The organism is Paraburkholderia sp. IW21 (assembly GCF_041321145.1).
Classification (GTDB): Bacteria; Pseudomonadota; Gammaproteobacteria; order Burkholderiales; family Burkholderiaceae; genus Paraburkholderia.
Genome location: NZ_JBGGWA010000004.1, coordinates 1 through 115343 on the forward strand (window position 1 = coordinate 1; position 115343 = coordinate 115343).

Below are 115343 nucleotides of genomic sequence, written 5' to 3' on the forward strand. Positions count from 1 at the left end.
GCCCATTACACGGCAGGCCTGACTGACGTTGCCCAGTTGCCGGGCCAGCTCCAGCATCCCGACCTTGGCGCGGATAACTTTCTGTTCCTGAGTCATGGTGGACTCCTTGCGGTTTGCCGCGTGTGTTGTCGCTTCGGGCTACGCCCTCGCGCCAGCGCACATCAGCACGAGAAACCGACCACTGTCAGATTTAGTCTAGTTCAATACATGTCATGAGTTTCGGCAAACGCACATTGCCACGGTTCGAATAAAACTGTGATCGAGGTCCCAGCATCTTCGCCGCCACTACAACGCGGGCAGCAAACCGCGCGACGTGCAGGAAACGGGTTGTGCAGACCTTCCTTAGCGATAATATGTATAGAAATCCCAACCGCCGAAGGCAAAAAAAGCAAACCCAATGATCATCCGCCCGCATCTCCATTGGTTCCGCATGCTACTCGCCTGGCGGGGCTCCGTCCTCCCCCAGTTACTCCCGCGCTTATCCCTGATCTTCTGCATCGCGATCCTCGCCGTGGCCGCCCACGACCACCTGTTGCCGATCTCGCTCAACCTCAACACCACTGCTCCGTTCTCGCTGATAGGCATCGCGTTAGCCGTCTTTCTGGGCTTCAGGAACAACGCCAGCTACGACCGCTGGTGGGAAGCTCGCAAGCTCTGGGGCCAGCTGCTGAACGACACACGCTCGCTCATCCGTCAGGTCCTCACGCTGCCCAACAATCCGCTACCGCCAGAAGAAATCAAAGCGTTCACCGCCGCCCTGAGCGCACTCCCCCACGCCCTGCGTCACCAGCTTCGCAAAAGCGACCCCGCTGAAGACCTCGGCGCACGTCTGCCGACACCCCTTTTCGACCGCGTCATGGCGTCACGCTACAAACCCGCGACCCTCCTGCTCTGGCTAGGCGAGTGGGTACAGCGCCAGGCACGGGCGGGCGCGATCGATCCAATGACGGTGCTCGCCTTCGATCGAAACCTGAATGGATTATCGGATGTGATCGGCGGTTGCGAGCGCATCATGTCGACGCCGCTACCCTTCGCTTACTCGGTGATGATTCACCGCACGGTGTATTTCTTCTGCGCGTCGCTGCCGTTCGGACTGGTCGACAGCATCGGAATTTTCACGCCGGTCTTCGCAGTGTTCGTCGCCTACACCTTCATGGCGCACGAGGCGATCGCTTCGCAGCTCGAGGAGCCGTTCGGCACGGACGACAACGACCTCGCGCTCAACATGCTGTCTGCCTCTATCGAAGACGCCACGCGCGATCTGCTCGGCGAGCCGGCGCTGGACCTGCCCACGCCGGAAGCCGAAGACTACCTACGCGATTGATCGAGCGCTGTCGCGCGCGCCCGATTCTCCGGCACAGATTGATGCGCAAGCAGGCGCCAGGCGCTCGCGCCGCGTCACACCGCCATCAGTCGTTGCCGACCGTCTCGGACAAGCGTTTGAGCGTCGCCACCCGCGCACCGATGATATCGATGCGGCTGCGTTCGTCGATCGCCGGCATGGTGGCGTTGAGATACGCCATCCAGGCTTTTTGCGCGCGCGTAAGTGTTGAACGCGAGTGCGCCGGCATCTTCGACTGCAAGCGGCGGTAGTAGCGGTTCAGATCGAACATCGCGTGTTCGCATTGCGCGTCCGCGCGACAGGCTCGCGAACGGCGCGGCGGGTCTCCGCCGGCGCTGAGCCTGGCAACCTCGCTGCGCAGCGAGAGCGCGCGGTCACGCACCGGCTGCAACTGCATGTCGGCTTCGGACAGCACATACATCGAGCCGTGCGTCGTCGCGAACACCGCTGCGAGCAACTGCCTCTCCGCATCGCGCGAAGCCAGCCAGCTCGCCTGGCTCTTTTCCCACGGCTTACGCCGCGCCGGCGGCAACTTCGTCTGTAGCTGCTGCCACGCGCTGTCCACCGCGGCCCGCCAGCCGATCCGCGCATTGTCCATGCACTGCACCTGCCCCGCTGTCGACGACATATCGCTGCGCGCAAGACAGGTGCGCATCGCCGCGTCGATCGGATCGGCGGCGGCGACTTCGGCATGCGCCGCTCGCGGCGCCACACCGAGCGCCGCGCCGAGCACCGCCGCCGACGTCAAGCTCAGCGCGCAAAGCGCGCGCCGCCAGCCGTCAGCGCTCGACAGGGACTTCACCAGCCACATCGTCAGGCGCGCACGCAATCGACGAAGTATTCGATGCGCCCGTTGATCATTTCGCCAACGAGCCCGTGGATGTCCGTGTGGAAACCCGGGAAGCGTTCGTTGTACTCACGCGCGAAACGCAGATAGTTGACGATGGTCTTGTTGAAGCGCTCACCAGGAATCAACAGCGGAATGCCCGGGGGATACGGCGTCAACAGAATCGACGTGACGCGGCCTTCGAGTTCGTCGATCGGTACCCGGTCGATCTCGCGGTGCGCGAGCTTGGCGAACGCGTCGGACGGCTTCATGGCCGGCTCCATGCTCGATAGGTACATCTCGGTCGTCAGGCGTGCAATGTCGTTCGCGCGGTAGACGCTGTGGATCTGCTCGCACAGATCGCGCAGGCCGACGCGCTCGTACATCGGATGATGCGAGACGAACTCCGGCAGCACGCGCCACAGCGGCTGGTTGTTGTCGTAGTCGTCCTTGAACTGCTGGAGTTCGGTGACCATCGAGTTCCAGCGGCCCTTGGTAATGCCGATCGTGAACATGATGAAGAACGAATACAGCCCCGTCTTCTCGACGATGATGCCGTGCTCGGCCAGATACTTCGTGACGATCGCGGCCGGAATGCCCGACTCGCCGAAGCCGCCGTCCATATCCAGACCCGGCGTGACAATGGTCGCCTTGATCGGGTCAAGCATGTTGAAGCCTTCGGCGAGCGGGCCGAAACCGTGCCATGCATCGTTCGGGCGCAGCATCCAGTCTTCGCGCGAACCGATGCCTTCTTCGGCGAAGTGGTCCGGACCCCACACCTTGAAGAACCAGTCGTCGCCGTATTCGGCGTCGACTTTGCTCATCGCGCGGCGGAAGTCGAGTGCTTCGGCGATCGATTCTTCGACCAAAGCCGTGCCGCCCGGCGCTTCCATCATTGCCGCGGCCACGTCGCACGACGCGATGATCGCGTACTGCGGGCTCGTCGACGTATGCATCAAGTACGCTTCGTTAAAACGGTGCTTGTCGAAGCGGCTGTTCTTCGAATCCTGCACGACGATCTGCGAAGCCTGCGAAATGCCGGCCAGCAGCTTGTGCGTGGAGTGCGTGGCGAACACCATCGCGCCGATACGCGGACGGCCCGCGCCGATCGCGTGCATGTCCTGGTAGAACTCGTGGAATTCGGCGTGCGGCAGCCACGCTTCGTCGAAGTGCAGGGTGTCGAGCAATTCGCCCAACATGCCCTTGATCATTTCGACGTTGTAGATCACGCCGTCGTACGTGCTCTGCGTGATGGTCAGGATGCGCGGCTTCAGATCCGGGTTTTTGGCCAATGCTTCGCGAGCGAACGGATTCGCCAGGATTTTCTTGCGAATGTTTTCCGGCTCGAATTCGCTACGCGGAATCGGGCCGATGATGCCGAAGTTGTTACGGGTGGGCGTGAGGAACACCGGAATGGCGCCGGTCATCGTGATCGCGTGCAGGATGGACTTGTGGCAGTTGCGGTCCACCAGCACGATGTCGCCCGGCGCAACCGTGCCGTGCCAGACGATCTTGTTCGACGTGGACGTGCCGTTGGTCACGAAGAACACGTGGTCGGCGCTGAAAATGCGCGCGGCGTTGCGCTCGGAGGCCGCAATCGGGCCGGTGTGGTCGAGCAGCTGACCGAGTTCGTCGACGGCGTTACACACGTCGGCGCGCAGCATGTTCTCACCGAAAAACTGGTGGAACATCTGGCCGAGCGGGCTCTTCAGGAAGGCGACGCCGCCCGAGTGCCCCGGGCAATGCCAGGAGTACGAGCCTTCGTCGGCGTACTGCACCAGCTCCTTGAAGAACGGCGGCGCGAGCGAATCCAGATACACCTTGGTCTCGCGGATGATGTGGCGCGCGACGAACTCCGGCGTGTCCTCGAACATGTGGATGAAGCCGTGCAGCTCGCGCAGGATGTCGTTCGGCAGGTGGCGCGAGGTGCGCGTTTCGCCGTACAGGAAGATCGGAATGTCCGCATTGCGGCGGCGCACTTCGGCCACGAACGCGCGCAGCGCGACGATCGCGGCTGCCAGCTCCGGTGTCTCGCCTTCCACCACGACGTTATCGACGTACGGCAGCAGTTCGTCGTCGTCGATCGACAGGATGAAGCACGACGCGCGGCTCGATTGCTGTGCGAACGAAGTCAGATCGCCGTAGCTCGTCAACCCGAGCACTTCCGCGCCTTCTTTCTCGATAGCTTCGGCCAAAGCCCGGATGCCGGAACCCGAGATGTTCTCGGAGCGAAAATCTTCGTCGATGATGACGACGGGAAAACGAAACTTCATGGGCGATTCTCCAAAAAGAACGACCGCTGCATTCTGTAATTGCAGCGGTCACCCGGTATAGCTGGTGGGTCAGTGCTGCCGGGCGTCACGTCTTGGGCAACGTGACGCCGTGCTGACCTTGATATTTGCCGCCGCGATCCGCGTACGACGTTTGACAAATCTCGTCGCTTTCGAAAAACAGCACCTGGGCGACACCTTCGTTCGCGTAAATTTTCGCAGGCAAAGGTGTCGTATTCGAGAACTCGAGCGTGACGTGCCCTTCCCATTCCGGTTCGAACGGCGTCACGTTGACGATGATCCCGCAGCGCGCATACGTGGACTTGCCCAGACACACGGTCAGGACGCTGCGCGGAATGCGGAAATATTCGACGGTGCGGGCCAGCGCGAACGAATTCGGCGGGATGATGCAGACATCGCCCTTGAAGTCGACAAACGACTTCTCGTCAAAGTTCTTCGGATCGACGATGGTCGAGTTGATGTTGGTGAAGATCTTGAATTCGTCGGCGCAGCGGATGTCGTAGCCGTAGCTCGACGTGCCGTAGCTGACAATCTTCCGGCCGTCTTCGGAGACGCGGACCTGATCGGGCGCAAACGGCTCGATCATGTTGTGCGACTCGGCCATGCGCCGGATCCACTTGTCGGATTTGATAGTCATAGGTGAACGCTGCTCGACGTGAGTGACAGGTGTGTGACGGGTAACAATCCGGTAGGTACCGGCAACTATCGGGTAACTTCGGGTATCGGCTTGCGCGGCGCACCGCTGAACCGGGCGCCTCAACTGCGCGTCCGGGCCGAGCGACCCCGGCCAGGCGTCCCCGGCTAGGCGCCCCCAACGAAAGGCGCTTATTTTACGCGATCGTGAGAATGCTGCTGCGGGCATGGCCTGAGAGCGGCGTGCGCTGCCCTTACTGGCGAATCAAACCACATGCGAGCGCGGGGCCCGCGCCATGCTGCGGATAAGCGTAAGGGTCGGTCGCGTCGTGATGCAGCAGAACCGCGCGTTGCAACACCGAGCGGATCCCGTCGAGCGACACATCCGGCGCGACGATGAAGCCCGTCGCCACACCGTTGGCGTCCGCATGAATGTTGCCGAGATCGCCTTCGACCCGTGCCCCGGCTTTCAGACGCTCGGCAGCCGGCGAGAACACATGGCCGGCGCTGGAACCGTCGGCGGCGTTGCAGTCGCCGCGTTCGTGCACTTGCAAGGCGTGGTCGCTATTCGGGGGCAGGCCCGCGAGGTTGTAGGTAACCTGCACGCCGTCCGAGCGCTCGATGAACGTCACGAGGCCGTGCGCCTGATTGCCCACGGTGGGCAGCAACTGCGCGTCGGCACGCTTTTCCTGTGGTCTCAGGAACGCGCTACAGCCGCATAACAGCACACTGCTGGCAGCCAGGACGATGAAGGCACGCACCGCCTGCCCGTCGATTCGTTTTCCCATGCGATCCTCTTGCCGACCTGGCAGCCGCCCCTGCGGCCGCCGAGCCGAACTTGTGAAGTCGACATGATACCGCGAGACCCGGCGTAAATTGTCGCCGTGGCCCCTTGTCCGAACGGCTACTCAGGTGTTCTGGACGACGATGCTGGGAAACTTCGAAGTCATGTCGCGAGCCCGTTCGGCGATATGGATCGCAACCTTGCGCGCGATCGACCGATAGATCCCGGCGATACGCCCGTCGGGGTCGGCTGCCACGGTCGGACGGCCCGAATCGGCCTGCTCGCGGATCGCGATATCGAGCGGCAGGCTGCCCAGCACATCCACGCCGTATTCCTTGCCCATCCGCTCGCCGCCGCCCGCGCCGAAGATATGCTCTTCGTGGCCGCAATTCGAACAGATATGCATCCCCATGTTCTCCACGATGCCGAGAATCGGAATGCCGACCTTCTCGAACATCTTGAGCCCCTTCTTCGCGTCGAGCAGCGCGATGTCCTGCGGCGTCGTGACGATCACGGCGCCCGTCACCGGCACGCGCTGGGACAAGGTCAGCTGAATGTCGCCGGTGCCCGGCGGCATGTCGACGATCAGGTAGTCAAGATCTTGCCAGTTGGTCTGCCGCAGCAACTGTTCAAGTGCCGAGGTGGCCATCGGGCCGCGCCACACCATCGGGTTGTCCTGCTCGATCAGAAAGCCGATCGAGTTGGCCTGCAAGCCGTGGCCGGTCATCGGGTTCATCGACTTTTCATCGGGCGACTCTGGGCGGCCCTCGATGCCGAGCATCATCGGCAGCGACGGGCCGTAAATATCCGCGTCGAGGATGCCGACCGACGCGCCTTCGCTCGCCAGCGCCAGCGCCAGGTTCACGGCGGTCGTGCTCTTGCCGACCCCGCCCTTGCCCGACGCCACCGCGACGATGTTTTTAACGTTCGGCAATAGTTTGACGCCGCGCTGCACGGTGTGCGCAGCGATGTGCTGGGACACCTCGACACGTGCGTTTGCCACGCCGGGAACGGCTTTCAGCGCATCGGCGAACTGTCCGCGGATCGCCTCGAACTGCCGCTTGGCCGGATAGCCGAGTACCACCTCGAGGCTAACCGTGTCACCCTCCACGGCGACGTTCTTGATGTTCCTGGCGGCCGCGTAGGGCTTGCCCGTGTTGGGGTCAGTGACGGCCGCGAGGGCTGCGTCGACAAAAGCCCGATCGATACTCATTGACACTCCGTGGGGAACACTTGCGGCGCGACGGAATCGAAGTCTCGGCCACGCGCCGGAATTTGAAAGAAATTGTTAGACAGGATTGCGAAAACCAGGCGCGCCGGGCACCCTTCGGGCAGGCGGAACGCTATGGGGTCGCATCGCTAGGTACTTCAGCCATCATTGTAGTGGCTCGCGCCACGCATTGCCGGAAGACCCTTCTTCACTGTCGGACCGGGACTTGGAAAGGCGTAAGATTTTCTGTGCAGTCGGGCAGCCCGCTTTATTGCATCGTGTTCGCCGCATAGATTGATCGTTACGTACCGCTTTACACGCTTCACTCAAGAGGAATCAAAAATGAATGCAAAAATCATGACTCGCCTGGCCGTTTTTGCCGTTGCCGGTTCGTTGCTGGCAGGCTGCGCATCCCAACAGGGCACGAACACGGCCGTTGGTACGGGCGTAGGCGCCGGCACCGGCGCCGCGCTCGGCGCGATCTTCGGCGGCGGCAAGGGCGCGGCGATTGGCGCGGGCGTCGGCGCGGCGGTCGGCGGCGTTACCGGCTACAACTGGCAGGCCATTCATAACAAACTGTCGGGCGCCACCAAGGGCACCGGCACGCAGATCACCGAACAGCCGGACGGCTCGCTCAAGCTGAACATCCCGAGCTCGGTCACGTTCGACACCAACAGCTACGCGATCAAGCCGTCGTTCGCGCCCGTGCTGGATCAGTTGACCCAGACCATGCAGCAGAATCCGGAACTGATCGCCCAGGTGATCGGCTACACGGATAGCACGGGTCAGCCGGCCTACAACCAGACGTTGTCGGTCAACCGCGCGCAAAGCGTGACAGGCTATCTGGGGCAGCGCGGCGTCGCACCGCAGCGTCTGTCGGCACAAGGCATGGGCCAGAACCAGCCGATCGCCGACAACAACACCGAAGCGGGCCGCGCGGCGAACCGTCGTGTGGAAATCTATCTGCGCGCCACGGCTCAGCACGCCACGCAATAACGGCACAGTTTGAAAGAGGATGAAGAAGCCGGGCGCCGGGCTTTTGCCACCGGCGGCCGGTACGCCGTAAAAAACGGAGGAAAGGGAATTTCGCACGAGCGCGAAAAAATTTCGAACTCTGCCGAAAATCCACGGTCTCTCTTTACGGTACGTGGCTGGCAATTGCCGCTGCGTCACCATTCTCCTCTTGTCGTTGTTGCTCCGGGGTTAACAGCCCCGGTTTTTTTTGGGCGCCCGGTTTTCACCGTCGCCCACACCATTCGGCCCCGCGCCGACCAGACGCCCCCTCGGGCGGCCCGCCCCGCGCCGGGCGCCTGCCCTGCTAGAATCAACGTTTCGTCCCACCGCAGGCTCCCGCCATCCTTATGTCAGCACCCGCAACCGATCTCTCCGCAGGCGCGCCGTCAGGCCGTCGCCAGGTTCTCGTCACGTCGGCCCTTCCGTATGCGAATGGGCAAATCCATATTGGCCATCTGGTCGAATATATCCAGACGGACATCTGGGTCCGGACGTTGCGAATGCACGGGCACGAGGTCTACTACGTGGGCGCCGACGACACGCATGGCACACCGATCATGCTGCGCGCGGAAAAGGAAGGTCTGACGCCCAAGCAGCTGATCGACCGCGTCTGGCAGGAGCACAAACGCGATTTCGACAGCTTCGGCATTTCGTTCGACAATTACTACTCGACCGATTCCGAAGAGAATCGTGTGTTGAGCGAATCAGTCTACCTTGCGCTCAAGGCGGCCGGCCTGATCGAAGCGCGCGATATCGAACAGGCCTACGATCCCGTCAAGGAAATGTTCCTGCCGGACCGCTTCATCAAAGGCGAATGCCCGAAGTGCGGCGCGAAGGATCAGTACGGCGACAGCTGCGAAGTATGCGGTTCGACTTACCAGCCAACCGAGCTGCTCAATCCGTATTCGGTCGTCTCGGGCGCCACGCCGATTCGTAAGACCTCGACGCACTACTTCTTCCGCCTATCCGATCCGCGCTGCGAGAATTTCCTGCGCACATGGGTGGGTGGCCTGGCACAGCCCGAAGCCACCAACAAGATGCGCGAATGGCTCGGCGACGCCGGCGAGGCCAAGCTCGCCGACTGGGACATCTCGCGCGACGCGCCGTATTTCGGCTTCGAGATTCCGGACGCGCCGGGCAAGTATTTCTATGTATGGCTGGACGCGCCGGTCGGCTACTACGCGAGCTTCAAGAACCTCGCCGAAAAGCGCGGCCTGGATTTCGACGCATGGGTTCGCAAGGACTCGACCGCCGAGCAGTACCATTTCATCGGCAAAGACATTCTGTATTTCCACACGCTGTTCTGGCCGGCCATGCTCGAATTTTCGGGCCACCGCACGCCGACCAACGTATTCGCGCACGGCTTCCTGACGGTGGACGGCTCGAAGATGTCGAAGTCGCGCGGCACGTTCATCACCGCGCAAAGCGTGATCGACACGGGCCTCAATCCGGAATGGCTGCGCTACTACTTCGCCGCCAAGCTGAACAGCACGATGGAAGACCTCGACCTGAACCTCGACGACTTCCAGGCGCGCGTGAACAGCGATCTGGTCGGCAAGTACGTGAACATCGCGAGCCGCGCCGCCGGCTTCCTGATCAAGCGTTTCGACGGCCGCGTGCAGGACAGCGCGATGCAGCATCCGTTGCTCGCCACGTTGCGCGCGGCCGTGCCGCAAATCGCCGCGAACTACGAAGCACGCGAGTACAACCGCGCGCTGCGTCACACCATGGAACTGGCCGACGCGGTCAACGCGTACGTCGACAGCGCCAAGCCGTGGGATCAGGCGAAAGACCCGGCGAACGCGGTCGCGTTGCATGAAACCTGCAGCGTAAGCATTGAGGCGTTCCGTCTGCTGTCGCTGGCGCTCAAGCCGGTGTTGCCGAAGCTGGCGGAAGCCGTCGAGGGCTTCCTCGGCATCGAGCCGCTGGTGTGGGCCGACGCCAACGTGCCGTTGAGTTCGGCGTGCCCGATCAACGCGTATAAGCACCTGATGACACGCGTCGATCCGAAGCAGATCGAGGCGCTCATCGCTGCGAATCGCGATTCGCTGCAAGCCACGCCGGACGCCGCGGCGCCGGCGGATGCGAAGGCCAAGTCGAAGGCAGCGAAAGCAGCCGCCGATAAGGACGAAACGCCCGGCATCATCTCGATCGACGATTTCGCCAAGATCGATCTGCGCATCGCGAAGATCGTCGACTGCAAGGCGGTGGAAGGTTCGGACAAGCTGCTGCAACTGACGCTCGACGTCGGTGAAGAGCAGACACGCAACGTGTTCTCGGGCATCAAGTCGGCCTATCAGCCGGAGCAACTGGTCGGCAAGCTGACGGTAATGGTCGCGAATCTCGCGCCGCGCAAGATGAAGTTCGGCATGTCTGAAGGGATGGTGCTGGCAGCCTCGGCCACTGATGAGAAAGCCGAACCGGGCCTCTACGTGCTCGAGCCGGATAGCGGCGCGAAGCCGGGTATGCGCGTGAAATAAAGCGCGCGGCGTCGAACGCTGCAGGTCCTCCAAAAACACGGCACGCTTGAAAGGCGTGCCGTGTTTTATTTCATGCCGACTCCAGCACGGCGCGCGCTATGGCAGGAAACAAGGCCGCATAAAAAGCACAGATCGAACACATCGCGCCGCCAGGATAAGCCTCACTCATGAGGGCGCCGGATTCGACGACTAGCGGGCCGACGACTTGTTCAGGGCCGCAGCGGCACGTATGAGCGTCTTGAAGGCAGCCTCATCTATTTCATCCCCCTCATGGAAATCGATAGCGCGCCTGGTATTGCCTTCAAGGCTGGAATTGAATAGCCCGGAAGGGTCATCGAGCGAAGCGCCCTTGGCGAAAGTCGCCTTCACCGCGTTTTTGTACGTTTCGCCGGTGCAAATCATTCCATCGTGATACCACACCGGAACGCCTCGCCACTTCCACTCCTCAACTACCTCAGGCAGAGCCTGTTTGATGAGCGCACGAAGATGGGCGAGCATCTTGCCCCTCCAGTCGTCCAGTTCCTTGATCCTCGCGTCGATCAGACGAGAAGGGGATTCGCCCTCGGTCGTTGCGCTCTTTTTCATCTTGTCCGCACCTCATTCGGCTGTTTTCCATCTTGCAAAGGTATCCATTACCTATCATCCGCGCCAGCGTGCAAGCAGCTCGCTTCAGGTTATATCCGCGCCAAAACGTGCTCCAGGTTCGCAAAGAAGCTTTCGGTCAGCTTTTTGTTCAATGATCCATCCTTTTCAGCAGGTCTTCAATGAGAACGCCGCGCCAGTGCATCCCCGGGCGCGGCGTTCCGGACATCACCACTTGATCCGGTCAAAGCGCCGCGTATAGAGCAGCTCGATTCCGTCGAACGTGCCGCCATAGGCCGCAACCGACCAATAGCGCGTCAGATTCACGGTCGCCTTGATCGCATTGCTCGCCGACTGCAGACCTTGCTCGTAGCCGATCACGAGCCACTCGTTGATCGCCTTCGACACCATCACCACCTGCGGATCGGTCAGCCCGACTTCGCTGCGTCCGATCGAAAATTCGTCGAGCCCGAAAGTCTGTGCAATCCGCTTGCCGCTCGCGCTGCCGAGCAACGCGAGCGCGGTCGTCATGGTGCTTTGCTGACCGAGGTTGTTGCCCTGATCCGTGCCGTGTCCGAACAGTAGCCACGAGAGTTTTTCGTTATCCGGCACGTTCGGCTCGGACACCAGCTTCGCGACCGGGAACTGGACCGTGCCTGTGACCTGCACGCCCGCCTCGACCTGCTGATTGCGACGCATCGCCAGGATGTTGATGCCGGGATTGGCCACCGGACCGTTGAACGTGAAGAAGCCGTTCTCGATGTTGAGCTTGCGGCCGAACGCGGTGTAGGTCGAGCCCTGCGTCACGCGGACATTGCCGACCGCGCGCAACGGCAAGTTCGGCGCGCTCATCGCGGTGATCGTGCCGCTCAGGCCGAGATCCGCGCCTTGTCCGCGGAAACGGAAGCTGTGGCCGAGACTGATGTCGATATTGGCGCGCGGCGCAAATGGACCGATCGGCTTGTTGGTGCCCGCCACCTGCGGCGGCGGCCGTTCGCCGGCGACCGTGCCGTCTGGACGCACCACCACCACGTCGTCACCGAGTTTGGGCGCAGACTGCTCCGGCATGTCGAACAACGCGTGATCGACCACGAATTTGCCGTTGATCGCCATACCGCCCTCCGCTCCTGCGTTCGCCACGCTCGCGCTGCCCGACAGCGACAGATTGCGGTCCGGCGCCGCGAACAACTCAAGCTTGTCCGCGACGATGCTCGCGGACAGATCCGGCTGGGCACCATCCAGTCGCACACGGCCGGTGGCACGCAGGGTGCCGCTCGCACCGTGAAACTCGACTTGCTGGAAGTCCACCAGATTTTGCGAGAGCGCGATGCGCACCACCCCGTCCTTCAACTGCACGCCCTGGTCGACCAGCGTAGCCGACAAACCGTCGCCGAGCAGCGACCCCGTCAGATTCGGCCTGGCGACCGTACCGCCGAGCGCGAGTTTCAGCGCGAGGTGTCCGTCGAGCAGATAGCTCGGGCCGAACAGGCCGCCGGTCGTTTTCAGCGACGGCACGTTCGCGTTCACATTGCCGGTGAGCGCGCCCTCTTCGCTCACCGTCAGGAAACCGTCGCGCATCACGAGCGTGGTGTGCGCGTCGGCATCGATCGCGCCGATGCGGCTGGCCTGCGCGTGGACGGTCGCATTCAGCCGGTTGCCGCCGCTGAATTCGGCACGCGCGGTCATCGCCGTGATGCCCAGCGAAGCCAAACCCCGGCCGATTTCGACCGTGACGTCGCCGCCACGGCGCTTCAACTGGATGTGGCCGCTCGCGGTACTGCCGAGCGCGAAGTCCCAGTCGCCGTCGAACACCAGATCGGTTTTGACAGCCGGCGGGGTGCCGGTGATCTCCCGACGCAAATCCTGCAAGCGTGCGAGCGAAATGTCGGTCAAGGTTCCCGCGGACTGGATCTTGCCATGGTCGAAGGCGAACGATTTCAGGTTCAGCACCGCCCCTTCGAGCGTGAGGCGTGTCGCGCCGAGCGTCAGACGGTTCGGCCCGGCGCTCACGGCGAGTGGCGACTCGAGATTCAACGCCGGTGTGCCACGGTTCTGCAGGCGCGTCACGGTGCCGTCCCAGCGCGTGCCGTCGCGTGCTTCGGTCAGCTTGCCGTTGGCGGCGAGCGTCAGATCGAGCGGACGGTCCTGCAGCTTGCCGGTGGCCGCCGCCTCCAGCGTATGGTTGGCGCGCGTTCCGGACAGGCGCGCCGTGAGTGTGGTCAGATCGACACCGCCCGCGCTGAGATTGCGCGCGTCGGTGGTGAAGACGAGCGCGCCATTCGCCCCGTCGCGCAGTTCGGCGTGGCCTTCGGCATGGCCGATCCGGTTACTGCTGAATACCACGCTGTCTGCCTTGTAGTTCAGCACGACATTCGGATGCGCGAAGGAGCCGGTGACGTCGCCATCCGCCGCGACGAGGCCGGCAAGGCCGAAACCGAGGCGCTCCAGTTCCGGTGCATCGACGCGAAACTGCAGCCGGTCGCCGCGCGCGCCGAAGCTGCCTTGCAGATCGACCTGATTGCCCGCCACCGACAGAGTCGCGCGGCTCGGCAGAATCCGCGAGCCGGCTAACTGGACCGTGCCGCCGCCCGTCAGCGGCAGGCCGTCATAGACGCTCGGACCCAGTTTGAATTCAGCCTTGGTGGTGAAGACCGGACCAAGCATGCCGGCCGCCGTGAGCGTGCCGTTCACGCGCGCTTCGATCTTGCGGGCAGGCGGCGCACCGCGCCTGGGCGGCGGGGTTTTACGTTGAATCACTTCGGTCCGCACCGCGGCCTTCGCCGTGTTCTTTACCGCGGCGGCGGCTTTATCGCCAGGGGCCGCGCTCTTCGCCCCCGCCGTGCTGCCCGCCTGTGCCGCGCCTTGCTTGCCTTTGACGTCGCTCGCCGCCGGCGCGGGGCCCGTCACCGGCGTGCGCGAGGGCATCTGCGAAGTCAGCGTCAACGGGTCGAAGTCGGTCAGTTGCGCTTTCAGGTTGTAGGTGGAATTCGCGTCGTGCTTGAGCGCGCCGGACAGATCGATGCGGCCTTTGCCCGACGTGATGCGCACGTCGTTGAAGCTCATTCGCGCAGGGTCGAAGGTCATCTTGCCTTGCGCGCGCAACCCCGCTTTCGGGTCGGCGAGATCGAGGGTCACGCTTTGCACGTCGTCGTTCAGACGGATGCCGATCGGACCGGAAAGCTGGGTGGGCCGCACGGTCGCTTCAAGCGCGTTCAGGTCGAGCCCGGCGACTTTCAGATCGAACTGGCCGCGCTTGCCGCTCAGCGCGCCGCCACCGGTGAGCGTGGCGTTCTTCACGAGCCGCACCTTCAGGTTCGAGATGCGCTGCGCCTGGGCGTCGAGGCGCACGTCGGCGTTGGCATTGATCAGGGGCAACAGGTTCTGGTCGATCGCGCCGGGTTTGGCGTTGACGATCGAGACCTGCCCGGCAACAGCGAAACCCGCAGCGCCCTTTTCCGCCGCATCGATGTTGACGCCGCCTTTGCCGTTTTTTACAGGGGGCGGTTGGGCCGCGCTCGCCGCGCTCGAACCCAACACTACCGCACCCGCCGCATCCTGCCCCACCGGCGCCAGTTCCGCCCGCACCGCCAGATCCGCCAGCGGCGCGCCCGGCGCAAACGCCTGCGGATTGACATGATCGAAGGTCAACGTCGCGCGTTGCAAGGGCACGTCGCCGAACGGCGTCGCCTCCACCCGCGCGTGGCCGGCGAGCTTCATGCCGCTGGCATCGAGTTCGGCGATGAGATTCTCCAGCGAGCCGCTGAGATGGCCGCCCACCTGCACCGCCTCGTTGTTGACCTTGCCCGAATAGCCTACCTCGCCGGTCAGCGGAAACGGTCGCACTCCGTCGAGCTTCGCCGCCGCCGTCACCGCGCCGAACGGCGTGTCCAGCCGCTCGATCGCAGCCTCGTGGTGGCGGCCGTCGCTGCGGCCATGAAACATGAAGCGCGAAAGCTCCGTAGTCGACCCGCCCTGGCGCAACAGCAGTTTGTCGACCTGCACGTCGCGCACCTCGAGTTGCATCGGCAAGCGCAAGTCTTGCGGCAGTTTCAGCGATCCGCTGCTGCTCGACGACGAGGAGCCGAGACGTGCGTCCACCGTGCCGATGTGCAGATAGTCGATCGTGAAGCGCCAAGGTTTGCGCGTAAGCCCCCATCGGCCGGCCACGCGGTCGATCTGGATATCGGTGCCGCTGCCGTCGAGACTGCGCCAGCGCACCTGCCGTAGTTGCACGCCGGTCGAGAGCGCACCGCTCTCCAAGGTGCCCGTCAGCTTGCCGCCGAGCAGTTTGACCGCCGCCTGCCACGCGTACGCAGTCCCGCGCTCAGTCGTCAGCGCGCCGTACAGCAGGCCGATCGCTACCGCCACCACCAGCACCAGCACGGCGAGCGTCCACGCTAGCGTTTTCAGCATGAGCCGGCCGTGACGGCGCTCAGGCGGCGGTGCGTCGGCTGGCCGCTGCGGTCCGGGCGGCTGCGCGGGCGGTGGGGTGGAAACGTCCGTGGTCATGCGTGGATCATGTAAAAGCATTCCATCAGAAGGCGATGCCGAGCGTCAGATACGGCCGCACGCTCCTGTTGCGAATTCCGTAGGCGACATCGACATTGACCGGACCGACCGGGCTGCGCCAGCGCGCCCCAATGCCGACGCCAGGGTAAAAGACTTTTTCGCCCCAGGTATCGGTGGCGGTGCCGATGTCGAAGAACGCGGCTGCGCCCCAATCGTGGGTGAACCAATGCTGATACTCGGCCGTTGCCGTCATAAGGTACTTGGTGGGCAGCACCGAACCGTCGACATTGTTACCGATGCTCTGATAGCTATAGCCGCGCACCGAGTTCGAACCACCCGCGCGGAACAGCAGCGAAGCCGGAATCCCGCTCGAGCTGCCGCTCGTGAACACGCCGCCGAGTTCGGCACGGAACAGCACGAGATCTTCCTTGCCGATCGGCAGGTACTGCTGGCCGCGGGCGTAGCCGCGCACGAACGTCTGGTCGGTCAGTGCGCCTTTGACCGCGAAACCCGCTTCGACGTGAATCAGGTTGCCTGAGCGCGGGAACAGCGGGTCGTCGGTATTGCGGCGGGTCCACGACCATGACGGCACCAGCGCGCGACTGGTGGTCGGCGCGATCGCGTTCTGGTCGAGCCGGTCCTGGTAGTAAAGGATCGAATAGTTGTAGTCGATGAATTGCGACGTGCGGGCCCGCTGCACGCCGCCGCGGATACTGTAGATGCGCGTGTCGGATACGTCAGTGGTGGTGTAGGACGCCAGCACACTATTGGTCCACGCGCGCGGCCCCGGCGGCATCGCGAGCTGAATTTGCCCGTACTGCTGGATCTGGTCGAGACGGCCCTCGACCGTGAACGGCCACGCTTTGCCGAACGTGTTGAGATACGAATACGAACCCTGGATCAGGGGGCCATTGTCGGTCGAATAACCTACCCCGCCGCGAATGCTGTTGTACGGATATTCCGACACCTTCACGTGCACCGGCGTATCGACCGGTTTGGCCGGATCGCTATCCACATCGATCGCCACGCTCGCGTAGTACGGCGTGTTCTGCAACTGCCGCTGCAATTCGGCGACACGCTGGACGTCGTAGATATCGCCGGCTGAAATCGGATTCACGTTGTCGACGATCTGCTCCGGATAGCGCCGCGTGCCGGATACGTCGAGCTTGCCCATTGTGAAGGTTGGGCCGCTTTCATACGTGACCGACAGTTTCGCCTCGTGCGTGCGCGGATCGATGCGGGCCTCGGAATGGTAGATCTTCGCGCCGAGGTAACGGCGTGCCTGCAATGCCTTGAGCGACGCGTTTTTCGCATCGTCCCAGTCGCCCTGGGAAAACGGGTCGCCCTCGTGCAGCGAAAACGCGAAGCGTGCGGCGTTTTCCTGCGCCGGGTCTTCGGTGAGCACGGGGCCGCGAAACGACAGCGAAACCGACGTGATGAGGGTTTGCAGGCCTGGGTCGACGCTCACCGTCACGCGTTTTGTGTCGTCGACGGTTCGCACGTCGGTGCGGACGACCGGTGTGAAATAGCCCTGCGTGGCGGCCAGATCGCGCACCTGCTGGGGGGTCGCGGTAATCAGAAATTCGAACTGATCGTCGCTGATATCAGGGCGTTTGGCGAAACGGGCAATGTCCAGATGCGCTTCGAACAGCTTGCGCAGCGAGCGCGGCGCGGCTTCGATGTCGACCTTGTAGCTGGCGGCCGCACGCGCGGCGTGCGCGTTGGACACGGCCAGCGTCAGCATGACGATGCCGAACGCCAGCCATGCGCGCAGCCAGCGCCGAATGGGCGACCGGGGCCCGCGCTCGTCACTGGCTTTGCCGCGCCGCAGCCGCGGCTCTTCGATCGCACACCCCGCCAAACAGGACCTCCGGCCGTAGTTGATGATTCTGTCGCTCGGGCTCGCCGCGGCGGCCGAAGCTCGCTATTTGACCACATCGGCGAAGCCGCGCGATCTCAAATAGGGGATGGACTAACAGGTCCACCGGGCGAATGCAAACGCCGCCAAGCGGGCGGCGCGCCCCGCCTTTGACGCTTCGCAGCAGCACCGGTTCCAAACGTTTTAGCAGGCTGGCCGCTCGCGCCAGCCGCCATTTTTCGATCCCGCGCGGCGCATGCGGTAAAATTATGGAATAGCAGCGATGCCGCGCGGATTCCCGCCGGGCAGCCGCCATTCCCTACTCCACGGACGTCGAGCCATGTATCAATCGGACATCACCCAGTTCCTGAACCAGCTCAAGCAACAAAAACCGAATCTGGAAGCTGAGCAGCGCCGTGGCCGGTCGCTGCTGTGGGACAAACAGCCGATCGACCTCGAAGAACGCGCCGAAGAGAAAGCTTCGCGCGTAGAGCAGACGCCTTACTCGTACTATCAAAACTTCTAAGCGCGTGAGTCACGCCGACGAGGCAAAGGGCGCCGCGCCGGTTCCTGCCGACGCCGCGCTTGCCGCGCCCGCCACCGATTCGACGCCGGACATTGTCGACGGCATCGCTTTCGCACGCCTGTACGGCGAGCCGCTCTTCAAGCTGCCGACGGATCTGTACATTCCGCCGGACGCGCTCGAGGTGTTCCTCGAAACCTTCGAAGGCCCGCTGGATCTGTTGCTGTACCTGATCCGCAAGCAGAACTTCAACGTGCTCGACATTCCGATGGCGGACGTCACGGTCCAATACCTCGGCTACGTCGATCAGTTGCGTCAGACCAATCTTGAACTCGCGTCCGAATATCTGCTGATGGCCGCGATGCTGATCGAGATCAAGTCGCGCATGCTGTTGCCGGTGAAGAAGGCCGATAGCGGCGAAGAAGCCGAAGATCCGCGTGCGGAACTGGTGCGTCGCCTGCTCGAATACGAGCAGATGAAACTTGCCGCCCAGCGCATCGATCATTTACCGCAGCTTGGCCGCGATTTCCTGCGCGCCGAGGTGTACATCGAGCAAAGCATCACGCCGCGCTTTCCGGACGTGAACAGCGAAGACCTGCGCGCCGCGTGGGCCGACGTGATCAAGCGCGCCAAGCTGGTCCAGCACCACAAGATTTCGCGCGAGGAATTGTCGGTGCGCGAGCACATGAGCACGATCCTGCGGCGACTGCAAAACGCGCGCTTCATGGAGTTCTCCGACCTGTTCGACACGAGCAAGGGTGTGCCGGTAGTCGTGGTGAATTTCATTGCGATGCTCGAACTGTGCCGCGAGTCGCTCGTCGAAATCACCCAGGCCGAGCCGTTCGCACCGATCTATGTGCGCCTCGCCTACCTGCCGGCCTGAAGCCGCAAGACGGGGCTTGTGTGCGCCAAGGCTGCCGCGCAGACCTCGTTTCGGTGCGTCTCCGGCGCAAATCCACTACAATCCCGCGCTCCGAACCTGTCGTTATCAGCGAGGCAGCGGCCCCGCGATATCCTAGGGTTTTGTGCAACCCAATCTCGCGCCGCGCGAGGAAATCCCTGTCCGATCATGAAAGTCATCAGCTCGATCCATGAATTGCGCGACCAGTTGCGCGGCCAGAATCGCACCGCCTTTGTGCCGACCATGGGCAATCTGCACGAGGGCCATCTGTCACTGATGCGCCTCGCGCGCCAGCACGGCGATCCGGTGGTGGCGAGCATCTTCGTCAATCGCTTGCAGTTCGGCCCGAACGAAGATTTCGACAAGTACCCTCGCACGCTCGAAGACGACATCAACAAACTGCAGAAAGAAGGCGTCTACGTGCTGTTCGCGCCGACGGAACGGGATCTCTACCCGGAGCCGCAGGCGTACCGCGTGCATCCGCCGCACGATCTGGGCGACATCCTCGAAGGCGAATTCCGGCCTGGTTTCTTTCAGGGTGTGTGCACGGTGGTGATGAAGCTGATGTCGTGCGTGCAGCCGCGCGTCGCGGTGTTCGGCAAGAAGGATTATCAGCAGTTGATGATCGTGCGCAGCATGTGCCACCAGTTCGCGCTGCCGACCGACATCATCGCGGCCGAAACCGTGCGTGACGCCGACGGCCTTGCGCTCAGCTCACGCAACCGGTTTCTGCAGGCCGCCGAGCGCGCCGAAGCGCCGGCGCTGGCCGCCGAACTCAATCGCGTGCGCGATGCCGTGCTCGCCGGCAATCGCGACTTCGCAAAACTCGAACAGGCGGCGATGGCGGCCTTGGCCGCACGGGGCTGGCAACCCGATTACATCGCGGTGCGCAAGCGCTCGAATCTGCTGCCGCCAGGCCCGCAAGACGCGAACGCCGAACTGGTCGTGCTGGCCGCCGCCAAGCTCGGCGCCACCCGTCTCATCGACAACCTCGAAATCTGAAGCCGTCTTAGTCTGCGCAAACGCGCGCAAGAAGCCACAAGGGATTGGTCATGCAACGCAACATGCTGAAGTCGAAAATCCATCGCGTCGCGGTCACGCACTGCGAACTGCACTACGAAGGCTCGTGCGCGATCGACGAAGACTTGCTCGAAGCCGCGAACATCGTCGAAAACGAACGGATCGACATCTGGAACATCAACAACGGCGAGCGTTTTTCGACGTACGCGATCAAGGGCGAACGCGGCAGCGGCATGATTTCGCTGAATGGTTCGGCGGCGCGGCGCGCGCAGCTCGGCGATCTGGTGATCATCGCGGCGTTCGCGGTGGTCGACGAAGCGGAACTGAAGGCGGGCTGGAAGCCGGATCTGGTGTTCGTCGACGACAACAACAAGATCAAGGGCAGCCGCGATCACGTGCCGACCCAGAACTGGACCTGAGCCTGCAGTTCACCGGGCAATTTCATGCAGCGGGCGGCCGCGCCGCCTTCTTGCTGGTGCCGTTAGTCCATTCGATGATCGGCTGCCACTGCTCCAGATCTTTCTCGACGCGGCTTTTGGCGACGTCCCACAAGGTCAGGCCGTGCGCCGCCAGTTGCACGTAATTCTGCGTGTCGCGCAGGTAACCCAGGACCGGCAGATTCAAACCCTCGACAAAGCGATGCAGTTGCTCCGCCGAGCGCGTGCGCGCATCGACGCGCATGCCCACCACGCCGATCTCGATCGCGCCCTTCCTGACCGCTTTTTCCTTCGCCAGCCGCTCGAGAAATTCCTGGGTGGCGAGAATATCGAACATGGACGGCTGCAGCGGCACGATCACCTTGTCAGCCAGATCCAGCGCGATATTCAGGCGATTGCCGTGCAACCCGGCCGGCGTGTCGATCACCGCGTGCTCGAGGCCCTGGGGCGGTTTGGCCGGCGTGTCCGGGTTGACCTCCCAGGTTTCGATGGCCGACAGCGTGGCGGGCCGCAGCGCGAGCCAGGCATGCGCGGACTGCTGCTTGTCCAGGTCGGCCAGCGCGACCCATTCGCCCGCCGCCGCGAAATAGCCGGCCAGATTGGTCGAAAGCGTGCTTTTGCCCACGCCGCCCTTCGGATTCGCCACCACGATCACCGTCATGAATTCTCCCGGAAAGAAGGCTGGGCGCCGCCAGCCGGTTTGCCGCGCTATTTGCTCTGATTTTGCGCTGATGTGTCCTGATCCGTGCCGGTTTCAGGTTCACCCGCCGATCCAGCCGTTGATAATATCGACAAATGCACCGGGGCCGAAGCCCCCGAACGGCTAATTGACCGCCCTATATCACTGATTTTTCCATAGAGGACCCGAATCTCATGAGCAAACTCCGTCCGGAATACACTGTCGAGCGCCTCCACGAGCGCCAGAAGGGCACGCTGCCCGGCCTGCTGGGCGTGCATGTCCACGAGCTGGGGCAAGGCGTCCTGAGCGCGGAATTGACCGTGCGCGGCGAGTTGCTCGCGCCGAACGGCTTCTTGCATGCGGCAACCGTGATCGGCCTCGCCGACACCGCCTGCGGCTACGCGTGCCTTGCACACCTGCCCGAGACGGCACGCAATTTCACGACCATCGAGCTGAAAAGCAATTTTCTCGGCACGGCGACCGAAGGCACGATCCGCGCGGTCGCCAAGGGCGTGCATCTGGGCCGCAGCACGCAGGTGTGGGACGCCACGGTCACCGATCCGAACGGCAAGACGATCGCCCTCTTTCGCTGCACGCAGATGGTGTTGTACTGACTGAGCGATGTGAGGCGCGGCAACGCGCCATAAAAAAAGCACGCGGCCTCACGGCGCGTGCTTTTTCGTGATCCGGCGCAGCAGACCGGCTGCGCCGCCTCCCAGCAGTATCAGGCAACCACTGCGCGCGGCGCTTTCGCCCCGCCCAGCGCCAGTGCACCGCCGCCGAGCAATGACTGCACCGCCAAGGCCACCGCCCAGAAGGCCGGATATTCCCAGCCACCGTGCGGCGAAGCGAATCCCCAGCCGTTATGCAGGTGCGCAGACATCGCGCCGAGCATGAACGGCAGCAGCACCAGCGCGACCCAGCGGACCTGCACGCCAAGCAACAGCGCAATACCGCCGATCAGTTCGACGAACGCCGTCACATAGCCGAGCCAGCCCGGCAAGCCGAGCGAGACAAAAAACTGCGCCGTGCCCGGCAGGGTGAAAACAAAGATTTTCTGCAGGCTATGCGCGAGATACAGGATGCCCAAGGCCAGGCGAAGGAGCAAAGCGGCCAGATCGGCGGAACGGGTCGAATTCATGAAAGTCCTTTACGGGAAAGACGGCCCGAAATCGGCCGTCGAGGTAAAGAGTTTATTCGAACGAATATGACGTGAAAAACCGCTCCATGGGCTTTGATTATTTCTCCACAGGATTTAATCGCCCCTGCCGATCTGATCCCGATCAGCCAATTGCAGCAAAAAGTTTCGTGAGATCGAGGTGCTCTGCGAGCGTGTCCGCCAAACGATCCAGCGAGGCTTCGCGCAGCGCCGGGTAGTCGATTTTCTCGGCGCCGCTCAGACCCGCCCACGCGAGCAGCGCGGCGCACGCGGCCGGCGTGTCGAACAGGCCGTGCACGTAGGTGGCGAGGATTTGGCCATCGACGGAGATCGCGCCGTCGGGATGCGCATCCCGCGCTTCGCCCAATTGCAGCGCGGGCGAAGCCAGCGCCGGACCTTGCGTCTCGCCCATGTGAATCTCGTAGCCGGCCACCGCAGGCGAACCGGGCAACGCGAGGTGTCCGGTGACATTTTTCAGCGTTTTTTCGCGCGTCAGCACCGTCGCGTAGTCGAGCCAGCCGAGGCCCGCGACCGTACCCGGCGCACCTTCCACGCCGTGCGGATCGGCCACTTCGCGCCCGAGCATCTGCATGCCGCCGCAAATGCCGATCACGCGGCCGCCGTAGCGCAGATGCCTTTGCAGCACGGCATCCCAGCCTTGCGCGCGCAGAAAGGCCAGGTCGCCCGGCACGTTCTTCGAGCCCGGCAGGATGATCAGGTCAGCCGGCGGAGGCGGCGTGCCGCTGCGCACGTAATGAAAATCGACCTGCGGATGCGCGCGCAGCGCGTCGAAATCGGTGTGATTGCTGATGTGCGGCAGCACCGGCACAACCACCCGCAGGGTGCGCGCCGTATCCCCGCTTTGCGCCGCACGCAGTTCCGGTGGCAGCATGTCTTCGGCATCGAGCGTCAGACCGTGCAGGTAGGGCACCACGCCGAGTACCGGCTTGCCGGTCTTCGCTTCGAGCCAGTCGAGCCCGGGCTTGAGCAAACTGACGTCGCCGCGAAAGCGGTTGATGATGAAGCCGCGCACACGCGCCTGCTCGCTTGCCGACAGACACGCGAGCGTCCCGGTCAGATGCGCGAACACCCCACCGCGGTCGATGTCGGCCACCAGCACGACCGGACAATCGACCGCTTCGGCGAAACCCATGTTGGCGATATCGCGCTCGCGCAGATTGATCTCGGCGGGACTGCCCGCGCCTTCGACGAAAATCGTGTCGTACGCCGCTTGCAGACGCGCATACGATTCCAGCACCGCCTCGAACGCGACCGGTTTGTAGTCGTGGTAAGCACGCGCATCGAGATTCATGCGCGCCTTGCCGTGGATGATCACTTGCGCGCCGCGGTCGCTCGTCGGCTTGAGCAGCACCGGATTCAGATCGGTGTGCGCGGCGATGCCCGCGGCCACCGCCTGCAAGGCCTGGGCGCGGCCGATCTCGCCGCCGTCGACCGTCACCGCGCTATTGAGCGCCATGTTCTGCGGCTTGAACGGCGCGACCCGCACGCCGGCGCGGCGCGCCAGCCGGCACAAACCAGCGACGAGCGTGCTCTTGCCCGCATCGGACGTGGTGCCCTGAATCATCAGCGTGCCGCGCGGCACGGATACAACGTCATGCGGGGTCGAAGTGGTGGTCACGGAATGTCGGGCTCGGCGGTGAATAGGCAGTGAAGCGGCGACGCACACCGCAGCGATACAGTAAGTCATGCAGCGGCAATGCAGCTGTGCCGCCCGGCGCAGCAAGTTGAATCGCGGCATTATCCCATCGCGCCTGCACGCGCCGCACGCCGGTACAATCACGCGATGATTCCCCGCGACCTCACCTTCGTTCTCGGCGGCGCCCGTTCGGGCAAGAGCGTGCACGCCGAACACCTGGCGAACGACAGCGCCCTCTCCGTCACGTACATCGCGACCGCGCGCGTGGCTGACGACGCCGAATTCAGCGCGCGCATTGCGCATCATCGCGAGCGGCGTCCGGCGCATTGGCAGTTGCTCGAAGCGAGCGTGGATCTCGCCGGCGCCGTGACGCAAATCGACGCGCCGGGTCATTGCATTCTGATCGACTGTCTGACGCTCTGGCTCGCCAACCTGCTCTGTCCACCTGACGGCGACGGTTTGCCGGTCGATCGCTATCACGCCCACTTTGCCGCTTTCGAAGCGGCGCTCGTCAACGCCAAAGGCAAGATCATCGTGGTCAGCAATGAAATCGGTCTGGGCGTGGTGCCGCTCGGCGCAGAGACACGCCTCTATGTGGACGAACTCGGGCGGCTCAATCAGCGCATCGCCGCGTTGAGCAAACACGTCACGATGATGGTCGCGGGCTTGCCGCTCACCCTTAAGACAGCAGGCAGCGCGTGATGCTGTCGCTTCCTCTGATCGTCACCCTGGCGACCGCGGGCGTCGCCGTCGACCGTTGGTTTGGCGAGCCGCGTACCGCGCATCCGCTGGTCGGCTTCGGCAAATGGGCCATGCGCCTCGAAACGCGCTATAACGCGGGCCGCCGCTTGCGCCTCAAAGGACTGCTCGCGTGGTCGCTGGCAGTCATGCCGCCGGTGCTGATCGCCTGGTGGCTCGTCTGGGTGCTGCCGTTTTTTGCGGCCTGCGCGGTGCACGTTGTGCTGCTGTGGTTCGCCCTCGGCGCGCGCAGTCTGCACGATCACATTGCGCCGATCGCGCAGGCCCTGGCGCGACGCGATCTGGCGCAAGCGCGTTTGCTGACCTCGCGCATCGTCTCGCGCGAAACCACTCATGCCGACGAAGCGGCGCTGTCGCGCGCCGCCGTCGAATCGGCGCTCGAAAACGGCAACGACGCGATCTTCGGCGCGCTGTTCTGGTTCGCGATCGCGGGCGGTCCGGGCGCGCTGGGGTTTCGTCTCGCCAACACGCTCGATGCAATGTGGGGCTATCGCACGCCGCGCTATTTGCGCTTCGGCTGGGCCGCCGCGCGCATCGACGACGTGCTCAACTGGGTTCCCGCACGCCTCACCGCGGCGAGCTACGCGTTGCTCGGCGATACCCGCACCGCATTGCGTTGCTGGCGCGAACAGGCGCCGCGCTGGGATAGCCCGAACGCCGGTCCGGTGATGGCCTCCGGCGCCGGCAGTCTGAATGTGTTGATCGGCGGCCCAGCGGTTTATCACGGCGCACTTGAATATCGACCCACTTTAGGCTTCGGACACCCCGCGAAGGCCCAACATGTGACCGCAGCGTTGATGCTGGTCGAACGCACGGTCATTCTCTGGCTGGCGGTACTGATCGTGCTGGCGTTGTTGAGTGTGCCTTTTCATGGCTGACCGAACGGCTGACCGCATGACGGGTCCCAGCACTACGTTCGATGCAATGGTGCACGGCGGCAATCTGCACGAAGCGGCCGAGCGTTACGGCATTCCGCACGCGCAGTGGCTCGACCTGTCGACGGGTATCAATCCGCATGGCTATCCGGTGCCCCCCGTTCCCGCCGACGCATGGCGCCGCCTGCCCGACGAAGGCGACGGCTTTGCCGCCTGCGCCGCGCGTTACTACGGCGCGCCCGATGCCACGCATGTCCTGCCCGTGGCGGGGAGCCAGGCGGCGATTCGCGCGCTACCCTCGCTGCTGCGAAGCGCACAGGTTGGCATCGCGCCGCTCACGTACAGCGAATATGCGCCCGCATTCGAGCGAGCCGGACATGAGGTCGTGCCGCTGGATGTGTCGTGGGAAACCTTGCCGGACACGCTCACTCATGTGGTCATCGTGAATCCGAACAATCCGACCGCGGAGCATCTGAGCGCCGGCAAGCTGTTGCACTGGCATGCGCAACTGAGGGCGCGCGGCGGCACGCTGCTGGTCGACGAAGCGTTCGCGGATACGATGCCTTCGGCGTCGCTCGCGGCGAACAGCGATCGCGACGGCTTGATCGTGTTGCGTTCGCCAGGAAAGTTTTTTGGTCTCGCAGGCGTGCGCGCGGGTTTCGTACTCGGTGCGCCGACCCTGCTCAGCGCGTTGCGTCGCACGCTCGGTGCGTGGACCGTCAGCGGTCCGGCTCGTCATGCGGTCAGCGCCGCGTTCCAAGACACGTTGTGGCAACAGCAGATGCGTATGCGGCTCGATGGCGAAAGCGCCCGGCTGGTGAAGCTATTGCGCGCGCATGGTTTCGTCACGCGCAGCACACCGCTCTTCGCGTGGACCGACGATGCGCGCGCCGCCGCTCTGCATGAGGCTTTGGCGCAACGCGGCGTGTGGACACGGCTTTTCATGGCGTCGGGCAGTGTGCGCTTCGGGTTGCCTGCGGGCGACGTCGAATGGACGCGTTTCGAAGCGCGTTTGCGCGAAGCCGTTGCCCAATGCGTCTCCAACGTCCCAGCCCGATGATTCGACACGCCCGCTTCGCTATCGCCGCCGTACTTTTCGCCGGCACGCTGGACGCGCACGCCGCGATCACCGTCACCGACGACACCGGCGCAACCGTCACCTTGCCTCGCCCGGCGCAACGTGTGATCAGCCTCGCGCCGCACGTCACCGAACTGCTGTACGCGGCGGGCGGCGCTGCGAAGGTGGTCGGCGCCGTGTCCTACAGCGACTATCCGCCTGAAGCGAAACAACTGCCGCGCGTCGGCGACAACAAGGCGCTCGACCTCGAACGCATCGTCGCGTTGAAGCCCGATCTGATCGTCGTGTGGCGGCATGGCAATGCACAGCGTCAACTCGATCGTCTGCGCGAAATGCATGTGCCGCTGTTCTTCAGCGAGCCGCATCATCTCGACGATGTGGCCGTATCGCTGACCAGGCTCGGGCAATTGCTCGGCACCTCACCGGCCGCGGATGCGGCAGCGGCCGCATACCGTCGGGACATCGCACAGTTGCGTACGCAGTATGCGAGCCGGCCGCCAGTCAGCGTGTTCTACCAGGTGTGGGACCAGCCGTTGATGACGCTCAACGGCGAACATATGATCAGCGACGTGATTGCGTTATGCGGTGGCCGTAATGTGTTTGCGAAACTGGAGCCCCTGGTGCCGACGGTTTCAACCGAAGCCGTACTCGCGGCGAACCCCGAGGCGATCGTCACTGCCGCGCCCGGCGCGACCCAACCGGACACTACCCTGCCGCAACTCAGCACATGGCGCGCATGGCCGAGCCTGAAAGCCGTGGCGAACAACAATCTGTTCGCCATCGACGGCGATCTGATCAATCGACCGGCGCCCCGCGTGGTGCAAGGGGCGAAGCAACTGTGCGAAGACCTGGACCTGGCGCGTTCGCGCAGGATGAGCGGCGCGCAGTGATGCCACGCCGCACATCGCACGGCGCCATGCAGACGTGCAGACGTGCAGTGTCATTACCGTGAGACGGTATCTGCGCGCTTGAATGGCCAGCGCTCGAACTCGGAAAGCCGTAACCGATAGCGCGCGACATTGCCCAGATAGAGCTGATCGAGATCGGACTGGATTGCGTCGACGAACGAAGACACATCGCCCGGCGCCACCAGATTCCGCGCGAGCGTTTCGATCTCGCCGCGCGTGCCCGCGAGGCCGCCGCGAATCACCTCCTGCACCCCCTGTATCAACGCATTGCGATACTTGAGCCGGAATGCGTCCGGCTCGCCGATCGATTGGCGAATTGCCAGATACCGCTGGCACGAGCGCTCGTACGCCCAGACGAAAACATCGCGCAACAACTCGACGCGATTGGTTTCGTACACGCCGAGCGTGCCTTCGACGTAGGCCTTTTCGGGAACGTCGACGAACGACAGCGGACACAGGTTCTGCCGGATCAGCGGGATATTCGCGGTCAGACGCGAGACCCGTTTGTTGACGTCTTCGAAGGGCTGCAGATACGGCAAATGCACCATGCTGAAAAAAGCTTGCTCGAAGGGATCGTCGATTTGAGCCGCCTTGTTCAACACCACCTCGAAACACTCCGCGATCTGCTGCGGCACGGCGAGCGGAAAAAATACGGTGCCGCTGATCTCCACTTCGCGCACACGCAAACGGCCGCTCGCGAACGGGTCGGACATCAGGTTATCGGAAAGAATCGCGTGAAGATTCAGCACGGTGAACCGGTTGAAGCCCACCTCGTCGGCGCTCTCTACGATCATTTCGATCGCGGCCTTGTGGTTGAGGATCATCTGGGTTTCCTGGGCGTCCTTGCCTTCCGCAATTTGCCCTTGCTCGATCAGCCGCACTGTGTCGAACCGCGTGTAGGTATTGCCCTCGAGCCGCGACGACGCCCACGACAAATCGATCAGAAGCCGGCTCATGATGTCGCGCGCGTAAGTGCCGGCCGGCCGCACATCCGCCGACGTGCGGCCCCACTCGTGCAAACGTTCACGTTGCGCGTGCGGTAAATACGCGTCCTGATTCGGACGATAGCGTTCGAGAAACGCACGGTTGTAGCCGACCGGGCGACGTTCGTGCAATGGCCTGTTCACTTCGGCGCGCACCTCGAGACCCGCACTCGAGACGGGCACGTAGGCCTCGCCGGCAGTGCGTGCCGTAGTGAATGCCTGAGAGGGAGACGCAGTCTCGCTGGGAACCGGGGCCCGTTTATAGGCCACCGCCCGGCCCGCGCCCTCCGAAATGATCCGGCCAGCTTCGAGTAGCACATCGAGACGACGTTGCAGCGTGCGGCGCTGCATGGGATGGCGCCGCGCGGCAAGTGCGGAAGCCAGCGCACGAACGCTACGCCCTTCAGCGCTGGTCGCGATGAGCTGCTCGATCAGATCCAGTTCCTGCTTGATGCCGTTGCTGTTCATGCGCGCCACCTTAGCGTCCATGTGGCGCGATAAATCCTAATCGCGCCACTTTCCGCCTAGCATTGTGGCACGATTCCGGCTAATTGCGCCACTCTTAGACCAAAAAGTGGCGCGATTACGCCTTTCGCGACAAATATTCAGAAAAAATGGCACGAATAAGGCCGCGATTGGCGCAATTCGAGGGCGGCAGCTGGCTGCAACGCCCGCCGCTTTCACGCATTCCACCTCACCAACGTCCATTGCTGCGTCTGCTCATTCCTGCGCAGCCACACAACCGCGGCCATCTCCAGCGACCATCGCAGGCAGCGCTCCAGCGGCACGTCCAGCACCAGCGACGCGATCACCCGCATCACACCGGCATGCGTGACCACATAAGCCGGCGTCAATTCACGCGTCTGCGCGAACGCGTCGAACCACGCCCGCACCCGCGCGACGAATTGCGAAACGCTCTCGCCACCATGCGCACGCGCGTGTTCGAAGTTGGCTGCCCACGCGTCGAGCAAGCCACGATCGATCGCATCCCAACGCTGCTGCTCCCAATCGCCGAAGTTCATTTCCTTCAGACGGTCGTCGTGACTGAGCGCGCAGCCGAAATCGTTCGCCATGACCGCCGCCAGTGTCGCGCATCGCGTCAGCGGACTCGACATCAGCACGCGCGGTGGCGGCACCTGCAAGGTCGCGAGTTTCAATGCAAGGACGCTCGCGGATACGTCGACGTCCTCGGCGAGCGCCACGTCGCTGTGGCCATAGCACACGCCCGAATCGAGTGCGACGGCAGGATGACGAATCAGGACGATATCCATGCGAGCCCCACCAGGTAGATGCTCAATTCAAAGATCTGTTGCGCGAAGCCGAGGCAGTCGCCCGTGTAGCCACCGATGCGTCTGACGAAATAACGGCCCATTGCAAAACGCAGCGCCGCCAATACGGCGAGCGTCGCGCAAGCGAAGCGCCAATTCGGCGAAGCCAGCCCGTTCGGCCAGAGCAGCCACGGCAAACCGAACACCGCTGCGCAGAACAACGCGGGCCCACTCAAACGCTGGGCGACCGGCTTGGCTTTGCCTTCGGCGCGCACGTAGTCGAGCGTGGCCAGATAGCTGATTGCGCACGCGCGGCTCGCTGCATGCGCTGCAATCATCAGACTTGCGGCGCGCATCGGGGGCAACGCGGCGAGCGTTTGCCACTTCAATGCAAGCGTGATCACGAGCGCGATGGCACCGAAAGCACCGATGCGTGAATCATGCATGATGCGTAGTACAGCGTCGCGTGTAAAGGCGCCACCGAACGCATCGACGCAATCGGCGAGGCCGTCTTCGTGAAATGCGCCGGTGACCAGAAGCGATGCGGCCATCGACAGCAGCACCGCCACGCCCGCCGGAAACACGCGCAATGCCGCGAGATAGACCAGCGCGCTCATGCCGCCGATCAACACGCCGACGAGCGGAAAATAGCGCGCCGCCGCGTTCAGATAGTGCGGCTCATAGCCGACCCAACGCGGTACCGGCACGCGCGTGAAATAGCCGAGCGCCGTGAAAAAGTAGCGCAGTTCCGCGAGCGGGTTCATGAGTGAGCCGGGCGCACGTTTCCGTATGACGGCGCCTTGTATGACCGATCACACATCGCGATTCGCGACACCGGCCGATTCGAAGCTCGCCATTTCATTGACGAACGCGGCCGCCGCGCGCAGCAGCGGGACTGCGAGTACCGCGCCCGTGCCTTCGCCAAGACGCATATCCAGCGACAACAACGGCAGGGCGCCGAAATGATCGAGCATGCGCCGATGCCCCGCTTCGTTCGACGCGTGGGCGAACACACAATACTCGCGCACGTTCGATGCGAACGCATCGGCGACCAGCAATGCCGAGGTCGCGATGAAACCGTCGACAAGGATCGTCATCCGCGCTTGCGCGGCGGCGAGATACGCGCCGGTCATCATGGCGATTTCGAAGCCGCCAAAGGTGGCGAGCACATCGAGCGGATCGGTGGTGACGGCGTGATGCGCGAGCGCCGACGCCAGCACGTTGCGCTTTTTAGCGAGGCCTGCGTTATCGAGGCCCGTGCCCCGGCCGACGCATTCGTCGATCTGCACGCCGCACAAGCGGCTCATCAGACATGCGGCCGACGAAGTATTCGCAATCCCCATCTCGCCGAAACCAATCACGTTGCTGCCGAGCGCCGCGTGATGCCGTACGCGAACCGCGCCCGCCCGCATCGCGGCCAGCGCCTGTTCGTGCGTCATCGCGGGTTCGTGAGCGAAGTTGCGCGTGCCGGCCGCGACCGGAATGTCGACGAGTCCTTCAGTCGACGAGAGCGGCGTCGCAATCCCTGCGTTGACCACTTCGAGCTCGACGCCGGAAACCCGGCTCAGGGCATTGATCGCCGCGCCACCCGCGAGAAAGTTGGCGACCATTTGCGCGGTCACCGCTTGCGGATAAGGACTTACGCCTTCCTTCGCAATGCCGTGGTCGCCGACGAATACGATCATCGCCGGACGTTCGACCGTGGGATGCGTCGTATGCTGGATCAGCCCCATCTGGCGCGCGAGCGCCTCAAGCCGCCCCAGACTGCCGGGCGGCTTGGTCCTGGTATCGATGATGTGCTGCAACTCGGCACGCAGCGATTGATCGAGCGGTTCGACTTCGGACAATCCCGGCAAACCTGGCAAAGAAGTCATGGACGTTTCTAAAAGAGAAAATGTTTTGATGAACCGGTTAGCTTGCCGGAGTGTCACGGCTCGCCGGCGATTCGCGATGCGGGCGCGGCGCGGGAATCAGCGCCTCATGCTCGCCCTCGCGAATCAGAAGCAACGGATAGCCGAATGCGCGGCTCGTCAGCGTGGGCGTCAGCACGTCGTGCACCGGTCCGGCATAGGCACTGCCGTCGCCGTCGAGCAGCAGCGCATGCGTCGCGAAGCGGCGCGCGAGGTTCAGGTCGTGACACGAAAACATCACTGTACGCCGGGGCTCGCGCGTCCAGGCGGTCAGCGCCTCCAGGCAATCGATCTGATGATGCAGATCCAGGTGCGATAACGGTTCGTCGAGCAGCAACAATGGCGCGTCCTGGCACAGCACCGCGGCCAGCGCGACGCGTTGACGTTCGCCGCCTGAAAGCGACAGTACGTCGCGGGCAGCGAATGCGGCGAGGCCCAATGAGTCGAGGGCGGCATGCGCGGCAGCGCGATCGGCCTCGCCCTCCCAACCCCAGCCGGTCAGATGCGGAAAGCGGTTCAGCATCACGATATCGAGCACGCTCGCGCTGAATGCGTCGGGCGCGTTTTGCGGCATCAGAGCGCGACGTTGCGCGAGCGGCAACGGCTGCCAGTCCGCGAGACGCACGCCATCGAGTTCGACATGTCCCGCCGACGGCTGCGCCAAACCGGCGAGCGTGGATAGCAGTGTCGTCTTGCCCGCGCCGTTCGGCCCGGCGACGCACCAGATCTCGCCTTCGTAGAACGTATGCGTGAATGCGTCGAGCAAGGTGCGCGTGCCCGCGCGCAAGGTCAGGCGTTGCGCGCTGAGCGCGGCATGCGAGGCGTTATGTGTGTTCATCATCGACGTCGGCGCAGCAGCATCCACAGAAACACCGGCACGCCGACGATCGACGTAATCACGCCGACCGGCAATTGCGCCGGCGCAATCACCGTACGCGCGATCAAGTCCGCGCCCATCACCGCAACGCCGCCTCCGAGTGCCGCAGCGGGCAGCAGCATGCGCTGATCGTTGCCGAACGCAAGCCGCAGCATATGCGGCACCACCAGCCCGACAAAACCGATGGTGCCCGCAGTCGTGACCGCCGCGGCGGCCGCCAGCGACGCCACCAGATACACACGCAAGCGCAGCGGCATCACCGCCACGCCTAACGCCTGTGCGGCCGCATCGCCTCGCAGCAGCACATTAAGACGCGGCGCAGCGGGCACGATCGCAACCAGTACCACGAAGAGCGCGGCGAGCGCTGTCCACGGCATCGCGCCGCCGTTCAGATCGCCGGTCAGCCAGAACAGCATGCCGCGCAGACGATTGTCGGGCGCAAGGTTGAGCAACAAGGTAATGACGGCGCCCCACCCGGCTGCGATCACCGCACCGGTCAGCAGCAAACGTGGCGAGGTATCCTGCGGTTCGCCCCGCCACAACTCGCGGCGGGCGAGGCCGAGTACCAGCAGGATCGAGACGAATGCGCCCGCGAACGCGCTGGCATCGACAATCCACCACGCGCAACCGGCAATCATCGCGATCAGCGCGAACGTCGCCGCGCCGCCCGAGACGCCTAATACGTAGGGTTCGGCCAAGGGATTGCGCAACAGCACTTGCAGCAGCGCACCGGCTAATGCGAGCAACGCGCCGCATGCAAAGCCGGCCACCGCGCGCGGCAAACGCAGTGTGCGGACGATCTCGCCGGCCAGATCGGCAGACTCGACATGCGAGGCATGCGACGGCAGGAGCGCCGCCAACACGCGCGCAGGTGCAAGCGACACGCTGCCGAGTGCGAGCGAGGCCATCAGCACAGCCAGCGCGATTGCGGCAAGCGCGAACCAGATCGCAGCCGCGCGCTTCGCACTCATCACACGCAGCGTCGCGGGTATCGAACCCGGATTGCGGTTCATCCGCCTGAACCCGGAGAGGCGCACCCGTTACTGCTGCTGCCAACCGACCGTGACATAGGCACCGCGCCGCGGCGAGTTATACGAGTAGGCCGTTTCATAGTCCTTGTTCAACAGGTTCTGGATTTGCGCGGTCACGTACCACGCCTTTGTGATGTTGTAGCGCGCCGACAGATTCACCACGCCGTAGCCGCCCAGCTTGCCGCTGCTATCGTCGCGCGCGCCGCTCAATATCCACTCGCCGCCGACACGCCAACCGGCGATGCTGCGATTCACCGCCAGCGACGCGAAGCGCCGCGCACGCCGCACGAGGTCGGTATCGCTATCGAGGTCGACGGGATTTTGCAGCGTTATCGATGCGCGCACATCCGTCTTGCCCACGTGACCGCTCCACGATCCTTCGAGTCCCTGCACCTTCGCATGGCCGACGTTCTCTGCCAGATAGATGCCTGGCGTGACCTGCGGGTAGTCGATCAGATTCGAATAGCGCGTCTGGAACGCGCTCAGGCGCATCACGCCAAGCGCATTCGACGCGTACTGCAACGCTGCTTCGATCGAGTGGCTGCGCTCCGGCTGGATCGACGGATTGCCGCTGATCGGATAGTACAGATCGTCGAAGCTCGGCGCGCGGAACGAATCCGAATAGCTTGCAGTCGCCTTCCAATGCTCGGTGATGTCGAAACCGTAGCCGAGATAGTAACTGTTCGCCCCGCCGAAATCGGAATACTGATCGCGCCGCACGTTGGCCTGAATCTGGTTGCGCCCAAAGCGTCCTGTATAGCCGACAAAGCCCGAATCCACATGCCGGCCAGGCGCCGCGAACGTATCCGAGTCGAGGCTCTGATCGAGATGCTCGTAGCCGACCTGCAGCTTCTGTTGCGCGGCGAGCGCGAAATCGTTCTGCCAGGTGTACTGGCGATTGTCGGTATCGAAGCGGCCGTTGTAGATGCCGTTGGTATTCGACACGCTACGGTCGTCGCCTTCGGAGACGACGAAATGCGTGGTCCACCAGTCGGTCAGCTTGCCGTTCGCGAACGCCGACACCTGGCGCACCTTGCTATACAGGTTGTTCAGATCGGCCGGCACGCCGTACGCATTGTCGTAGCTGTTATTGCCGTTCGACTGGAAATACGTGACGCCTGCGTCCCACTTGTCGTTAAATTTGTGGCGCAGCGAAGCCGAGATACTTTCGTTCAGATAGCCGTTCGCGTTCGGATTCGCGTTAGGGGCCTGCGCAGGATTGAGCGACGAAAAACCGTCGTCTTTCGAGCGCGCGAGCGAGATGCTGAAGGTCGTCTTGCCGTCCTTATCCAAGGCGCCGTTCACGCCGGCCTGTTGCGTCTGCGTGTGATAGCTGCCGTAGCCCACCGAAAAATTGAAACGTGGCGGATGGTCGCCGCCAGCTTTGGTGAACACCTGTACCACGCCGCCGATTGCGCCCGAGCCGTACAGTGCCGACACGTTACCGTTCACGACTTCGACGTGATCGATCTGGTCGAGCGGAATCTGCGCGAGTTGCGGCGCGCCCAGACTCACCGAGTCGACTCGCACGCCATCGATCAGCAACAGCGATTGCGTCGACGACGCGCCACGCAGAAACAGGCTGGCAGTGGAACCCGGGCCACCCGTGCGCGAGATCTGCGCGCCGGGAGCGAGTTGCAGCAGACCGGGCAAATCGGTCGCGGCCGAATCGGCGATGTCCTGCTGATCGAATAGCGTGGTCGGCGGGATCGCCTCAGCGAGCGGTTGCGGCCCGCGCTCCGCGGTCACGACTACGGGCGACAACACCGTGGGCGATAGACCGGCAGCCCCCGTCTCGGCAGAAGAAGATGATGATGAAGACGAAGAAGACGATGAAGCCGCAGCCTGAGCGTGCACGACGAGCGGCAGACCCGCAAAGGCGAGCAACGCCGCGCGAGCGATGGGGGACAGCATGGGATGACATTCCTGTGGATAGCGTGCTCGCCCCGCTTCCCCGCAGGCCGATGCGTAACAAGGCGTCAGCGCGCTTTAACGTTTGCGCGGAGACAACCCTCTCCCTCTGGCCGGTATCCGGGCTGGCGACATATCGATCCCACCTTCCCACGCGTGACGCGCAGTGGCACACTCGCATGTTCAGCGTCGAACACACAATCAGGACCGACCTGCACGACGAATGCGGTCGCTTACCGTTGCGGGGGCAGCGCAGGTTCGCGCGTTCAGGCGAACGCCGCGCCCTGCTTCCCGTTTAACTGCGCGCACTGTTGAAAGCGCGCGCGGGCACCAAAGTGCGGCCAGTTTAGAAGCGGCCTTCGGACCCGTCAAGAACGGTCGAACCCTGCCCGATCTGTTCTGTTAAGGGCAGGTTATTGTCCGATGCGCGAGGTGTTTTTCGTCATAGGGTCGATAAAAGCCTGCACAAAGCGATGTTGTTACGTCTCGAAACGAGACAATTGTCGGAACCTGCGACATTCCGCGCTAAAATGCAATGTCTTTAGAGGACGCAGCAGATGCTCACCGAACTCGAAACACTTTCACAAAATATCGGCAAGCTGATCGCGATCAGCCAACGCCACAATGACGCGCGACTCGCGCTCGAAGAGCAGCTCGCCCAAACGCGCGCCGAAGCAGAGGCCACGCGTACCGACCTCGCGTTGATGCGCGAGGAGCGCGATGCGCTGCAAGCGGAACGTGATGCGCTGTCGGCAAAGATCGACGACGCTCAGGTCCGCCTGAATGCGATTCTCGAAAAGCTGCCGCGGGGCCGCGGGCAGAGCGAGCCGGACAATCAGCTCGATCTGCTCGAGGCCGCACCGCACGAGGTCGAAGCGGAGCGCGACGTCACCCGCCATGGAGAAAATGCATGACCACCAAGCAGATCGAAGTATCGATTCTCGGCGCACCGTATCGTCTCGCCTGCTCGGCCGAAACTGAAGGCGCGCTGCTTGAAGCGGTGGCACGCGTCGACGCCGAAATGTCGAAGATCCGCAATAACAGCAACGTACGCGGCACGGATCGCATTGCCGTCATGGCTGCGCTGTCGCTGGCATCGGAACTGCTTAAGCTGCAAACGAGCGTGAGACACGGAGAAGCATTTCCCGCCGAGGAAATCCGGCGTACAATGCATCAAATGAACGAACAACTGGGTACTGTGATTCAGCAGTACAGCATGCAGTAAATATCGAAAGGCCGGTCCTGAGACCGGCTGCGGATTCAAGCGAAATGCATGAGCGAAAACTCAGCAAACGTTTGGTTCACTCGGTGGGTTTCATCGTTTCAGCTTCATCGGTTTAGCTTCCCTGCCTGGTTCGCCAAGGTCATATATTCCTTGAACCAATGCCATGTGCACGGTTGTGGAAATTTGTAGCACGGGTGTGCGCGTCACTCTGTCTGATGTACCCGAAGTGCTGCTAACTGCGACCAATTCTGAACCCCCGGTTCAGGATGCCGGCCTAGCGGCTAAGGCGGGGACCTTATTTAGAACGGCATCGGACTTCGGTTCGGTGCCGTTTTTCTTTGGGTCTCGCGTTTTTCCTCTGCATCTTCAACCTCTTAACGTTCAACTCGACTCATGCGCTACTGGCTGATGAAGTCCGAACCGGACGAAGCAAGCATCGATCATCTCGCCCACGCACCGCAACACACGTTGCCGTGGACCGGCGTACGCAACTATCAGGCGCGCAACTTCATGCGCGACATGATGCAGGTGGGCGACGGCGTACTGTTCTATCACTCGAGTTGTCCGGAGCCCGGCATTGCGGGGCTCGCGGAGGTATCGTCCACCGCCTACCCGGACCCCACGCAATTCGACAAGAAGAGCCCCTACTACGATCCGAAGTCGTCGCAGGAAACGCCGCGCTGGCTGCTCGTCGATGTGGTGTTCAAGAAGAAAATCCCGTTGATTCCGTTGGCCGCGTTGCGCGAGCATAAGGAATTGAAGGACATGCGCGTGCTCGCCAAAGGCAACCGACTGTCGATCACGCCGGTGAGCGAAGCCGAATGGCGCTTCATCACCAAGCGCCTTGTTTAAGGTTGCATACGCACATGCGAGACGGTGTCGCTGAATCGTAGGCATGCCGGCACGCACACCAGGGCGCACGTTGAAGCAAACCTCAAATTAGGGAACCAAGCCCAGGTTACAAGCGCCTAACGGACTCGCAAACGTTGTGCCACTGCACGGCGTTCGCTCCCATCGTGCACAACCTGTTTCAAGCAAGGAGTCCAGGAATGACAAAAAACACCGCACGAGCACTTGCTCTCGCCCTCGTATGCGCCGCTCCTGCCGCGCTCGCGCTGACGCCGGCCATGGCCCGCGCGCAGGGCGTGACGCAGTATCAGCCCGCGGGCGTACTGTCGCTGAATGCACAGGCAAGCGCGGAAGTGCCGCAAGACGTCGTCGATATCACGCTGTTCTATGAACAGGAAGCGAGCGATCCGTCGGCACTCACGTCCACGCTGAATCAGCGCGCCGATGCAGCGCTGCAGAAAGCCAAGGGTGTGAACGGTGTGACGGCCCGCACGGGTTCGTTCTCGATCTATCCGTCCACTGATCGCGACGGCCGCATTTCCGCATGGCGCGGGCGTACGGAGGTCGTGCTCGAATCGCACGACTTCGCTGCGGCGTCGAAGCTCGCGGGTCAGATGGCATCGATCATGCAAGTCGGCAACGTGCAGTTCTCACTGTCGCCGCAAGCGCAGCGTGCCGCTGAGCAGAAGCTCACCGGCGAGGCAATCAGGTCGTTCCGTGAGCAAGCTGCTTCGTCGGCACAGGCGTTCGGCTACAGCGGCTATTCGATTCGCGAGGTGAACGTCGGGCACAACGGAGTCATGCCGCGTCCGATGATGATGATGAGCGCGCGCGCAATGAGCGCCGACGCGAAGGCCTCGGCACCGGTGCCGCTTGAAGGCGGCACGTCGACTGTAACGGTCAATGTGTCGGGCTCGGTGCAGATGAAGTAACGCGTTGTTGCGCCAGAAGCACTGCTTCGAAGCTGTAAGCGAAAAAACCACGGCATGCCGTGGTTTTTTTATTGGCTACGATAAAACGCAGCGTTCAATTGGCGCCGACCGCCTGTGCCGGTTCACGCCGCGCACGGCGATAGGACCACACCAATAGCCCGATCCCCACGACGATCATCGGCAGCGAGAGCCATTGGCCCATCGATAGGCCCATTGCCAGAAGCCCAAGGAAATCGTCCGGCTCACGCGCGAATTCGACGGTGAAACGTGCAAGGCCGTAACCAATCAGGAACATCGCGGAGATCGCGCCCATGGGCTTCGGTTTGCGCGAGAAGAAGAACAGCACGAAGAACAGCGCCACGCCTTCCAGCGCGATCTCATACAACTCCGACGGATGCCGCGGCAGCATGTGATATTGCGCGAACACTTCGTTCAGATGCCACTGCGCGGCCAGTTGCGGATGCGCGGTGAGCCACGTGGCGTCGTCGGGTGCGGCGCCCGGAAACAGCATCGCCCACGGCGACGCCGGATCGGTCACGCGACCCCATAACTCGCCGTTGATGAAGTTGCCGAGGCGGCCGGCCGCGAGCCCTGTGGGCACCATCGGCGCGACGAAATCGGTGACCTGCAGCCAGGAGCGTTTGCGCTGATACGCGAACAGCACCATGGCCAGCGTCACGCCGAGAAAGCCGCCGTGAAACGACATGCCGCCTTCCCACACCTTGAAGATGTCGAGCGGATGCGCGAAGTAAAAGCTTGCCTTGTAGAACAGCACGTAGCCGATCCGGCCGCCGAGAATCGTTCCGAGCACGCCATAGAACAGCATGTCGTCGATATCCTTGACGGTCCAGCCTTGCGCGGCGACATACGGCAAACGCAGCCGCAGCCGGCCGACGACAATCGCCGCGACGAACGCGACGAGGTACATCAGTCCGTACCAGCGCACAGCGACCGGCCCCAGATGAATGGCTATGGGGTCAATATTCGGGTGAATGAGCATCGTATTGTTATGGGGTTATGGGCAGTTCGGGTTCAGAAGCGGGTTTTCCAGGCGATCTTCCGGTAGCAGGCAGCGGTTTGCGCACCATGCAGCGCATGCGTTGGACGGTTCGGAACGCAATGCGTTCGCGGCGGCGTCGAACCTACACACCGGGCGCAACGCCCCGGGTTTCGAGCGTGGCCGCATGCGCACGCACAATCTCGATGAAGCCGGCCAGCACCGGACTCACCTCCGCCGTGCGCCAGACCAGTCCCGTCTCGATCGCCGGCACCGATTCGGAGAGCGGCCGGTACACGACGCCGGTGCGGCGCAGATTACGCAACGATTGCGGCACCAGTGCGACACCCATGCCGGCCGACACGAGGCTTACGATCGTCTGCATCTGGATCGCCTCCTGGCCGACCCGGGGCGCAAGTCCCGCCACGCCGTAGCAATCCATAATGATGTCATAAAAGCCTGGCGCCAAACGTCTTGGGAAGATCACGAGGGGCGCATCGGCGACATCGCGCAGGCTGATCGGCGTGTCCAGCCACTCTGCGTGCGGGTCGGCATACGGATCAGCGCGAGTTCCCGCGGCGTTGTCCACACGCCCCGCCGTTTCCGTCGACATCGCGATCACGAGCGGTTCGCGGGCGATCGGCAGCCACGACAGCTGGGTGGCATGGCGCGACGGCAGCGGCGCGATCACGAGGCCCGCATCGATGCGCCCGGCCACGAGTTCGTCCACCTGCACGTCGCTGGTGGCTTCGGTCAATTCGAGGCGCACCTGCGGATGGCGCGCGCCGAAATCACGCAGCAGCAACGGCAGCAGCCCGTAATCGGCCGTGGAGACGAAAGCCAGCGACAGCACGCCCGCCTCGCCACGCGCGAGACTCTGCGCCATCGGCCGCAGTCCCTCGGCGCTTGCCAGCAGGCGCTGCACTTCGGGAAGCAGGTCGGCGCCCACCGCTGTCAATTCGACCGAGCGCTTGGTGCGCGCGAACAGTTCGACGCCAAGCGTCTCCTCCAGCGCCCGAATCGCTTGCGACAAGGGCGGCTGCGTCATCGACAGACGCGCGGCCGCCCTCCCGAAGTGCTTTTCTTCGGCGACGGTCACGAAATAGCGCAACTGGCGCAGGTCGGGGATGGCAGGCAACATGATTAATACATTTTACGACCTAATCGAGGCTGAATAATATATTGGACACGCGCTTCGCAAAACTGCATCCTTGCGCCACGCGTCGGCACTAAACTGGACTGACGCGTCGGCTAACCTGCCGCCAAGCGGATCGGCAGCGTAGGCGCAGCACCCGCGGCAGCACCCGAGCCCCGAACACGCAGCACGGATCAAAACAATCAGATTGGAGTTCCCCATGCCATACAACCGTCGTTCGAAGAACATCACGCAAGGCGTGGCACGTTCGCCGAACCGCTCGATGTACTACGCACTCGGCTACGAAAAGGCCGACTTCGACAAGCCGATGATCGGCATCGCCAACGGCCACTCGACCATCACGCCGTGTAACGCCGGCCTGCAGCGTCTGGCCGACGCGGCGGTCGCCGCAGTCAAGGGCGCCGACGCGAATCCGCAGATCTTCGGCACGCCGACGATCTCGGACGGCATGTCGATGGGTACCGAGGGCATGAAGTACTCGCTCGTGTCGCGCGAAGTCATCTCCGACTGTATCGAGACCTGCGTGCAGGGCCAGTGGATGGACGGCGTCGTTGTGATCGGCGGTTGCGACAAGAACATGCCGGGCGGCATGATCGGCATGTTGCGCACGAACGTGCCGAGCATCTACGTGTACGGCGGCACGATCCGCCCGGGCAACTGGAAGGGCACCGACCTGACGATCGTGTCGTCATTCGAAGCAGTGGGCGAATTCACGGCCGGCCGGATGTCGCAGGAAGATTTCGAAGGGGTCGAAAAGAACGCGTGCCCGTCCACGGGTTCGTGCGGCGGCATGTACACCGCCAACACGATGAGCTCGTCGTTCGAAGCACTCGGCATGTCGCTGCTGTACTCGTCGACGATGGCCAACCCCGACCAGGAAAAGGTCGACTCGGCAGCCGAATCGGCACGCGTGCTGGTCGAAGCGGTCAAGAAGGATCTGAAGCCGCGCGACATCGTCACAAGGAAGTCGATCGAAAACTCGGTGGCCGTGCTCATGGCCACGGGCGGCTCGACCAACGCCGTGCTGCACTTCCTGGCTATCGCCCACGCGGCCGAAGTGGAATGGACCATCGAAGACTTCGAGCGCATGCGTAAGAAAGTACCGGTGATCTGCAACCTGAAGCCGTCGGGCCAGTTCGTGGCGACCGATCTGCACAAGGCAGGCGGCATTCCGCAAGTCATGAAGATCCTGCTCGACGCAGGTTTGTTGCATGGCGACTGCATGACCATCACCGGCAAGACGATCGCCGAAGAACTGAAGGACGTGCCGAGCAAGCCGCGCGCCGATCAGCAAGTGATTTTCCCGATCGAGCAGGCGCTGTACAAGGAAGGCCACCTGGCGATCTTGAAGGGCAACCTGGCGGTCGACGGCGCGGTCGCCAAGATCACCGGATTGAAGAACCCGGTCATCACGGGCCCGGCCCGCGTGTTCGACGACGAGCAAAGCGCGCTGGAAGCGATTCTGGCCGACAGGATCGTCGCCGGCGACGTGGTGGTGCTGCGCTACCTCGGCCCGAAGGGCGGCCCCGGCATGCCGGAAATGCTCGCGCCGACCTCGGCGATCATCGGCAAGGGTCTCGGCGAAACCGTCGGCCTGATTACCGACGGCCGCTTCTCGGGCGGCACGTGGGGCATGGTGGTCGGCCACGTCGCGCCGGAAGCGTTCGTGGGCGGTACGATCGCGTTCGTGCACGAAGGTGACTCGATCACGATCGACGCGCACCGGCTGCTCCTGCAACTGAACGTCGACGACGCCGAAATCGAACGCCGTCGCGCGGCATGGCAAGCACCGAAGCCGCGTTACACGCGTGGCGTGCTGGCGAAGTACTCCGCGTTGGCGCTGCCGGCCAACAAGGGCGCCGTAACGGGCTAAGCGTGCACCGGGCAGGCTGATTTGCCTCGGTCAATGGGGCGGATCCGAAGCACCGCTCGAGGCTGCATAAGCTACGTAAAAGCGCAAAGGGGCGCACGGGAAACCGTGCGTCCCTTTCCTTTTATAATGCGTGCACCACGAGTCGGGCACCTGCACCGACGGAGACCAGAATGAAATCAATGTCGTATGCAGTGCTCGCAGTGGCCTGTGTGCTGGGCGCTACGCTAAGCGCCGGCAGCCCGGCGGCGCACGCGGAGACGCCCGCCGGCCTCGCGCTTGCCCAGCAGCAGAATTGCATGAGCTGCCACTCGGTGACACGTCCCTTCATGGGACCGGCGCTGCACGACGTCGCGGCGAAATATGCCGGCCGTGAAGACGCCGCCACTTATCTGAGGCACAAGATTCTGGACGGCAGCACGGGGGTGTGGGGCCCGGTCCCGATGCCCGCGAATACGCAACTCACGCCCGATCAGGCGGCCACACTGGCGAGCTGGATATTGACGCTCAAATGAACGCGTCTGAATGAGGGCGCCCTCCCATGGTTAAGCGCTGCCCGAGCGCCGCACGATCTCTTGTTCCACCGCTTCCCGCACCCAGCCGGTCAATTCGCTCTCCAAAGCCAGCGCCACTTCGCGCGTGATCTGGTTCACGAGCCATGAAGTGTGATCCTGCAAGGCATCGCGACAGCGTGCTTCGATGATGCCGCGCCCGTCGCCCGTCAAAAACCCCGCGAACCGTCCGCGCAGACGTTCGGCGATGGCATCGGCATCGAGATTCGACTGCTGCTGTGCGAGCGCTTCGTGAGCGATGTCCGGCGGCACGCTGGCGCCCGCCTCGGCGGGCGCCAGCGGTTCAGCCCGATCGAAGACGTCCGCTGACGGCGCGAACGCGGGCTCATGTCCGTGCCCGTGATCGACGACGTGATGTGCCTTCGAGCGCTTTTTCGGATGAACGGATTCTGCCGGATGCAACAGCTCTGGCAGGCGCGGGGGGTCCTGCGGATGCACGGGCTCCGGCACAAACGTGGGTTCCGGCGCATGTAAGGGTTCTGGCGAGAGCACCGGCTCCGGAACGCCTTTGGGTTCCGGCGCGAAGACAGGTTCCTGCGCGGTCTCGGGATCGAACACCGGCTGTGTAGCCGGCGCCGCCGCACCGCTCGGCGCATGGCGCGCCTGGTCGGGATGGCCCGGTACGAGAATCTCGTGCAGAACCGGGATCGAACTATCGTTGGGATCGGACACGTGCGCTCTCCGTGTTTGAGTGCGATGCTTAAAGCCGGCCGCGTACGCGTCGAATCCATACGACAAAACACCACGCGACGCGGTCGGAACGAGAGCTAGCTGCCTTGCTTGTAGTTGTTCAAAGCATAGCCGCGATCGCGGTAGAAACGATAGCGTTCGCGGCCCGCCGTGAGTTCGTCGTGTGCGTTACCGACCACTTCCAGCAATCTTTCGAAGCGCGCGAACTGCGCCGGCACCGCAGCGCCGAGATTGAGCAGCACCTGATGGTGCGGCACATCATCGAGGTTCGAGGCCAGCACGATGGGGGTTTGCAAGGCGAGCGGCGTGCCCGCCATGCAGTGCGGCACGAAGTCGAGTGGAGAAAACGTCCACAGCTGTTCGTCGAAAGCCCGCAGCCGCGCGGGCTCGGCCAGCACGACGGTCGGCTGGCCCGCCTGATACGCCTTGCGAATCAGGCGGCACGCATACAGCAGCGAATCGCCGACGTTCGAGTGAAAGTCGATTCTGGTCATCGGCGGGTCCGCCTTGCGTCTACGACTGCGCCCGCAACCTTACTGCAATGCGTCATTGTGCGGCGCGACCGTCAGCGGCCCTACCGTCCGCGGCCCGATCGATCAGGAACTGCGCGAGCAACGGCACTGGGCGGCCGGTCGCGCCCTTCGCCGCGCCGCTCTTCCATGCGGTGCCGGCGATGTCCAGGTGGGCCCACGGATACGCTTCAGTGAAGCGCGACAGGAAGCATGCCGCTGTCACGCTGCCGGCCGGACGGCCGCCGATGTTGGCCATGTCCGCGAAGTTCGACTTGAGCTGATCCTGATACTCGTCGTCGAGCGGCAAGCGCCAGGCCGGGTCGGATGCTTCACGCGATGCGTCGAGCAACTCGCCCGCCAGCGCGTCGTCTTTCGAGAACAGCGCGCTGTTGTGATGACCCAGCGCGATGATGCAGGCGCCTGTCAGCGTGGCGATGTCGATCACCGCGGCCGGCTTGAAACGCTCGGCGTAGGTCAGCGCGTCGCACAGGATCAGCCGGCCTTCGGCGTCCGTGTTGAGCACTTCGATCGTCAAGCCCTTCATGCTGGTAACGATGTCGCCCGGCTTGGTAGCCGTAGCCGACGGCATGTTTTCAACCGCCGGAATGATGCCGACCACGTTGATTTTCAAGCCCATTTCAGCGACGGCGCGCAACGTGCCCAGCACCGAACCGGCGCCGCACATGTCGTACTTCATCTCGTCCATGCCCTCACCCGGCTTCAACGAAATGCCGCCCGTGTCGAACGTGACGCCCTTGCCGACCAGCACCACCGGCGCGGCTTTCGCGGCGCCGCCGTGGTACTGCAGCACGATGAACTGAGCCGGTTCGACCGAGCCTGCCGTGACCGACAGGAACGAGCCCATCTTGAGCGCCTCGCACTGCTTCTCGCCGAGCACTTCGAGCTTCAGCTTCCAGTCTTTGGCGAGCTTTTTGGCCGTGTTGGCGAGGTAGGTGGGGGTGCAGACGTTGCTCGGCAGGTTGCCGAGGTCGCGCGTCAGGTCCATGCCGTTGGCAAGCGCTGCGCCCTGCTTCGCGGCCAGCTTGGCGGCCTTCTCGTCGCCGCTATTGACGCTGAAGACGATGCGCTTCAATGCACGCGGCGAATTGTCCGGCTTGCTCTTCATCTGCGTGAAGCGGTACGTCAACTCGCGCAGCGCGAGGATCGCGGCGCGCACGCCCCAATCGGCCGAGCGTTCGAGAATCGGCAGCTGGGCGAGCGTGAAGGTGACCTGGACGATCTTGGTGGTGAGCAATGCGCGCCAGGCGGCCCGCACGGCTTCGCCGTACGCTTTCTGGCTGAAAGCATCCTGCTTGCCGAGGCCGACCAGCAGCACCCGTGAAGCGCCGATGCCTGAGACTTCGTGCAGGAACAGCGAGGTGCCGGCCTTGCCGTCCATATCGCCCGCCTTGATGATGCGAGTCAGCAGGCCCTTGGTGGCCGCGTCGATCTCCAGCGCAGCGCCCGAGAGCGTTTGCGACTCGAACACGCCGATTACGATGCAATCCGATTTCCCGGTCAGGAAACCGTTTGACGAGCCTTTGGTCCAATCACAGGCTTTTATGCTAAAGTCCATCGCGCTTGTCCTCGGATAAAGTCTGAGCTTAGGATGAAAGCCGCAATTATCCGCTATTTTTCCCGCGGCGGCTGCACCGGAGGCGCGATGGGAACCCACCCGCCCGCCACTGAGAGCGCCCCCTCTCATCATCAATAATGATCTTCGAACGCTCCCTCCAGCGCGAACTCGCGTATACGGCTGGTGCCGTGTTCATGGTTCTCCTCACGCTCGTGCTGACAACGATGATGATCCGCATCGTCGGCTTCGCAGCCTCGGGCGAGATCGACCCGCGCGACGTGCTGGTCCTGATCGGCCTGACCGTGATCGGCTACCTGGCGATCATGCTCGTCGCGACCCTGTTCGTGTCGATCCTGTTCGTCCTGACCCGCTGGTACAAAGACTCCGAGATGGTCGTCTGGCTCGCCTCGGGCGTCAGTTTGACCCGCTTCATCAAGCCGATCGGTATTTTTGCCACGCCGATCATCATTCTCATCATGTTCTTCGTGTTCGTCGGCTGGCCGTGGTCGAACCAGCAGAGCAAGCTGATCCGCGCGCGCTTCCAGCAGCGCGACGAAGTCTCGCTGCTCGCGCCGGGTCAATTCCGCGAGTCGGCCACCAGCCACCGGGTGTTCTTCATCGAGAAGATGTCGCCCGACCAGGGGCGCGTCGAGAACGTGTTCGTGACCAGCACGGAAAACGGCAAGGTGAACGTGGTCGTGTCGAAAACCGGCCACACCGAAACGCACAAGAATGGCGATCGCTTCGTCGTGCTCGAAAACGGCCGCCGCTATGACGGCGAGCCGGGGCACCCCGATTTCCGCATCATGGAATTCGAACGCTATGGCGTGAAGATCCAGAGCCAGCCCGTCATCAATACGCCGACCACCACCGGCACGCCCACGCTCACGCTGCTGCGCAACCCGACCGACGAGAACCTCGCGGAATTCGCGTGGCGCGCGGGCCTGCCGCTGATCGCCATCAACCTGATGCTGCTGGCGATTCCGCTCGCGCACCAGAACCCGCGGCGCAGCCGCACGATCAATCTGGTGATGGCCGTCCTGATCTATCTGACGTATTCGAATCTGTTGAACGTGGTGCAGTCGTGGATCGAGCAAGGCAAGATGTCATTCGGGGTTGGGCTGGTGGGCCTGCATGCCATCGTGGCGGCGATCGTCGTGTTCATCTTCTGGCTGCGCGTGCGCAACCGGCCGCTATTCACGCGGGCGATGTTCCGCCGTTCGCAGGGAGCGTGACCGATGCGCATCTATGAAAAGTACTTCGCGCGTCAGGTCTACCTCACGTTCATCTTCATTCTGTTCGCGTTTTCGGGTCTGTTCTTCTTCTTCGACCTGATCAACGAACTGAACTCCGTCGGCCACGGCAACTACAAGTTTCAGTACGCGGTGCTGCGTGTCGCGTTGCAAACACCGTCGCGCTTTTACGAAATCATTCCGGTCGCCGCGTTGATCAGCGCGATCTACGTGTTCGCGCAGATGGCGGCGAACTCCGAGTACACGATTTTCCGCGTGTCCGGCCTCGCCACGAACCAGGCGCTGCGCTCGCTCATGAAGATCGGCATTCCGCTGGTGTTCCTGACTTACCTGATCGGCGAAGTGGTCGGTCCGTACACGGATCAGTTGTCGGAACGCGTGCGGCTAGAGGCGCTGGGGTCGTCGGTATCGAGCAATTTCGAGTCGGGCGTGTGGGTGAAGGACACACTCACGGCGCGTGCGGACGGCGAACAGGTCACGCGCTTCGTGAACGTCGGCGAATTGAAGCCTGACGCCACGATCAGCAACGTCCGGATTTACGAATTCGATTCGAAGTTCCGCCTGTCCAACGTGCGCACCGCCCAAAGCGGCACGTATCAGCCGCCTGGCCACTGGCAGTTGACTGGCGTGACCGACACGCAATTGATCGACGTGCCCCCTCCTCCCGGCACGCCGGCCGATGCATTGAACCCGGTGTACCGCGCGAAGCAGGTGGCGCTGCCCGCGTATTCGTTACGTTCGGAGCTGACGCCGCAGATTCTGTCCGTGCTGCTGGTGTCGCCGGACCGGATGTCGATGTTCAACCTGTTCCGCTATATCCAGCATTTGACCGAGAATCATCAGGACACGCAGCGGTATGAGATTGCGCTGTGGCGCAAGCTGCTGTATCCGTTTGCGGTGTTCGTGATGCTGGTGTTGTCGTTGCCGTTTGCGTATCTGCATACGCGCGCGGGCGTGGTGGGTGTGAAGGTTTTCGGCGGGATCATGCTGGGGATGAGTTTCCAGCTGTTCAATACGCTGTTCTCGCATATCGGCACGTTGAATACGTGGCCTGCGCCGTTGACCGCGGCAACGCCAGGGCTGGTGTACCTGGTGCTCGGTTTAGTCGGGTTGAAGTGGGTTGATCGCCATTAGGAGCCTTTGCCATGGCTACGCATGGGATGGTGTTGTTTGGGCACGGCGCGAGGGATGTGCGCTGGCGCGAGCCGTTTGAGAGGCTCGCCGACAAGCTGCGGGCTGCGCGTGCTTCAGGCGCCGAGGCTGGGCCGGTGAAGTTGGCTTTTCTTGAGTTGATGGAGCCGGATTTGCCCACCGCTGTGGGAGAACTTGTCGCCCACGGGTGTGATGAGGTCACCGTTGTGCCTGTTTTTTTTGGGCAAGGCGGGCACATCAGGAAGGATCTACCTGCGGTGATTGAACGCTGTCGTGGGTTGCATCCTTCTGTCGAGATTCGGTGTGCTGTCGCAGTTGGCGAGGATGAGGGTGTGTTGGACGCTGTCGCGGAGTATTGCCTGCGGCAGGTTTGATGTTGGTTGCCTGCTCGGCGATTGGGGGGGCTTTTTGTGTTGGGCTTTTCTTGATTTGTTAGTGGTCTATTAGCGTTGCCCCTGTGCGGGGCGGCACCTACTTTTCTTTGCCTGCTGCAAAGAAAAGTAGGCAAAAGAAAGCAGCTCAAACCGCTAATGCTAAGCGGCTCCCCCGGCTTGGAGGGGCCAGTGGCCCCGTGGAATCCGGGCCCTCGTACCTTCAACCCCAAGTGACAAAGGTGTCATCAGCTCCCACTCCGCACTACGTGCGTCGCGGACGGGTTTGCATGGGAAACCAGGGCTTCGTTTAAGGATGGTGGAGGCCTTCTGCTTTGCCTCGGCGTGGCGCTTCCGCACTCAAGGGTCAACCCGCACCCTGAATGAAATGTAGGTGTGTCGCAATCGCATGCAGTGGCGATATAACGGCGAGTCACGATGTCGGGAAAAACGCGAACGCAAAACGCAGAAGGTTTTATGAAGGACGCTTCGGCGCGCGCAGCGCCGCCGGAAGTATGACGCCCTTGTCACTAGCGCCGAATGTACGAGAACACAGATTCCACGGAGCCACTACCATTCGCTGACTGCGGGAGCCGCTTAGTATTAGCGGTTTGAGCTGCTTTCTTTTGCCTACTTTTCTTTGCAGCAGGCAAAGAAAAGTAGGTGCCGCCCCGCACAGGGGCGACGCTAATAGACCACAAACAAAACAAGAAAAGGCCAACAAAAAAAAAGCACAACCAACAACCGCCAAGCAGGCAAAAATAAAGCATTCAAGCCGCGACTAACATCCCCTCCGCAGACCGCACAACGCCCCGCTGCCGGGCAGCAAAAGCCTCCCCGATCATCACAAGACTGGGCTGCGAGGCATCGACCCACCTCTGGGCGTCCCCGGCAGCGAGTTCCTCGAGCGTCAACGTCAGCATCCGCTCGCGCTCCGTACTGCAAGCCTCAACGATCGCCACAGGCGTAGAAGCAGCCCGCCCCGCGCCAATCAATTGCAGGGCAATTTCCACCCCACTATCGCGGCCCATATAAAACACGAGCGAATCCGCATTCACCTGCTCGCGAATCTCCTCAGACCCCGGTGCCCGGCTAAAAGTAGCCAACGCAACACTGCGCGACACGCCTCGCAGGGTCAGCGATCGCTTCAGCGAAGCTGCGCTAGCCAGCGCAGCAGTGATGCCAGGCACAACCTCATATTCGATGCCCGCCGCTTCAAGCGCACGCATCTCCTCATCGGCACGCCCGAACAACATGGGATCGCCGCCCTTCAGACGAACCACCACACCGTGCTCAAGCGCCGCATCCACAATCTGCTTGTTGATGAACTGCTGCGCCGTAGAAAGTTGCCCACACCGCTTGCCCACAGCAATCCGCCGCGCGTGAGCAGGCGCATAGTCGAGCATTGCCGGCTCGACAAGCGCGTCATGCAGCACCACCTCCGCCGTACCCAGCAGCCGCGCCCCACGCACCGTGATGAGGTCCGCGGCACCGGGCCCTGCGCCGATCAGATAAACCTTACCCATTTGCTTCAACCTGTTCGTTAGGGCGTCTGCGACGCGCGGCTGCGCGTCGCTCGCTTACGCCGAAAACGCCCGAATCATGCCGGCCGCGACGGTGTGATGCGTCGCTTCGTCGATTAGCACGAATGCGCCCGTGCCCTGATGCGAGTCGTACACGTCGCACACCAGCGGCTTCTGCAATGTCAGCGCAACGCGGCCGATGTCGTTCATCGCCAGTTCCTTGCGATCGGTCGCCTGCGACAGCGTATGCACGTCGAGCACTTCCTTGATCGAACCGATCCGTGCGAACACCGTGTTGGTAGTCTGCTTCAACAGATACTTGCGTTGCGTGGACAACGGCGTGTCGTCGAACCAGCACAGGTCGGCCTCCAGCTTCTTCGCCGGTTCCGGTGCGGCTTCGCGCAGCACAAAGGTATCGCCACGCGACACGTCGACGTCTTCGGCCAGCCGAATCGTCACCGTTTGACCGGCAAACGCGCGGTCCACTTGCGCCGTACCGCCCACCACCGGGGCGATGATCTCGGCAACCGTCGCTTCGCGGTTAGCCGGGAGCACGACGATCGTGTCGCCGACCCTCACTTCGCCCGCTTCGACACGGCCCATGTAGCCGCGGAAATCGTCGGACTGGCTGCCGTCCTGACGTGCCACCCATTGCACGGGGAAACGCAGCGCCTGGCCCGTCGGAACCTCAACCGGCAACGCTTCGAGCAAGTCCAGCAGCGGCTCGCCCGCATACCACGGCATGCTTTCACTGGCCGTCACGATGTTGTCGCCCTTGAGCGCCGAGACCGGCACGAAGCGCACGTCGTTCAGACCCAGTTGACGCGCGAGGTCGACATACGCGTCGCGAATCTCGTTGAAGCGCGTTTCGCTGTAGTCGACCAGGTCCATCTTGTTGATCGCGACGATCGCATGCTGCAGGCCGAGCAGTTTCACGAGCGCGCTATGACGCTTGGTTTGCGGCAGCAATTGCGCCACGCCGTCGACAAACGTCACACGCGTGGCGTCGACCAGGATAATCGCCGCGTGCGCGGTCGACGCACCTGTCACCATGTTGCGCGTGTACTGCTCGTGGCCCGGCGTGTCGGCGATGATGAACTTGCGCTTTGCGGTCGCGAAGTAACGGTACGCGACGTCGATCGTGATGCCTTGCTCGCGCTCGGCTTCGAGGCCGTCGGTCAGCAGCGACAGATCGATTTCGTCGCCAACGGTACGCTTATTCTTCGCGCGCGACAGTGCCGAGAGCTGGTCGCTCAACACAGCCTTGCTGTCGTACAGCAGGCGGCCGATCAACGTGCTCTTGCCATCGTCGACGCTGCCCGCGGTGATGAATCGCAGCACGCCGAGGTCTTCTGGTTGATGAATACTCATGATGTTCCTTGTCGCTCTGTCGACAGGAGTTGGCGCTTCAGCGTCTACTCCGATCCCACGCATTAGAAATAACCTTGCTTCTTACGCTGTTCCATCGCGGCTTCGGAGACCTGATCGTCCATCCGCGTCGCGCCGCGTTCCGTGATTTCGGTCACGGCCGTTTCGGCGATGATCTTCTCGAGATCGTCGGCGTCGCTTTCCACCGGGCACGTGCAGCTGATATCGCCCACGGTGCGGAAACGCACCAGCGCGGTTTCGCTGGTCTCGCCTTCACGCATCGGCGTGAGCGGCGTAACCGGCACGAGCAAGCCATTACGGCGCACGATCTCGCGTCGATGCGCGTAGTAGATCGACGGCAGTTCGAGCTGTTCGCGGGCGATGTACTGCCACACGTCGAGTTCGGTCCAGTTCGAAATGGGGAACACGCGCAGGTGTTCGCCGTTGTGCAGACGCGCGTTATACAGGCTCCACAGTTCCGGGCGCTGTGCCTTCGGGTCCCATTGGCCGAATTCGTCGCGGAACGAGAAGATCCGTTCTTTCGCACGGGCCTTTTCTTCGTCGCGGCGCGCGCCGCCGATCAGCGCGGTGTACTCGTGTTCGGCGATCGTTTCGAGCAGCGTCACGGCTTGCGCCGCGTTGCGTGAATCCAATTCGCGGCGCAGACGTACCGTGCCGCGTTTGATCGAATCTTCGACGTGGCCTACCACCAGTTCAGCACCGATCTCTTTCGCGCGGCGATCGCGAAAGTCGATCACTTCGTCGTAGTTGTGGCCGGTGTCGATATGCACCAGCGGGAACGGCAGCACGGTCTTGCGATTCGCGCCGATGCCGAACGCCTTCAGCGCCAGGTGCAGGACCACGACCGAATCCTTGCCGCCCGAAAACAGCAACGCGGGCTTGCTGCATTCGGCGACCAGTTCGCGCAGGATGTGAATCGACTCGGCTTCGAGCCAATCGAGGTGATCCATCCGGTTCGCCGTGTTGGCGAGCGGTGCATTGACAGTGGAATCGAGCGTGGTGCTCATGTTTGGGTCCTTCGTTGGTTCGCTTGGGCGAGCGGTTTGTCGCCCAGGCGGAAGTATTCAAATCGGTATGTGCGGCGTTCAGGTCGGAAGCCAAGGCCTGAGTCTCACGAATACGTTGTTAAGCAGAGGCGTTCTCGCTGCTGCCGACGGTGATCGGCGTAATGGTGGTGATGTGCAGCCCGCATTCTTTCGTATCGCGCGACTCCCACCACCAGCGCCCTGCCCGGCTATCTTCACCGGCGCGGACCGCGCGCGTACAAGGCTCGCAGCCGATGCTCGGGTAACCGCGCGCATGCAGCGGATTGACCGGCACGTCGAACGCTTTCAGGTAGTCCCACACTTCGGTTTCGGTCCAGTCCGTCAACGGATTGAACTTGGCGATGTTGCGCGCGGCGTCGTGCTCTTCCGCGTGCAATTCGGCACGCGTCACCGATTGCTCGCGGCGTTGGCCCGTCACCCATGCGCTGACATCGGACAGCGCGCGGTTCAACGGCTCGACCTTGCGGATTTCGCAGCAGCGCTTGCGCAGATCGACGCTTTCATAAAACGCGTTCAGACCATGCGAGCCGACATATTCCTCAACCGCGGCAGCCTGCGGATGAAATTGTTCGATGTCGTAGCCGTAGCGCTCTTTCACACGATCGAGCATGCCGAGCGTTTCCGCGTGCAGACGGCCTGTGTTCAGCGAGAAGATGCCGATCTTCACGCCACGCGACAGAATCGCGTGCGTGAGCAGCATGTCTTCTGCGGCGAGGCTGCTGGCGAGCTTGACGTTCGCGTGACGCGCGGCAATCGAGTCGAGCAGCGCATCGAGGCGCTCGATCTTCGCCGCCAGTTCCGGCGCGAGCGATTGTGCGCCGCTCATGCCGAGGCCTTTTCCAAAGCGGCAGCCTCGCGGCGGCGGAACAGCGGCGACGCGTTCACCGCGCCCTGATACTGCACGCTGAATTCATCGAACGCCTTCAGTGCGTCGTCGAAGTCTTTGTCTTCACGCAGTGCGTAAGCGTCGAAGCCGCAACGGAACATGAACGCCAGTTGATCGCGCAGCACGTCGCCGATCGAGCGCAGTTCGCCCTTGTAGCCATAACGCTCGCGCAGCAAGCGGCCGATGCTGTAGCCGCGGCCATCGCGGAACACCGGGAAGTCCACGCCGATCAGCGCGATCTTGTCGAAGTCGCCGGCAATGTCCGCCGGTTCGCTATCCGGCGCGAGCCACACGCCGATATCAGCGGCGCGGCGCGAAGCGATCAATGCGTCGCGCTCAGCCTGCCACAACGCGAGCGGCACCAGTACTTTACCGGCCGGCAATTCATTTACTGCGGGCAGCGTGCCGTCTTCCGCCGGGCGCACAACCGTCCAGTCATCGTTGACGATCGCGCGATTCTTGATGATAGAAGCCATCTGTTCAGTATCCTTTTCGCGGTTACGCGTGAGCCGGTTGACGCGAGGCGTACACGCGTTCCTTGAACGGGGTGATGCCGATGCGGTTATACGTTTCGACGAAGCGCTCGCCTTCCTGGCGATTTTCCACGAACGTGTCGATCACCTTGCTCACCACGTCCGGCATTTCCTCCGCCGAGAACGACGGGCCGATCACGCGGCCAAGATGCGCGCCCGTGACACCCGAGCCCTGCTCGCCGCCGAGCGTCACCTGATACCACTCCGAACCGTCCTTATCGACGCCCAGAATGCCGATATTGCCGACGTGGTGGTGGCCGCAAGCGTTGATACAACCCGAAATGTTCAGCGACACGTCGCCGAGGTCGTACACGTAGTCGAGATCGTTGAAACGTTCCTGAATCGCCAATGCAATCGGAATCGACTTCGCATTCGCGAGCGAGCAGAAATCGCCGCCCGGGCACGCGATGATGTCGGTCAGCAAGCCGATGTTCGGCGTCGCGAAACCTTGCGCCTTGGCCTTTTCCCACAGCGCGAACAGATCGCGCTTCTTCACGTTCGCGAGAATCAGGTTCTGTTCGTGCGACACGCGGATTTCGCCGAACGAGTACTCGTCGGCCCAATCGGCGACGGCTTCCATCTGCGCATCGGTGGCGTCGCCCGGGGCGATCGTGGTCGGCTTCAGCGACAACGTGACCGACGAATAACCCGTCACCTTGTGCGGACGCACATTGCGCTCGACCCAGCGCGCGAACGCACGGGTTTCCAGCAAATGCTTTTCAAACGATGCGTCCGTATCAGCCAGCTTTTCGTACACCGGCGGCTGGAAGTACTGCGATACGCGATCCACTTCGGCTTGCGTCAGCGTCGAAGGGCCGTCTTTCAGGTGCTGCCATTCTTCTTCGACCTGCGCCGAGAATTTCTCCGGGCTCAACGCCTTCACGAGAATCTTGATGCGCGCCTTGTACATGTTGTCACGGCGACCGTAGCGGTTATACACGCGCAGCACGGCTTCGCTGTACGTCAGCAGGTGTTGCCACGGCAAATCGCGGCGAATGATCGCGCCGATGACCGGCGTACGGCCCAAGCCGCCACCGGCCAGAATGTCGGCCACCAACTCGCCTTGGTCGTTCTTCCTCAGATACACGCCCATGTCGTGAATCTGCACTGCGGCGCGGTCTTCCTTCGAACCCGACACGGCGATCTTGAACTTGCGCGGCAGCCAGGCGAATTCCGGGTGGAACGTCGACCATTGGCGCAGGATTTCGGCCCACGGACGCGGATCGACTGCTTCGTCGGGCGCCACGCCGGCGAACTGGTCCGCCGTGATGTTACGAATACAGTTGCCCGAAGTCTGAATGCCGTGCATCTGCACACTTGCGAGCTTGCGCAGGATTTCCGGCGTTTCCTCGAGCTTGATCCAGTTGTACTGGATGTTCGAGCGCGTCGAAAAGTGGCCGTAGCCGCGGTCGTGCTCGCGCGCGATCTGGGCCAGCACGCGCATCTGGTCGCTGCGCAGGTTGCCGTACGGAATCGCGATGCGGTGCATGTACGCGTGACGCTGCAGGTACAGGCCGTTCTGCAGACGCAGCGGACGGAACTCCTCTTCGCTCAATTCGCCCGACAGGCGGCGGCGAACCTGATCCGCGTATTGCGCGACCCGCTCATCGACGATGGTCTGGTCGTACTGATCGTATTGGTACATTCGGGGACCCCAATTTTTTACGCAACACACGGCGCACCGGTTACGCCGCGGCCTGGATACAGGCGTTTGCCAGCTCAGGAGAGTCAGGGTTTAGACCTATCTCTCATTTGCTTATGACAAATACAGATATCCATATTGAAAAAGATGGACAGATCGTAATAAACTCGCCTTATATTTCAAACGACTAAAAAATTCTTTTGATATGCGGAGAGGTTATATATGAACCTGCATCAATTCCGCTTCGTCCGTGAGGCTGTGCGGCAGAACTTCAACCTGACCGAAGCGGCCAAAGCCCTGTTTACAAGCCAGCCGGGCGTCTCCAAGGCGATCATCGAGCTGGAAGACGAGCTGGGCGTCGAAATCTTCACGCGGCACGGCAAGCGCGTGCGCTCCTTGACGGAGCCGGGGCGCATCATTTTGCAGTCCGTCGAGAAGATTCTGCAGGAAGTCGAGAGCCTCAGACGGGTCGGTAAAGATTACGCAGCGCAAGATCAGGGCAATCTGGTCATCGCCGCCACCCACACCCAGGCGCGCTACTCACTTCCGGCCGCGATCGCCGAATTCAAGAAGCGCTTCCCCAAGGTCCACCTTTCAATTCTGCAAGGCAGCCCGACCCAGGTCGCCGAGATGGTGATCCACGACCAGGCCGACCTCTGCATCGCCACTGAAGCGATCGCTAACTACAAGGAACTGGTCTCGCTGCCCTGCTTCCAGTGGCACCACGTCGCCGTGATGCAGCCGGATCACCCGCTGCTCGACCGCAAACTTTTGTCGCTGGATGATCTGAGCCAATATCCGCTGATTACGTATGACAACGCGTTCGCCGGCCGCACCAAGATCAATGAGGCATTCCGCCTGCGCGGGCTGCATCCGGACATCGTGCTCGAAGCGATCGACGCGGACGTTATCAAGACCTACGTCGAACTGGGTCTCGGCGTCGGCATCATGGCCGATATCGCGTTCAACGCCGAGCGCGACCGCCATCTGCGGGCGATGCCGGTCGGCCACCTGTTCGGCAGCAATGTGACGCGGGTCGCGCTGAAACAGGGCGCCTATCTGCGCAGCTACGTGTATACGCTCGTCGAGTTACTGTCGCCGAGCATGAACCGCAAGCTGATCGAACAGGCGCTTAAAGGCGAACACGAAACCTACGAACTTTGACATCCCCACGCCTCACGTTAGGAGACCCTCGATGACGTCGCATAAAAATAAACTTCGCGGCCTGGCCGCTCTCGGCGCGCTCTTGCTCGCCACCGCAGCACAGGCCGACATCAAGGTCGGCATCGATCTGTCGAGTACCGGCCCGGCGGCCGTGATCGGCATCACGAGCAAGAACGCGATGCTGATGTGGCCGGCCACGATTGCCGGCCAGAAAGCGGACTACATCTTTCTCGACGACGCCTCCGACCCGGGCGCCGCAGTCCGCAACATCCGCAAGCTGATCAACGAGGACCACGTGGACGTGATCGTCGGCCCGAACATCACGCCGGCGGCGATGGCCGCGCTCGATCCGGTCGCCGAAAGCCAGACGCCGATGATCACGCTGATCGGCTCGGCGAGCGTGGTGGAGCCGCAGGAAGGCAAGAAGGTGTGGGCCTACAAGATGGCGCAGACCGATAGCGCGATGGCCGACGTGATGACGCGCTACATGTCGAACCACAACGTGAAGACGGTGGGCTTCATCGGTTTCGCGGACGGCTACGGGGAGAGCTGGCTCAACGAGTTCAGCAAGTTCGCGGCGCTGCGTCATATCCAGCTCGTCGCCACCGAGCGCTATAACCGGACGGACGCCAGCGTCACGGGCCAGATCCTGAAACTGATGGCCGCCAAACCGGACGCGATCCTGATCGCCGGCGCCGGCACGCCTACCGTGCTGCCGCAACGCACGCTGGTGGAACGCGGCTTCAAAGGCCCGATCTATCAGACGCACGGCATCGCGACGCCCGAGTTCATCAAGCTGGGCGGCAAGGACGTGGAAGACACACTGTTCCCGACCCAGCCGGTCGTGGTGGCACGCACGCTGCCGGCCGATCATCCGGCGAAAAAGGCGGCGCTCGCCTTCGTCAACGAATATGAGGCGAAGTATGGTCCCGGCAGCGTGACCCAGTTTGCGGGCGACGCGGCAGGTGTGTATCCGCGTTTGCAGGACGCGGTGGCGCGTGCATTGAAGACGGCCCAGCCGGGCACGCCGGCATTCCGCATCGCGTTGCGTGACGAACTGGAGCACGCGCATGAACTGGTCGTGCCGAACGGCGTGGTCAACACGAGTCCGAAGGACCACGTCGGTCTGGATCAGCGTGCCAGCGTGATGGGCACCATCAGGAACGGCAAGTTTGTTTACTTGAGCCAGTGAGCCTTGGCATGCGCGCGCGGCGATTTCCGTCACGGACGAACCGCGCGCATCGCCAGTCCGTGAAGTCCGTCAGACCGCGGCAAACCACCAGACGATCTTCGGCATGCTGCCGCTCGCAGCGGCATTCGGCGAAGGCGGCGAGCAACGCGGGCCGCTCGGCCAGACGGTGATCGGCGGCGTGATTACGTCGTCGATTCTGACGTTGGTGGTGGTGCCGGTGGTCTACACCGCGCTGGAGGATTGGGCGGATTGGCTGAGGCGAAAATTGAGACGCAAGGCGCAGTAACGCGTGGTCGCAGCGAACTTGTTACAGTAGAAGTCTTTCCCCGATCAGCAGCCCCCATCATGCGCACCACCCGAGCCATCCACGCCGTCGAGCGGCTGAAAACCCGCAGCGGCAACCCGCAGTTCGCCGCGATCAGTCTGTCCGGCGGCCTGTTTTATCTGGTCGACAAATCGAGCGGCACGGACAAGAAAGTCTCCGATCCGTTGACGCTCGACGACTTCGTCAAATTCGTCGACGGTTTCGGACCGGCCAAGCCGCGCAAGGCAAGCAAGCTCGATATCGCGTTCGAAGAACAGCTTAAGAAGAGCAAGGGCGATTGAGGGTCGGCACCCCACGCATTGAGATTGGCAGGATCAACGCCGCAACAAAGATGAACACCACATCCATCAGCATCGCACCCGCGCACAACCAGCCTGCGCTATCGAAGGGCCAGAAAGCATTCAACGCGCTGATCAAACAGATCGAAAAACGGCGCGCCACCTTGACGGAGTGGGAAGCGTTCGGCCCCGCCTTTCAGCAAAAGTACGTTGACCAGCTCCTGCCGCTGATCCAGCAGATGAACGATCTACGGCTCAAAATGGCATACCGTTTTGACGAAGTCGCAGAACGAAAAAGCATCACGCAGAGCGAACAACGCACGTTGTCGAAACTGATCGAGGAATTGACTGGCCGCTGTCTCGCGGATTCAGATGACGAGGCCATCAAGGCGCTGCACAACAAGCACAGCGGATTCGACTACGACACCGAGCGGGCAGAGGAATTCGAAGACATGCAAATGATGCTGGAGTCGATGCTCGGCGGCAATTCGGCCGACCTCGACCTGAGCTCGCCCGAACAGGTTCTCGATCTTCTCTACGAGCGTATGGGAGGAGACGCCGACGCCACGCTAGCGTCAGCCCGCCACGCGCGGACAGCGCAGCCGGATGCGAAGAAGACCTCGCGCAAGCAGGCGGCGGCCGAAGCGCGCCGCGAGGAAGAAGAAGCGCAACTCAGCCGCTCGATCCGGGAGGTCTACCGGAAACTCGCAAGTGCACTGCATCCGGATCGTGAAACCGACCCGCAGGAACGCGAACGCAAAACCGCGCTGATGCAACAGGCCAACGAGGCTTACAGCAAGAACAATCTGCTGCGCCTGCTTGAATTGCAACTGGAACTCGAGCACATCGATCAGCACGCGCTCGGCAACCTGAGCGAGGAGCGTCTCAAGCATTACAACAAAATTCTGAAGGAGCAGGTTCGGGAACTCGACGACGAGATTCGCTTTGTCGAAATGGAGTTCAAGGAACGCTATGGGCTAAACCCGTTCGCCCGTAGTACGCCCAAGACGGCAATGCGCGACCTGACGCGGGAGATCGTCGACATCCAGTACCGGATTGCGTCAATGGAAAGGGACTTTCGGACCTTTGAAAGCGTCACGGTGCTCAGGGCGTGGCTAAGGGACGTGGAACGGCAAGGAAGGGCTTTTAGCCTGAGCGGCGGCGAGCCGTACTGAACACAAGGCCGGCAGCCCGCCCGCCGCGCTCAGCCGTTCGCCATCTCGTGCCACTGCCCGTCCGCCGCGCTGCTTGCCAACACTGCGTCGATAAAGCGCAAACCGGCGACACCGTCATCCACCGTGGCAAGCAGCAAACTTTCGGCAGGCAGCGGTCGGCCCGCATCCAATGCTTCTATCTGCAAGGCCGCATCCTTGTATAACTGCGCGAACGCTTCCAGATAACCCTCGGGATGCCCCGGCGGCACGCGTGTTGCATGCGCCGCGATCGCGCTTTTCACACGCCCTCGTGTCAGGCGTTCAGCCGAGCCACCCAGCGGCGTGAACCACAATTCGTTCGGATTCTCCTGATCGAAAGCCAGGCTTGCTTTCGTCCCGTACACCCGCAGACGCAGCGCGTTCTCCGCGCCGCTCGCCACCTGACTTGCCCACAGCATGCCGCGCGCGCCGTTCGGATAGCGCAGCATTGCCTGCACATGGTCGTCGATACGCCGTCCCGGTACGAACGTATGCAACTCCGCCGATAGCGACGACGGCATCATCCCCGTGATGAATGCAGCGAGGTGATACGCATGCGTGCCGATGTCGCCGAGACAGCCTGCGGGACCTGCCAGAGACGGATCAGTGCGCCAGCCCGCCTGCTTGTTCGTGCCGCTCGTTTCTATCGGTTCAGCCAGCCAGTCCTGTGCGTATTCGACTTGCACGACGCGTATTTCGCCGAGGCTTCCCGATTCGACGAGCTCGCGAGCATGGCGCACCAGCGGATAGCCGGAATATGTATGCGTCAGCGCAAACAGCTTGTTCTTCTCACGAGCGAGCTTCGCGAGCGCCTCGCCCTCCGTCAACGAAATCGCCAGCGGTTTGTCGCACACCACATGGATGCCCGCTTCGAGAAAAGCCGTCGCCACCGGCGCATGCAGATAGTTCGGCGTGACGATCGCAACCGCATCGATACCGTCGCCGTCGCGAGCAGCCTCGGCGCGCGCCATCTCGCGCCAGTCTGCGTAGCTGCGCGCGATACCGGCTTCGGCGGCGCTCGCCTGCGCGCGCTTCGGATCGGATGACAACGCGCCTGCCACCAGTTCGAAACGATCGTCGAGCCGCGCCGCCATCCGATGCACCGCGCCGATAAACGCGCCCTGGCCGCCGCCGACCATGCCTAACCTGAGTCTTCTTTGTGGCATCGCACTCACTCCTTTGCGATTTACAGCAGGCAATTCGCGGTCGGATCGCAGTCAAATGCCAAGCACCCGCTTCAACTGCGCCGCATCCACGCCGCTGCCCGCGAAATCATCGAACGCATGGTCGGCCACGCGAATGATGTGCCGGCGGATGAACTCCGCGCCTTCGCGCGCGCCGTCCTGTGGATGCTTCAGCGCACACTCCCATTCCAGCACCGCCCAGCCTGGAAAATCGTATTGCGCCATCTTCGAGAAGATCGCGCCGAAATCGATCTGTCCGTCGCCGAGCGAACGGAAACGCCCCGCGCGGTCGACCCAACCGCTATAGCCGCCATACACGCCCTGCTTGCCGTCAGGACGAAACTCGGCATCCTTCACATGGAACGCTTTGATGCGCTCGTGATAGATGTCGATGAACGCGAGGTAGTCGAGTTGCTGCAGTACGAAATGGCTCGGGTCGTAGAGGATGTTTGCACGCGCATGCTGTTTCACCGCGTCGAGAAAGCGCTCGAAGGTCACACCGTCGTGCAGGTCCTCGCCCGGATGCAGTTCATAGCACACGTCCACGCCGGCTTCGTCGAACGCGTCGAGAATCGGTGTCCAGCGGCGCGCGAGTTCGTCGAACGCCGCGTCTATCAAACCTGCCGGACGCTGCGGCCACGGATAGAGATAGGGCCACGCGAGCGCGCCGGAAAACGACACGTGCGTGTTCAGGCCCAAACGCTGCGACGCCTTTGCCGCCAGCTTCATCTGTTCGATTGCCCATTGCGTGCGCGCCGCAGGATTGCCGCGCACCTGCGGCGCCGCGAAGCCGTCGAACAACATGTCATAGGCCGGATGCACGGCGACGAGTTGCCCTTGCAAATGCGTCGACAGTTCGGTGATCGTCACACCCGCATCTTCAGCAATCTCGCGCAACTCGTCGCAATACGTCTGGCTCGCCGCCGCCTGTTCGAGATCGATCAGGCGCGTATCGCACGGCACCTGAATCCCCTTGAAACCGAGACTCGCGGCCCAGCCGGCCAGATGCGCGAAGTTGTCGAACGGCACCTCGTCGCCCATGAACTGAGCCAGGAAAATCGCCGGCCCTTTGATGGTTTTCATCGTACGGTTCCTCAAGCGCTAGCGCGCTCGCAACGTCTATGCGCGACAGACGCCGCAAGCGTGCCACGGACGGTAACAATCAGAACGGCGAGTCAGGAAAATAGAACTGCTGCGCGTTTTCCTTCGTGATCAGCACCGACGGAATGATCGTGGTCGGCGGCAGCTTCTCGCCCTTCAGGCGCGCTTCGGCGGTGAGCTTGATCGCGTCGTAGATGAATTTCGGCGAGTACGACACGTCGGCTTTGATCATCGGCGCGCCATCCATCACGTTCTTCACCATGCCCTTCGAACCGGCGCCGCCGAACACGATCTTGATGTCGGTGCGCTTGGCCTGCTCGATCGCCTTCAGGACGCCGACGGCCATGTCGTCGTCCGCGGCCCAAACGGCGTCGATGTGCTTGAAACGCGTGAGGTAGTCCTGCATCACTTTGAACGCGTCGTCGCGATTCCAGTTCGCGTACTTGCCGTCGAGGATCTTGATGTTCGGATACGCCTTCAGCACGCCTGTAAACGCGGTCCAGCGTTCGTTGTCGAGCGTCGTCGGAATGCCTCGCAGCGCGACGATGTCGCCCTTGCCGTCGAGCGCTTTCGCCAGGTACTCGGCGGGAATCTTGCCGAACGCGGTGTTATCGCCCGCGACGTAGGCATCCTGTGCGCTGGTATCAGTCAAACCGCGATCGACCACCGTCACATACACGCCCTTCTTCTTCACCTGCGCGACCGGCTGCGTGAGCGAGGCCGATTCGAACGGGAAAATCACCAGCGCGTTGATCTTGTTCACCGTCACCAGATCCTGCAGCTGGTTCGCCTGTTCAGGCGCGCCGGCCGCGGTCTTCACGATCACTTTCAGATCGGGATGCGCTTTCTCCAGATCGGTTTTCGCCTTGTTCGCCCACCAGACAATGCCGCCTGTGAAGCCGTGGTCGGCTGTCGGAATCGCGACGCCCAGCGTGACTTTCTCATCGGCACGCGCCACACCCGCGCCTGCCGTGCCCAGTATTCCCAACGCCAGCATGCCGGCGCCGACCGCTCGAATGACCTGCTTCATGGTTGTATCTCCTTTGTCGATCAGAGTTGGCGCTTCAGCGCTTACTCCAGCCCCATAGCGCTTACTCTGATCCCATGCAACTTAGTTGCGTTTATGAGGCATTCATTCGCCCCGATTCTCGAACTTGCCGTCTCTCCATTTGAAGCGCACCACCTACCGCCTATCGCCGTCCGCGCTGCACGAACGCGACGAAGATAATCACGACGCCCTGCACCGCCGCGTTCAGATACACGCTGATGATGCTGGTCAGATTCAGAATGTTGGCGATCACCGACAGCAGAATCGCGCCGATCACCGTGCCGACCACCCGCCCCTCGCCGCCCTTCAGCGCGGTGCCGCCCACCACGACCGACGCAATCGCCTCAAGCTCCCACAACAAGCCGGTGGTCGGCGTGGCCGAGCCGAGCCGCGGCACGTACAGCACCGTCGCAACGCCGACGCAGATGCCGAGCAGCACATACGTGACGATCTTCACGGTATCGACGCGAATCGCCGCATACCGCGCGACCTGCTCGTTCGAACCAATCGCCTGAACGTGGCGGCCGAACGCCGTGCGATTGAGGATCAACGCGCCGCCCGCGGCAACCACCAGGAATACCCAGATCGGCACCGGTACGCCAAACAGACTCGCGTAATAAACCGGCCCGTATAAGTCGGATAACGAATTATCCAGAGTCAGCGCGCCGCCATCTGCGAGCCACGTCAGCACCGCGCGAAAAATCCCCAACGTGCCCAGCGTAACGATGAACGGCTCGATGCGTCCCTTGGTAATCAGCAAACCGTGGGCACAGCCGAACAAGCCGCCGAGCACCAGTGCGAACACGATGCCGAGCGTCAGAATCAGCAAGGGCGCGAGCGCATGTCCGCCGATACCCGCCGCGAGTCCGTTCATCAGCCAGATCATGCTGCCCGCGATCAGCGCCGCCATCGACCCGACCGACAGATCGATGCCGCCCGAAATGATCACGAAGGTCATGCCGACCGCGATGATGCCGATGAACGACGTACGCGTGAGCACGTTCATCAGGTTGTCGAGCGTCGCGAAATCGCGATTGAGCAGCGTCCCGGTGACGCACAGCACGATTAGTCCAACGAAGGGCCCGAGCGCATACAGACGATGCGCAAAGCGCAACGCGCGGCCGGATTGCACGGCTTCAGTGGGTGCCGGTCGCATGGGCGATCAACTCCTCTTCGGTCAGATGGTCGAGCGTGAGCGTGGCTTGCAGGTGTCCCGCGCGCATCACGGCGACGCGGTGGCATAAGCCGATCAGCTCGATCAGTTCGGATGAAATGACGATCACCGCGCGGCCCTGCGCGGCGAGGCGATGGATCAGGAAATAGATGTCGCGTTTCGCGCCGACGTCGACGCCGCGGGTCGGCTCGTCGAGCACGATCACGTTCGGGTCGGGTTGCAGGAACTTGGCGAGCGCGAGCTTCTGCTGATTGCCGCCGGAGAGCATGCGCGCGCGGCTCGACAGGTCGCCGGTACGGATGCCGAAGTCGCTCACGGCTTGGGTCAATGCCGCACGGCCCGCTTTCAAGTCGAGTAGCGGATGCGCGTAGCGTTCGAGCGTCATCAGCGTGACGTTGTCCTGCAGGCTCAGGTTCACGTGCAGGCCTTTGCCTTTACGGTCTTCGCTCAGATACGTGAGGCCGTGGCGCATCGCGTCGCGTGGGCTCTTCAGATCGGCGCGGCGGCCGGCGATTTCGATGTGGCCCGCCGTGCGTTTGCGTAAGCCGATAATCGCTTCGAATGCTTCGGTGCGGCCTGCGCCGACCAGTCCGGCAAAGCCGAGCACTTCGCCGGCGCGGACATCGAAGCTCAGGTCTTCGACCCAGTTCGGCACGGTGAGGCCTTCGACTTTCAATGCGATCGGCGCGTCGGCGGGCACCGTGATCTTGTCGGGAAACATATCGGACACGTCGCGTCCGACCATCAGGTTCGCCATCTGCTGCCGCGCGAGCCCAGCCGTTTCGCCGCGCGCGACGAAGCGGCCGTCGCGCATGACGATCACTTCGTCGGTGATGCGCTCGACTTCGTCGAGCTTGTGCGAGATGTAGACGATCGTCACACCATCGGCTTTCAGCTTCGCCATCAGCGTGAAGAGACGCTCGGTTTCGGACGGCGTGAGCGTGGCGGTCGGCTCGTCCATGATGAGAAAGCGCGCGCGGCGCGACAGCGCCTTCGCAATCTCGACCATCTGCTTTTCCGCGACGATCAACTCGCGCACCTTCGTTTCCGGCGCTTTCTCGAGACCGACCTGGGCGAGATAGCGCGCGGCGTCGGCGCGCATCGCGGTATCGTCGACGAACCAGCCGCGCCGTTTCTCGTGGCCGAGATACATGTTCTGCGCGATCGTCAGATGCTCGGCGAGATTGAACTCCTGGTGAATCAGCACGATGCCGACCGCTTCCGCGTCGCGCGAACCGTTGAACTGCTGCGCGTGGCCGTCGACCAGCAAGGTGCCCGACGTCGCCGTCTCATAGCCGGCGAGGATTTTCATCAGTGTCGATTTGCCCGCGCCGTTCTCACCGAGCAACCCGTAAATGCGCCCGGGCGCCAGGTCGAAGCTCACGCCGTGCAGCACGCGCACCGGTCCGAAGTCTTTGCGGATGTCGTCGAAACGGACGGCGAGGCTCATGCTCAAGCGCTCCTGCGGATCACGAGCCGATGCGGCAGCAGCACGCCCGGCACGTTGGCCAACGGATTCGCAAGCCGTTGCAGCAAGAGGCGCGCGGCGGTTTCACCGAGTTCGCGCATCGGCTGGGCGATGGTGGTGAGCGGCGGATCGATTTGCGCGGCGAGGGAGATATCGTCGAAACCGACCACCGCGATGTCGTCCGGCACACGCTTGCCGACGCTGCGCAAGCCGTGGATCACGCCAATCGCCAGCGTGTCGGACACCGCGAAGATCGCGCTCGGCGCGTGCGGCTGTTGCATCAGCAAAGCGGCAGCCGATGCGCCCGCTTCGTAGTCGAGACTGTTCAGGTTCATGCGCCAACACGCGTCCGGCGTGATGCCCGCTTCAACCAACGCGTCCAGATAGCCTTGCTGGCGCTGCCGCGCGTACAGGTAGTCGACATCGGAATTGATCAGCCCGATCCGCCGATGGCCGCGCGCGAGCAGATGCCGTACCGCGTCGCCCGCTGCCCGATAGTTGTCGATGCCGACATACGGCACACCCACCGCCGGATCGAACTCGCAGCACGCGACCCACGGCAACGCACTGGACGCCTCGCCGAGCGCCTGCTGGATAGCAGCGGGATCGAGGCAGATCGCGCCGTCCGCGCGGCGGCGCCGCAGCAGATCGAAATAGCTGCGCTCGCGGCCCGGATCGGCGCCCGTGTCGCATAGCAGCATGAAATAGCCGTGCTGACGCGCCACGCTGTCGATGCCGCGCACGATCTCGGCATAAAAGGGGTTGCCGACGTCGGGCACCATTGTCAGCAGCAGGCGGCTTGCGGCGGTGCGCAGGTTGCGCGCGAGTTCGTTGACGCGATAGCCGCTGGCGTCGACCGCCGCCAGCACCTTGTCGCGCGTGGCCGGCCGCACGTTCTCGTGGCCGTTCAGCACGCGCGACACCGTGGCCACCGAGACTCCGGCCTGCTCCGCCACGCCGGCGATCGACAGGTCTTCGCCCGCACGCAGTGCCCGCGCCACAGGCTGCCGAGCCGCCTTGGACGACTTCGTGGAGACCGCTTTGGACAACGATTTGGACACGGAAAGCCGCCTCGAAAATGTAATCGATTACATTTTTGGACGATCAGAGCGGGAATCGCAAGGACAGATCGCTAGGGATTAACACGGAGGCGACCGGGCGTGGCGAGGGCCGGCCCGGGGGGCGCCCCAGGCGGCGCGGCGCCCGCAACGGCACGGGCTCGCGTCGCCATTTGGTACAATTCCGCAGTTACCCTGCCGTGCCCCACGTTCCCTGTCATGCCCGGAGCTGTACCCGGTGTCATCCCCGGAGGCCGCCGGTCAGTGGCCAAGATTCGCAAACTCGCCAAACCAAACTGCCGAACCCACCATGAACATCGAGCAAGCGCGTTTCAACATGATCGAACAGCAGATCCGCCCCTGGGAAGTGCTCGACCAGGACGTGCTGAATCTGCTGTCGATCGTCAAGCGTGAAAACTTCGTCCCCACCGTCTACCGCGATCTGGCCTTCGTCGACTTCGAAGTGCCGCTGCCCACCGGCCAGCACATGCTGGCGCCGCGCGTCGAAGCGCGCGTGCTGCAGGAACTCGCAGTGAAGAAACATGAAAGCGTGCTCGAAATCGGCGCCGGCTCGGGTTATATGGCCGCCTTGCTCGCGCACCGCGCCCAGCATGTGCTGACGGTCGACATCGAACCGGAACTGGCTGAACTGGCGAAGAACAACCTGATCGCCAATGGCGTGCTGAACGCCGAAGTCGCCACTGGCGACGGCTCGCGCGGCTGGGCCGGCGCGGCACCGTATGACGTGATCTGCGTGTCGGGCGGCCTGCCGGTGCTGCCGCAGGAAATCCTCGAACAACTGAAAATCGGTGGCCGGCTGGCGGCTTTCGTCGGCACCGCGCCGGTCATGAAGGCACAGGTCATCACGCGTATCGACGAAAAGCAGTACCGTATCGCCGACGTGTTCGAAACCTATGTCGAGCCGCTGCTGAACGCCGTGCAGCCGCCGCGCTTCAAGTTCTGATTTGCACGTTTTTCTGTACGGCCGGCGCGCTGCCGTCCTCTGAACTGGATGTCCTGCTGATGCAAAATCTGACCGCTCCCGCGCTCGCCGAATGGCTCGCCGATCAATCGCGTCCCGCGCCCGTGCTGCTCGACGTGCGCGAGCCGTGGGAAATCCAGACGGCGTCGCTCGCCGGCGCCGTGTCGATTCCGATGCGTGAGATTCCCGCGCGCAGCGAAGAGCTCGACGACGACGCGCAAATCGTCTGCGTGTGCCATCACGGCGCGCGTAGCGCCCAGGTCGCGATGTTTCTCGAATCGCGCGGCCATACCAACGTCTTCAATCTGCAAGGCGGAATCGACGCGTGGTCGCGCCAGGTCGATCCGTCCGTTCCCACCTATTGATCGTACGGTCGCGATGATCCGCCAGCGGGTGCCGGTTCTCGCGGCCGTTCTGGCGCTTCATTGCGCGGTTCTCGCGCTTCCCGCCCAGCAACGGCTAGGTGATGTCGCTCACGCAGCCGCTGATTCTCGTCGATAGCGGGTACCGCTACGCGCAGGGCAGGCTCGCGGTGGATTCGGCGCGGGTGGCGTTTGGAGAGGCGATACCGCGAGTGATGCGAACTATCAGCGACGTTTCATTCGTTGCGCCCGTGGGCTGCCTGCTAATCGTCGCTATGGGGCGGCATTCGTTGTCCTTCGCACCTTCTCACCATGGGACGGCTTGCGACATCCCTGACACCTTCCTTTCATTACGACCTTTCTTATCCGCGCTGCGGAAATTTCGTACGGTTTCCTGATCATCGCGCGGGCACCATGCTCCGACTATTTTCGGGGAGCAGTGTGATGAGACTTGGGAAGATCGCGATGCTGGCAACCATGCTGTCGCCGCTTGCGTCGTATGCAACTTTGGGCGGTGCGCCGAGCGCCGGTACGCCCACTCAAACAATGCTGCGTGCCGCGCCGCAATCCGCCGCAGGAGTCGTGACCGCTAGCGCCGCCGCACCCTACATCACTCGTGAGACGCGCGACTCCAACGGCGTCACGATTCGCGAATACGTGCTGTCATCCAACATCGTGTTCGCCGTCACCTGGGAAGGCCCGATCCGTCCGGACATGACTGCGCTTCTCGGCAGCTATTTCCCAAACTTCGTCGCTGCCGGCGAAAGCCGCGCGCGCGGCACCGGTCCGCTGATCGAAAGCAACGGTGACTTTCGCATCGAATCAGCCGGCCGCTTGGGACATTTCTTCGGCATGGCCTATCTGCCGCGCCTGATGCCGGCCAACGTCCGCCCAGGCGATCTGAAGTAATGCGGCGTATCGATTTCGCGGAAAACAACAAGATGACGACGATCAACAAGACACTCTGGGTCGCGCTGGTAGCGCTTGGCCTGACACTGTCCGCGTGTGGCGGCGGAAGTGATGGAAACGGCAGCAAGAACAATGGCTCCATCGCCTGGTCCGCCGATCCCGACTGGATCAAGAAACCGGACGGCTCGGGCAGCTCGGGTAATTCGGGGAATACGTCCAGCAATGGCAGCAACACGGTGCCGATTCATGTCGACAATTCGATGGGCAGCATCAACATGCTTTCCGCAACGATCACCGTGTGCGTCCCCGGCACGCAAGGCGCAAGCCAGTGCACGACGGTCGACCGCATGCTGGTGGATACTGGCTCGGTAGGGGTACGCATCATGGCCAGCGCATTGCCGACACTCGGGTCCCAGTTGCTGACGCAAGTCGGCGCCGTCGACGACGCAAGCGGCGTCGCACCAATCGCCGAATGCATGCCGTTCGGTTCCGGCACGACCTGGGGCTCGGTGAAACGCGCCGATGTCAAAATCGGCAGCCGCACGGCAAGCAATCTTCCCATCCAGTTGGTCGGCGACGGCGCGTACGCCATCCCGTCGGACTGCGTCGCGCACGGCGGCCCAGACCTCAGTACCGTCGAGAAACTCGGCGCCAACGGTATTCTCGGCATCGGCTACGGCACGTATGACTCGAAAGACGCATTGACCACCGCGCTGCCGGGGAATTACTACTATTGCACGGCCAACAACGCTTGCTTCAACACGCGGATGTCGATGACCAAGGAAGTCATGAACCCGGTCGCCGCCTTCCCGAGTGACAACAACGGCACGATCATCCGCCTGCCCAAGCTGCCAACGGGAGGCCAGGCGAGTGTCACCGGCGAACTGATATTCGGTATCGGCACGCAGTCGAACAACGCGTTGCCGTCGAATGTGAACGTTCTGGCGTTGGATGAATACGGTGAATTCACGACTCAGTATCAAGGTCAGGTGTTCAACTGGAGCGCAATCGACAGCGGTACAAATGGGTTCGCTTTCCAGGACGATTCGATTCCCACTACGGCGGGCTGGTACACGCCGCTAACCGCGCTGAACCTGGCAGCCACGATGGAATCCACCAATGGCAAGGGAACGCCCGTCAATATGCCCTTTACGATCGACAGCGCCGTCCGCGTGTCGGCGAACGGATACGCCGCTTACGACAACGTCGGCTGGTACCACTCCGGCTCGAAAATGTTCATGTGGGGGCTGCCTTTCTTCTACGGACGCAGTGTGTACACGACGGTCGGCAAGGGCACGATAGGCAAGCAGGACGGACCGTTTGTCGCGTTCTGACGGAATGGATGTTGTTGATGCAGGAGACGGCGCTTTCCAGCGCCGTCTCCTGACGTCGTTTCTGACATCTCATTGAGACTTTTCCGGCACTCTCATTAATCGCCCGCAGGCAACATGCTCCGACCTATTTTTTGGAGCAATGTAATGAGATTTGTAAAGATCGCGCTGGCTGCTGCGGCACTGTTGCCGATCGCGTCATACGCGGCGCTGGGTGGGGCACCGAATGCGGGTTCGGCCCCGCGTTCCTTGCTCCAATCGGCAACGCCTGCTTCCTCTTCCGCGGCTTATACCGTGCGCGAATCGCATGACGCAGACGGCGTCAGGATTCGCGAATACGTGCTGCCGACAAACGTGGTGTTTGCTGTCACCTGGCAGGGGCCGATACGCCCCGACATGGTAGCGCTCCTCGGCAATTACTTCCCGAACGCAGTCTCCGCTGGCGCAGGACGCGCGCGCGGCACCGGTCCGTTGATCGAACGCAGCGGCGACTTTCAAATCGAGTCAGCGGGCCGCCCGGGGAACTTCTTCGGCAAAGCAGTTTTGCCACGTCTAGTCCCGGCCAATGTCCGTGCTGACGATCTGCAGTAACGCGGCGCATCGATTTCACGGAACACAAGAAACATGAAAACCCTCAACAAGAAACTTTGCTTCGCGCTGCTAACGGCCAGTTTGGCTCTTTCAGCCTGCGGTGGCGGCGGTGGCGACAACGGCAACTCGAACGCGACCAAAGACAACGAAAAACCGGCAACGCCGACGCCGAGTCCTACGCCGACTCCTACACCGACACCGAGTCCCACTCCGAGCCCGAGCCCTGCACCGAGTCCAAGCCCAGATGCGGGCGTGGCTGGTGACGTTCCTACTCCAACGCCGACTCCAAGCCCGGCGCCCACTCCGAGCCCAACGCCCACTCCGAGCCCGACTCCAACGCCGACTCCAACGCCGACTCCGACGCCGACGCCGAGCCCAACTCCGACTCCAGTCGCCGACGTGAACACTGCGCCGATCGTCGTCGATCGGACAATGGGCGAGACCAACATGCTCTACGTGAGCGCGACCCTATGCCTCCCCGGCTCGCAAGGCAGCACCCAATGCTCGACCGTCGATCATATGCTGCTCGACACCGGTTCGGTCGGCGTGCGGGTGATGGCAAGCGCGCTAGGTTCGACGCTCGCGTCCCGCTTGCCGGCACAGACCGGGGCCTCCAACGATCCGACCGGAGGCGCTCCAATTGCCCAATGCGCGACTTTCATGGGCGGCTATACATGGGGCTCGATCAGACGAGCCGACGTGACAATCGGAGGCAAAACGGCTGGCAATCTGCCGGTCCAAGTGATCGGCGACGGCGCATATGCCATGCCGGCGGAGTGCAATTCCCGTGGCATGATCGACCTCAATACGGCAGCGGCGCTTGGCGCCAACGGCGTGATCGGCATCGGCCATACGGCACGCGACTATCCGCTTGCAGCGCGACAAGTATTGTCGGCGACCTACTACTACTGCCCTTCCACGGGCTCGTGCACGGGCACGCGCGTACCGCTCGATACGCAAGTCATGAATCCTGTCGCCGACTTTACCTCCGACAACAACGGCACCATCATCCGTTTGCCGGCATTACCCGCCGACGGTCAGACGACAGCCACGGGCGAACTCGTGTTCGGCGTCGGGACGCGTCAGAACAATGCGCTGCCGTCGACGGCGAATATCGTGCCGGTGGATCAGAACGGCTTCTTCACGACCGTGTACAAGGGCAGTACGCTCACCGGCGTGTTCGACAGTGGCACGAATGTGTATTACTTTCCGGATGGCACAATTCCCTACGTGGGCGTCTGGTACACACCATCGTCCCCCCTTAGCCTGTCTGCCGTCTTGAAGGCGACTAGCGGAGTCGGCACACCCGTCACTGTGCCGTTCTCGGTTGGCAACGGGCTCAGCTTGCGGGCAAACCTGAACGCAGCCTACGATAACCTCGGCGCGAGACTTTCCGGAGGTTTCATGTGGGGTCTGCCGTTCTTCTTCGGCCGCAATGTGTACACCGTGCTGGAAGGTGCGAAGATCGGTACGCAGACCGGGCCGTTCGTCGCCTTCTGACCTCAACATCCGTACGTGAATCAAACAAGGGGTCGGCGCCTCATGGCGCCGACCCCTTGCCTTGCAAACCGTCTTGCCATCAAAAACCACTGCGCTGCCCCTAATCCGTCTCCTTCAACACCTCAGCCACCGTCCTGAATATCTCATCAATCTGCGCCTCTTCAATAATCAACGGCGGCGAGAACGCCAGAATATCGCCCGTATATCGCGTCAACACGCCCCTCTCAAAGCACCGCACGAACACATCATAAGCACGCGCGCCTGGTGCACCCGCACGCGGCGCCAGCTCCACTCCACCCACCAGTCCAAGATTGCGCACATCGATCACATGCCGCTCGCCGCGTAGCTTATGAATGGCGTTCTCGAAGATCGGTGCCATCCGCGCGGCTCGCTCAAACAGGTGTTCGCGCTCGTAAAGATCAATCGTCGCGCAAGCCGCAGCCGCCGCAATCGGGTGTCCTGAGTATGTATACCCGTGAAAAAGTTCGATCCCACCCGGCGCACCGTTCACGATCGAATCATGAATCTTCCCACTAGCCGCAACCGCTCCCATTGGTGCAGCCGCATTGTTGGTGCCTTTAGCCATCGTCAGCAGGTCAGGCGTTACGCCGAAATACTGCGCCGCGAATGGCGCACCTAAGCGCCCCCACCCAGTAATCACTTCATCGAAGATCAGCAGGATGCCGTGCTTGTCGCAGATCTCGCGCAGCCGCTGCAAATACCCTTCCGGCGGAATCAGCACGCCGGTCGACCCAGCCACCGGTTCAACGATCACCGCGGCAATCGTCGACGCATCATGCAGCGTCACAAGCCGCTCCAGCTCGTCCGCGAGATGCGCACCCCACGCCGGCTGTCCTTTCGAAAACGCCGCCTCCTTGATATTCAGCGTATGCGGCAAATGATCGACCGAAGGCAGCAGTCCACCTGAAAACGCCTTGCGATTCGGCGCAATACCGCCCACCGAAATCCCGCCGAAGCCCACGCCGTGATAACCACGCTCGCGTCCAATAAACCTCGTACGCTGCCCTTCGCCACGCGACCGGTGATAAGCCAATGCAATCTTCAGCGCGGTATCGACCGCTTCCGAACCGGAGTTCACAAAGAAGATGTGCTTCAGATCGCCAGGCGTATGCCGCGCGATTTTCGTGGCGGCTTCGAAAGCTTTCGGATGGCCCATCTGAAACGTCGGCGCGAAGTCCATTTCGGCCGCCTGTGCCTGCACGGCCGCCACGATCTCGTCGCGGCAATGCCCGGCGTTGACGCACCACAGCCCGGCGGTGCCGTCGAGAATGCGCCGGCCATCGTGCGACGTGTAGTACATCCCCTTCGCGCTTGCCAGCAGTCGCGGCGCGCTCTTGAACTGGCGGTTAGCCGTGAAAGGCATCCAGAACGCGGACATATCGGGTGTGTCGACAGTGGCGCTATCAGTCATATCCTGTCTCCTCGCATGGGTAGTCCTTCAGTGTAGGCAGAGCACGGCGCATGCACAAAGGGGCGACGGTCATGCACCGTCCACGCCCGCTGACCGATAGACACGCTTCGTTGCGGCGCGACACGCACCTGAACGAGGCGAAGGCCCTGCTCCTGCACCAATTTTGCGCGGCGTGACGCATAACCGACGTAGTGCATCACCGCGTCGCAGCACGCAATTCACGGCCTTCAGGTCGAAATTGCCACATGGCATGTGCCTTGCAATACACAAGCGGCAAGTCATGCGGGATAAGCCCTGCTGTCTGAAATCGACGCCCATAAACACTCACCATCAATGGCAAGGGGAAATACATGAAACGTCGCAGTCTGTTGAAGTTCGGCTCCATGTCGGGCGCACTGGCGCTTGCTGGTCAGGTTCCGTTTGCTCGCGCGCAGGCCGGCAGCGGACCGATCAAAATGGGCGTTCTGCACTCCTTGTCGGGCACGATGGCGATCTCGGAGACATCGCTGAAAGACACCGCGCTGATGACCATCGCGGAGATCAACAAGAACGGCGGCGTCATGGGCCGCCAACTGCAGCCGGTGGTGGTCGACCCGGCGTCGAACTGGCCGCTGTTCGCCGAAAAAGCGCGCCAGCTGATCACCCAGGAAAAGTGCGCTGTCGTGTTCGGCTGCTGGACGTCGGTGTCGCGCAAGTCGGTGCTGCCGGTGTTCGAAGAACTGAACGGCCTGCTGTTCTATCCGGTGCAGTACGAAGGCGAAGAAATGTCGCGCAACGTGTTCTACACGGGTGCCGCACCGAATCAACAGGCGATCCCCGCAACCGAATACCTGATGAGCGCGGAAGGCGGCGGCGCCAAGCGCTTCTTCCTGCTGGGCACCGACTATGTGTACCCCCGCACGACCAACAAGATCCTGCGCTCGTTCCTCAAGTCGAAAGGCGTGCAGGAAGCCGACATCCAGGAGGTCTACACGCCGTTCGGCCACAGCGACTATCAGACCATCGTCGCGAACATCAAGACTTTCTCGCAGGGCGGCAAGACCGCGGTGATCTCGACCGTCAACGGCGACTCGAACGTGCCGTTCTACAAGGAACTGGGCAACCAGGGGCTGAAGGCATCCGACGTGCCGGTCGTCGCGTTCTCGGTCGGCGAAGAGGAACTGCGCGGTATCGATACGAAACCGCTGGTCGGCAATCTCGCGGCATGGAACTACTTCATGTCGCTGCGCAATCCCGCCAACGAGAAGTTCAAGAAGCAATGGGCCGCATGGGTCAAGGACAACAAGCTGCCGGGCGGCACCAGGCGCGTGACAAACGACCCGATGGAGGCGACCTTCGTCGGCATCCACATGTGGAAGCAGGCTGTCGAGAAGGCGAAGAGCACGGATGTGGACAAAGTGCGCGTCGCGATGGTCGGCCAGCAGTTTGCCGCGCCGTCGGGCTTCACGCTTGAAATGGACGGTAATCACCATCTGCACAAGCCGGTGATGATTGGTGAAGTACGTGCCGACGGCCAGTTCAACGTGGTGTGGCGAACCAAAACCGCGCTTCGCGCGCAGCCGTGGAGCCCGTTCATCGCCGGCAATTCGAGCAAGCCGGATGTGGTCAGTTCGATTCCGGCATTTCTGAAGCGTTCGCGGGTTGCCTGACAGGACGGATCGCGACGACTCCGTGCGCGGCAAGCGGCTCTTTAGCTCGATGCCGCGCCGCCCGCCCGTTTTTCTTCAAAGGCCATCATGGCGTTTTCATTTCCGACATTCGCGCGACGCAGCATCGGCGGCCTTGCGCTCGCGCTTATCGTTAGCGCGCCGTTTACCGCTTTCGCGCTCACCGCGGCCGATGTCGCGCCGCTCACCGGCGACGACTTCGATGCGAAATCCGCGGCAATCGACAAGCTGATTGCCGACCACACCAAAGAATCGCTCGCCGTCCTCAAAGCCCTGTCCGAGGATAACGCGCTCGCCACCGATTCCGGCGCCGTGCTGCTGCAAGACGGCGACACCGCACGGGATGTCGTCACCGGCAAAACCGTCGCCGCGGACAACGCGCAACCGGTCACGCTGAACAATCTGCTGCGCGCGAAAGTGGCCGGCGCACTCTCCGGCCTGCAACTCGATTCTTCCGACTCCGCCACACGCGGCGCCGCGATTACTGCGCTATTGCAAAACCCCGATTCGTCGATCAAACCGCTCGTCGATGCGGCTCGCGCGAAGGAAACCGACCCGGCGCTGAAGAAGCGCCTCGACACGCTGTGGGCGATGACCGCGTTGCACGACGCCGACCCGGCCAAGCGGCTTGAAGCCGTGCAACTGGTCGCCGCGCGGCACGATCTCGACATGAACGAGCTGCTGCGTCCGCTCGTCGCGAGGAAGCCGGACGGCACCTTCAACGAAGCGGACGACCGGGTTCGCGCCGCCGCGCAAAGCGGCATCGACGAACTCGATTCGATCCAGCGCCGCAGCCAGATTGCCGGCACGCTGTTCGCCGGCCTGTCGCTCGGCAGCGTGCTGTTGCTCGCTGCATTGGGCCTCGCGATCACGTATGGGCTGATCGGCGTCATCAACATGGCGCACGGCGAATTCCTGATGATCGGTGCCTACGCCACCTACGTCGTGCAGAATCTGTTCCAGCGCTTCGCGCCCGGCGCGTTCGACTGGTATCCGTTGCTCGCGGTGCCGGCGTCGTTCGCCGCCGCCGGGCTGGTCGGCATCGTGCTCGAACGGCTGGTGTTGAAGCATCTGTATGGCCGTCCGCTCGAAACGCTGCTGACCACATTCGGCGTGAGCCTGATCCTGATTCAGGCGACGCGCATGCTGTTCGGCGCGCAAAACGTGCAGGTGATCAACCCCGCGTGGATGAGTGGCGGCGTCACGGTCTTGCCGAACCTGATCCTGCCGTACAACCGGCTGGCGATTCTGGCGTTTTCGCTGATCGTCGTCGGGATTGCGTGGGCTGTTCTGACCAGGACGCGCCTGGGTCTCTTCGTGCGCGCCGTCACGCAGAACAGAAGAATGGCCGCGTGCGTCGGCGTCAAGACCGCGCGGGTCGATTCGTATGCGTTCGCCTTCGGCGCGGGCATTGCGGGTTTGGGTGGCTGTGCGCTTTCGCAGATCGGCAATGTAGGCCCTGATCTTGGCCAGAGCTACATCATCGATTCGTTCATGGCCGTGGTGCTCGGCGGCGTGGGCCAACTCGCCGGCACGGTGATCGGCGGCTTCGGGCTCGGGCTGGTCAGCAAGGCGATCGAACCGTTCTGGGGCGCGGTGCTTGCGAAGATCGCCGTGCTCGTGCTGATCGTGTTGTTCATCCAGAAGCGTCCGCAGGGCATGTTCGCCCTCAAGGGCCGTAGCGCGGAGGCATGAGATGACATCTGCAACCTCTTCGGCTCACATCGGCGCGCCACGTGGTGGCGTTGTTTCCGGACGCGATGCGAAGTCCGGCTTCGCACTCGGCTTGCCGCCGCGTCCCGCCTTGCTGTCGCGCCGCGCGTGGCTCGCGCTGATCGTCCTGATCATCATGTTCGGTCTCGGCGTGCCGTTCGCCACCCTGGTGGTGCCCGAGACAAGCGCGCTGCATCTGTCCGCTTACGCGATGACGCTCATCGGCAAGTTCATGTGCTACGCGATCGCCGCGCTGGCACTCGATCTCGTGTGGGGCTACTGCGGCATTCTGAGTCTGGGACACGCGTTGTTCTTTGCGTTGGGCGGCTACGCGATCGGCATGTACCTGATGCGTTCGATCGGCCACGAAGGCAAATACGGCAGCGACCTGCCCGACTTCATGGTGTTTCTCGACTGGCACCAACTGCCGTGGTACTGGCAAGGCACGCAGCATCTCGGCTATGCCTTGCTGCTGGTGGTGCTGGCGCCTGCGGTGGTCGCGTGGGTCTTCGGCTTCTTCACGTTCCGCTCACGGGTGAAGGGCGTGTACCTGTCGATCATCACGCAGGCGATGACGTTTGCCGCGATGCTGCTGTTCTATCGCAACGAAACCGGATTCGGCGGCAATAACGGCTTCACCGACTTCAAGCGTATCGGCGGTTTTCCGATTACGCATCCTGGCACGCGCACTGCCCTTTTGCTGATCACGTTCGCTGTGTTGATTCTGGCCTTTATCGGCGCGCGGGCCATCGTCACGTCGAAGCTCGGCCGCGTGGTCACCGCGGTACGTGACGGCGAAACGCGCCTGATGTTCCTCGGCTACAGCCCGCTCGCGTACAAGCTGTTCGTGTGGACCGTCTCCGCCATTTTGTGCGGGATTGCCGGTGCGTTGTACGTGCCGCAGGTGGGCATCATCAACCCGGGCGAGATGTCGCCCGGCAATTCGATTGAAATGGCAATCTGGGTGGCCGTGGGCGGACGCGGCACGTTGATCGGACCGATCATCGGCGCGTTTGCGGTGAATGGCGCGAAGAGCTTCTTTACGGCGAACTTCCCTGAATACTGGCTGTTCTTTCTTGGCCTGATTTTCGTGCTGGTCCCGTTGTTGTTGCCGAATGGTCTCATGGGGCTGATCGAACTCGTCACGCGCAAGAGGAACCGCTCATGAACGAAAACCCGATGGTTCCTGATCTTGCATTACCTGAAGAACTTGCTGAACATGCGTTGAGCGGTGTCGCGAGCATGGGGCACGCGGTGGTGCCGGGCGAGATCGATATTTCGCACGGGACGATTCTGTATCTTGAAGACGTGACCGTGAGTTTCGATGGGTTTCGCGCGTTGAATGCATTGAGCTTGTCGATCGACGCGGGCGAATTGCGGTGCATCATCGGCCCGAATGGCGCCGGCAAGACGACGATGATGGACGTCATCACCGGTAAGACCGAGCCGGATTCCGGCAAGGTCTTTTTGGGGCAGTCGATCGATTTGACGCGAATGAATGAGCCTTCCATTGCGCATGCCGGCATTGGACGGAAATTTCAGAAGCCTACAGTTTTTGAGCAACATCCTGTGTGGGAGAACCTTGAGTTGGCGATGAAGGCCGACAAAGGGTGGTGGGCTTCGTTACGCGCGCGCCTGGATCGTGACGCACAAGCGCGGATTGAAGAAACGTTGGCTTTGATCGGGTTGGAGAGCGAGGCGCGGCGGGTTGCCGGAGCGTTGTCGCATGGGCAAAAGCAACGCCTCGAGATCGGCATGTTGCTGATGCAGCAACCGGCGCTACTTTTGCTCGATGAGCCCGCAGCCGGCATGACCGATGACGAGACCATGCAATTAGCTGAATTGCTTAATCACCTGCGTGGGACGTGTTCGATGATGGTTGTTGAACATGATATGGAGTTTGTCGCGGCGTTGTCGGGTGACACGGGAAAGGTGACGGTGATGGCAGAAGGTCGGGTTCTTGCCCACGGCACGCTTGATGAGGTAAAGCGGGACGAGACGGTGATCGGGTCTTATCTCGGGCGTTGACTACCTCACAATAAGAACACCAGAATTCAAGGGTTGAACGAAATGCTGGAAGTCGAAAACCTGAACCAGTACTACGGCGGCAGCCACATCCTCCGAGATGTGAAACTCACCGTGCCTGACGGCAAGCTCACTGTCCTCTTAGGCCGCAACGGCGTGGGCAAAACAACGCTGCTCAGATGCCTGATGGGCGTCGTCCAAACCAGGAGCGGCTCAATCGCCTGGCGTGGAGCGCCAATCACCAAGCTCCCAACCTACTCGCGCGTGGAAAAAGGCCTGGCCTACGTTCCGCAAGGCCGCGACATTTTTCCCCGACTGACAGTCGAGGAGAACCTGTTGGTAGGCGCCGCCAGCAAAAAATCCCCCAGGAAGATCCCGGACCGCATCTACGAACTCTTCCCAGTCCTGAAGGATATGCGCAGCCGCCGCGGCGGCGACCTCTCGGGCGGCCAGCAACAGCAGCTCGCGATCGGCCGCGCACTGATGAGCGATCCGCAGTTGCTCATTCTCGACGAACCCACCGAAGGTATCCAGCCGTCGATCATTCAGGACATCGGCCGCACACTGCGTGAGCTGGTCGAGGAAATGGGCATGACAGTGCTGCTCGTCGAACAGTATTACGACTTCGCCAAGGACATCGCCGATCGGTATTGGGTCATGAGCCGCGGTGAGATCGTCGCGGGCGGCGAAGGCGCCCACATGGATACGGATGGCGTGCGCGCACTGATCGCCGTCTGACGGGCGCATGCAGTACTGCGTGCTATTCTCGCCGCATCCTGTGGCAACTCGGTCAGTCGTTGCCTGATGCGCGCTGGCACGCTTCGCCATTGTCCATTAGCGCGTCCATTAACGCGTCTATTTGCACTTCCATTCGCATGTCGCTTCACGAAAACCACACTACGCTCGCCACCGCGCAACGTGCCGCGCACTCGCAATGGCGTGCGCGCCTCGAACTCGGCTTCGTCAAAGAGGGCGAGCGGACCACGCTCAAGCATCGGCGGCATGAGGGGCCCCTGCGCGTGCAACGGCCGCTCTACCCCGAAGGCCATGCGATCTGTCATGCGGTGATCGTGCATCCGCCAGGTGGGATCGCGGGCGGCGATCATCTCGACCTCGATGTTGCAGTGGGCGACGGTGCGCATGCCGTGATTACCACGCCTGGCGCGACCAAGTGGTACAAGTCCAATGGCCGTGCTGCACGGCAGAATATTGCGGTGCGGGTCGGCGCACATGCGAAGCTCGACTGGCTGCCGCAGAACAATATCGTTTTCGATCACGCGAATGCGATGCTGGATTTCTCCCTGACGCTCGGCGAGGGTGCTACGGCGATCGGCTGGGATGCTACCCAGCTCGGGCGGCAAGCGGCGGGTGAACGCTGGTCGGCTGGTCATTTGCGCGCCGTGTCGCGGATCGTTGAGGCGCATGGCGAGGCACTGTGGCTCGAACGCACAAGTCTTGCGGCGGAGGATCCGTTGCGGGATGCCGCGCAAGGGCTTGCCGGGTTTCCCGCATACGGGACGCTTTGGGCGGTGGGGGCAGCTTGCGATGACGCGCTCGCTGAAAAGCTGACTGCCCAACTCCCGTTCGATGATTCACTGCGGGCCGCTGCTTCTTGTGTCACGAATGGCGTGTTGCTCGTGCGGGCGGTGTCGCGGTCGATGGAAACGTTGCAGCAGGCTTTGACTCAATGCTGGCTTCAGTTGCGGCCCGTGGTGCATGGGGTCGAAGCGGTGCCGCTTCGGATTTGGTCGACTTGAGTCCTTCGCCGGCGTAAGACCGAAAACGCACCTAATTGGAGCACCCGTACGCTCCAATTAGGTGCGCCCGCCCTCCTTCCGTCCCGGCAGCCCCCGTTGCACCGGCATGGCACATACCTTGCATAAAAATCCCGACGATGTTTCCGCATCCTGACGGCGGCCGATCTGTAAGCGCGTCGTTAGCCGAACTTGTTACCGTAGCCGGCTTATCCGGCATTGCACTTGTCGTGGACGCATCCCATGCGCAGCATGCGATCGCGGCCATGACACGCAGCGCCAATCATTGTCGCAACCGGCCCCGTCCGGGACCGGCGCAACCCAACGCATACATTCGATGAAGCTGACACCTCGCGAGAAGGACAAGCTGCTGATCTTCACCGCCGCGCTGCTCGCCGAACGGCGCCGCGCCCGCGGTCTCAAACTGAATTACCCGGAAGCGGTCGCCTTCATCACCGCCGCGCTGATGGAAGCGGCCCGTGACGGCAAGACCGTCGCCGACGTAATGCACTACGGCACCACGCTTCTCACACGCGCCGACGTGATGGAAGGCGTGCCGGAGATGATCCCCGATATCCAGGTCGAAGCCACGTTCCCCGACGGCACCAAGCTCGTCACCGTTCACCATCCGATCCCCTAATCGTGTAAGGCAGCCCCCATGATTCCCGGCGAACTCCTCATCGACGACGGCGAACACGAACTCAACGCGGGTCGCGCCACCGTCACGGTGGTCGTGTCGAATACCGGCGACCGCCCGGTGCAAATCGGCTCGCACTATCACTTCTACGAAGTGAATGAAGCACTGTCGTTCGATCGCGAAGCGGCACGCGGATTCCGGTTGAACATCGCGGCGGGCACCGCCGTGCGCTTCGAGCCCGGCCAGGAACGCACCGTCGAACTGGTCGCACTGGCGGGCGAGCGCATCGTCTACGGCTTCAACGGCAAGGTGATGGGCAAGCTCTGATGCGCGGCGCGCGCACGCTTGCCTTGACCACCCTGCTCATTTCCGGACCCCCACCATGACATTACGCATTGGCCGCCGCGCATACGCGGAAATGTTCGGCCCCACCACCGGCGACCGCGTACGCCTCGCCGATACCGAGCTGCTGATCGAAGTCGAACGCGACTTCACGACCTATGGCGAAGAAGTGAAATTCGGCGGCGGCAAAGTGATTCGCGACGGCATGGGCCAGTCGCAACGCGTGCACGCCGATGTGGTCGATACGGTCGTGACGAACGCGGTGATTCTCGATCACTGGGGCATCGTCAAGGCCGACATCGGCATCAAGAACGGCCGTATCGCCGCAATCGGCAAAGCCGGCAATCCGGACATTCAGCCGAACGTGACGATTGCGATTGGGGCGTCCACCGAAGTGATCGCGGGCGAAGGCCTGATCGTGACGGCGGGCGGCATCGATACGCACATTCACTTCATCTGCCCGCAACAAATTGAAGAAGCGCTCGCGAGCGGCGTCACGACGATGCTCGGCGGCGGCACGGGGCCGGCCACCGGCACGAACGCAACGACTTGCACGCCGGGGCCGTGGCATCTCGAACGGATGCTGCAAGCGGCCGATGGTTATCCGATGAATCTCGGTTTTCTCGGCAAGGGCAACGTGAGCCAACCGCAACCGGCGCTCGAACAGATCGCCGCGGGTGCGATCGGATTGAAGCTGCACGAAGACTGGGGCACGACGCCGGCTGCGATCGACAACTGCCTCTGCGTCGCCGACGATACCGATACGCAGGTCGCGATTCACACGGATACGCTGAACGAAGCAGGTTTTGTGGAAGCGACCGTGGCGGCATTCAAGGGCCGTACGATCCACACGTATCACACGGAAGGCGCGGGCGGCGGCCACGCACCGGACATCATCAAAGTGTGCGGTGAAGCGAACGTGCTGCCCTCCTCCACCAATCCTACGCGCCCGTATACCGTCAACACACTCGACGAGCATCTCGACATGCTGATGGTGTGCCACCACCTGGACCCGTCGATCGCGGAAGACATCGCGTTCGCCGAATCGCGGATTCGCCGCGAGACCATCGCTGCGGAAGATATCCTGCACGACCTCGGCGCGCTGTCGATGTTGTCGTCCGATTCGCAGGCGATGGGCCGCGTGGGCGAAGTGATCATCCGCACGTGGCAGACCGCGCACAAGATGAAAGTGCAACGCGGTGCGCTGCCGGAAGACAATGCGCGCCACGACAATTTTCGCGCGAAGCGCTACGTCGCGAAGTACACGATCAATCCGGCGATCACGCACGGCATCTCGCATGAAGTCGGGTCGATCGAGCCGGGTAAGTGGGCCGATCTGGTGTTATGGGAACCGGCGTTCTTCGGCATCAAACCGTCGCTGATTCTGAAAGGCGGCATGATCGCGATGGCACAGATGGGCGATCCGAATGCGTCGATTCCGACGCCGCAGCCGGTCCACTACCGCGAGATGTTCGCGACGCGCGGCGGTGCGCTAGCGCGCACGTCGCTGACCTTCATTTCGCAGATGGCCGCCGATGCGGGCGTCGGCGAACGCTATGGGCTGAACAAGCGTATCGTTGCCGTGAAGAACTGCCGCAACATCTCGAAGGCCGACATGATTCATAACGCGTGGCGCCCGGCGATCAGCGTCGATCCGGAGACGTATCAGGTGATCGCCGACGGTCAGTTGCTAACCTGCGAGCCGGCCACCGTGCTGCCGATGGCGCAACGCTACTTCCTGTTCTAAACCATGCGCACACTCGACAAACTGATCGCACCGCATCTGAAACTCGCGCCCGTGCTGGTGAAGCGCGCGCCTACATTGACGCTCGCATTCGACGACCGCCGTAAAAGCCGTCTCGCGGCAACGCTCGACAACGGTGAGGAGGTCGCATTGCTTTTGCCGCGCGGCACGGTGCTGCGCGACGGCGATGTTCTGATCGCGGATGATGGCGGGCTGGTGCGCGTGGTCGCCGCGCCCGAAGCGGTGCTGTACGTCCGCGCGAAAGATGCGTTGACGCTGACACGCGCCGCGTATCACCTTGGCAATCGTCACACACCGGTCGAAATGGGTGCCGACTATCTGAAGCTTGAATACGATCCTGTTCTTGCCGATATGCTTAAGCGCATCGGGGCAAGCGTGGATCAGGTATCGATGCCGTTCCAGCCGGAATCGGGCGCATATGGCGGTGGTCACAAGCATGGTCACGATGAGACCTTCGCTGAAGACTATGCGCTCGCGCAGCAGGTGTTCGATGAGCATCATGGGCATGACCACTCGCACGATCACGAGCCTGTTCATCGTCACGCGCAAGGTCACTCGCATGACCACGACCAGGCGCACGATCACGGCGACGATCACGTACACGACGAATCGTGCGGCCACGGGCATCACCCTCATCATGCGCATCGCTGAACTCACGGCGCTGCTGCATCTTGCGTCGCCGGCATTGCCGATTGGCGCATTCAGCTACTCACAAGGTCTCGAAGCCGCGATCGAAGCGCAACTGATCACCGACGCCGATTCCGCACGCGCCTGGATCGCGAGCGGCTTGACCGATGTACTCGCGCGTGGCGAACTGCCGTTTCTGGCTCATCAGATAGAACGCTGGCGTGCACACGACATGGACGGCTTACGTGAGGCGAATGGCGAGTTTCTGGCGAGCCGCGAGTCGGCCGAATTGCGACGCGAAACGGAGCAGATGGGCTGGTCGCTGCGTCAGTTATGCGCGTCTTTGGAATGGGGCGACGCCGAACGGCGCGCGACACTTGCGTCAATGACGCCTTTAGCTCAACCCACAGCTTTCGCTTTCGCAGCGTATGCACACGACGCAGCCACCGACGCCGCCCTCGCCGCTTACGCATTCAGCTGGGTGGAGAACCAGGCCGCCGCGGCCTTGAAAGCGGTGCCGCTCGGCCAGCTCGCCGGACAACGCATCATCGTCGCCTTGCGCGAGCCGATCGACGCCGCCGTCACGCGAGCATTGGCCACCTCGCCCGAAAACATCAACACCTTCGCGCCACAATTAGGCATTCTGTCGGCGCGTCACGAGTCGCAGTATTCGCGGCTCTTTCGCTCATAAAAAGATCCATCATGAACACATCTCATCATCCCGCTCTCCGCACGAAAAAACTGCCGCCGTTGCGCGTGGGCGTCGGCGGCCCGGTCGGCTCGGGCAAGACCACGCTGCTCGAAATGCTCTGCAAGGCCATGCGCGAGCAGTACGACCTCGTGGCGATCACCAACGACATCTATACGAAAGAAGACCAGCGTCTGCTGACGGTGGCGGGCGCGTTGCCGGCCGAGCGGATCATGGGCGTCGAAACGGGCGGCTGCCCGCATACGGCGATTCGTGAAGACGCATCGATCAACCTGGAAGCTGTCGACCGCATGCTGACGCGCTTCCCCGATGCGGACATCGTGTTCATCGAATCGGGCGGTGACAATCTCGCTGCGACCTTCAGCCCGGAATTGTCGGACCTGACGATCTATGTAATCGACGTGGCAGGTGGCGAGAAGATTCCGCGCAAGGGCGGCCCTGGCATTACGAAGTCGGATCTTCTGGTAATCAACAAGACCGACCTCGCGCCGATGGTCGGCGCGAATCTGGAGGTGATGGCTTCGGACGCGAAGAAGATGCGCGGCGAACGGCCCTTCGTGATGTGCAATCTGAAGGCGCTCGATGGACTGGATGGGGTGGTGAAGTTTATCGAGAAGAAGGGGTTGTTGAAGGTTTGAGGCTTATTTGTCCAGCCAGAGGCACATATATCGGTGAGCCACGTCATCCGGATCGAGGCATCGCTTCGCCTCATTCCGGCAACAACGCCATCAACACATCCACCGTTCGCGCAGTAGCGCCGCGGTGGCGCGCGGCAAACGCCGAAGCCGCGCCGCCCATCGCCAGCCGCCGCGCCCTGTCGCCGAACAGTTCGCGCAACGCCCGCGCCAGATCGGCCGGATCTTGCACTTGCACGGCCGCGCCAGCCGCGACGGCATCCGCCGTGGCTTGCGTGAAGTTGAACACATGCGGCCCGATCAACACCGGCACACCCACCGCACACGCTTCGATCAGATTCTGCCCACCCAGCGGCAGCAAACTCCCGCCGATAAACGCGAGATCCGAAGCGGCATAGTAAGCGCCCAACTCACCCATCGAATCGCCGAGCAGCACGTTCACCGTCGAAGGCAATGCAGGCACACCGCCGCCCGCGGCCGAAGCCGCCGAAGCAACCTTCGCGTCGGGTGCCCAGTTGGAACGCCGCTCGATATGCAAGCCGGCCTTCTCAACCAACCCCGCCACTTCATTAAACCGTTGCGGATGACGCGGCACCAGAATCAGCAGCGCATCGTCGATACCGAGCGCCGCAAACGCCTGCAGCACCCGTTCTTCTTCACCTTCACGCGTACTCGCCGCGACCCACACGGGCCGCGCGCCGATCGCCGCGCGCCACGCATGACCACGCGCCGCCAGTTCCGGCGGCGTACTCATATCGAACTTCAGATTGCCCAGCACCGCGACATTACGCGCACCGAGCGCAGTCAACCGCTGCGCATCCGACGGACTCTGCGCCAGCACCCGCGCAAACCCGCCGAACACGTCCTTGGTCGCATGGCCGAACTTCGCCGCGCGCTTATACGAACGCGCCGACATCCGCGCATTGGTCAGCACCAGCGGCACATCCGCGCGACGGCATTCGTCGATCAGCGTAGGCCACACTTCGGTTTCCATCACCAGACCGAGCGACGGCCGCCATGCCCGCAAAAACCGCCGCACGGCATGCGGCATGTCGTACGGCAAAAAGCTGCGCAACACACGGTCGCCGAAAATCTGCTCGCCGGTGGCGCGGCCACTCGGCGTCATATGCGTCAACAGAATTCGCGCGTCGGGGCGCGCCTTCATCAACGCGTCGATCAGCGGCTGCGCGGCACGCGTCTCGCCCACCGACACCGCATGCACCCAGATCAGCGGCGCATTGTCTTCCGGCAACCGGCCGCGCGAGTAACCGAACCGCTCGCCGATATGCTCACGATAGCCACGCTCCTTGCGCGAACGGATCAGCAAGCGCAGCACGGCAAGCGGCGCGACGATCCACCAGAGCGCGTTATAAATAGCCCTCAGCATCGGGGCTCCGCACGCTTCAGCGCGAAGGCGAGTTTCACAGCGCGACCGAAAAAGACAGCGGCGCTCAAACCAGCGCCTTGCCCTTCAGGCGCTCGAGAATACCGAGCGGCGCGCATTCCGGCTGCGCCATCGCCTTGACCGGCAGGAAGAAGGTCTGTTCCAGCATGAACTGGCCTGACATCACCGCATGCGAAGTCTGGTCGGAGAAACACACCCACACGCTGCCCGGCGGAAAGGGCATGGTCTCTTGCGGGCTCGACTTCTGATACGCGAGGTCAGCCTTCATGCCGTCGTGCAGATTCAGCATCAGATGGTCGTATTCGCTGCGCGGCGATTTGGTCACGTGCAGCAGATTCAGCAGCCACGCCGAGCCCGGCATCTGCGGTTTGATGCGCGGCAGGAAGCGTTTGGCCATATCTTCGAACGGTTCGCCGACGCGCCACACGCGCGGTGCACCATGCGGATTGACGTTGGTGAACACGCGCAGAATGCGCTCGCCGTAATTCGGCCGCGACGGAAATGCATCGACATGCAAACGGCTATCGTCTTTGCGCCAGGACGTCTCGCGCCCTTCCACCTGATGCAACCGCAGGCTCGTCGGCGCCACGCGCAGCTTGCCGTTGTATTCGGGGAAGAGTCCATCGACCAAAGTGCGCGCATTGGCCTGATAACGCGCGATCAACGCGCGCACCGCCGATTGCGTCACAGCGTCGCCGGCCACGCCGTGCAGCGCGCCGCCATTCGGTTCGAGACTGATGTTCTTGCGGCTCGGGTCGGCCAATGCGGGATCGAGCAACGCCTGTTCGCCGCCTTCGATCGCAAAGCGCAGATTCGGGAAATACAGTACTTTGCCGCGTTCGACGCCGGCCAGCAGCATCTCGCGCGGCACGGACAGATTGCGTCCGTGCCAGTCAGCGTTCGCTACTTCGATGATCTGGGTTTCGTTCATGGTCGCCCTTGAAAACGGATGGAGCGTAAGGCGAAGCGCCCACAGCGCATTACAGCAGGCCGAAGCCGGCCAGCGCGGACTTGACTTCTTGCAGGGTGGGCGGCTTGCCGGCCGTGCCGAGATTGGCCACGTTCGGCGACCAGTAGCCGCCCGTGCGCCACGCGGTGGCGAAATTGTACAACTCGACTGTTGGCCGCTTCAGCGCTGCGGCGATGTGAACTAGACCTGTGTCAACGCCGACGGTCGCCGCGGCGCCCTCGATCAGGCCGACCACCGCCGGCAAGGACAGCTTGGGCGGCACGATGGCCGCAGCGCCGAATTCCCTGGCCAGACGTTCGCTGGTGGCACGCTCTTCCTCGCTGCCCCACGGCAGCACGATCGACGCGCCGCGCCGCACCAATGACTGGCCGAGTTCGATCCACGCGGTATCGGGCCATTGCTTGTCGGCGCGCGAGGTGGCGTGCACGAACACCACGTACGGCACCGGCAGGTTCAGATTCGCCTCCGACAGCGCCAGCGCGGCGCGTCCGCTGTCGATGCCGAAGTCGATCTCGTCGGTCGGTTGCGGCGGTGGGTCGTTCAGCGCCGCGGCCACCAGTTGGCGCGTGCGTTCGACCACATGCGTGCGCGGCTCGATCGGCACACGCTTGTCGTAGAAGAAGCGCACCGGCCATTCGAAGCCCGCGCCGTCCGTGCGGTTCGCGAGGCCGACCAGCGGGCCGCGCGCCATGCGGGCGACCCATGCAGTCTTGATGAGCCCCTGGCAGTCGATCACGAGGTCGTAATTCCCGGCGGCGAGCGCGCGGCGAAACGCGCCGATCTCGCGCCAGTTGCCGATGGACAGGATGCGCTTGCGCCAACGCCGCAGCGACACGGGAATCGCCCGGCGCACGCCGCTGACCAGCTCCACGAGCCCCACGAAGCTTTCTTCGACGAGCCAGTCGATCTGGGCATCGGGATGGCGGCGTCGGATGTCGGCGATCACCGGCATGTTGTGAACGACGTCGCCCAATGACGACACCCTCACGATCAATATCTTTTGCACGCTCAAGTGTGGGAAAACCGGCTATCCGGCCCGAAGATGCGGTGAAGGGAGCGCAATTCTAGCGCGCCACGGGTCAATAACATGAAAAAACGCGGCGCGGTATGTGAAACCCGCGCCGCGTGTTCGACGGCAGCCGCAGCTCATGAAGAACCCGGCGCCGCTCAAGCGTTTAGAACGGCAGCTTCGCGTCAGGCTTTTCCGCCATGATCACGCGGCGGAAGTCTTCCTGGATGCGTTTGAGCGCTTCGTCGCTATCGGCTTCGAAACGCATCACCACCACCGGCGTGGTGTTCGACGAGCGCGCGAGGCCAAAGCCGTCCGGATACTCGACACGCAGACCGTCGATCTTCACGACCTCGTCCGCGCCGGTGAACTTCGCGTTTTGCTGCAAACGCGCGATCAGTTCGAAGTTTTCGCCTTCTTCGAGCTTCAATTGCAGTTCCGGCGTGGAATTCGAGTTCGGCAGCGCGTTCAGCAACTTGCTCGGATCGGCCACGCGCGTGAGGATTTCCAGCAGACGCGCGCCCGTGTACAGCCCGTCGTCGAAACCGTACCAGCGGTCCTTGAAGAACACGTGGCCGCTCATTTCGCCCGCCAGCGGCGCGCCGGTTTCGCGCAGCTTGGCCTTCACCAGCGAGTGGCCGGTCTTCCACATCAGCGGTTCGCCGCCCTTGTCCTTCACCCACTTGGCCAGATTGCGCGTGCACTTCACGTCGTAAATGATCTGCGCGCCCTTGTTGCGCGACAGCACTTCTTCGGCGAACAGCATCAGCTGACGGTCCGGATAGATGATCTGGCCGTCTTTCGTGACGACGCCCAGGCGGTCGCCGTCGCCGTCGAACGCGAAGCCGATTTCAGCGTCCGTTTCCTTCAGCGCGCGGATCACGTCCTGGAGGTTTTCCGGGTGCGCCGGGTCCGGGTGATGGTTCGGGAAGTTGCCGTCGATTTCGGTGAACAGTTCCACCAGTTCGCAGCCGAGCTTCCTGAAGAGCTTCGGCGCGAGGCCGCCTGCGACGCCGTTGCCGGTGTCGACCACGATCTTGATCGGGCGCGTGAGCTTGATGTCGCTGGTAATGCGATCCAGATAGGCGTCGGCGATGTCGTACTCGGTGTACGTGCCGCTGCCCTCCGAGAAGTTTTCGTCGACGATGCGCTGATGCAGCGCGAGAATCTGCTCGCCGTAAATGGCCGCGCCGCGCAGGACCATCTTGAAGCCGTTGTAGTCAGGCGGATTGTGGCTGCCCGTCACGACGATGCACGAATCGACGCGGCGCTCGCCGCCGTCGAGCTTCAACGGCACGCTGGCCGCAAAGTAGCCGACTGGCGTGGGCACCATGCCGACGTTCACCACGTCGACACCGGCCGCACGCAGACCGTCCGACAGCGCCTGGACCAGATCGGGACCCGACAGGCGGCCGTCACGCGCGACCACCACGGCGTCGCCGCCTTGCGCCCGCACTTCGCTGCCGAATGAGCGACCGATCGAACGCGCTGCGTCGACGTCGAGCGTCTTGCCGATTACACCGCGAATGTCATACGCCTTGAAAATAGATTTGGAGATCATGTTGGCTCACTTGCGTGCAATGGAGAATTTTGACCGGCGCATCGCCGAGGGATCGGTAAAACCATCTGGAAAACGAGCGATGCGCGCTTGCCGGAAGCGGTCCGGTTCCAACTTATAATTGCGCCTTTCGGACCTGGCTGATAGACGCCTATTCTAATGCTTAGACGCCCTCCTTTTGGAAAGTTGCCGCGACAGTCGGCCTGCGGGTGGGCGTTCGCGCACATTGCCGGCGCGCAAACGGCGCCGTGCTGCGCACAACGGGCGCAACCGCATTGGCGAGCGTCGACCGGATGCTGACGCTCAAGCGTTTCGCCAATCCCGACGTCACCCGCGCCTTCGCCAATATCGTCTGGCTCGGGCTGGAGCGGCTCACGCAGATCGGCGTCGCGATCGTGATCAGCGGCATCCTGGCGCGCTACTTCGGGCCGGACACCTTCGGCAAATGGCAGTACGCGAATACGCTGCTGCTCGTGCTTTCGCCGATCACCTGGGTGTGCGGCGCGGAAATTCTGGTGCCCACCATCGTCAGCCGGCCGCCTGCGCAGCTGGGCACCGTGCTCGGCAGCGCCTTCGCGCTGCGCATTTCTGTTTCCATAGCGGCGCTGCTGCTCACGTGGCTCGGCATCGCCTTGCACTTCTTCGATCCGCTCGTGGGCGCCATGCTGGCCGGCCTCGCGGTGACGATGCTGTTTCGCGAACCGTTCGTCGGCGTGATCAACGCGTGGCTGCAAAGCATGACGTACAGCAAGCCGCAGTTGCTCACCAGCATGAGTACTGCCGTGCTGAAGGCCGGCTTCGTCTATCTGCTGGTGCGCGCCGCGGCCACGCCCGCGCGCTTCGGCTGGCTGTGGGCCGCCGAATCGGCGCTCATCGGCGCGGTTCTGCTGATCTTTTACATCCGCCGGCATGGCGGCAAGCTCGGCTGGCACGTCGACCGCTCGCTCTTCAAGCACTTTGCGACCGCAGGCACGGTGTTCTGGCTCGGGCTGATCTGTATGTATCTGTTCCTGAAACTCGACAGGCTGATGCTCGAACGGGCGATTTCCTTCGCCGACCTTGGACGCTATTCCGCCGCGCAGCAGTTGAACGAAAACTGGATCACGCTCGCACTGATGCTCGCGCAGACGATTGCGCCCGCCTTCGTCTACCGCGTGCAGGACGCCGCGCATTTGCGCCGCAACGTGTGGCGGCTCACGGCGATGACCGCCGCGCTGATGGTGAGCGGCGCAATCGTGCTGGATCTGCTGGCTGGCGTTATCATCCGCCGCGTATTCGGGCCGAACTTTGAAGGCGCCATCGAGATTTTCCGCTGGGCCGTATGGCTCTCCGTGCCGGCTGGAATCGAAGCGATCGGCAATCTGATCGTGCTGAAATACCAGGCCAAATTCGTGCTGCTCTCGAAGTGGCTGCTGGCGCTGGCCGTTGCGTTCGCGGTCAATCTGCTGGCGATTCCACGGCTTGGCGCTTACGGTGCGCTGGTGGGTCTCGCGGCCGGTTATCTGGCGGCTGCGTCGGTTAATCTTTATTACATCCGCTTCAAATTGCGCCCATGACGAATTCATCCGCCGCCGGGCATATTTCCCTCGACGACGTCGCGGTACTCATGCCCGCGTACAACGGCCAGGCCGACGTCGACCTCACGCTGGCGTCGTTCAGCGAAAGCGCGCTCGTGCATGTGCTGATCGTCGATGATGGCAGCACGCCGCCCATCGTCGCGCCGGCCATCGCCAACATGCAGATCGAGGTGCTGCGCATGCCGCAGAACGGCGGCATCGAGCGTGCGCTGCAAACCGGCATCGACGCCCTTGCGCAGCGCGGCTTTCGCTACGCAGCACGCATCGACGCGGGCGACCTCAGCGTGCCGCAACGGCTCGCCAAACAACGCGCCTTCATGGAATTGCATCCGCACGTCGCCGGCCTCGGCATGTGGACGCAGGTCGTCACGCGGGAAGGCAAACCGCTCTTCATGCTGACGCCGCCCGCCGAGCCGAATGAGATTCGTCGTTTGCGCTTCTTCCGTTCCTGTCTCGCACATCCTTCGATGATGCTGCGCATCGACGCGGTACGCGCAGTGGGCAACTATCGCGCGGCGTATCCGTCCGCCGAAGACCTCGATCTGTTCATGCGCCTGATGGAGCACCATGACTGCGCGAATCTGCCAGAGCTCGGGCTCTACTACGAGCTGAACGAAGGCGGTATCAGCGCGACGAAGCGGCGCCGCCAGGTGAGCTCGACGTTGCGGCTGCAACTGCGCTACTTCAACGCCGCCAATCTGTACGACTGGCTCGGCCTCGCAAAAAATCTGCTGCATCTGGTCACGCCCTACCGCGCATTGCAGCGGGTCAAGCGCTCTTTGCTCGCGCCGCGTGCGAGCCATTAATCCCTTCACCGTCGAGCCCGTTCCCGCATGAAGCCTGCCTTTAAGTCGACGCCCGCGCTGCGCATTACACTCGTCTGCAACACCGCCTGGGCAATCTATACGTATCGGCAAGGGCTGATCCGCATGCTGGTTGGACGCGGCGTCGACGTGACGGTCCTCGCGCCGCGCGACCGCACGTTCGACCTGCTCACCGCGATGGGATGCCGTTGCATCGAATTGCCGGTGGCCTCCAAAAGCACCAGCCCACGCGACGACCTGCATACGCTATGGTCGTTGTATCGTCTGTATAGAAGCATCCGCCCGCACGTCGTGTTTCATTACACGATCAAGCCGAACATCTACGGCTCGATCGCCGCGAAACTGGCCGGCGTGCAGTCGGTTGCGGTGACAACCGGGCTCGGCTACGTGTTCATCCAGCACAGCCGCGCAGCGCTTGTCGCCAAAAAACTGTACCGTTTCGCCTTTCGCTTTCCGCGTGAAATCTGGTTTTTGAATCGCGACGACCAGGCAGCGTTTGTCGATCAGAATTTGTTGGTGCATCCTGAGCGTGCCCGTCTCTTGCATGGCGAAGGCGTCGATCTCCAGCAGTTCGCCTTCACGCCGCTGCCCGAGCGGGCCGAATTCAAATTCGTGCTGATCGGGCGGCTGCTGTGGGACAAGGGCGTGAGCGAATATGTCGAAGCCGCACGGCATTTGCGTGAACGTTATCCCCAGGCCCGGTTCCAATTGCTCGGTCCGGTCGGGGTCGACAACCCGAGCGCGATCACCCGTGAAGATGTCGCCGCGTGGGAGCAGGAAGGCATCATCGAGTATCTTGGAGAGGCGCACGACGTGCGGCCCCTGATTGCCGATGCGGACTGCGTCGTACTGCCGTCGTATCGTGAAGGTGTGCCGCGCACGCTGATGGAAGCATCGGCGATGGGCCGGCCGATTGTTGCGACCAACGTGCCTGGCTGCCGGGAGGTGGTGGCAGACGGCGTCAATGGATTGCTGTGCGAAGTGCGCAATGCAAAGAGCCTTGAGGCGAAGCTGGCGCAGATGCTCGACATGAGCGGGCCTGAGCGCCGCGCGATGGCTGAACGCGGTCGGCAGAAAGTCGCGGAAGAATTCGACGAACGCGTCGTCGTCGAACGATATAAAGACCTGGTGCAAAAAATGACGGGCGTTTTACTTTAAGGGAGCAGCAGCATGACCACGAAGGGTACGATTCTGGTAACGGGCGGCGCAGGATTTATCGGCTCGCACACAAGTGTCGAACTGCTGAACGGCGGTTACGACGTCGTGGTAATCGACAATCTCGTGAACAGCAATCGCGAATCGCTGCGGCGCGTGGACAAGATCACCGGCAAGGCCGTGACCTTCTACGAAGCCGATGCGCGCGATGAAGCGGCGCTCAACCGTATTTTCGACGCACACCCGATCACCGGCGCCATTCACTTTGCCGCGTTGAAGTCGGTCGGCGAGTCGGTCGCCAAGCCGATCGAGTACTACGGCAATAACGTCGGCAGTTTGCTGACGCTGCTCGGCGTGATGCGCGAGCGCAATGTGAAGCAGTTCGTGTTCAGTTCTTCCGCGACCGTGTATGGCGTGCCGAAGCGCTCGCCGATCGATGAATCTTTTCCGCTGTCGGCCACCAATCCGTACGGGCAGTCGAAGCTGATGGCCGAACAGGTTTTGCGTGACCTGGAAGTGGCGGATGCTTCATGGCGGATCGCCACGCTGCGCTATTTCAATCCGGTCGGCGCGCACGAGAGCGGGTTGATTGGCGAGGATCCGGCTGGGATTCCTAACAATCTGATGCCTTATGTGGCGCAGGTTGCCGTGGGTAAGCTGGCAAAGCTGCGGGTGTTCGGCGGCGACTATGAGACGCCCGATGGCACAGGCGTGCGGGACTATATTCACGTTGTAGATCTGGCGCGCGGGCATCTGGCCGCGCTGGATGCGCTGGTTAAGCGCGATGCCAGTTTTGTCGTGAATCTCGGGACTGGGCAGGGGTATAGCGTGATCGATGTCGTCAAGGCGTTCGAGAAGGCCTCGGGGCGGCCTGTACCCTATGAAATCGTGGCTCGCCGGCCGGGCGACGTGGCGTCGTGTTTTGCCGATCCGGCGGCGGCTTTGGAGGTGATCGGCTGGCGCGCCGAGTTTGGGATCGAGCGCATGTGCGCGGATCATTGGCGGTGGCAGTCGGCGAATCCGCAGGGGTTTAGCGGTTGATTTTTGCCTTTGGCTGCGGCGTCGTCGGTTTGTTCATGGCAAACAGACGACCCGCCATCGTGCAGGGCAAAAAGATCAGGAAGCCGCAAGCGCTGCAGGCACGCCCACCATTTCGGCCCCACGCGCGGCCGCATACCCTCCTTGCTTCGCCAGAGGATCGGCAACCTTGAACACCGCCACAGCATCCCTCAAAACGGCGGCCTGCTCCTCAAGCGACTTAGCCGCGGCAGCGGCCTCTTCAACCAATGCAGCGTTGTGCTGCGTGACCTCGTCGATCTGGGTGATCGCCTTATTCACCTGCTCGATTCCATCGCTCTGTTCCAGCGCTGCTGCCTCGATCTCTCCCATGATCCCCGTCACGCGTTCGACCGATTGCATCGCCTCATTCATCGTCCGGCTCGCCTCGGCCACCAGCGAAGCCCCCTGCTGTACCTGAGCCGCCGAATCGCCGATCAACGCCTTGATTTCCTTGGCCGCCGTGCCCGAGCGCTGCGCCAGACTGCGCACTTCCGAGGCCACCACCGCGAACCCACGCCCCTGCTCGCCGGCCCGCGCAGCTTCCACCGCCGCGTTCAACGCCAGGATGTTGGTCTGGAACGCAATCCCTTCGATCATGCCGATGATCTCGGCCACCTTGCGCGATGACTCGGTGATCCCATCCATCGTTTCGGTGACGCGCGACACAACGGTACCGCCGCGCGTCACCGTATCCAGTGCGCCATGCGCAAGCCGATTCGCCTGCTTCGCGTTGTCCGCGTTCTGCTTCACCGTCGCCGAGAGCTGGTCCATGCTCGCCGCGGTCTGCTGAAGTGCCGCCGCCTGCTGCTCGGTGCGCGACGACAGGTCGGCGTTGCCCGAGGCGATCTCATTCGCGCCCTGGGTAATCGCCGTCGTGCTGCCGCGCACCTTCGACACCGTCTCCACCAGGCCGTCGCGCATCTTTGTCAGCGCACCGAGCAACTGGCCCATCTCGTTGCGCGACCGGCTCTGGATCGCGATCGTCAGATCGCCCGCGGCAATGCGCTCGAAGTGCTTGATGGCCGCATTGACCGGCTTGATGACCGCCGCCGACAAACCGATCCGCGCCATCACCCCAACCACGATGGCAATCGCGCCGATCGCCGCGAACAAAAGCGTCGCCATCCGGAAGCGTTGCGCGGCCGTTTCGGCCTGCTGACGCTGACTATCCATCTGCAAGCGTTGAAGCGCGTCGATTGCCTTCGAATAGGTCGCGTAGAACGCGTTGGCCGTTTCGCCCTGGATGTTGCGGAACGTGTTGAAGTCGAAATCGGTCAACGCCTTGAACGCAGGCTCGACCGCTTTATCGACGAGCGCGGTGCGCGCCTGCTCGACGGTCTGTGCGAGCTTCTTCTCGGCCTCGCTCGCGAACGGACCGGCCATGTAGTCGCGGAAGTCCGTGTTCGATTCGACCAGCACCTTGTGCGCGGCCGGCAACAGATCATCGGTTTGCTTGCCGACGCTAAAGAGCGTCTGATAGGAGCCGAGCGCGAGTTGCACTTGCAGCAGCTTCTCTGAACTCGCCTTCAGATGCGACAGCGCAACCGCGCGGTGCTGCGTTTCGTCGAGGCTGCTATTCGCCAGCTTCAGGGCGCCATAGCCGACGCCGATCACAATGAGCAGGAACGCGACGAATACGCTGATCACAAGTGTCAGGCCGCCACGAATGGTGATGTTGTTTAGCATTGTGTCTCCGGAACGTCTTATTTAAGCGGCGGCGAACCCCGTGATGCACCGGCGACGGTCCTTTTTTCGCCTTCAACTATACTTCGCCGCATCCAGGTTAACGGCCTTCCGGAGACCGCGTTAAATAGGTGAAATCCATGACAGGCATGGGTTTGCGGGCGATCTAAGCGCCACTATCTGGGATTTTTCTCGCGGCCGGAGCGAGTGCTGCTTTTCAGGACAGTGCGCGTTTCGTTTGTATAATTCGGCGTCTTCGCTCAGGCCCACTTTCATGCTTAGTTTTGCGCTCGGCTTTCTCGTTTCACTGCTGATCACGCTGTTGATCGTGCGCTATGCGCATCTGCATGAGAAATTCTCCACCGATTCCGATCTGGCCGGCGTGCAGAAATTCCATGTGCGTCCGGTGCCGCGCATTGGCGGGGCGGGCATTCTGGTTGGGCTGATCGTGTCCGCGGTGCAGTTGCATCATGCGTATCCCGCTGTGTCGAACGGCATTCTCGGGCTCATTGCGTGCGGCATGCCGGCGTTCGGCTCGGGATTGGTCGAGGATTTGACCAAGCGCGTCTCGCCGCTTGCGCGGCTCGCTTGCACGATGGCGGCGGCCGCCCTCGCCTATTTCCTGCTGAATATCGCCGTCACGCGTATTAGTGTGCCGCCGCTCGATTTCCTGCTCTCGTATGCGGTGATTTCCTGTGCGGTCACTGTGTTGGCTGTCGCGGCGCTCGCCAACGCGATCAATATCATCGATGGTTTCAATGGCCTGGCTTCCATGGTCGCGTTCATGATGTTCGCGTCGCTGGCTTACGTGGCGTTCGAGGTGTCGGATCCGATCGTGCTGTCGGCGTCGTTCATGATGATGGGCGCGGTGCTTGGGTTCTTTATATGGAATTTTCCGGCGGGGCTGATTTTTCTTGGGGACGGGGGCGCGTATTTCATCGGCTTCATGCTCGCCGAACTGTCGATCATGCTGGTGATGCGTAATCGCGATGTGTCGGCGTGGTACCCGGTGCTGCTTTTTATGTATCCGATCTTTGAGACGTGCTTCTCCATCTATCGGAAGAAGTTTATTCGTGGGATGTCGCCGGGGATTCCCGATGGCGTGCATCTGCATATGCTGGTTTATAAGCGGCTGATGCGCTGGGCGGTGGGTGTGCGAACTGCGCGGGAGTTGACGCGGAGGAATTCGCTGACTTCGCCGTATCTATGGCTGCTTTGTCTGATAGCAGTGGTGCCGGCGACGTTGTTCTGGCGGCATACGCTGCATTTGTTTTGTTTTGTGGTGGTGTTTGCGGCGACTTATGTCTGGCTCTATATGAGTATTGTGCGGTTTAAGTCGCCTAGGTGGATGGTGGTTAGGAAGGGGAAGGGGTGAGCAATCCTGGGCTGCAGGCAAACCTGCTGCTAAGTCTCGGGGTCGACCCCGTCTTACTCGGTGCGATTCATTCCAGCCAGCAAGCGTCGGCAACAATGTCAAAGAATTTTTGCATTTTGGATATAATTCGTAGATTACAGTTCCCACGAAATCCAGATGCACCGCAACAACTACAACCTGCTGCGCCTGATGTTTGCACTCGCGGTGATCTTCTCGCATTCCTTCGCCCTGCTAGGACAGACCGAACCGGTACTCTGGGACCGTAGCTTGGGTAACTTATCGGTTCACGGCTTTTTTGTCATCAGCGGCTATCTGATCACGGAAAGCTATCTAAGGAACCCCAAGCCATTCGCGTTCGTCACGAACCGCTTTCTGCGAATCGTGCCGGCGTTATTCGTCGCACTGCTCTTCTCGCATCTGGTTTGGCATTTGTGCGGCGGCTTTAAAACCAATCCCGTCCCTTATATCGCGAACGGTCCGATCTGGACTCTGACGTGGGAAATCGTCTGCTATTTGCTGGTTCTTCTGACGGGCTTGATCGGCGTGCTGACCCCGGCAGGGATGCCAGTCGCGTTCTTCGCCTCATGGCTGCTTTATTTGACGCATCTTCATGATGCGTCGGATGCATACGCCGTGATCGCGCCTTTGCTGATGATGTTCATCTCAGGCGCATTTATCCGTGTCGCCAAAGACAGGATAAATCTGACGGCGGTCTTTTTGCCGGCGCTTGCTCTACTGATCTTTGCGGCAGCCCCCTATACGTCAGATTTAGGTCTCTCCCTAGTACGCCACAATATCGCATTCCTTTGGGGACCTAGCGTGACCGACAGTGAGGCACGCCGCGTTATCTACCTCGCAGCCCTGCCGTTGGTCTTGGCGTATCTCGGCGGCGTTGCCAAACCGTTGGTCAATCTCCGGGATGACATTTCGTATGGCACTTATGTCTATGCATGGCCGGTGTCCCAAACGATTGTCTTCGTCTCGCGGAGCCGCGGGTTCGACCTCAACGTTGCCGAACTGCTGATCGCCACACTCGTTATCACGCTGCCCTTGGCGTGGCTTTCATGGAAGATCGTTGAACAGCCGATCCTCAAACTGAAACGACGCTCCCCGAAGAAGCCCGATCTCAATGGTGCGGGACCGACGGCGCGGGCGTAACGGCTGTTGGATTCGGCGCATGGGAAAAAATGCGCCGACTGATGCGGCCAAACGTCCCCTTCAATGTAGGATTGGCTGCCATGTAGGCATCCACGATGGTTGCAATTCTTCGCGGCACCGACGCTTGCCGTGTAACTCGCATTCGCGCCGGCAGCGATGATCAACCTTTACGAAGCTCGCGAGATTGCGTCAACCGCGCGCAACGCTGGCGCAACCGCCGGTTGATATTCAGGCACCCAGCGACGCAGGTCCCGACGCACCTCATCATCCCCCGGCACGCGGTGCTGCATGAGCCACGGCAACAACTTGTCCAACAGATCATCCGACACTTCACGCGCTCGCGCAATGCGCAGTTTTGGATGGGGCGTACGGGTCGTGGTTTCATCGCAGGCCAGCAACTCCTCGTACAGCTTTTCACCGGGGCGCAAGCCAGTGAATACGATACGGATCTGTTCCTCGCTAAAACCGTACAGACGAATCAGATCGCGCGCCAAATCGACGATCTTGACCGGTTCGCCCATATCCAGAATAAAAATTTCACCGCCGTGCCCCATGCTTGAAGCCTGTAGCACCAGTTGGGATGCCTCTGGAATCGTCATGAAAAACCGTGTGATTTCCGGGTGCGTTACGGTGACCGGGCCACCCTTGGCAATCTGATGCTGGAACTTCGGAATTACGCTGCCAGCGCTGCCAAGGACATTGCCGAAACGCACGGTTTCGAACTGCGTGCGCGCGCTGGTCTGTTGCAGAGCTTGGCACGTCATTTCCGCCAGGCGCTTGCTCGCCCCCATCACATTGGTCGGATTGACCGCCTTGTCGGTTGAAATCAGCACGAAATGCTTCACGTCGTGGCGTATTGCGGCCCGCGCAACGCGATACGTACCAAGCACATTGTTGCGCACGGCTTGCCACGAGTTGAATTCTTCCATCAACGGCACATGCTTGTAGGCGGCTGCGTGAAAGACGATGTGCGGCGTATGCCGCGACATCACCTGATCAAGCAGCAGCGAATCCTTTGCATCGCCGATCACAGGGATAACTGACACACCGGGAAAGCGCTCATGCAATTCTTCGGTGAGGCGATAGATCGCAAATTCGGACAAGTCGTACGCGAGCAACTGGGCCGGCTGAAAACGCAGGATCTGCCGACACAATTCGGAACCAATCGACCCGCCGGCGCCGGTGACCATGACCACACGATCATGCAACAGCGCCTCAACGTGCGGCGTATCGATCGTAACCGGATCGCGACCTAGCAAATCCTCCAGATCGATCTGCCGGACGCGCGACAGAAACCCTTGACCTTGAGTGACATCGGTCAAAGCCGGCAGCACCAACGCATGCACGCCTGCACGTACGCAGAGCGTAGCAACGCGACGCTGAACTTCCACTGAAGCGGATGGTATGGCGATAATCGCGTATTCGGTTTTCAGCGACTCGGCCATATGCGGCAATTCGCTTATCGAGCCAAGTACCTTATAGCCGTAGATCTCACGACCGTGCTTGGAAACGTCGTCGTCGAGCAAGCCGACAAGACGCCACTCGCTTGAGCGCGACAGTTCGCGTGCTAGGCTGGCACCAGCGTTACCGGCACCGATCACGACAACCGGCTTGCCTTGCGCGACCAGTCCACCATACAAATAAAACTCCTTGGTCGCCCGATAGAGCGCGCGCGAACCACCCATCGCCAGAAACAGGAAGAGCGGTGACACAACCAGAACCGAGCGCGGCACGATCGGCACTGGTTGAACCATGACGGAAACGACTACCGCCACCAGCGCGCCGGTAATCACCGCTTTTGAAATGCGCATCAGGTCCGGCAGGCTCGCGAAAACCCACATGCCACGGTACAGGCCGAAGATGCGAAACATGACGCCGTAAGCCGGCAGAACCCAAAGGAGTGAGTGCATGGCACCCACCCTGAAATCTTCAGGGACCATGCCATTGAAGCGGATGACATACGCGGTGATCCACGAGGCCGCGACGGCGCATAGGTCGAAAAGGAAAGCGCTGAAAGATAGCCAAGTGGCCTTGTTTCTAAACATCAGCGTCATACCTCAGTTGTCGGACAGTGTTGATTGGAGACGACGCCAGCGCGTATCAACCACTACGCCTGCCAAGCAGAGAACGACGACCCAAACAGCGACAGCGCACCCCTGAAAAGTTGCGGGACGGCCAAGTAGAAACACAGCAAGCATTATGCCCGTTAGCATCACGGCGTACCATGTCAACGCAGTTCTGGCGTGCCCCATACCGGAACGCACCATACGTTGATAGTAGTGCTCCCGGTGCGCCTGCCAGAATTTTTCGCCGCGAAGCAGCCTGCGCGCGAGCGTGACCGATGCGTCGGCGATAAACGGTGCGAACACGAGAATTGGGAACCAAAGCGGCCAAGCTCCCCCCCGCCACCCCCAATAGCCAAATGCACCGGCAAGATAACCAAGCGAGACCGAGCCAGCGTCGCCGAGAAAAATGCGTGCGGGGTGGAAATTAAACAACAGAAAGCCCACTGCGGTGCCAGCGACGATTGCTGCGGCGACTGCCAACTCCATCACAGGGTGCGCACTCAACAGCGCACCGGCTGCGTAACCCGCAAACCCGAAGAACGCCATACCGCCGGCGAGGCCGTCCGCTCCGTCCATGAAGTTGTAAAGATTGACTAACCAGATCATCAGAACAGAAAGAATTGCGAGGATCCACCAAGGAGCCTCGGCAGGAAACAGCACGACCAGCACCGCCACCGCGACCAGATGCGCCAGGAATCTGACTCGCGCCGGTAAGCCGCGCCGGTCGTCGACCTGCGAGATCGCTGCCAGGAAGGCGGTGCCAAGCGCCGCGCACCATAGGTCTGGCGCCAGCAGCAAAGTGGCGCCCACGATAACCGGCACCATGCCCCAACCACCCACGCGCGGCGTCGGCGCATAGTGAAGCGATCTGTCATTAGGTATGTCCGTAGCGAGCCGCCAGGCCAAGCCTGTCCGCAAGAGCGTCCACAAGATCATGCAGCACACACCTGCCGCGGCGAACGCGACTAGCAGGAGTACGGCCCATGTCGGAACGGTAGAAAAATACGCCAACATTAACGCGCTCTCAGTGCGTGGATCGATACCAGCGACAGGTTGCGGCCAGTCCTTCGTCGATTGAATAGGGCGGCTCCCAGTGGAGCACACAGCGAATTCGGGTAGTGTCCAGTTCAAGCGGTCCGATCAGTCGGTCCACATACGCCGAACGCCCGATCATCCGGCCCGCGTGACGCAGCCAGCTTGCCGGCACGGGCACGAGACGCGCGGGCCGCTGCAGATGCCGTCCAAGCGCGCGCGCCAACTCGGCGACCGTCAGCGTGTTGGCGTCCGCGACATGGAAACATTGCCGTGCTGCGCGGGCGTCGGTCGCGCAGCGCATCAGCGCGTCGGCGAGATTGTCGACATATACGAGGCTGCGCCGCGCGGCAACGGACGCCAGCGGTAAAGGCATTCCCTTCGAAATGGCGTCCATCAGTCGCAGAAAATTGGCACGCACGTGCGGACCATACACAAGCGGCGGCCGAACGATTACGACATCCAGTCCCGTCTCCTGCCCGTATCTCAACAACGCCTGCTCGGCGGCGAGCTTCGAGCGCCCGTACGCGTCCTGTGGTTTCGCGAGATCGTCTTCGAGCAACGGGCGGCCAACATTATGCTCGCCAAGCGCCTTGACGCTGCTGACAAACACGAAACGCCGCACACCACGTTGCCAAGCCGCCTGAGCGACGCGCAATGCCCCGTCGACATTGGTCGCGCGAAACGCGGCGTCCGGCTCAACGGCCTTGTCTCGCATGACATGGACGCGCGCCGCGAGATGGACGACACAATCGATTTGCCCTGCCGCGGGCCAAGCCGCATCGACGCCAGCGAAATCCACACTGGAATCGAGCCACTCGTCGACATCGCGCTCCAATTGCCCCGCACGGCGCACGAGACCTGCGACGCCATGTCCCGCACCCTGTAACGCGTGGCACAGTGATCTCCCGACAAAGCCATTCGCCCCGGTGACGAGTACGTGACTCATAACCACCTCCAGCCGAAGCGATTGAAGAACTTGTACGCGGACGCCATGAACATGCGGATGTGCGCCGAGCCTTTGAGCGCCGCGCCGCCGCCGTGATGCAAGACTTGCACGGCCGGTACGTAGACGACCTTGGCGACCTCGTGAGCGCGAAGACTCAAGTCGTAGTCTTCGAAATACAAAAAATAGCGAGGATCGAATCCTCTCAGGTTCTTGAGCACCGCCGTTCGAAAGAGCATGAAACAACCGCTGACGATTGGCGGCTCCCACACAACGTCGTGCTCATTGATCTTGTCACGCATCTCGTAGCGAGCGAGGCGATCCGAAAAAAAGGGACGTAGACGAGCTGGTAGAAAACCTCTTACAAACAAGTCGAGCAACGTGGGATAACGGCGGCACAGATACTGGATCCCTCCGGCTTCGTCGCCTATGCGAGGCGCGAGCAACCCCGTCTCAGGGTTCGCGTCAAAGAACTCAAGTGCGTTCAAAAGCGCGTGACGATCGAGATCGATGTCGGGGTTCAGTATCAGGTGGTAGGTGCTTGCCACCCGCTCAATCACCAGGTTATGCCCAACTCCATAACCGACATTGCCTTGCCCTGAAATAACCGAGCAGGTCACTCCCTGAAGACGGAGCGCCGACAACTCGGCGGCGATGTCCGGCAGACCACCGTTGTCGACGACAATAAGTTCTGCTTGAAGCGTATTTCTCGCGGCACGCAGTGTCTGGCAAGCGGCACCCAGACTTCGGATCGTGTGTGCCAATTGCGCCGACTCTGACCGATACACAACCAAAGAGACGGTCAAGCTAACGGAATGCTCGCGCGGAGTGGTTCTATTATTGTTCATGTGGGAAAAGTGCTTCGCCGTTTCGACGAACTCCGCGCAACATACATCTAAAAGGCAGAACCGAGTGTGCGTCAAAGTCCGGCCCCGAGCAAGTTGGCTTGCTCATTGTTACCAGAAAGTCCGACGGCGGTCGCCCCGCAAGCAATTGCGCTCGCTGCCCGGCTCGCCAACTAACGAGTTGGACCCCAGCGAAAGTCAGTTCAGGTACCCAGATAGAACACGTTGCGATTCCGGGCCGATACACCAGGCGTCTGGATTCATCTTGGCGACCGCTGCGCGTTCGGCATAGGAGTCATCGACAAAAACCACGTTTTTACCCACGACGTACGCCGCCTTGCTTTCGACCTTGTCCAAGTGAACAACGTTATCGAATTGCTCCGTAATACCGAGCTGAGAAAGCGTTTCCTCCACCACTCGGTCGTGCCGCGTTATTAAAGTGACTTTCGTGCCGCGATTGATTCTAAGGCCGATCAGGAGCCCGAGAAGTTCGTAGTTTACCGTGCCATCCGAGAAAAGTAACGTATCGTCCAGATCGACATACAAATGTTCGAGTGGCTCGGAGATTTTAATTCCCTCGTACAACGCTCGATCATAAATAAATGTCGCCACCGGCACTTTAGGGAGTGCAATTGAATACCCGAGCGTCTCCCACAAGATGGACTGCACGAGGTTCACGCCTTTCAGACGCTCAAATCCCATGGTTCCCGCAACGCGATTCGCCACTTCCATCAGTCGAAGCACACCGTCAACATCTCGCTTCACCTGAAAAAACCATGGCCCCCTAACGGGAATACGGCTGGTGATTTCCTCAGCGATTGGCAGGAATTCGGCCGGATCCTGCTCAGCCGCGCGTACACAGATGCCGTTTCGTATCCGTTGCCTTTCGCGTGCGCAAAGATACTGAAGCTTGCCGTCGCGCGACGTATAACAATCGACCGTATATTCCGCGCCCGGCAGGAATTCCGTGACGATATACGCACGCTCACCTTCCCAGCATTGAAGAAGTTGCTCTGGTGCGGTGATTTTGAACACGCCCACGGAACCTTGGCCACGGTCCGGGCGGGCAAAAAGGGGCAGTGGCGTCTGCTCGGCATTACCTTGGTGGATAATCTTGGGCAAAAACGACACGCCTCGAAGCGCATCATACGTAGCACTCTTATATCGCAACGCTTTAGCCGCCTCGGGCGTGGGCGCAATGACCTTTGTCGGTGCAAAGGAGGTGGACGAAAATAACTCCATCACCTCGTCGTGCGCCGGGAACAGAATATCGATTTCGAGCTCACGAACAAGCCTCTGTATCTCACCGATCAGAGCCTCTTTGTTATCGACAGAGGGCAAATCGGCGATCAAATTTGAAAAAATAATATCCGAATGATCATGCAAAGAATTAGCACCAATTAGATTGAAGTGTGTCGAAAAGCTCAAGGACCGAGCAATCTCCAAACCTATTTCCGTGCCTGCCGGATATACCAAAACATTCCACTTTTTCATTGCCATTTACTCCGCCGATACTGCTTAGTGTCTATTTTTCCAACCCATCCGAACCCGCCGCCCGAGTCTGAGCTTTACTCTTTTCAGAAACTCTTCCTTTATCTGGTGGTCAGGCACCGTCGACAGAGGAACGTTGGGCCGGAAAGCATCAAAATGAGCAGACATTTTTTGAAATTCGCGATCATCTATGCCATAGACGTTCAGCAATATTTCCCGCTGTGCCGGATCGCACAGGTGGTTAAATAACCGCTGCAAGCCAACGGCTTTATATACACCACCCAGCCACTGGTTATGAACAAAATATTGCAGCGTTTGTTCGATGACAATCTGTTCACGGGACGCATTCCGATCGGATTTGACGCGATCTTTGAACGCTTCGATGAAGAGGTCTGCATCCATGCCATCGAAAAAGTGCGCCGCGATCAGGTAGTGCTCGTTAATCGTTCGAATCGAATTCTCGGACGTGTGCGCACTGGCATTTTCCCCAGGCAACACCCGAAAATCGATCAGAGGCTCATCGGCAATATGCAGCGAATATTTCTTTAGAAATCTGACCCATAAATCATAATCCGGAAGCTGACGCATCCGGTTGTTATAGCCGCCGAGCTCGACATAGCACTCTCTGCGGATCATGCTGGTCGGATGGCATAGGCAGTTGCCGACATCGAAGAAAAATCGAATCCATTCGGCCTGCGTACGGTTGGGCTGGTCAAAAACGCGCCCGAAGGCAACCGCCCCTTTCGACAAGCTATTGCCGTCCTTGTCTATGTAGCCGGCTCGTCCAAAATGGCCGCCCACACTTGGGTTGGCTTCCAGATAAGCGACCTGGCTTGCCAGCTTACCGGGACGCCACATATCGTCAGAATTGATAAGCGCAACATATTTTCCTTGCGCCAAATCAAGTAGTTCGTTGTGTACGACACAGGCGCCGCGGTTGACTGGGTTAGCCAGAAATTTGATACGCGGATCGGTGAATTTGCTGATGATGGCTTGCGTGCCATCCTTCGAACCGTCATCCGAAATAAGAAACTCGAAATTCTCAAACGATTGAGACAGCACGCTTTCAATTGCGCCTGCAACGAATTTTTCGTGGTTATAGCTAGGCATCACCACCGAAACAAAGGGACCAATCACACTCACTCCGTACTAGTTACAGGCGCGAAAGTATTAAAAAGAACGCAGGCGGCAAGACCCATCTTAATATCTGCAGAACGATGGGAGGCGTCGCCAGTCTGACTGCACGCTTGATACCCCTTAACCCCGCACGAACCCCCAACGCCGACGAGCCTTTCTCAATCAGCTGACGCTGCTTGAGTTGACGTCGCAGTTCTCCGAACTCGTGTTCGTAGATGCCCTTTGTGACTTTGTCATACTGGTCAACCGCATCGAGTTGTTCCTGAATTTTGTTGGCGGCGCTCAATCCGCTCCACGCACCACCGCCGTGAACTCGATAGATCGAAAGCGGCTCATGCACGTAAGCCATCACACCAAACATACCAATGCAAATATTTACAGCCCAGTCGTATGCTTTCAGGTCGAATAACTGTGGCGTGAGTTTCCGAAGAGCATTCACGCGATATACGCAGGCGGAGAAATTACCCGGCAGGTTGTCACCGATCACGTACCGGCTGTCCATATACATAAAGCCCGGACGGTCAACCGAGGTGCGCGCCGTAAAACGCGCATTCCCTTCATCCCAAACGAAATAGTTGGATGCGCAAAGAACGCACTCCAGACAATCGTCCAGAACCGCAATCTGCTTTGTGAGCTTCGAACGATGCGTCCAAACATCATCGCCTTCCAGAACCGCGACATAGTCCCTGTCACAGGCGGCGAAAGCGCGCTGATAGTTCTTAGTTATTCCAAGATTTTTACCGGACTCGAGAAATCGAAATGTAAATCTCAGGTCAGTATCGACAAATTGTTTGATAACGTCCAGCGTACCGTCCGTGGAGCAGTCATCCGCGACTACGACTTCAATCGCGCCTTCATAATCCTGATTCAATACGCTGCGCAACGCCTGTGCAACGTATTCCTGGTGGTTGTAAGTAACCAGCAGTACCGATACTCTCGGCTCACCATGAGGACTCATCGCACCACCTTTATGCTCGCAATACGAGTTGGCTAATCATATCAACCTCTGAATCGGAGATCGTGTAATACGTTGGGAGGCAGAGCACCCGCCGCGAAATATCCTGAGAAATCGGCACGTTCGACGGACCAACGTATGACAACTCTGACAGCGATGGGTAGAAATATCGCCGGGGGACAACGCTATATTCACCAAGCAATTTCAGTGTTTTTAGCAAATCCGATTCACTCGGAAAAATAACCGCATAATAAGCGTCGTTCGCATCACAGCCTTCGGTGATAACCGGGCGAACAAGCCCAGACCCCTTGAAATTCTTATCGTAGCGTGCGGCAACCTCGCGACGGCGCGCGAGGTACGCGTCTATTTTCTTGAGATTCAACAACCCCATCGCCGCATGAAATTCACTATTCTTTCCATTGATGCCCGCAGGTCCAAACGAAGTTGGGCTCAAATGTCCGAAATTGCGCAGGAGTGCCATTTTCTCCACCAGAGCCGGGTCCGGTGAAAAGACGCCACCGCCTTCGATCGTGTGAAACAGCTTGGTAGCGTGATAACTCGTGGTGGAAATATCTCCATAATGAAGAATTGATTTCCCCTTGTAGTTTGTCCCGAACGCGTGCGCCGCGTCGTAAATAACCTTCAAGCCGTGCCGATCGGCCACGTCCTGAATTTTGTCGATCTCACATGCGTTTCCGAACACATGCGTAGCCAAAATTGCGGTGGTTTTGTCGGAAATCGCTTCTTCGATGCGAGCCGGATCAATCGTCAGACTCGACTGGAGAATGTCCGCCATGATAGGCGTGCATCCTTCCCAGACGATGCTCGATGTCGTCGCCACGTAGCTGAAAGGCGTGGTGATGATCTCGCCTTTCAATTCGAGTGCTTTGATCGCAATCTGCAACGCTACTGTGCCGTTTGCCAGAAAAAGCGTATTGGGCACGCCAACGAATTCTTTTAGCTTTGTTTCAAGCTCGTTCACCAGCGGACCATGGTTGGTCAACCATTCTCGCTGCCAGATTCCACGAAGCAATTCGACATAATCATCCAACTCAGGAAGAGTCGGCTTGGTTACGGTAATGATCATTCCTTGGTCCCCTCGTAAATGAGATCTTGATGATAAGGACGGCATTCAAGGCCGTTGAGCGGTGCGTGGCCGCTCTCGCGCCATCGCACAGGCGTCACGTTTGCGAAGCCAGCGCTGGTCATCGCAGCCACGAGTGCAGGAGCGTCGTACATGTATTGATGCCCCCAATTGCGAAGACTTTCGTTGATCAAGTCAGCTCCTTCATTTACGACCCAACCGACATCGTCCCACTCGTCCAACTTTCCTTCCTTGTACCGCTCGACCAAATAGGTCAATGAAGGAGTCGACAAGCGCAAGACACCACCTGGCTTCAAGACTCTGCGAACCTCAACGAGAAAGGTCCAACCCTCGCCCTTCGGAAGATGCTCGATAAAGTGTTCGCAAAATATGTAGTCGACGCTGCTGTCCGGAAAGGGCAACCCCTTCGCCAAGTCCCAACGGTAAACCTCTTCCCCACCATATGCGTCGACATTGATCCAACCAGGGATGACATTGTGACCGCACGCAAGATGCAACATCAAAGGGGACAAGTCCGCCGGAACATCAGACAGAACTCGCGGAGGCGAATCCGGCGGTAAAATCTTGTCCTCAGTCGTTTCTTGTGTGAGGAACTGAACCTCTTTCAACGCCCCAAGACGCAAATTTCCATAGATGTTCCAGTCACCAATCACGCCGAATTGGGCTGCGACAGCGACAAAATCACCGATCACATAGTCTTCCGCAATCTCGCTTGTGGCGCTCGCCTCAGGTCCGGGCCGTGAAATCACCGTTGCGATGTCATAGCGCCCCCGCACAAACACGCAGGGCACGCACCACTTCAAACGATATATCTCTCCGGCCTTGGCGTTCGTCAAAAACTGCTGCTCTAACAGGTTGTCGAGATAAGCGACGTCCGCTCCCGTCCTGTCTCTGATATGGATGCCCACACCAGTCATCTGGCTGTCGACATTGATCTTTACAGTGCACACCACGTAGATGTCGTCACCGTGGCTGAACGTCTCCTTCGCGCGCCCATATGCATCGGTAGTCTCTACGGAAAGATACACCGCAGCCCCGTCGCCAACGCGTTCTATGGCCGCGGTTTTCTCGAAGCCACTCTCGTCTTGCGCCTTTTTTTCGTGGACGATGCCCGTGTAAAGATTGGCGACATGTGCGGTGTCCGCAAACGACAGCATTTGCCCCTGCTCCAGCAGGACGGCTTTCGAGCAAAGCGATTTAACCGCGCTGATATCGTGGCTGACGAAGAGCAGGGATAGTCCGTCGTTCATCATCCGACGAATGCGGTTCATACACTTTGCCTGAAAAACCGAATCGCCTACGGCAAGCGCTTCGTCGACTATGAGCAATTCCGGTTCGACGTGGCAAGCCACGGAGAACGCAAGACGCACGTACATACCGCTCGAATAGGTCTTGACCGGCTGATCGATGAATTGCCCGATATCGGCGAACGCCGCAATGTCATCAAATTTCCGCAGAATCTCCTCACGGGTCAACCCGAGGATCGCGCCGCTGAGCATGACGTTATCGCGTCCGGTGAATTCAGGGTTGAATCCCGCGCCGAGTTCAAGCAACGCCGATATCTTGCCACGTGCCTCGACCGTTCCATGCGTCGGAAGCAGTGTGCCGCAAATAGTCTGCAGCAACGTTGACTTGCCTGCGCCATTGCGTCCGATTATGCCAACGGTCTCGCCACGCTTGACCTCGAAGTTGATGTCCTTAAGCGCCCAGAATTCTTTGAAATATTTCCGATTCTCTGACGAAGCGCGGAACAGGCGATTAACCAGCGATTGCTTGAGACGATCCACTGGTGCGTCGTAAATACGAAACACCTTGGATACGTCACGAACATCAAGAATAATGTCGTCACATGACATCAGCAAATCCTTGGCGAGTTTTCTGGAACCATACGTAGCATAAAAATGCAAAAATCAAAGACAACAAAAAATATCCGCTAAATTCCAGCGCGCTCGGAAAATTCCCGAAAAACAAGATATCACGGACCTGACCAATAGCTGTTGTCAGAGGATTCAGATACATATAAATCTGAAAATCCTTAGGTAACGCCGAGATCGGAAAGAAGATAGGCGATGTGAAGGGAAGCACCGCAGTAACGATCGTTACGAATTGCCCGATGTCACGAACGTAAACACCGAATGAAGACAGCAGCCACGAGAAGCCGACCGAAAAGAACACAATCGGGAGCAAAACAATCGGAAGCAGAAGCGCGGTGGGGTGCGGCATGCCCTTGATTGCGATAAAGAAGCAGAACCAAACGGCGAAGCCAATTACCGCGTGAAAAAGCGCGGACCCAACCACGACCCACGGCAGTACCTCAAGCGGAAATAGAACTTTTTTTACATAGTTCGAGTTCGCCAGAATAAGAGATGACGAGCGATTCAAACATTCGCCGAGAAAGTTGAAAACCAACAATCCGCAAAATAGCAAAAGCGCAAAGTCGCCTTTCGAATCACCCGTAGTATTCCAGCGCGCTTTAAACACCACACTAAAAAAGAAGGTATAAACGACGAGCATAAGCAATGGATTAACCACAGCCCACAAAAGACCCATTAACGACCCACGGTAGCGCACCGATATATCGCGCTTAATAAGCTCGCTCAACAGGTAGCGATGCTCAAACGGAGTTCGCAAAAACGTCTGGAGGTATCTCACCCATTTACTCATTTATATTCCCACCAATTTTTCCGGGTGCCACGTATGGCGCACCAGGCCATCATAACTTCCGCATTTCTAAAATCCGCCAAACGGCCCAAGCCGTGCGCGCAGACCATCCTGTATTCCTCGCCAGACCATGCGAGCGTTAACCCTCGTCGGTCCGCCCCCCTTGCAGATGTAAATCAGAATCCGGATTGGGAGGCGGAGAGCCTCGCGGGACTTCCACACCCACGTCACATCCTTGCGAAAAAGCAAAACCAACACATTTCGCACCTGGTAGTAGCGACGAATCGGGCTGTGCATCGGGTAAAACCTGTTCAACAGTTTGACCGGCCGTTCACCCAACGAATGGGTCAACACGAGCCAAGGCAAACCGACAATCCGGAAGCCTCGCCGCTTCGCGCGCAAGCACCATTCGACGTCGACAAAATCGATGAACAGGTCATCTTCCATCGGCCCGATCTGATTCCAGTACTTCAGGTTGACGCATGAACCCGACGAGATGAGAAAGTCGACGTCTATCGGTAGCGTGCCCTGCGGGACCACTCGCCTGATGCGAAATGGCATAAAGCGAACAAACGGCGTCACGCCGCCAAACCTGCTGTCGAAATACGCTGGACCGGCCAAAGCGACCTGATTCGCCGAGTCGGGCGTGTCGGCAAAATAGCTAATCAACCCACGAAGGAGTTGATCGCTAGCATCGCTATCCTGATCGAACAGGAAGGCGAACTCCACGCCAAAACTCAGCAACTCATTCACGCCTTGATTCTGCGCTGTCGCAATGCCCAAATTCGCGTGATTGCTGACCACTACGACGTCCGGATCAAGTGCCGCGGTATGCATTACTGGAGCGTTGAGCGGCGTGTTGTCGACCACGACACAACGCATAACCGTGGCGAGGCGATTCGCTCGTTGAATACATTCATGGTCTGGATGAAAGAAAACGACGACCGCGCCAAAACGCCCCGAATCGGTTTCGCGGTTAGCCGTTGACAATTGCGCCCTCACCGAGACACTGCCTCAACGCATCGTCCCACTCCGGTGGTTGCAGCCCAAATTGCCTTTGAAGCTTCTCGTTCGATAGACGAGAGTTGCCAGGCCGCTCAACCGGAGTCGGATATTCCGAAGACGGAATGGGGACGACAGCGGGTCTCCTGGACCCGTCCGGAATGGCTTCGCGGAAGATCTCACGCGCAAAGCCCGCCCACGAGGTACTGCCGGCAGCGGTCATATGATACGTGCCAGAGTTCTCGCTCCACCACGCCTCTGTGTCGCACGTGGGGGCCTGCTGTTGAGCGAGCACGTGACCGGTCAACGTGGCAATAGTGCGGCTCCACGTGGGACTGCCATATTGATCTGCCACAACTTTCAATTCCGAACGGTCGCGTGCCAGACGCAACATCGTCAAAAGAAAGTTTTTGCCGCGCAGTCCATATACCCAGCTTGTCCGAAATATCAGAAAGCGCTTGGCCTGTGCCATGATCGCCTGCTCGCCCAGTAGCTTGGTGTTGCCGTAGGCATTCAACGGGCCTGTCGGATCGTGCTCCTGATACCCGGCATCCGAAGCGTCAGGCAAACGACGGCCGTCGAAAACATAGTCGGTGGAATAGTGAACCAGCGCGGCGCCGACAAGATTTGCACATTCAGCCAGAAGTCCGGGCGCGTCAGCGTTGACTGCCTTCGCAGCCTCGAACTCACTTTCAGCACGGTCGACTGCTGTGTAGGCGGCTGCGTTGACGATGACCGACGGCTTCATGTCCGACATCATCTTGCGCACGGCGTCAGGCTCGTCCAACGGCATATCGGCCCGCAGGAAAGCATGAGTTTGCCCGAGCCCGGCGAGGGTCCGCACAAGCTCGAATCCAACTTGCCCATTTGCGCCCAAGATCAGGACTGGACCTTTCACGCGCGTCGCTGCGGAGGAGTTCATGCGAAGACCTCGGCATCTGGCAATTTCGGCGCAGCCGAGTCCTTTCCAGCCAACGTAGGCTCGCCGGTCAGCGGCCATTCGATAGCAACGGATGGATCCGCCCAGTGCAACGAGCGCTCCGCTTCCGGATGCCAGTAATCAGTGGTCTTGTACAAGAAATCCGCGGTATCCGACGTCACCAAAAATCCGTGCGCGAATCCCGCTGGAATCCACATCATCCGCCGGTTCTCATCGGAGAGGACCACGCCGACCCATTTTCCAAAATTGGGGGAGCTCCGACGAATGTCCACCGCGACATCGAAAACTTCGCCGCTCACGACGCGTACGAGCTTGCCCTGCGCGTGTTGAATCTGGTAGTGCAATCCACGCAGCACGCCTTTGGCCGAGCGCGAGTGATTGTCCTGCACGAACTCGACGCCTGCTTCGACCTTCTCCGCAAACTCATTCGCATTAAAGCTTTCAAAGAAAAAGCCTCGTGCGTCGCCGAACACTTTCGGCTCGATGATTTTGACTTCAGGCAGCGCGGTAGCGGTTACTTGGATGGCCATGCAACTTGGTCCGTAAGAAGGTTTTGCAGATACTTTCCGTAGGCATTCTTCGCGAGTGGTTTGGCGAGCGCCTGCAACTGCTCGCCGTCAATCCACTGCTGACGGTACGCAATCTCTTCCGGACACGCGACTACCAGACCCTGCCGCTTCTGCAGCGTCGCGATGAACGTCGCTGCTTCGATCAGCGAATCGTGCGTGCCCGTGTCGAGCCACGCATAGCCACGACCCATGATCTCAACATTAAGCGCGGCGTTGGCCAGATAACACGAGTTGACGTCGGTAATTTCAAGTTCGCCGCGCGGCGATGGTTTGATGTCCGCGGCGATATCGCAAACCTGGTTGTCGTAGAAGTACAGCCCAGTGACCGCGTAGTTGGAACGCGCCTTCACCGGCTTCTCTTCGATCGACAGCGCGCGAAACTGCTTGTCGAATTCGACCACGCCATACCGTTCCGGATCGTGCACGTGATAAGCGAAGACGGTGGCGCCCTCATCCTTTTCATTGGCGCGTTCGAGTTGCTTCGCGAGATCGTGGCCGTAAAAGATGTTGTCGCCGAGAATCAGCGCCGACGGATCGTTGCCCACAAAGTCACGCCCGATGATAAACGCCTGCGCGAGGCCGTCCGGCGAAGGCTGAACCGCGTACTGAATGTTCATGCCCCACTGGCTGCCGTCGCCAAGCATTGCCTCAAAGCGCGGCGTGTCCTGCGGCGTGGAAATGATCAGCACGTCACGAATACCCGCCACCATCAGTGTGGACAGCGGGTAGTAGATCATCGGTTTGTCGTAGACCGGCAGCAACTGCTTGGAGACGACATGCGTAATCGGATACAGGCGCGTGCCCGATCCGCCTGCGAGAATAATGCCTTTGCGCGCCATTGCCGTGCCCTTACGCGCGCTGCGCGTAGTTGGTCTCAACCCACTTCCGATACTCGCCCGAAGCGACTTCGTCAGACCACGCCTGATTGTCCAGATACCACTGAACGGTCCTCTCGAGACCTGTTTCGAACGTCTGT

General features: G+C 61.5%; 105 protein-coding genes, 1 other RNA gene, 1 pseudogene and 1 riboswitch (1 of these 108 running past the window's edge). Of the genes and pseudogenes, 51 read left to right on the plus strand and 56 right to left on the minus strand.

All coding sequences use genetic code 11. The annotated features are described in order from the left end of the window. Nucleotides 1-397: 397 nt before the first annotated feature. Nucleotides 398-1324 carry a bestrophin family protein gene (locus tag ACAX43_RS10450; RefSeq protein ID WP_370708331.1) on the plus strand — a complete coding sequence of 309 codons (927 nt, stop codon included), beginning with the start codon at nt 398-400 and terminating at the stop codon, nt 1322-1324. A gap of 85 nt (nt 1325-1409) precedes the next feature. Here ACAX43_RS10450 and ACAX43_RS10455 read toward each other — a convergent pair whose 3' ends face one another. The 5 genes from ACAX43_RS10455 to apbC all read right to left on the minus strand — a co-directional run bounded on the left by ACAX43_RS10455 (nt 1410) and on the right by apbC (nt 7089). After that, nucleotides 1410-2153 (minus strand): lysozyme inhibitor LprI family protein, encoded by a 744-nt coding sequence (locus ACAX43_RS10455; RefSeq protein WP_370708332.1) that lies wholly within the window; start codon nt 2151-2153, stop codon nt 1410-1412. A gap of 2 nt (nt 2154-2155) precedes the next feature. Then, the gene (locus ACAX43_RS10460; protein WP_370708333.1) at nt 2156-4441 is read right to left on the minus strand and encodes an Orn/Lys/Arg decarboxylase N-terminal domain-containing protein; all 2286 of its coding nucleotides are present in this window, start codon (nt 4439-4441) and stop codon (nt 2156-2158) included. Between the two features lie 85 nt (nt 4442-4526). Further along, nucleotides 4527-5096: a dCTP deaminase gene (gene dcd, locus ACAX43_RS10465; RefSeq protein ID WP_169488155.1), complete on the minus strand. Its 570-nt coding sequence runs from the start codon at nt 5094-5096 to the stop codon at nt 4527-4529. A 250-nt stretch (nt 5097-5346) separates the two neighbouring features. After that, a complete protein-coding gene (locus tag ACAX43_RS10470) occupies nt 5347-5880 on the minus strand; it encodes a superoxide dismutase family protein (protein WP_370708334.1) in 534 nt (177 codons plus the stop codon). A gap of 120 nt (nt 5881-6000) precedes the next feature. Next, nucleotides 6001-7089: an iron-sulfur cluster carrier protein ApbC gene (gene apbC, locus ACAX43_RS10475; protein ID WP_370708335.1), complete on the minus strand. Its 1089-nt coding sequence runs from the start codon at nt 7087-7089 to the stop codon at nt 6001-6003. A gap of 339 nt (nt 7090-7428) precedes the next feature. Here apbC and ACAX43_RS10480 point away from each other — a divergent pair, with 339 nt between their 5' ends. Next, a complete protein-coding gene (locus ACAX43_RS10480) occupies nt 7429-8082 on the plus strand; it encodes an OmpA family protein (RefSeq protein WP_370708336.1) in 654 nt (217 codons plus the stop codon). A 365-nt stretch (nt 8083-8447) separates the two neighbouring features. Continuing rightward, nucleotides 8448-10580 carry a methionine--tRNA ligase gene (gene metG, locus ACAX43_RS10485; protein ID WP_370708337.1) on the plus strand — a complete coding sequence of 711 codons (2133 nt, stop codon included), beginning with the start codon at nt 8448-8450 and terminating at the stop codon, nt 10578-10580. Nucleotides 10581-10769: 189 nt separating this feature from the next. On the opposite strand, the gene ACAX43_RS10490 is transcribed toward metG, so the two are convergent. The 3 genes from ACAX43_RS10490 to ACAX43_RS10500 form a co-directional block, all read right to left on the minus strand. Further along, nucleotides 10770-11165 (minus strand): DUF1801 domain-containing protein, encoded by a 396-nt coding sequence (locus ACAX43_RS10490; protein ID WP_370708338.1) that lies wholly within the window; start codon nt 11163-11165, stop codon nt 10770-10772. A 225-nt stretch (nt 11166-11390) separates the two neighbouring features. Further along, a complete protein-coding gene (locus tag ACAX43_RS10495; protein ID WP_370708339.1) occupies nt 11391-15671 on the minus strand; it encodes a translocation/assembly module TamB domain-containing protein in 4281 nt (1426 codons plus the stop codon). A gap of 25 nt (nt 15672-15696) precedes the next feature. Beyond that, nucleotides 15697-17532 (minus strand): autotransporter assembly complex family protein, encoded by a 1836-nt coding sequence (locus tag ACAX43_RS10500; RefSeq protein WP_370708340.1) that lies wholly within the window; start codon nt 17530-17532, stop codon nt 15697-15699. Nucleotides 17533-17869: 337 nt separating this feature from the next. Between ACAX43_RS10500 and ACAX43_RS10505 the strand changes: the two genes are divergently transcribed. From ACAX43_RS10505 to panD, 4 genes are all read left to right on the plus strand, one after another. Next, nucleotides 17870-18055 (plus strand): DUF3460 family protein, encoded by a 186-nt coding sequence (locus tag ACAX43_RS10505; protein ID WP_120298403.1) that lies wholly within the window; start codon nt 17870-17872, stop codon nt 18053-18055. Between the two features lie 4 nt (nt 18056-18059). Next, a complete protein-coding gene (locus ACAX43_RS10510; protein WP_370708341.1) occupies nt 18060-18935 on the plus strand; it encodes a ScpA family protein in 876 nt (291 codons plus the stop codon). Nucleotides 18936-19121: 186 nt separating this feature from the next. Further along, a complete protein-coding gene (panC, locus tag ACAX43_RS10515; protein ID WP_370708342.1) occupies nt 19122-19955 on the plus strand; it encodes a pantoate--beta-alanine ligase in 834 nt (277 codons plus the stop codon). 50 nt (nt 19956-20005) lie between these two features. Next, complete coding sequence (panD, locus tag ACAX43_RS10520; protein ID WP_012432059.1) at nt 20006-20392, plus strand: aspartate 1-decarboxylase; 387 nt, start codon at nt 20006-20008, stop codon at nt 20390-20392. 22 nt (nt 20393-20414) lie between these two features. Here the strand turns inward: panD and ACAX43_RS10525 are convergent, their stop codons facing one another. Further along, entirely contained in the window at nt 20415-21071 is a 657-nt protein-coding gene (locus tag ACAX43_RS10525) for a ParA family protein (RefSeq protein WP_370708343.1), read from the minus strand. A gap of 212 nt (nt 21072-21283) precedes the next feature. Here ACAX43_RS10525 and ACAX43_RS10530 point away from each other — a divergent pair, with 212 nt between their 5' ends. Further along, nucleotides 21284-21703 (plus strand): PaaI family thioesterase, encoded by a 420-nt coding sequence (locus ACAX43_RS10530; protein ID WP_370708344.1) that lies wholly within the window; start codon nt 21284-21286, stop codon nt 21701-21703. A 110-nt stretch (nt 21704-21813) separates the two neighbouring features. Here ACAX43_RS10530 and ACAX43_RS10535 read toward each other — a convergent pair whose 3' ends face one another. Both ACAX43_RS10535 and ACAX43_RS10540 read right to left on the minus strand, forming a co-directional pair. Next, on the minus strand, nt 21814-22230 hold the full coding sequence (locus ACAX43_RS10535) for a DoxX family protein (RefSeq protein WP_370708345.1): 417 nt from the start codon (nt 22228-22230) through the stop codon (nt 21814-21816). A 142-nt stretch (nt 22231-22372) separates the two neighbouring features. Further along, nucleotides 22373-24049: a cobyric acid synthase gene (locus ACAX43_RS10540; RefSeq protein ID WP_370708346.1), complete on the minus strand. Its 1677-nt coding sequence runs from the start codon at nt 24047-24049 to the stop codon at nt 22373-22375. 3 nt (nt 24050-24052) lie between these two features. On the opposite strand from ACAX43_RS10540, the gene cobU reads away from it, so the two are divergent. Genes cobU through ACAX43_RS10560 form a run of 4 tightly spaced genes read left to right on the plus strand, consistent with a single transcriptional unit; the run spans nt 24053 to nt 27507 of the window. Beyond that, nucleotides 24053-24607, plus strand: coding sequence for a bifunctional adenosylcobinamide kinase/adenosylcobinamide-phosphate guanylyltransferase (gene cobU / locus ACAX43_RS10545; protein ID WP_370708347.1), 555 nt, complete (start codon nt 24053-24055; stop codon nt 24605-24607). After that, complete coding sequence (gene cbiB / locus ACAX43_RS10550; protein WP_370708348.1) at nt 24607-25542, plus strand: adenosylcobinamide-phosphate synthase CbiB; 936 nt, start codon at nt 24607-24609, stop codon at nt 25540-25542. The genes cobU and cbiB overlap by 1 nt, the downstream gene beginning before the upstream one ends. A gap of 16 nt (nt 25543-25558) precedes the next feature. Next, entirely contained in the window at nt 25559-26599 is a 1041-nt protein-coding gene (gene cobD, locus ACAX43_RS10555) for a threonine-phosphate decarboxylase CobD (protein WP_370708349.1), read from the plus strand. Continuing rightward, the gene (locus ACAX43_RS10560) at nt 26596-27507 is read left to right on the plus strand and encodes a cobalamin-binding protein (RefSeq protein WP_370708350.1); all 912 of its coding nucleotides are present in this window, start codon (nt 26596-26598) and stop codon (nt 27505-27507) included. The genes cobD and ACAX43_RS10560 overlap by 4 nt, the downstream gene beginning before the upstream one ends. A 53-nt stretch (nt 27508-27560) precedes the next feature. Here the strand turns inward: ACAX43_RS10560 and ACAX43_RS10565 are convergent, their stop codons facing one another. The 7 genes from ACAX43_RS10565 to ACAX43_RS10595 all read right to left on the minus strand — a co-directional run bounded on the left by ACAX43_RS10565 (nt 27561) and on the right by ACAX43_RS10595 (nt 35508). Next, nucleotides 27561-28976, minus strand: a complete 1416-nt coding sequence (locus ACAX43_RS10565) for a Fic family protein (RefSeq protein WP_370708351.1) — start codon at nt 28974-28976, stop codon at nt 27561-27563. 212 nt (nt 28977-29188) lie between these two features. Next, a complete protein-coding gene (cobC, locus tag ACAX43_RS10570) occupies nt 29189-29779 on the minus strand; it encodes an alpha-ribazole phosphatase (RefSeq protein WP_370708352.1) in 591 nt (196 codons plus the stop codon). After that, nucleotides 29764-30540 (minus strand): adenosylcobinamide-GDP ribazoletransferase, encoded by a 777-nt coding sequence (locus ACAX43_RS10575; protein ID WP_370708353.1) that lies wholly within the window; start codon nt 30538-30540, stop codon nt 29764-29766. Before ACAX43_RS10575 ends, cobC begins: the two co-directional genes overlap by 16 nt. Before the next feature lie 48 nt (nt 30541-30588). Beyond that, entirely contained in the window at nt 30589-31650 is a 1062-nt protein-coding gene (gene cobT / locus ACAX43_RS10580; protein ID WP_370708354.1) for a nicotinate-nucleotide--dimethylbenzimidazole phosphoribosyltransferase, read from the minus strand. Between the two features lie 37 nt (nt 31651-31687). After that, nucleotides 31688-32527 (minus strand): ABC transporter ATP-binding protein, encoded by an 840-nt coding sequence (locus ACAX43_RS10585; protein ID WP_370708355.1) that lies wholly within the window; start codon nt 32525-32527, stop codon nt 31688-31690. Further along, entirely contained in the window at nt 32524-33576 is a 1053-nt protein-coding gene (locus ACAX43_RS10590) for a FecCD family ABC transporter permease (RefSeq protein ID WP_370708356.1), read from the minus strand. The genes ACAX43_RS10585 and ACAX43_RS10590 overlap by 4 nt, the downstream gene beginning before the upstream one ends. A 27-nt stretch (nt 33577-33603) precedes the next feature. Continuing rightward, on the minus strand, nt 33604-35508 hold the full coding sequence (locus tag ACAX43_RS10595; protein ID WP_370708357.1) for a TonB-dependent receptor domain-containing protein: 1905 nt from the start codon (nt 35506-35508) through the stop codon (nt 33604-33606). Between the two features lie 90 nt (nt 35509-35598). Continuing rightward, a riboswitch (cobalamin riboswitch) is annotated at nt 35599-35855 on the minus strand. A 207-nt stretch (nt 35856-36062) separates the two neighbouring features. Here ACAX43_RS10595 and ACAX43_RS10600 point away from each other — a divergent pair. From ACAX43_RS10600 to ACAX43_RS10620, 5 genes are all read left to right on the plus strand, one after another. After that, nucleotides 36063-36419, plus strand: coding sequence for an ATPase (locus ACAX43_RS10600; RefSeq protein ID WP_370708358.1), 357 nt, complete (start codon nt 36063-36065; stop codon nt 36417-36419). After that, nucleotides 36416-36730: a cell division protein ZapA gene (locus ACAX43_RS10605; RefSeq protein ID WP_370708359.1), complete on the plus strand. Its 315-nt coding sequence runs from the start codon at nt 36416-36418 to the stop codon at nt 36728-36730. Before ACAX43_RS10600 ends, ACAX43_RS10605 begins: the two co-directional genes overlap by 4 nt. A 115-nt stretch (nt 36731-36845) precedes the next feature. Next, a non-coding RNA gene (gene ssrS, locus ACAX43_RS10610) (6S RNA) lies at nt 36846-37027 on the plus strand. A gap of 96 nt (nt 37028-37123) precedes the next feature. Continuing rightward, complete coding sequence (locus ACAX43_RS10615; protein WP_370708360.1) at nt 37124-37582, plus strand: EVE domain-containing protein; 459 nt, start codon at nt 37124-37126, stop codon at nt 37580-37582. 197 nt (nt 37583-37779) lie between these two features. Then, nucleotides 37780-38511, plus strand: coding sequence for an SIMPL domain-containing protein (locus ACAX43_RS10620; RefSeq protein ID WP_370708361.1), 732 nt, complete (start codon nt 37780-37782; stop codon nt 38509-38511). 94 nt (nt 38512-38605) lie between these two features. Here ACAX43_RS10620 and lgt read toward each other — a convergent pair whose 3' ends face one another. Both lgt and ACAX43_RS10630 read right to left on the minus strand, forming a co-directional pair. Beyond that, nucleotides 38606-39511: a prolipoprotein diacylglyceryl transferase gene (gene lgt, locus ACAX43_RS10625; protein WP_370708362.1), complete on the minus strand. Its 906-nt coding sequence runs from the start codon at nt 39509-39511 to the stop codon at nt 38606-38608. Between the two features lie 142 nt (nt 39512-39653). Beyond that, a complete protein-coding gene (locus ACAX43_RS10630; protein WP_370708363.1) occupies nt 39654-40649 on the minus strand; it encodes a LysR family transcriptional regulator in 996 nt (331 codons plus the stop codon). A 214-nt stretch (nt 40650-40863) separates the two neighbouring features. On the opposite strand from ACAX43_RS10630, the gene ilvD reads away from it, so the two are divergent. Further along, complete coding sequence (gene ilvD / locus ACAX43_RS10635) at nt 40864-42537, plus strand: dihydroxy-acid dehydratase (RefSeq protein WP_370708364.1); 1674 nt, start codon at nt 40864-40866, stop codon at nt 42535-42537. A 170-nt stretch (nt 42538-42707) separates the two neighbouring features. Continuing rightward, nucleotides 42708-43049 (plus strand): c-type cytochrome, encoded by a 342-nt coding sequence (locus ACAX43_RS10640; protein WP_370708365.1) that lies wholly within the window; start codon nt 42708-42710, stop codon nt 43047-43049. 30 nt (nt 43050-43079) lie between these two features. Here the strand turns inward: ACAX43_RS10640 and ACAX43_RS10645 are convergent, their stop codons facing one another. The 3 genes from ACAX43_RS10645 to ACAX43_RS10655 form a co-directional block, all read right to left on the minus strand. Beyond that, nucleotides 43080-43778, minus strand: coding sequence for a DUF2486 family protein (locus ACAX43_RS10645; protein ID WP_370708366.1), 699 nt, complete (start codon nt 43776-43778; stop codon nt 43080-43082). Nucleotides 43779-43873: 95 nt separating this feature from the next. Next, complete coding sequence (locus ACAX43_RS10650) at nt 43874-44290, minus strand: DNA polymerase III subunit chi (RefSeq protein WP_370708367.1); 417 nt, start codon at nt 44288-44290, stop codon at nt 43874-43876. Between the two features lie 52 nt (nt 44291-44342). Then, a complete protein-coding gene (locus ACAX43_RS10655) occupies nt 44343-45884 on the minus strand; it encodes a leucyl aminopeptidase (RefSeq protein ID WP_370708368.1) in 1542 nt (513 codons plus the stop codon). A gap of 137 nt (nt 45885-46021) precedes the next feature. On the opposite strand from ACAX43_RS10655, the gene lptF reads away from it, so the two are divergent. Genes lptF through ACAX43_RS10670 form a run of 3 tightly spaced genes read left to right on the plus strand, consistent with a single transcriptional unit; the run spans nt 46022 to nt 48663 of the window. Further along, the gene (gene lptF, locus ACAX43_RS10660) at nt 46022-47119 is read left to right on the plus strand and encodes an LPS export ABC transporter permease LptF (RefSeq protein ID WP_370708369.1); all 1098 of its coding nucleotides are present in this window, start codon (nt 46022-46024) and stop codon (nt 47117-47119) included. Nucleotides 47120-47122: 3 nt separating this feature from the next. Further along, nucleotides 47123-48271 (plus strand): LPS export ABC transporter permease LptG, encoded by a 1149-nt coding sequence (lptG, locus tag ACAX43_RS10665; protein WP_370708370.1) that lies wholly within the window; start codon nt 47123-47125, stop codon nt 48269-48271. A gap of 11 nt (nt 48272-48282) precedes the next feature. Then, the gene (locus tag ACAX43_RS10670; RefSeq protein ID WP_370708371.1) at nt 48283-48663 is read left to right on the plus strand and encodes a sirohydrochlorin chelatase; all 381 of its coding nucleotides are present in this window, start codon (nt 48283-48285) and stop codon (nt 48661-48663) included. Between the two features lie 767 nt (nt 48664-49430). Here the strand turns inward: ACAX43_RS10670 and cobA are convergent. The 6 genes from cobA to ACAX43_RS10700 all read right to left on the minus strand — a co-directional run bounded on the left by cobA (nt 49431) and on the right by ACAX43_RS10700 (nt 55682). Further along, the gene (cobA, locus tag ACAX43_RS10675) at nt 49431-50186 is read right to left on the minus strand and encodes a uroporphyrinogen-III C-methyltransferase (RefSeq protein WP_370708372.1); all 756 of its coding nucleotides are present in this window, start codon (nt 50184-50186) and stop codon (nt 49431-49433) included. Between the two features lie 54 nt (nt 50187-50240). After that, nucleotides 50241-51557 (minus strand): sulfate adenylyltransferase subunit 1, encoded by a 1317-nt coding sequence (locus tag ACAX43_RS10680; RefSeq protein WP_370708837.1) that lies wholly within the window; start codon nt 51555-51557, stop codon nt 50241-50243. 59 nt (nt 51558-51616) lie between these two features. After that, nucleotides 51617-52579 carry a sulfate adenylyltransferase subunit CysD gene (cysD, locus tag ACAX43_RS10685; protein ID WP_370708373.1) on the minus strand — a complete coding sequence of 321 codons (963 nt, stop codon included), beginning with the start codon at nt 52577-52579 and terminating at the stop codon, nt 51617-51619. Nucleotides 52580-52697: 118 nt separating this feature from the next. Next, entirely contained in the window at nt 52698-53444 is a 747-nt protein-coding gene (locus ACAX43_RS10690; protein WP_370708374.1) for a phosphoadenylyl-sulfate reductase, read from the minus strand. Then, the gene (locus ACAX43_RS10695; protein ID WP_370708375.1) at nt 53441-53980 is read right to left on the minus strand and encodes a DUF934 domain-containing protein; all 540 of its coding nucleotides are present in this window, start codon (nt 53978-53980) and stop codon (nt 53441-53443) included. The genes ACAX43_RS10690 and ACAX43_RS10695 overlap by 4 nt, the downstream gene beginning before the upstream one ends. Nucleotides 53981-54002: 22 nt before the next feature. Beyond that, nucleotides 54003-55682 carry a nitrite/sulfite reductase gene (locus ACAX43_RS10700; RefSeq protein WP_370708376.1) on the minus strand — a complete coding sequence of 560 codons (1680 nt, stop codon included), beginning with the start codon at nt 55680-55682 and terminating at the stop codon, nt 54003-54005. A 219-nt stretch (nt 55683-55901) separates the two neighbouring features. Between ACAX43_RS10700 and ACAX43_RS10705 the strand changes: the two genes are divergently transcribed. The 5 genes and pseudogenes from ACAX43_RS10705 (at nt 55902) to ACAX43_RS10725 (ending at nt 59813) form a co-directional block, all read left to right on the plus strand. Continuing rightward, nucleotides 55902-56843 (plus strand): CysB family HTH-type transcriptional regulator, encoded by a 942-nt coding sequence (locus ACAX43_RS10705; RefSeq protein ID WP_370708377.1) that lies wholly within the window; start codon nt 55902-55904, stop codon nt 56841-56843. A gap of 31 nt (nt 56844-56874) precedes the next feature. Beyond that, nucleotides 56875-58035 (plus strand): ABC transporter substrate-binding protein, encoded by a 1161-nt coding sequence (locus ACAX43_RS10710; protein ID WP_370708378.1) that lies wholly within the window; start codon nt 56875-56877, stop codon nt 58033-58035. 94 nt (nt 58036-58129) lie between these two features. After that, nucleotides 58130-58321: pseudogene (locus ACAX43_RS10715) on the plus strand (efflux RND transporter permease subunit); the annotation flags it as partial. A 59-nt stretch (nt 58322-58380) separates the two neighbouring features. After that, nucleotides 58381-58641 (plus strand): hypothetical protein, encoded by a 261-nt coding sequence (locus ACAX43_RS10720; RefSeq protein ID WP_370708379.1) that lies wholly within the window; start codon nt 58381-58383, stop codon nt 58639-58641. Nucleotides 58642-58691: 50 nt separating this feature from the next. Then, nucleotides 58692-59813: a molecular chaperone DnaJ gene (locus ACAX43_RS10725; RefSeq protein WP_370708380.1), complete on the plus strand. Its 1122-nt coding sequence runs from the start codon at nt 58692-58694 to the stop codon at nt 59811-59813. 29 nt (nt 59814-59842) lie between these two features. Here the strand turns inward: ACAX43_RS10725 and ACAX43_RS10730 are convergent, their stop codons facing one another. From ACAX43_RS10730 to ACAX43_RS10755, 6 genes are all read right to left on the minus strand, one after another. Continuing rightward, nucleotides 59843-60997, minus strand: coding sequence for a Gfo/Idh/MocA family protein (locus tag ACAX43_RS10730; RefSeq protein ID WP_370708381.1), 1155 nt, complete (start codon nt 60995-60997; stop codon nt 59843-59845). Nucleotides 60998-61048: 51 nt separating this feature from the next. Beyond that, a complete protein-coding gene (locus tag ACAX43_RS10735; protein WP_370708382.1) occupies nt 61049-62098 on the minus strand; it encodes a sugar phosphate isomerase/epimerase family protein in 1050 nt (349 codons plus the stop codon). Between the two features lie 79 nt (nt 62099-62177). Further along, nucleotides 62178-63146, minus strand: a complete 969-nt coding sequence (locus ACAX43_RS10740) for a substrate-binding domain-containing protein (RefSeq protein ID WP_370708383.1) — start codon at nt 63144-63146, stop codon at nt 62178-62180. 160 nt (nt 63147-63306) lie between these two features. Then, the gene (locus ACAX43_RS10745; protein ID WP_370708384.1) at nt 63307-64320 is read right to left on the minus strand and encodes an ABC transporter permease; all 1014 of its coding nucleotides are present in this window, start codon (nt 64318-64320) and stop codon (nt 63307-63309) included. Then, the gene (locus ACAX43_RS10750; protein ID WP_370708385.1) at nt 64301-65788 is read right to left on the minus strand and encodes a sugar ABC transporter ATP-binding protein; all 1488 of its coding nucleotides are present in this window, start codon (nt 65786-65788) and stop codon (nt 64301-64303) included. The genes ACAX43_RS10745 and ACAX43_RS10750 overlap by 20 nt, the downstream gene beginning before the upstream one ends. 2 nt (nt 65789-65790) lie before the next feature. Further along, a complete protein-coding gene (locus tag ACAX43_RS10755) occupies nt 65791-66807 on the minus strand; it encodes a LacI family DNA-binding transcriptional regulator (RefSeq protein WP_370708838.1) in 1017 nt (338 codons plus the stop codon). A 367-nt stretch (nt 66808-67174) separates the two neighbouring features. Here ACAX43_RS10755 and ACAX43_RS10760 point away from each other — a divergent pair, with 367 nt between their 5' ends. From ACAX43_RS10760 to ACAX43_RS10785, 6 genes are all read left to right on the plus strand, one after another. After that, a complete protein-coding gene (locus ACAX43_RS10760; RefSeq protein WP_370708386.1) occupies nt 67175-67828 on the plus strand; it encodes a protein-L-isoaspartate O-methyltransferase in 654 nt (217 codons plus the stop codon). 59 nt (nt 67829-67887) lie between these two features. Beyond that, entirely contained in the window at nt 67888-68211 is a 324-nt protein-coding gene (locus tag ACAX43_RS10765) for a rhodanese-like domain-containing protein (protein ID WP_370708387.1), read from the plus strand. 441 nt (nt 68212-68652) lie between these two features. Further along, nucleotides 68653-69117, plus strand: coding sequence for a DUF2844 domain-containing protein (locus ACAX43_RS10770; RefSeq protein WP_370708388.1), 465 nt, complete (start codon nt 68653-68655; stop codon nt 69115-69117). Then, nucleotides 69117-70451: a DUF3443 domain-containing protein gene (locus tag ACAX43_RS10775; RefSeq protein ID WP_370708389.1), complete on the plus strand. Its 1335-nt coding sequence runs from the start codon at nt 69117-69119 to the stop codon at nt 70449-70451. Before ACAX43_RS10770 ends, ACAX43_RS10775 begins: the two co-directional genes overlap by 1 nt. 144 nt (nt 70452-70595) lie before the next feature. Beyond that, on the plus strand, nt 70596-71039 hold the full coding sequence (locus ACAX43_RS10780; RefSeq protein ID WP_370708390.1) for a DUF2844 domain-containing protein: 444 nt from the start codon (nt 70596-70598) through the stop codon (nt 71037-71039). Between the two features lie 399 nt (nt 71040-71438). After that, nucleotides 71439-72539, plus strand: a complete 1101-nt coding sequence (locus tag ACAX43_RS10785; protein ID WP_370708391.1) for a DUF3443 domain-containing protein — start codon at nt 71439-71441, stop codon at nt 72537-72539. Nucleotides 72540-72639: 100 nt separating this feature from the next. Here the strand turns inward: ACAX43_RS10785 and ACAX43_RS10790 are convergent, their stop codons facing one another. Further along, on the minus strand, nt 72640-73971 hold the full coding sequence (locus ACAX43_RS10790) for an aspartate aminotransferase family protein (protein WP_370708392.1): 1332 nt from the start codon (nt 73969-73971) through the stop codon (nt 72640-72642). A gap of 350 nt (nt 73972-74321) precedes the next feature. Between ACAX43_RS10790 and urtA the strand changes: the two genes are divergently transcribed. The 12 genes from urtA (at nt 74322) to ureG (ending at nt 85848) form a co-directional block, all read left to right on the plus strand. Next, complete coding sequence (urtA, locus tag ACAX43_RS10795; protein ID WP_370708393.1) at nt 74322-75620, plus strand: urea ABC transporter substrate-binding protein; 1299 nt, start codon at nt 74322-74324, stop codon at nt 75618-75620. Nucleotides 75621-75707: 87 nt separating this feature from the next. Continuing rightward, a complete protein-coding gene (gene urtB, locus ACAX43_RS10800; protein WP_370708394.1) occupies nt 75708-77333 on the plus strand; it encodes an urea ABC transporter permease subunit UrtB in 1626 nt (541 codons plus the stop codon). Between the two features lies 1 nt (nt 77334). Next, nucleotides 77335-78519 (plus strand): urea ABC transporter permease subunit UrtC, encoded by a 1185-nt coding sequence (gene urtC, locus ACAX43_RS10805; RefSeq protein WP_370708395.1) that lies wholly within the window; start codon nt 77335-77337, stop codon nt 78517-78519. Further along, nucleotides 78516-79379 (plus strand): urea ABC transporter ATP-binding protein UrtD, encoded by an 864-nt coding sequence (urtD, locus tag ACAX43_RS10810; protein ID WP_370708396.1) that lies wholly within the window; start codon nt 78516-78518, stop codon nt 79377-79379. The genes urtC and urtD overlap by 4 nt, the downstream gene beginning before the upstream one ends. Nucleotides 79380-79421: 42 nt before the next feature. After that, nucleotides 79422-80114 (plus strand): urea ABC transporter ATP-binding subunit UrtE, encoded by a 693-nt coding sequence (urtE, locus tag ACAX43_RS10815; protein WP_370708839.1) that lies wholly within the window; start codon nt 79422-79424, stop codon nt 80112-80114. A gap of 137 nt (nt 80115-80251) precedes the next feature. After that, complete coding sequence (locus tag ACAX43_RS10820; RefSeq protein ID WP_370708397.1) at nt 80252-81133, plus strand: urease accessory protein UreD; 882 nt, start codon at nt 80252-80254, stop codon at nt 81131-81133. 334 nt (nt 81134-81467) lie between these two features. Continuing rightward, on the plus strand, nt 81468-81770 hold the full coding sequence (locus ACAX43_RS10825) for an urease subunit gamma (protein WP_370708398.1): 303 nt from the start codon (nt 81468-81470) through the stop codon (nt 81768-81770). Between the two features lie 18 nt (nt 81771-81788). Beyond that, a complete protein-coding gene (locus tag ACAX43_RS10830) occupies nt 81789-82094 on the plus strand; it encodes an urease subunit beta (RefSeq protein WP_184007719.1) in 306 nt (101 codons plus the stop codon). A gap of 55 nt (nt 82095-82149) precedes the next feature. After that, nucleotides 82150-83856, plus strand: coding sequence for an urease subunit alpha (gene ureC, locus ACAX43_RS10835; protein WP_370708399.1), 1707 nt, complete (start codon nt 82150-82152; stop codon nt 83854-83856). Between the two features lie 3 nt (nt 83857-83859). Further along, a complete protein-coding gene (gene ureE, locus ACAX43_RS10840) occupies nt 83860-84525 on the plus strand; it encodes an urease accessory protein UreE (protein WP_370708400.1) in 666 nt (221 codons plus the stop codon). Further along, entirely contained in the window at nt 84512-85192 is a 681-nt protein-coding gene (locus ACAX43_RS10845) for an urease accessory protein UreF (protein WP_370708840.1), read from the plus strand. Before ureE ends, ACAX43_RS10845 begins: the two co-directional genes overlap by 14 nt. 11 nt (nt 85193-85203) lie before the next feature. Beyond that, the gene (ureG, locus tag ACAX43_RS10850) at nt 85204-85848 is read left to right on the plus strand and encodes an urease accessory protein UreG (protein ID WP_370708401.1); all 645 of its coding nucleotides are present in this window, start codon (nt 85204-85206) and stop codon (nt 85846-85848) included. A gap of 70 nt (nt 85849-85918) precedes the next feature. Here ureG and waaA read toward each other — a convergent pair whose 3' ends face one another. The 4 genes from waaA to ACAX43_RS10870 form a co-directional block, all read right to left on the minus strand. Next, nucleotides 85919-87232, minus strand: a complete 1314-nt coding sequence (waaA, locus tag ACAX43_RS10855; protein ID WP_370708402.1) for a lipid IV(A) 3-deoxy-D-manno-octulosonic acid transferase — start codon at nt 87230-87232, stop codon at nt 85919-85921. Nucleotides 87233-87296: 64 nt separating this feature from the next. Continuing rightward, nucleotides 87297-88181 (minus strand): Kdo hydroxylase family protein, encoded by an 885-nt coding sequence (locus tag ACAX43_RS10860; protein WP_370708403.1) that lies wholly within the window; start codon nt 88179-88181, stop codon nt 87297-87299. Nucleotides 88182-88230: 49 nt separating this feature from the next. After that, nucleotides 88231-89232: a lipopolysaccharide heptosyltransferase I gene (gene waaC / locus ACAX43_RS10865; protein ID WP_370708404.1), complete on the minus strand. Its 1002-nt coding sequence runs from the start codon at nt 89230-89232 to the stop codon at nt 88231-88233. 163 nt (nt 89233-89395) lie between these two features. Further along, complete coding sequence (locus ACAX43_RS10870; protein WP_370708405.1) at nt 89396-90790, minus strand: phosphomannomutase/phosphoglucomutase; 1395 nt, start codon at nt 90788-90790, stop codon at nt 89396-89398. Between the two features lie 290 nt (nt 90791-91080). Here ACAX43_RS10870 and ACAX43_RS10875 point away from each other — a divergent pair, with 290 nt between their 5' ends. Genes ACAX43_RS10875 through galE form a run of 4 tightly spaced genes read left to right on the plus strand, consistent with a single transcriptional unit; the run spans nt 91081 to nt 95384 of the window. Next, entirely contained in the window at nt 91081-92343 is a 1263-nt protein-coding gene (locus tag ACAX43_RS10875; protein WP_370708841.1) for an oligosaccharide flippase family protein, read from the plus strand. Then, on the plus strand, nt 92340-93170 hold the full coding sequence (locus ACAX43_RS10880; RefSeq protein ID WP_370708406.1) for a glycosyltransferase: 831 nt from the start codon (nt 92340-92342) through the stop codon (nt 93168-93170). Before ACAX43_RS10875 ends, ACAX43_RS10880 begins: the two co-directional genes overlap by 4 nt. 27 nt (nt 93171-93197) lie before the next feature. Next, the gene (locus ACAX43_RS10885; RefSeq protein WP_370708407.1) at nt 93198-94346 is read left to right on the plus strand and encodes a glycosyltransferase family 4 protein; all 1149 of its coding nucleotides are present in this window, start codon (nt 93198-93200) and stop codon (nt 94344-94346) included. Between the two features lie 12 nt (nt 94347-94358). Beyond that, nucleotides 94359-95384: a UDP-glucose 4-epimerase GalE gene (gene galE / locus ACAX43_RS10890; RefSeq protein WP_370708408.1), complete on the plus strand. Its 1026-nt coding sequence runs from the start codon at nt 94359-94361 to the stop codon at nt 95382-95384. 75 nt (nt 95385-95459) lie between these two features. Here the strand turns inward: galE and ACAX43_RS10895 are convergent, their stop codons facing one another. After that, nucleotides 95460-97088, minus strand: a complete 1629-nt coding sequence (locus ACAX43_RS10895; protein WP_370708409.1) for a methyl-accepting chemotaxis protein — start codon at nt 97086-97088, stop codon at nt 95460-95462. Nucleotides 97089-97359: 271 nt separating this feature from the next. On the opposite strand from ACAX43_RS10895, the gene ACAX43_RS10900 reads away from it, so the two are divergent. Together ACAX43_RS10900 and ACAX43_RS10905 are read left to right on the plus strand one after the other, a co-directional pair. Further along, on the plus strand, nt 97360-98460 hold the full coding sequence (locus tag ACAX43_RS10900; protein WP_370708410.1) for a glycosyltransferase: 1101 nt from the start codon (nt 97360-97362) through the stop codon (nt 98458-98460). Nucleotides 98461-98616: 156 nt separating this feature from the next. Next, nucleotides 98617-99618 carry an acyltransferase family protein gene (locus tag ACAX43_RS10905; protein WP_370708411.1) on the plus strand — a complete coding sequence of 334 codons (1002 nt, stop codon included), beginning with the start codon at nt 98617-98619 and terminating at the stop codon, nt 99616-99618. A gap of 167 nt (nt 99619-99785) precedes the next feature. Here the strand turns inward: ACAX43_RS10905 and ACAX43_RS10910 are convergent, their stop codons facing one another. The 15 genes from ACAX43_RS10910 to rfbB all read right to left on the minus strand — a co-directional run. Beyond that, entirely contained in the window at nt 99786-101663 is a 1878-nt protein-coding gene (locus ACAX43_RS10910) for a polysaccharide biosynthesis protein (protein WP_370708412.1), read from the minus strand. Nucleotides 101664-101675: 12 nt separating this feature from the next. Continuing rightward, nucleotides 101676-102698, minus strand: a complete 1023-nt coding sequence (locus ACAX43_RS10915) for a glycosyltransferase family 4 protein (RefSeq protein WP_370708413.1) — start codon at nt 102696-102698, stop codon at nt 101676-101678. Between the two features lie 10 nt (nt 102699-102708). After that, entirely contained in the window at nt 102709-103665 is a 957-nt protein-coding gene (locus tag ACAX43_RS10920) for a UDP-glucose 4-epimerase family protein (protein WP_370708414.1), read from the minus strand. Beyond that, nucleotides 103662-104510 carry a glycosyltransferase family 2 protein gene (locus ACAX43_RS10925; RefSeq protein WP_370708415.1) on the minus strand — a complete coding sequence of 283 codons (849 nt, stop codon included), beginning with the start codon at nt 104508-104510 and terminating at the stop codon, nt 103662-103664. The genes ACAX43_RS10920 and ACAX43_RS10925 overlap by 4 nt, the downstream gene beginning before the upstream one ends. Before the next feature lie 195 nt (nt 104511-104705). Beyond that, on the minus strand, nt 104706-106001 hold the full coding sequence (locus ACAX43_RS10930; protein WP_370708416.1) for an ATP-grasp domain-containing protein: 1296 nt from the start codon (nt 105999-106001) through the stop codon (nt 104706-104708). 24 nt (nt 106002-106025) lie between these two features. Further along, nucleotides 106026-107135 (minus strand): glycosyltransferase, encoded by a 1110-nt coding sequence (locus tag ACAX43_RS10935; protein WP_370708417.1) that lies wholly within the window; start codon nt 107133-107135, stop codon nt 106026-106028. Between the two features lie 16 nt (nt 107136-107151). After that, nucleotides 107152-108093, minus strand: a complete 942-nt coding sequence (locus ACAX43_RS10940) for a glycosyltransferase (protein ID WP_370708418.1) — start codon at nt 108091-108093, stop codon at nt 107152-107154. A gap of 10 nt (nt 108094-108103) precedes the next feature. Next, complete coding sequence (locus ACAX43_RS10945; RefSeq protein WP_370708419.1) at nt 108104-109177, minus strand: DegT/DnrJ/EryC1/StrS family aminotransferase; 1074 nt, start codon at nt 109175-109177, stop codon at nt 108104-108106. Next, complete coding sequence (locus ACAX43_RS10950) at nt 109174-111051, minus strand: ATP-binding cassette domain-containing protein (RefSeq protein WP_370708420.1); 1878 nt, start codon at nt 111049-111051, stop codon at nt 109174-109176. Before ACAX43_RS10950 ends, ACAX43_RS10945 begins: the two co-directional genes overlap by 4 nt. Continuing rightward, a complete protein-coding gene (locus ACAX43_RS10955; protein WP_370708421.1) occupies nt 111041-111859 on the minus strand; it encodes an ABC transporter permease in 819 nt (272 codons plus the stop codon). The genes ACAX43_RS10950 and ACAX43_RS10955 overlap by 11 nt, the downstream gene beginning before the upstream one ends. A gap of 66 nt (nt 111860-111925) precedes the next feature. Further along, on the minus strand, nt 111926-112846 hold the full coding sequence (locus tag ACAX43_RS10960; protein WP_370708422.1) for a glycosyltransferase family 2 protein: 921 nt from the start codon (nt 112844-112846) through the stop codon (nt 111926-111928). Continuing rightward, nucleotides 112833-113780 carry a dTDP-4-dehydrorhamnose reductase gene (gene rfbD / locus ACAX43_RS10965; RefSeq protein ID WP_370708423.1) on the minus strand — a complete coding sequence of 316 codons (948 nt, stop codon included), beginning with the start codon at nt 113778-113780 and terminating at the stop codon, nt 112833-112835. The genes ACAX43_RS10960 and rfbD overlap by 14 nt, the downstream gene beginning before the upstream one ends. Continuing rightward, entirely contained in the window at nt 113777-114328 is a 552-nt protein-coding gene (rfbC, locus tag ACAX43_RS10970) for a dTDP-4-dehydrorhamnose 3,5-epimerase (protein WP_370708424.1), read from the minus strand. Before rfbC ends, rfbD begins: the two co-directional genes overlap by 4 nt. Next, nucleotides 114313-115206: a glucose-1-phosphate thymidylyltransferase RfbA gene (gene rfbA / locus ACAX43_RS10975; RefSeq protein WP_370708842.1), complete on the minus strand. Its 894-nt coding sequence runs from the start codon at nt 115204-115206 to the stop codon at nt 114313-114315. The genes rfbC and rfbA overlap by 16 nt, the downstream gene beginning before the upstream one ends. Before the next feature lie 10 nt (nt 115207-115216). Then, nucleotides 115217-115343, minus strand: the 3' portion of a protein-coding gene (gene rfbB / locus ACAX43_RS10980) for a dTDP-glucose 4,6-dehydratase (protein ID WP_370708425.1). Its footprint extends 935 nt past the window's final position; 127 of the gene's 1062 nt are visible here — the last part of the coding sequence; its start codon lies beyond the right edge, outside the window; its stop codon occupies nt 115217-115219.

Excerpts from the sequence above, each read along its gene's own strand:
- ACAX43_RS10910 (WP_370708412.1), bottom strand. The coding sequence starts at position 101,663 with ATGTTTAGAAACAAGGCCACTTGGCTATCTTTCAGCGCTTTCCTTTTC.
- ACAX43_RS10900 (WP_370708410.1), top strand. The coding sequence starts at position 97,360 with ATGCTTAGTTTTGCGCTCGGCTTTCTCGTTTCACTGCTGATCACGCTG.
- urtA (WP_370708393.1), top strand. The coding sequence starts at position 74,322 with ATGAAACGTCGCAGTCTGTTGAAGTTCGGCTCCATGTCGGGCGCACTG.
- panD (WP_012432059.1), top strand. The coding sequence starts at position 20,006 with ATGCAACGCAACATGCTGAAGTCGAAAATCCATCGCGTCGCGGTCACG.
- rfbD (WP_370708423.1), bottom strand. The coding sequence starts at position 113,780 with ATGAACTCCTCCGCAGCGACGCGCGTGAAAGGTCCAGTCCTGATCTTG.
- ureE (WP_370708400.1), top strand. The coding sequence starts at position 83,860 with ATGCGCACACTCGACAAACTGATCGCACCGCATCTGAAACTCGCGCCC.
- ACAX43_RS10530 (WP_370708344.1), top strand. The coding sequence starts at position 21,284 with ATGAGCAAACTCCGTCCGGAATACACTGTCGAGCGCCTCCACGAGCGC.
- cobC (WP_370708352.1), bottom strand. The coding sequence starts at position 29,779 with ATGGATATCGTCCTGATTCGTCATCCTGCCGTCGCACTCGATTCGGGC.
- cobT (WP_370708354.1), bottom strand. The coding sequence starts at position 31,650 with ATGACTTCTTTGCCAGGTTTGCCGGGATTGTCCGAAGTCGAACCGCTC.
- ACAX43_RS10670 (WP_370708371.1), top strand. The coding sequence starts at position 48,283 with ATGGCTACGCATGGGATGGTGTTGTTTGGGCACGGCGCGAGGGATGTG.
- ACAX43_RS10605 (WP_370708359.1), top strand. The coding sequence starts at position 36,416 with ATGACCACCAAGCAGATCGAAGTATCGATTCTCGGCGCACCGTATCGT.
- ACAX43_RS10830 (WP_184007719.1), top strand. The coding sequence starts at position 81,789 with ATGATTCCCGGCGAACTCCTCATCGACGACGGCGAACACGAACTCAAC.
- ACAX43_RS10950 (WP_370708420.1), bottom strand. The coding sequence starts at position 111,051 with ATGTCATGTGACGACATTATTCTTGATGTTCGTGACGTATCCAAGGTG.
- ACAX43_RS10630 (WP_370708363.1), bottom strand. The coding sequence starts at position 40,649 with ATGTTGCCTGCCATCCCCGACCTGCGCCAGTTGCGCTATTTCGTGACC.
- ACAX43_RS10925 (WP_370708415.1), bottom strand. The coding sequence starts at position 104,510 with ATGAACAATAATAGAACCACTCCGCGCGAGCATTCCGTTAGCTTGACC.
- ACAX43_RS10455 (WP_370708332.1), bottom strand. The coding sequence starts at position 2,153 with ATGTGGCTGGTGAAGTCCCTGTCGAGCGCTGACGGCTGGCGGCGCGCG.
- ACAX43_RS10565 (WP_370708351.1), bottom strand. The coding sequence starts at position 28,976 with ATGAACAGCAACGGCATCAAGCAGGAACTGGATCTGATCGAGCAGCTC.
- ACAX43_RS10775 (WP_370708389.1), top strand. The coding sequence starts at position 69,117 with ATGCGGCGTATCGATTTCGCGGAAAACAACAAGATGACGACGATCAAC.
- ACAX43_RS10615 (WP_370708360.1), top strand. The coding sequence starts at position 37,124 with ATGCGCTACTGGCTGATGAAGTCCGAACCGGACGAAGCAAGCATCGAT.
- ACAX43_RS10450 (WP_370708331.1), top strand. The coding sequence starts at position 398 with ATGATCATCCGCCCGCATCTCCATTGGTTCCGCATGCTACTCGCCTGG.
- cobA (WP_370708372.1), bottom strand. The coding sequence starts at position 50,186 with ATGGGTAAGGTTTATCTGATCGGCGCAGGGCCCGGTGCCGCGGACCTC.
- ACAX43_RS10695 (WP_370708375.1), bottom strand. The coding sequence starts at position 53,980 with ATGGCTTCTATCATCAAGAATCGCGCGATCGTCAACGATGACTGGACG.
- ACAX43_RS10535 (WP_370708345.1), bottom strand. The coding sequence starts at position 22,230 with ATGAATTCGACCCGTTCCGCCGATCTGGCCGCTTTGCTCCTTCGCCTG.
- ACAX43_RS10880 (WP_370708406.1), top strand. The coding sequence starts at position 92,340 with ATGACGAATTCATCCGCCGCCGGGCATATTTCCCTCGACGACGTCGCG.
- cobD (WP_370708349.1), top strand. The coding sequence starts at position 25,559 with ATGACGGGTCCCAGCACTACGTTCGATGCAATGGTGCACGGCGGCAAT.
- ACAX43_RS10705 (WP_370708377.1), top strand. The coding sequence starts at position 55,902 with ATGAACCTGCATCAATTCCGCTTCGTCCGTGAGGCTGTGCGGCAGAAC.
- lptG (WP_370708370.1), top strand. The coding sequence starts at position 47,123 with ATGCGCATCTATGAAAAGTACTTCGCGCGTCAGGTCTACCTCACGTTC.
- ACAX43_RS10765 (WP_370708387.1), top strand. The coding sequence starts at position 67,888 with ATGCAAAATCTGACCGCTCCCGCGCTCGCCGAATGGCTCGCCGATCAA.
- ACAX43_RS10710 (WP_370708378.1), top strand. The coding sequence starts at position 56,875 with ATGACGTCGCATAAAAATAAACTTCGCGGCCTGGCCGCTCTCGGCGCG.
- ACAX43_RS10470 (WP_370708334.1), bottom strand. The coding sequence starts at position 5,880 with ATGGGAAAACGAATCGACGGGCAGGCGGTGCGTGCCTTCATCGTCCTG.
- ureC (WP_370708399.1), top strand. The coding sequence starts at position 82,150 with ATGACATTACGCATTGGCCGCCGCGCATACGCGGAAATGTTCGGCCCC.
- lgt (WP_370708362.1), bottom strand. The coding sequence starts at position 39,511 with ATGCTCATTCACCCGAATATTGACCCCATAGCCATTCATCTGGGGCCG.
- ACAX43_RS10730 (WP_370708381.1), bottom strand. The coding sequence starts at position 60,997 with ATGCCACAAAGAAGACTCAGGTTAGGCATGGTCGGCGGCGGCCAGGGC.
- ACAX43_RS10945 (WP_370708419.1), bottom strand. The coding sequence starts at position 109,177 with ATGATCATTACCGTAACCAAGCCGACTCTTCCTGAGTTGGATGATTAT.
- ACAX43_RS10525 (WP_370708343.1), bottom strand. The coding sequence starts at position 21,071 with ATGACGGTGATCGTGGTGGCGAATCCGAAGGGCGGCGTGGGCAAAAGC.
- ACAX43_RS10955 (WP_370708421.1), bottom strand. The coding sequence starts at position 111,859 with ATGAGTAAATGGGTGAGATACCTCCAGACGTTTTTGCGAACTCCGTTT.
- ACAX43_RS10760 (WP_370708386.1), top strand. The coding sequence starts at position 67,175 with ATGAACATCGAGCAAGCGCGTTTCAACATGATCGAACAGCAGATCCGC.
- urtB (WP_370708394.1), top strand. The coding sequence starts at position 75,708 with ATGGCGTTTTCATTTCCGACATTCGCGCGACGCAGCATCGGCGGCCTT.
- ACAX43_RS10595 (WP_370708357.1), bottom strand. The coding sequence starts at position 35,508 with ATGCTGTCCCCCATCGCTCGCGCGGCGTTGCTCGCCTTTGCGGGTCTG.
- ACAX43_RS10860 (WP_370708403.1), bottom strand. The coding sequence starts at position 88,181 with ATGAACGAAACCCAGATCATCGAAGTAGCGAACGCTGACTGGCACGGA.
- ACAX43_RS10825 (WP_370708398.1), top strand. The coding sequence starts at position 81,468 with ATGAAGCTGACACCTCGCGAGAAGGACAAGCTGCTGATCTTCACCGCC.
- ACAX43_RS10640 (WP_370708365.1), top strand. The coding sequence starts at position 42,708 with ATGAAATCAATGTCGTATGCAGTGCTCGCAGTGGCCTGTGTGCTGGGC.
- ACAX43_RS10745 (WP_370708384.1), bottom strand. The coding sequence starts at position 64,320 with ATGCGACCGGCACCCACTGAAGCCGTGCAATCCGGCCGCGCGTTGCGC.
- apbC (WP_370708335.1), bottom strand. The coding sequence starts at position 7,089 with ATGAGTATCGATCGGGCTTTTGTCGACGCAGCCCTCGCGGCCGTCACT.
- ACAX43_RS10770 (WP_370708388.1), top strand. The coding sequence starts at position 68,653 with ATGAGACTTGGGAAGATCGCGATGCTGGCAACCATGCTGTCGCCGCTT.
- ACAX43_RS10845 (WP_370708840.1), top strand. The coding sequence starts at position 84,512 with ATGCGCATCGCTGAACTCACGGCGCTGCTGCATCTTGCGTCGCCGGCA.
- ACAX43_RS10735 (WP_370708382.1), bottom strand. The coding sequence starts at position 62,098 with ATGAAAACCATCAAAGGGCCGGCGATTTTCCTGGCTCAGTTCATGGGC.
- ACAX43_RS10740 (WP_370708383.1), bottom strand. The coding sequence starts at position 63,146 with ATGAAGCAGGTCATTCGAGCGGTCGGCGCCGGCATGCTGGCGTTGGGA.
- ACAX43_RS10575 (WP_370708353.1), bottom strand. The coding sequence starts at position 30,540 with ATGAACCCGCTCGCGGAACTGCGCTACTTTTTCACGGCGCTCGGCTAT.
- ACAX43_RS10560 (WP_370708350.1), top strand. The coding sequence starts at position 26,596 with ATGATTCGACACGCCCGCTTCGCTATCGCCGCCGTACTTTTCGCCGGC.
- ACAX43_RS10620 (WP_370708361.1), top strand. The coding sequence starts at position 37,780 with ATGACAAAAAACACCGCACGAGCACTTGCTCTCGCCCTCGTATGCGCC.
- urtC (WP_370708395.1), top strand. The coding sequence starts at position 77,335 with ATGACATCTGCAACCTCTTCGGCTCACATCGGCGCGCCACGTGGTGGC.
- ACAX43_RS10725 (WP_370708380.1), top strand. The coding sequence starts at position 58,692 with ATGAACACCACATCCATCAGCATCGCACCCGCGCACAACCAGCCTGCG.
- ACAX43_RS10885 (WP_370708407.1), top strand. The coding sequence starts at position 93,198 with ATGAAGCCTGCCTTTAAGTCGACGCCCGCGCTGCGCATTACACTCGTC.
- urtD (WP_370708396.1), top strand. The coding sequence starts at position 78,516 with ATGAACGAAAACCCGATGGTTCCTGATCTTGCATTACCTGAAGAACTT.
- ACAX43_RS10905 (WP_370708411.1), top strand. The coding sequence starts at position 98,617 with ATGCACCGCAACAACTACAACCTGCTGCGCCTGATGTTTGCACTCGCG.
- ACAX43_RS10940 (WP_370708418.1), bottom strand. The coding sequence starts at position 108,093 with ATGAGTCCTCATGGTGAGCCGAGAGTATCGGTACTGCTGGTTACTTAC.
- ACAX43_RS10870 (WP_370708405.1), bottom strand. The coding sequence starts at position 90,790 with ATGATCTCCAAATCTATTTTCAAGGCGTATGACATTCGCGGTGTAATC.
- galE (WP_370708408.1), top strand. The coding sequence starts at position 94,359 with ATGACCACGAAGGGTACGATTCTGGTAACGGGCGGCGCAGGATTTATC.
- waaA (WP_370708402.1), bottom strand. The coding sequence starts at position 87,232 with ATGCTGAGGGCTATTTATAACGCGCTCTGGTGGATCGTCGCGCCGCTT.
- ACAX43_RS10590 (WP_370708356.1), bottom strand. The coding sequence starts at position 33,576 with ATGAACCGCAATCCGGGTTCGATACCCGCGACGCTGCGTGTGATGAGT.
- ACAX43_RS10930 (WP_370708416.1), bottom strand. The coding sequence starts at position 106,001 with ATGAAAAAGTGGAATGTTTTGGTATATCCGGCAGGCACGGAAATAGGT.
- metG (WP_370708337.1), top strand. The coding sequence starts at position 8,448 with ATGTCAGCACCCGCAACCGATCTCTCCGCAGGCGCGCCGTCAGGCCGT.
- lptF (WP_370708369.1), top strand. The coding sequence starts at position 46,022 with ATGATCTTCGAACGCTCCCTCCAGCGCGAACTCGCGTATACGGCTGGT.
- ACAX43_RS10915 (WP_370708413.1), bottom strand. The coding sequence starts at position 102,698 with ATGTTGGCGTATTTTTCTACCGTTCCGACATGGGCCGTACTCCTGCTA.
- dcd (WP_169488155.1), bottom strand. The coding sequence starts at position 5,096 with ATGACTATCAAATCCGACAAGTGGATCCGGCGCATGGCCGAGTCGCAC.
- ACAX43_RS10875 (WP_370708841.1), top strand. The coding sequence starts at position 91,081 with ATGCTGACGCTCAAGCGTTTCGCCAATCCCGACGTCACCCGCGCCTTC.
- ilvD (WP_370708364.1), top strand. The coding sequence starts at position 40,864 with ATGCCATACAACCGTCGTTCGAAGAACATCACGCAAGGCGTGGCACGT.
- ACAX43_RS10655 (WP_370708368.1), bottom strand. The coding sequence starts at position 45,884 with ATGGACTTTAGCATAAAAGCCTGTGATTGGACCAAAGGCTCGTCAAAC.
- ACAX43_RS10720 (WP_370708379.1), top strand. The coding sequence starts at position 58,381 with ATGCGCACCACCCGAGCCATCCACGCCGTCGAGCGGCTGAAAACCCGC.
- ACAX43_RS10820 (WP_370708397.1), top strand. The coding sequence starts at position 80,252 with ATGTCGCTTCACGAAAACCACACTACGCTCGCCACCGCGCAACGTGCC.
- ACAX43_RS10920 (WP_370708414.1), bottom strand. The coding sequence starts at position 103,665 with ATGAGTCACGTACTCGTCACCGGGGCGAATGGCTTTGTCGGGAGATCA.
- ACAX43_RS10495 (WP_370708339.1), bottom strand. The coding sequence starts at position 15,671 with ATGACCACGGACGTTTCCACCCCACCGCCCGCGCAGCCGCCCGGACCG.
- ACAX43_RS10690 (WP_370708374.1), bottom strand. The coding sequence starts at position 53,444 with ATGAGCGGCGCACAATCGCTCGCGCCGGAACTGGCGGCGAAGATCGAG.
- rfbA (WP_370708842.1), bottom strand. The coding sequence starts at position 115,206 with ATGGCGCGCAAAGGCATTATTCTCGCAGGCGGATCGGGCACGCGCCTG.
- ACAX43_RS10650 (WP_370708367.1), bottom strand. The coding sequence starts at position 44,290 with ATGACCAGAATCGACTTTCACTCGAACGTCGGCGATTCGCTGCTGTAT.
- ACAX43_RS10480 (WP_370708336.1), top strand. The coding sequence starts at position 7,429 with ATGAATGCAAAAATCATGACTCGCCTGGCCGTTTTTGCCGTTGCCGGT.
- ACAX43_RS10490 (WP_370708338.1), bottom strand. The coding sequence starts at position 11,165 with ATGAAAAAGAGCGCAACGACCGAGGGCGAATCCCCTTCTCGTCTGATC.
- ACAX43_RS10460 (WP_370708333.1), bottom strand. The coding sequence starts at position 4,441 with ATGAAGTTTCGTTTTCCCGTCGTCATCATCGACGAAGATTTTCGCTCC.
- ACAX43_RS10505 (WP_120298403.1), top strand. The coding sequence starts at position 17,870 with ATGTATCAATCGGACATCACCCAGTTCCTGAACCAGCTCAAGCAACAA.
- panC (WP_370708342.1), top strand. The coding sequence starts at position 19,122 with ATGAAAGTCATCAGCTCGATCCATGAATTGCGCGACCAGTTGCGCGGC.
- ACAX43_RS10780 (WP_370708390.1), top strand. The coding sequence starts at position 70,596 with ATGAGATTTGTAAAGATCGCGCTGGCTGCTGCGGCACTGTTGCCGATC.
- ACAX43_RS10790 (WP_370708392.1), bottom strand. The coding sequence starts at position 73,971 with ATGACTGATAGCGCCACTGTCGACACACCCGATATGTCCGCGTTCTGG.
- ACAX43_RS10585 (WP_370708355.1), bottom strand. The coding sequence starts at position 32,527 with ATGATGAACACACATAACGCCTCGCATGCCGCGCTCAGCGCGCAACGC.
- rfbC (WP_370708424.1), bottom strand. The coding sequence starts at position 114,328 with ATGGCCATCCAAGTAACCGCTACCGCGCTGCCTGAAGTCAAAATCATC.
- ACAX43_RS10750 (WP_370708385.1), bottom strand. The coding sequence starts at position 65,788 with ATGAGCCTCGCCGTCCGTTTCGACGACATCCGCAAAGACTTCGGACCG.
- cbiB (WP_370708348.1), top strand. The coding sequence starts at position 24,607 with ATGCTGTCGCTTCCTCTGATCGTCACCCTGGCGACCGCGGGCGTCGCC.
- cobU (WP_370708347.1), top strand. The coding sequence starts at position 24,053 with ATGATTCCCCGCGACCTCACCTTCGTTCTCGGCGGCGCCCGTTCGGGC.
- ACAX43_RS10895 (WP_370708409.1), bottom strand. The coding sequence starts at position 97,088 with ATGCTAAACAACATCACCATTCGTGGCGGCCTGACACTTGTGATCAGC.
- cysD (WP_370708373.1), bottom strand. The coding sequence starts at position 52,579 with ATGAGCACCACGCTCGATTCCACTGTCAATGCACCGCTCGCCAACACG.
- ureG (WP_370708401.1), top strand. The coding sequence starts at position 85,204 with ATGAACACATCTCATCATCCCGCTCTCCGCACGAAAAAACTGCCGCCG.
- urtE (WP_370708839.1), top strand. The coding sequence starts at position 79,422 with ATGCTGGAAGTCGAAAACCTGAACCAGTACTACGGCGGCAGCCACATC.
- ACAX43_RS10700 (WP_370708376.1), bottom strand. The coding sequence starts at position 55,682 with ATGTACCAATACGATCAGTACGACCAGACCATCGTCGATGAGCGGGTC.
- ACAX43_RS10600 (WP_370708358.1), top strand. The coding sequence starts at position 36,063 with ATGCTCACCGAACTCGAAACACTTTCACAAAATATCGGCAAGCTGATC.